77 protein-coding genes and 1 tRNA gene (2 of these 78 running past the window's edge) are annotated in these 115,343 nt (G+C 63.6%); 45 read left to right on the top strand and 33 right to left on the bottom strand.

The features are described 5' to 3' along the window. From K5607_RS06200 to K5607_RS18275, 5 genes are all read right to left on the bottom strand, one after another. Positions 1 to 1,467: the beginning of a methyl-accepting chemotaxis protein gene (locus tag K5607_RS06200; protein ID WP_221048540.1), read on the bottom strand. 2,223 nt of this gene lie to the left of the window's left edge; 1,467 of the gene's 3,690 nt are visible here — the first part of the coding sequence; it begins with the start codon at positions 1,465 to 1,467; its stop codon lies beyond the left edge, outside the window. Positions 1,468 to 1,537: 70 nt separating this feature from the next. Further along, positions 1,538 to 3,748 (bottom strand): chemotaxis protein CheA, encoded by a 2,211-nt coding sequence (locus K5607_RS06195; RefSeq protein ID WP_221048539.1) that lies wholly within the window; start codon positions 3,746 to 3,748, stop codon positions 1,538 to 1,540. Between the two features lie 427 nt (positions 3,749 to 4,175). Beyond that, positions 4,176 to 4,493, bottom strand: coding sequence for an STAS domain-containing protein (locus tag K5607_RS06190; RefSeq protein WP_082411684.1), 318 nt, complete (start codon positions 4,491 to 4,493; stop codon positions 4,176 to 4,178). A gap of 10 nt (positions 4,494 to 4,503) precedes the next feature. Further along, entirely contained in the window at positions 4,504 to 4,872 is a 369-nt protein-coding gene (locus tag K5607_RS06185) for a response regulator (protein ID WP_221048538.1), read from the bottom strand. Between the two features lie 91 nt (positions 4,873 to 4,963). Then, positions 4,964 to 5,653 (bottom strand): methyl-accepting chemotaxis protein, encoded by a 690-nt coding sequence (locus tag K5607_RS18275; protein WP_425515792.1) that lies wholly within the window; start codon positions 5,651 to 5,653, stop codon positions 4,964 to 4,966. 809 nt (positions 5,654 to 6,462) lie between these two features. Between K5607_RS18275 and K5607_RS06175 the strand changes: the two genes are divergently transcribed. The 5 genes from K5607_RS06175 to K5607_RS06155 all read left to right on the top strand — a co-directional run bounded on the left by K5607_RS06175 (position 6,463) and on the right by K5607_RS06155 (position 10,363). Continuing rightward, a complete protein-coding gene (locus K5607_RS06175) occupies positions 6,463 to 6,870 on the top strand; it encodes a bacteriohemerythrin (RefSeq protein WP_054774350.1) in 408 nt (135 codons plus the stop codon). A gap of 108 nt (positions 6,871 to 6,978) precedes the next feature. Next, on the top strand, positions 6,979 to 7,974 hold the full coding sequence (locus K5607_RS06170) for a thiamine pyrophosphate-dependent dehydrogenase E1 component subunit alpha (RefSeq protein WP_221048536.1): 996 nt from the start codon (positions 6,979 to 6,981) through the stop codon (positions 7,972 to 7,974). A 14-nt stretch (positions 7,975 to 7,988) separates the two neighbouring features. Beyond that, complete coding sequence (locus K5607_RS06165) at positions 7,989 to 8,954, top strand: alpha-ketoacid dehydrogenase subunit beta (protein ID WP_221048535.1); 966 nt, start codon at positions 7,989 to 7,991, stop codon at positions 8,952 to 8,954. Between the two features lie 22 nt (positions 8,955 to 8,976). Then, the gene (locus K5607_RS06160) at positions 8,977 to 9,378 is read left to right on the top strand and encodes a cbb3-type cytochrome c oxidase subunit I (RefSeq protein ID WP_221048534.1); all 402 of its coding nucleotides are present in this window, start codon (positions 8,977 to 8,979) and stop codon (positions 9,376 to 9,378) included. 40 nt (positions 9,379 to 9,418) lie between these two features. Continuing rightward, positions 9,419 to 10,363, top strand: a complete 945-nt coding sequence (locus K5607_RS06155; RefSeq protein ID WP_221048533.1) for an NAD(P)-dependent alcohol dehydrogenase — start codon at positions 9,419 to 9,421, stop codon at positions 10,361 to 10,363. 18 nt (positions 10,364 to 10,381) lie between these two features. Here K5607_RS06155 and K5607_RS06150 read toward each other — a convergent pair whose 3' ends face one another. Together K5607_RS06150 and K5607_RS06145 are read right to left on the bottom strand one after the other, a co-directional pair. Then, positions 10,382 to 15,853 (bottom strand): PAS domain S-box protein, encoded by a 5,472-nt coding sequence (locus K5607_RS06150; protein WP_221048532.1) that lies wholly within the window; start codon positions 15,851 to 15,853, stop codon positions 10,382 to 10,384. Between the two features lie 105 nt (positions 15,854 to 15,958). Then, positions 15,959 to 16,786, bottom strand: coding sequence for a pyruvate, water dikinase regulatory protein (locus K5607_RS06145; protein WP_221048531.1), 828 nt, complete (start codon positions 16,784 to 16,786; stop codon positions 15,959 to 15,961). Positions 16,787 to 16,952: 166 nt separating this feature from the next. Here K5607_RS06145 and ppsA point away from each other — a divergent pair, with 166 nt between their 5' ends. Together ppsA and K5607_RS06135 are read left to right on the top strand one after the other, a co-directional pair. Further along, complete coding sequence (ppsA, locus tag K5607_RS06140) at positions 16,953 to 19,313, top strand: phosphoenolpyruvate synthase (RefSeq protein WP_221048530.1); 2,361 nt, start codon at positions 16,953 to 16,955, stop codon at positions 19,311 to 19,313. A gap of 507 nt (positions 19,314 to 19,820) precedes the next feature. After that, a complete protein-coding gene (locus K5607_RS06135) occupies positions 19,821 to 20,276 on the top strand; it encodes a TspO/MBR family protein (RefSeq protein ID WP_221048529.1) in 456 nt (151 codons plus the stop codon). A gap of 41 nt (positions 20,277 to 20,317) precedes the next feature. Here K5607_RS06135 and K5607_RS06130 read toward each other — a convergent pair whose 3' ends face one another. Next, entirely contained in the window at positions 20,318 to 22,045 is a 1,728-nt protein-coding gene (locus K5607_RS06130; RefSeq protein WP_221048528.1) for a protein adenylyltransferase SelO family protein, read from the bottom strand. A gap of 204 nt (positions 22,046 to 22,249) precedes the next feature. On the opposite strand from K5607_RS06130, the gene K5607_RS06125 reads away from it, so the two are divergent. Beyond that, positions 22,250 to 22,693 (top strand): plastocyanin/azurin family copper-binding protein, encoded by a 444-nt coding sequence (locus K5607_RS06125; protein ID WP_221048527.1) that lies wholly within the window; start codon positions 22,250 to 22,252, stop codon positions 22,691 to 22,693. A 129-nt stretch (positions 22,694 to 22,822) separates the two neighbouring features. Here K5607_RS06125 and K5607_RS06120 read toward each other — a convergent pair whose 3' ends face one another. Further along, positions 22,823 to 23,389 (bottom strand): IMPACT family protein, encoded by a 567-nt coding sequence (locus K5607_RS06120; protein ID WP_221048526.1) that lies wholly within the window; start codon positions 23,387 to 23,389, stop codon positions 22,823 to 22,825. Between the two features lie 5 nt (positions 23,390 to 23,394). Then, positions 23,395 to 24,000, bottom strand: coding sequence for a nitroreductase family protein (locus K5607_RS06115; protein ID WP_054774792.1), 606 nt, complete (start codon positions 23,998 to 24,000; stop codon positions 23,395 to 23,397). 203 nt (positions 24,001 to 24,203) lie between these two features. On the opposite strand from K5607_RS06115, the gene K5607_RS06110 reads away from it, so the two are divergent. Next, positions 24,204 to 27,239, top strand: coding sequence for an efflux RND transporter permease subunit (locus tag K5607_RS06110; RefSeq protein WP_221048525.1), 3,036 nt, complete (start codon positions 24,204 to 24,206; stop codon positions 27,237 to 27,239). On the opposite strand, the gene K5607_RS06105 is transcribed toward K5607_RS06110, so the two are convergent. After that, positions 27,226 to 30,036 (bottom strand): sensor domain-containing protein, encoded by a 2,811-nt coding sequence (locus K5607_RS06105; protein ID WP_485020570.1) that lies wholly within the window; start codon positions 30,034 to 30,036, stop codon positions 27,226 to 27,228. The two genes, K5607_RS06110 and K5607_RS06105, sit on opposite strands and share 14 nt — an antisense overlap. 123 nt (positions 30,037 to 30,159) lie before the next feature. On the opposite strand from K5607_RS06105, the gene K5607_RS06100 reads away from it, so the two are divergent. Further along, entirely contained in the window at positions 30,160 to 30,966 is an 807-nt protein-coding gene (locus tag K5607_RS06100) for an SDR family NAD(P)-dependent oxidoreductase (protein WP_221048523.1), read from the top strand. 21 nt (positions 30,967 to 30,987) lie between these two features. Here the strand turns inward: K5607_RS06100 and K5607_RS06095 are convergent, their stop codons facing one another. The 5 genes from K5607_RS06095 to K5607_RS06075 all read right to left on the bottom strand — a co-directional run bounded on the left by K5607_RS06095 (position 30,988) and on the right by K5607_RS06075 (position 37,879). Beyond that, entirely contained in the window at positions 30,988 to 32,286 is a 1,299-nt protein-coding gene (locus K5607_RS06095) for a diguanylate cyclase (protein WP_054773557.1), read from the bottom strand. 97 nt (positions 32,287 to 32,383) lie between these two features. Beyond that, on the bottom strand, positions 32,384 to 33,973 hold the full coding sequence (locus tag K5607_RS06090) for an SDR family oxidoreductase (RefSeq protein WP_221048522.1): 1,590 nt from the start codon (positions 33,971 to 33,973) through the stop codon (positions 32,384 to 32,386). Positions 33,974 to 34,391: 418 nt separating this feature from the next. Next, positions 34,392 to 35,579 (bottom strand): alpha/beta hydrolase, encoded by a 1,188-nt coding sequence (locus tag K5607_RS06085; protein ID WP_221048521.1) that lies wholly within the window; start codon positions 35,577 to 35,579, stop codon positions 34,392 to 34,394. Positions 35,580 to 35,704: 125 nt separating this feature from the next. Continuing rightward, the gene (locus K5607_RS06080) at positions 35,705 to 36,886 is read right to left on the bottom strand and encodes a sensor histidine kinase (RefSeq protein ID WP_221048520.1); all 1,182 of its coding nucleotides are present in this window, start codon (positions 36,884 to 36,886) and stop codon (positions 35,705 to 35,707) included. Between the two features lie 258 nt (positions 36,887 to 37,144). Further along, complete coding sequence (locus K5607_RS06075) at positions 37,145 to 37,879, bottom strand: response regulator (protein ID WP_221048519.1); 735 nt, start codon at positions 37,877 to 37,879, stop codon at positions 37,145 to 37,147. 224 nt (positions 37,880 to 38,103) lie between these two features. Here K5607_RS06075 and K5607_RS06070 point away from each other — a divergent pair, with 224 nt between their 5' ends. From K5607_RS06070 to K5607_RS06035, 8 genes are all read left to right on the top strand, one after another. Next, the gene (locus K5607_RS06070; RefSeq protein WP_221048518.1) at positions 38,104 to 38,517 is read left to right on the top strand and encodes a response regulator transcription factor; all 414 of its coding nucleotides are present in this window, start codon (positions 38,104 to 38,106) and stop codon (positions 38,515 to 38,517) included. 689 nt (positions 38,518 to 39,206) lie between these two features. Then, positions 39,207 to 40,976 (top strand): ArnT family glycosyltransferase, encoded by a 1,770-nt coding sequence (locus K5607_RS06065; protein ID WP_082411302.1) that lies wholly within the window; start codon positions 39,207 to 39,209, stop codon positions 40,974 to 40,976. Between the two features lie 136 nt (positions 40,977 to 41,112). Further along, a complete protein-coding gene (locus K5607_RS06060) occupies positions 41,113 to 42,573 on the top strand; it encodes a bifunctional glycosyltransferase family 2/GtrA family protein (protein WP_221048517.1) in 1,461 nt (486 codons plus the stop codon). A 470-nt stretch (positions 42,574 to 43,043) separates the two neighbouring features. Beyond that, a complete protein-coding gene (locus K5607_RS06055) occupies positions 43,044 to 43,418 on the top strand; it encodes a hypothetical protein (protein WP_162232258.1) in 375 nt (124 codons plus the stop codon). A gap of 139 nt (positions 43,419 to 43,557) precedes the next feature. Next, positions 43,558 to 45,234 carry a WD40 repeat domain-containing protein gene (locus tag K5607_RS06050; protein WP_082411299.1) on the top strand — a complete coding sequence of 559 codons (1,677 nt, stop codon included), beginning with the start codon at positions 43,558 to 43,560 and terminating at the stop codon, positions 45,232 to 45,234. Positions 45,235 to 45,241: 7 nt separating this feature from the next. Beyond that, positions 45,242 to 45,835, top strand: a complete 594-nt coding sequence (locus tag K5607_RS06045) for an NADPH-dependent FMN reductase (protein WP_221048516.1) — start codon at positions 45,242 to 45,244, stop codon at positions 45,833 to 45,835. 52 nt (positions 45,836 to 45,887) lie between these two features. Continuing rightward, positions 45,888 to 46,901: a formylglycine-generating enzyme family protein gene (locus K5607_RS06040; protein WP_221048515.1), complete on the top strand. Its 1,014-nt coding sequence runs from the start codon at positions 45,888 to 45,890 to the stop codon at positions 46,899 to 46,901. 123 nt (positions 46,902 to 47,024) lie between these two features. After that, the gene (locus tag K5607_RS06035; protein WP_221048514.1) at positions 47,025 to 48,218 is read left to right on the top strand and encodes an ATP-grasp domain-containing protein; all 1,194 of its coding nucleotides are present in this window, start codon (positions 47,025 to 47,027) and stop codon (positions 48,216 to 48,218) included. 261 nt (positions 48,219 to 48,479) lie between these two features. On the opposite strand, the gene K5607_RS06030 is transcribed toward K5607_RS06035, so the two are convergent. Continuing rightward, a tRNA-Thr gene (locus K5607_RS06030) sits at positions 48,480 to 48,555 on the bottom strand. A 212-nt stretch (positions 48,556 to 48,767) separates the two neighbouring features. Between K5607_RS06030 and K5607_RS06025 the strand changes: the two genes are divergently transcribed. The 3 genes from K5607_RS06025 to K5607_RS06015 all read left to right on the top strand — a co-directional run bounded on the left by K5607_RS06025 (position 48,768) and on the right by K5607_RS06015 (position 51,279). Then, positions 48,768 to 49,022: an acyl carrier protein gene (locus tag K5607_RS06025; RefSeq protein WP_221048513.1), complete on the top strand. Its 255-nt coding sequence runs from the start codon at positions 48,768 to 48,770 to the stop codon at positions 49,020 to 49,022. Then, positions 49,019 to 50,269, top strand: coding sequence for a beta-ketoacyl-[acyl-carrier-protein] synthase family protein (locus tag K5607_RS06020; RefSeq protein ID WP_221048512.1), 1,251 nt, complete (start codon positions 49,019 to 49,021; stop codon positions 50,267 to 50,269). Before K5607_RS06025 ends, K5607_RS06020 begins: the two co-directional genes overlap by 4 nt. Positions 50,270 to 50,373: 104 nt before the next feature. Further along, on the top strand, positions 50,374 to 51,279 hold the full coding sequence (locus K5607_RS06015; protein WP_054772602.1) for a recombination-associated protein RdgC: 906 nt from the start codon (positions 50,374 to 50,376) through the stop codon (positions 51,277 to 51,279). 48 nt (positions 51,280 to 51,327) lie between these two features. Here K5607_RS06015 and K5607_RS06010 read toward each other — a convergent pair whose 3' ends face one another. After that, positions 51,328 to 52,206 (bottom strand): sulfurtransferase, encoded by an 879-nt coding sequence (locus K5607_RS06010; protein WP_221048511.1) that lies wholly within the window; start codon positions 52,204 to 52,206, stop codon positions 51,328 to 51,330. 96 nt (positions 52,207 to 52,302) lie between these two features. Beyond that, positions 52,303 to 52,842 carry a hypothetical protein gene (locus K5607_RS06005; RefSeq protein ID WP_054772591.1) on the bottom strand — a complete coding sequence of 180 codons (540 nt, stop codon included), beginning with the start codon at positions 52,840 to 52,842 and terminating at the stop codon, positions 52,303 to 52,305. 194 nt (positions 52,843 to 53,036) lie between these two features. Between K5607_RS06005 and K5607_RS06000 the strand changes: the two genes are divergently transcribed. The 3 genes from K5607_RS06000 to K5607_RS05990 all read left to right on the top strand — a co-directional run bounded on the left by K5607_RS06000 (position 53,037) and on the right by K5607_RS05990 (position 55,814). Next, positions 53,037 to 53,801 carry a DUF5765 domain-containing protein gene (locus K5607_RS06000; protein ID WP_054772590.1) on the top strand — a complete coding sequence of 255 codons (765 nt, stop codon included), beginning with the start codon at positions 53,037 to 53,039 and terminating at the stop codon, positions 53,799 to 53,801. Between the two features lie 175 nt (positions 53,802 to 53,976). Next, positions 53,977 to 54,528: a DUF2058 domain-containing protein gene (locus K5607_RS05995; protein ID WP_054772589.1), complete on the top strand. Its 552-nt coding sequence runs from the start codon at positions 53,977 to 53,979 to the stop codon at positions 54,526 to 54,528. Between the two features lie 17 nt (positions 54,529 to 54,545). After that, a complete protein-coding gene (locus tag K5607_RS05990) occupies positions 54,546 to 55,814 on the top strand; it encodes an MgtC/SapB family protein (RefSeq protein WP_054772588.1) in 1,269 nt (422 codons plus the stop codon). A 166-nt stretch (positions 55,815 to 55,980) separates the two neighbouring features. On the opposite strand, the gene K5607_RS05985 is transcribed toward K5607_RS05990, so the two are convergent. Together K5607_RS05985 and gltX are read right to left on the bottom strand one after the other, a co-directional pair. Then, positions 55,981 to 57,333, bottom strand: a complete 1,353-nt coding sequence (locus K5607_RS05985) for an alkaline phosphatase family protein (RefSeq protein WP_221048510.1) — start codon at positions 57,331 to 57,333, stop codon at positions 55,981 to 55,983. A gap of 37 nt (positions 57,334 to 57,370) precedes the next feature. After that, on the bottom strand, positions 57,371 to 58,771 hold the full coding sequence (gltX, locus tag K5607_RS05980) for a glutamate--tRNA ligase (RefSeq protein WP_221048509.1): 1,401 nt from the start codon (positions 58,769 to 58,771) through the stop codon (positions 57,371 to 57,373). 135 nt (positions 58,772 to 58,906) lie between these two features. Between gltX and fbaA the strand changes: the two genes are divergently transcribed. Continuing rightward, complete coding sequence (fbaA, locus tag K5607_RS05975; RefSeq protein ID WP_054773487.1) at positions 58,907 to 59,986, top strand: class II fructose-bisphosphate aldolase; 1,080 nt, start codon at positions 58,907 to 58,909, stop codon at positions 59,984 to 59,986. Between the two features lie 67 nt (positions 59,987 to 60,053). Here fbaA and K5607_RS05970 read toward each other — a convergent pair whose 3' ends face one another. After that, the gene (locus K5607_RS05970; protein WP_221048508.1) at positions 60,054 to 60,761 is read right to left on the bottom strand and encodes a helix-turn-helix transcriptional regulator; all 708 of its coding nucleotides are present in this window, start codon (positions 60,759 to 60,761) and stop codon (positions 60,054 to 60,056) included. 573 nt (positions 60,762 to 61,334) lie between these two features. Here K5607_RS05970 and K5607_RS18035 point away from each other — a divergent pair. The 4 genes from K5607_RS18035 to K5607_RS05955 all read left to right on the top strand — a co-directional run bounded on the left by K5607_RS18035 (position 61,335) and on the right by K5607_RS05955 (position 66,274). After that, positions 61,335 to 62,123 (top strand): oxygen-binding di-iron domain-containing protein, encoded by a 789-nt coding sequence (locus K5607_RS18035; protein ID WP_054773490.1) that lies wholly within the window; start codon positions 61,335 to 61,337, stop codon positions 62,121 to 62,123. Next, positions 62,057 to 64,291, top strand: coding sequence for a putative bifunctional diguanylate cyclase/phosphodiesterase (locus K5607_RS18235; RefSeq protein ID WP_343222983.1), 2,235 nt, complete (start codon positions 62,057 to 62,059; stop codon positions 64,289 to 64,291). Before K5607_RS18035 ends, K5607_RS18235 begins: the two co-directional genes overlap by 67 nt. A gap of 104 nt (positions 64,292 to 64,395) precedes the next feature. Beyond that, entirely contained in the window at positions 64,396 to 65,910 is a 1,515-nt protein-coding gene (locus K5607_RS05960; protein ID WP_221048506.1) for a methyl-accepting chemotaxis protein, read from the top strand. 100 nt (positions 65,911 to 66,010) lie between these two features. Then, positions 66,011 to 66,274 carry a hypothetical protein gene (locus tag K5607_RS05955; RefSeq protein ID WP_054773495.1) on the top strand — a complete coding sequence of 88 codons (264 nt, stop codon included), beginning with the start codon at positions 66,011 to 66,013 and terminating at the stop codon, positions 66,272 to 66,274. Positions 66,275 to 66,341: 67 nt separating this feature from the next. Here the strand turns inward: K5607_RS05955 and K5607_RS05950 are convergent, their stop codons facing one another. The 4 genes from K5607_RS05950 to K5607_RS05935 form a co-directional block, all read right to left on the bottom strand. Continuing rightward, positions 66,342 to 67,457, bottom strand: coding sequence for a methyltransferase (locus K5607_RS05950; protein ID WP_221048505.1), 1,116 nt, complete (start codon positions 67,455 to 67,457; stop codon positions 66,342 to 66,344). A gap of 13 nt (positions 67,458 to 67,470) precedes the next feature. Continuing rightward, entirely contained in the window at positions 67,471 to 68,082 is a 612-nt protein-coding gene (locus K5607_RS05945) for a TetR/AcrR family transcriptional regulator (protein WP_221048504.1), read from the bottom strand. A 114-nt stretch (positions 68,083 to 68,196) separates the two neighbouring features. Continuing rightward, positions 68,197 to 68,439, bottom strand: coding sequence for a DUF6868 family protein (locus K5607_RS05940; RefSeq protein WP_054774637.1), 243 nt, complete (start codon positions 68,437 to 68,439; stop codon positions 68,197 to 68,199). Positions 68,440 to 68,444: 5 nt separating this feature from the next. Continuing rightward, positions 68,445 to 69,023, bottom strand: coding sequence for a Uma2 family endonuclease (locus K5607_RS05935; protein ID WP_221048503.1), 579 nt, complete (start codon positions 69,021 to 69,023; stop codon positions 68,445 to 68,447). A 173-nt stretch (positions 69,024 to 69,196) separates the two neighbouring features. Here K5607_RS05935 and K5607_RS05930 point away from each other — a divergent pair, with 173 nt between their 5' ends. From K5607_RS05930 to K5607_RS05910, 5 genes are read left to right on the top strand one after another with little or no spacing between them, the layout of a single operon-like run. Continuing rightward, complete coding sequence (locus K5607_RS05930) at positions 69,197 to 69,370, top strand: rubredoxin (RefSeq protein WP_054774635.1); 174 nt, start codon at positions 69,197 to 69,199, stop codon at positions 69,368 to 69,370. An 8-nt stretch (positions 69,371 to 69,378) separates the two neighbouring features. After that, complete coding sequence (locus tag K5607_RS05925; RefSeq protein ID WP_221048502.1) at positions 69,379 to 70,422, top strand: hypothetical protein; 1,044 nt, start codon at positions 69,379 to 69,381, stop codon at positions 70,420 to 70,422. Continuing rightward, positions 70,419 to 79,217, top strand: coding sequence for a non-ribosomal peptide synthetase (locus K5607_RS05920; protein WP_221048501.1), 8,799 nt, complete (start codon positions 70,419 to 70,421; stop codon positions 79,215 to 79,217). The genes K5607_RS05925 and K5607_RS05920 overlap by 4 nt, the downstream gene beginning before the upstream one ends. After that, positions 79,214 to 86,884, top strand: coding sequence for a non-ribosomal peptide synthetase (locus tag K5607_RS05915; protein ID WP_221048500.1), 7,671 nt, complete (start codon positions 79,214 to 79,216; stop codon positions 86,882 to 86,884). The genes K5607_RS05920 and K5607_RS05915 overlap by 4 nt, the downstream gene beginning before the upstream one ends. A gap of 12 nt (positions 86,885 to 86,896) precedes the next feature. Continuing rightward, positions 86,897 to 88,999 carry a heavy metal translocating P-type ATPase gene (locus K5607_RS05910; protein WP_221048499.1) on the top strand — a complete coding sequence of 701 codons (2,103 nt, stop codon included), beginning with the start codon at positions 86,897 to 86,899 and terminating at the stop codon, positions 88,997 to 88,999. 91 nt (positions 89,000 to 89,090) lie between these two features. Here the strand turns inward: K5607_RS05910 and K5607_RS05905 are convergent, their stop codons facing one another. From K5607_RS05905 to K5607_RS05890, 4 genes are read right to left on the bottom strand one after another with little or no spacing between them, the layout of a single operon-like run. Next, on the bottom strand, positions 89,091 to 89,741 hold the full coding sequence (locus K5607_RS05905; protein ID WP_221048498.1) for a glutathione S-transferase family protein: 651 nt from the start codon (positions 89,739 to 89,741) through the stop codon (positions 89,091 to 89,093). Between the two features lie 37 nt (positions 89,742 to 89,778). Next, the gene (locus K5607_RS05900) at positions 89,779 to 90,990 is read right to left on the bottom strand and encodes an aminotransferase-like domain-containing protein (protein ID WP_246598967.1); all 1,212 of its coding nucleotides are present in this window, start codon (positions 90,988 to 90,990) and stop codon (positions 89,779 to 89,781) included. 5 nt (positions 90,991 to 90,995) lie between these two features. Further along, positions 90,996 to 91,589, bottom strand: coding sequence for a glutathione S-transferase family protein (locus tag K5607_RS05895; protein WP_246598966.1), 594 nt, complete (start codon positions 91,587 to 91,589; stop codon positions 90,996 to 90,998). An 18-nt stretch (positions 91,590 to 91,607) separates the two neighbouring features. After that, positions 91,608 to 92,510, bottom strand: coding sequence for a DMT family transporter (locus K5607_RS05890; RefSeq protein WP_221048495.1), 903 nt, complete (start codon positions 92,508 to 92,510; stop codon positions 91,608 to 91,610). A gap of 113 nt (positions 92,511 to 92,623) precedes the next feature. Here K5607_RS05890 and K5607_RS05885 point away from each other — a divergent pair, with 113 nt between their 5' ends. Further along, on the top strand, positions 92,624 to 94,030 hold the full coding sequence (locus K5607_RS05885; protein ID WP_221048494.1) for an aminotransferase-like domain-containing protein: 1,407 nt from the start codon (positions 92,624 to 92,626) through the stop codon (positions 94,028 to 94,030). Here the strand turns inward: K5607_RS05885 and K5607_RS05880 are convergent. Beyond that, positions 94,027 to 97,134: a cation-transporting P-type ATPase gene (locus K5607_RS05880; protein WP_221048493.1), complete on the bottom strand. Its 3,108-nt coding sequence runs from the start codon at positions 97,132 to 97,134 to the stop codon at positions 94,027 to 94,029. The genes K5607_RS05885 and K5607_RS05880 overlap by 4 nt on opposite strands. A gap of 19 nt (positions 97,135 to 97,153) precedes the next feature. Next, positions 97,154 to 99,454 carry a bifunctional SulP family inorganic anion transporter/carbonic anhydrase gene (locus tag K5607_RS05875; protein WP_221048492.1) on the bottom strand — a complete coding sequence of 767 codons (2,301 nt, stop codon included), beginning with the start codon at positions 99,452 to 99,454 and terminating at the stop codon, positions 97,154 to 97,156. Between the two features lie 348 nt (positions 99,455 to 99,802). Between K5607_RS05875 and K5607_RS05870 the strand changes: the two genes are divergently transcribed. The 7 genes from K5607_RS05870 (at position 99,803) to K5607_RS05840 (ending at position 110,275) form a co-directional block, all read left to right on the top strand. Further along, positions 99,803 to 101,341 (top strand): complex I subunit 4 family protein, encoded by a 1,539-nt coding sequence (locus K5607_RS05870; protein ID WP_221048491.1) that lies wholly within the window; start codon positions 99,803 to 99,805, stop codon positions 101,339 to 101,341. Positions 101,342 to 101,363: 22 nt separating this feature from the next. Further along, on the top strand, positions 101,364 to 104,663 hold the full coding sequence (locus tag K5607_RS05865) for a DUF2309 domain-containing protein (RefSeq protein WP_246598965.1): 3,300 nt from the start codon (positions 101,364 to 101,366) through the stop codon (positions 104,661 to 104,663). 28 nt (positions 104,664 to 104,691) lie between these two features. After that, a complete protein-coding gene (locus K5607_RS05860) occupies positions 104,692 to 105,075 on the top strand; it encodes an endonuclease domain-containing protein (protein WP_082411780.1) in 384 nt (127 codons plus the stop codon). Beyond that, positions 105,068 to 106,624, top strand: coding sequence for a proton-conducting transporter transmembrane domain-containing protein (locus K5607_RS05855; RefSeq protein WP_246598964.1), 1,557 nt, complete (start codon positions 105,068 to 105,070; stop codon positions 106,622 to 106,624). Before K5607_RS05860 ends, K5607_RS05855 begins: the two co-directional genes overlap by 8 nt. A gap of 2 nt (positions 106,625 to 106,626) precedes the next feature. Continuing rightward, positions 106,627 to 108,132 carry a complex I subunit 4 family protein gene (locus K5607_RS05850; RefSeq protein ID WP_221048490.1) on the top strand — a complete coding sequence of 502 codons (1,506 nt, stop codon included), beginning with the start codon at positions 106,627 to 106,629 and terminating at the stop codon, positions 108,130 to 108,132. Positions 108,133 to 108,141: 9 nt separating this feature from the next. Further along, on the top strand, positions 108,142 to 109,641 hold the full coding sequence (locus tag K5607_RS05845) for a complex I subunit 4 family protein (RefSeq protein ID WP_221048489.1): 1,500 nt from the start codon (positions 108,142 to 108,144) through the stop codon (positions 109,639 to 109,641). Positions 109,642 to 109,717: 76 nt separating this feature from the next. Beyond that, positions 109,718 to 110,275, top strand: coding sequence for a hypothetical protein (locus K5607_RS05840; protein WP_054774240.1), 558 nt, complete (start codon positions 109,718 to 109,720; stop codon positions 110,273 to 110,275). Positions 110,276 to 110,332: 57 nt separating this feature from the next. On the opposite strand, the gene K5607_RS05835 is transcribed toward K5607_RS05840, so the two are convergent. Then, entirely contained in the window at positions 110,333 to 111,958 is a 1,626-nt protein-coding gene (locus tag K5607_RS05835) for an NAD+ synthase (protein WP_221048488.1), read from the bottom strand. Between the two features lie 92 nt (positions 111,959 to 112,050). Here K5607_RS05835 and K5607_RS05830 point away from each other — a divergent pair, with 92 nt between their 5' ends. The 3 genes in view from K5607_RS05830 to bluB are tightly spaced (at most 33 nt apart) and all read left to right on the top strand, a layout consistent with a single transcriptional unit that may run on beyond the window. Then, positions 112,051 to 113,730 (top strand): two-component system sensor histidine kinase NtrB, encoded by a 1,680-nt coding sequence (locus tag K5607_RS05830; protein ID WP_221048487.1) that lies wholly within the window; start codon positions 112,051 to 112,053, stop codon positions 113,728 to 113,730. A gap of 33 nt (positions 113,731 to 113,763) precedes the next feature. After that, the gene (locus tag K5607_RS05825) at positions 113,764 to 115,140 is read left to right on the top strand and encodes a sigma-54-dependent transcriptional regulator (protein ID WP_221048486.1); all 1,377 of its coding nucleotides are present in this window, start codon (positions 113,764 to 113,766) and stop codon (positions 115,138 to 115,140) included. 3 nt (positions 115,141 to 115,143) lie between these two features. Then, positions 115,144 to 115,343, top strand: the 5' portion of a protein-coding gene (gene bluB, locus K5607_RS05820) for a 5,6-dimethylbenzimidazole synthase (RefSeq protein WP_221048485.1). It continues 463 nt past the right edge of the window; the window shows 200 of its 663 coding nt (coding positions 1-200); it begins with the start codon at positions 115,144 to 115,146; the stop codon falls past the right edge of the window.

Genomic DNA, 115,343 nt, shown 5'->3' with positions numbered 1-115,343 from the left:
CAACGGCCCGATCACCGCGTCCAGCGTCTGGTTCACGCCTTCCACGATCTTGCGGTAGTCGCCTTCGTGCTTGCTGGCGTCGGCGCGCGTCGCCAACTTGCCCTCGACGGCGGCCTTGGACAGCATGCCCGCGTCGGCCACCAGCGCATTGACGTTGTCGATGGCGGCGTTCAGGTTGTTCTTGATGACGTTGAAATCGCCGTTGTAGGTGTCGGTGATTTTCGGCGGAATCGCGCCCTTGGAAATCTTGTCCACGTAATCCGCCGCCACGTTCAGCGGCCCGATCACCGCGTCCAGCGTCTGGTTCACGCCCTCCACGATCTTGCGGTAATCGCCTTCGTGCTTGCTGGCGTCGGCGCGCGTCGCCAACTTGCCCTCGACGGCGGCCTTGGACAGCATGCCCGCGTCGGCCACCAGCGCATTGACGTTGTCGATGGCGGCGTTCAGGTTGTTTTTGATGACGTTGAAATCGCCGTTGTAAGTGTCGGTGATTTTCGGCGGGATCGCGCCCTTGGAAATCTTGTCCACGTAATCCGCCGCCACGTTCAGCGGCCCGATCACCGCGTCCAGCGTCTGGTTCACGCCCTCCACGATCTTGCGGTATTCGCCGCGATGTTTGGTGGCGTCGGCGCGGGTCGCCAACTTGCCTTCCACCGCCGCCTGGGCCAACAGGGCCGCATCGGAGGACATGGATTTAACTGCGTCCATGACGCCTTTCACGGCCACCAGCAAGCTGGCTTCCTCGGCGCCGCTGACATTGACGTTGAACGAAAGGTCGCCCGCCGCGATCTTACGGGCGTAATCCGAAGCCTCGGCCGGCTCGCAGCCCAGTTGGGACATCACGCTGCGCGTGATCCAAACCGCGGCGGCGATGGAAACGAGCAGGGAAATACCGCCCAGCACCAGCACCCAGAATACCGCCTGTTCGTAACCCTGTTTTGCCGTTTCGTATGAAGCCTTCGCCAGTTCCTGCTCGTGCTTGACGAATTCGCTGAAAGCCTCCATCCACTTTCTGTAAGGCTCCCGACCTTTGAGGGACAACACCCGCGCCGCCTCTTCATTCTTGTTGGCGACGGCCAGTTGGATCGCCTCGTCGTTGACCTGGCGGGTACGCACCTTCGCGTCGTTCACCTTGGCCAGCAGCGCCATGCCTTCCGCGGACTTCACGCTGTCCCGCAAAAACTGCTCTTGCTTGTCCTGCTCGGCGCGCAACCGCGTAATCGTCTCCGCCGCTTCGCGATTAGCCGCGTCGTCGGTGGTCAAAGCCGAATTCCGGATTTGGATGTTTACTTCCTGCGCCGCGCTGCGCCAATTCTGGATCGCCGTCAGTTTGGCGATCTTGTCGTTGACGATATCGTCCATGCGCACCTGCATATCGCCCATGCGCATCAAGCCGAAACCGACGCTGACGACCATTAAGAGGATGGCCAGGGAAAACCCCAATGCCAGCTGATTGCGTATAGTCATAACCGCTCTCCGATGAAGAAACTGCTTTGAAAACCGACGCGCGTTGGGCGCCTTCTCGTGCGGGCAACGCTCAATTCAGTCGCGTTGCCGCGTAGTTTTGCTGGCTCCCTCGCCCTTCCGCCACTTGTATCAAACTGGGGACGTCCAAAATCATCGCCACTTCGCCGCTGCCCAGGATGGTGGAGCCGCTGACGCAACGTAACCGTTCGAACAGCTTGCCCAACGGTTTGATCACCGTTTGGAACTCGCCGAGCAATTGATCCACCACGACGCCGATCTGCTGGCCGCCGCCCTGCACCACGACGATGCTTTTTCGCAGCGTGTCGGCATTGGACTCGTCGAAGAGTTGGCGCAAATTCAGGTACGGCAACACCTGGCCGCGCAGGTTGATGTAATTGCCTTCGTGGTCGCGCTGCTTTTGCTTGTCGAATTCGATGCATTCGACCACGCTGTCCAGCGGCAATACGTAAGTGGACTTGCCCACGCCCACCAAGAATCCGTCGATGATGGACAAAGTGAGCGGCAAGCGGATGGAAACGGTGGTTCCCACGCCCAACTCGCTGGCGACCTCCACGCTGCCGCGCAGCGCCAATACGTTGCGCTTGACCACGTCCATGCCCACGCCGCGACCGGACAAATTGGTGACCTGATCGGCGGTGGAAAGCCCAGGCGCGAAAATCAGCTGGAGAATTTCCTGATCCGACAAGTTGGCGCCGGGCGCCACGACGCCCTTGGCGATGGCTTTGGCCAGCACCTTGTCGCGGTCGATGCCGCCGCCGTCGTCGCTGACCTCGATGACGATATTGCCCGAGTCGTGATAGGCATTGAGCCCCACCCGGCCCTTGGCGGGCTTGCCCAGCCCCAAGCGCGTCTGCACGTCCTCGATGCCGTGGTCCATGGAGTTGCGCACCAGATGGGTCAGAGGATCGCCGATTTTTTCCACCACGCTTTTATCCAGCTCGGTGTCGCCGCCGCGGATTTCCAGGTCGATGTCTTTGTTCAATTCGCGCGTCACGTCGCGTACCACGCGGCGAAAGCGGTTGAAGGTTTCGCCGATGGGCACCATGCGCAAGCGCAAGGAACGATCGCGGATGTCTTCGATCAAGCGGGAAATCACCGAAGCCGATTCGAGAACGTCGGACAAGCCGTGCTTGCGCGCCAGCATGCTGGTGCCGGCGCCGGCGATGACCAGCTCACCCACCAGATTGATCAGTTGATCGAGTTTTTCCGCGTCGATGCGGATGGAACGGCTTTCCTTGGCCTTGCTCTCCTGAATCTTTTGCTGCTTGTCCAGGGCGGATCGCACCGTTTCCGGATACACCACGCCCTGCTCCACCAGGATTTCCCCCAAGCGCTTGCCCGGCGGCGGCGCTTCTTCGCCCTCCGCGACGGGAGCGGTCTGAGAGTTCAGCGCCATGGACAATTCGTGCTCGGTCAAGGCGCCGCTTTTCAGCAGGATTTCGCCAACCTTGAAATCGCTTTCCGGCAACGCTTCGATCAACTGGCGGAAGGTGGCGATTTCGCTGTGGGGTGGAAAGATGCGAATCTGGCAATCGTCGGCGACGAATTCGAACACTTTCTCGATGTCCGGCTTGCTGGCCGTGCTGTCGAAAACGATTTCGAAGCCCAGGTAGCAGGACTCCGGATCCATATCGGCCGCGGCCGGCATGGCGTCGTAAAGCGTGGAAATATGGACGATTTCGCCCAGGGTCTTCAGGTAGCGAATGAAGGACAGCGGGTCCATGCCGTTGCGCAGGACGTTCTCGCCAAAGCGGAGGGAAATATGCCAGTGCTCGCTACGCACCAGGTTTTGCCCCGCCGGCACGCTGCCTTCCGCCGCGTTCGCCGCGGCCGGCGGCGCGGCTCCGGCCGCGGTCGCGCCGCCGCCCAGATAAGCCTCCAAGCGCGTACGCAAATTCTGCCCCTGGTGCGCGGTGCCTTCGTCGGGATTCTCGATGCCTTGGCTTAGCAAGTCGATCAAAGTCTCGATGTGGTCGCGGCACTCCAGCAGCAGGGCGATCAGCTCGCCATCCACCGCCAGCGTGCCGGAGCGAACCCGATCCAGCACCGTCTCCACCACGTGGGTAAAACCGACGATGGGCGTCAATCCGAACAGCCCCGCCGACCCTTTGATGGTATGGGCGGCGCGGAACACGGCATTGATGTTCTCGGCATCCTCCGGCTCGGCTTCGATGCGCATCAGCCCGGACTCCATGTCCCGCAGCAGCTCCTGAGCCTCGTTGACGAAGGTTTGCTTGGCTAATTCAAGTTCATCCGTCATTGCCACTCCAGTACGGGGAATAGTGAAGTTCAGAATACACTAACAAACAAATGTGACAATCCACACAGTACGCGCGCGGCATCTACGTTAAAGCGTAGCCGAAACCATCGCCGGCCGCCCAACCGTTGCCGCCTCGGGAGGGGCATGCGCAGCCTACATCCCGGCCGGCTCGCAGGAACGGACGCAAGCAACGCGAAATGGAATGCGGATAGCGCGAGCGGCGCGGCCAAGGCTGCCGGAAACGATTCATCCAGCGCCCTGGAGGCGCTCGGCAACCATACGACTACCTTGCCCGCAAAGCTTAGAACACGTTGGGCGAGGCTGCTTGCAGCCGACGCAAACGATGCGGCGTCGTGCGCAGCCGGAACGGACGCGGAACCGCCCGCCCGGCCGCCGCCGTCAGAACGGGCGTCTCATATCAGCCGGCTCAAGCGTCATGACATAAGTCCTGCCCGAACAAGGAGGACACATTGCACAACTCGATGATCTCCATCACCAACGGGTTGCTGCCGATCAGGCGTAACGGCCGGCCGAGCTTGTCCGCCTCGCGTTTGAGCAACAGCAGCACTTGCAAGCCGGCGCTGTCCATTTCGCTGACAAGAGACAAATCCAGCGCCGGCTGCTCCTGGGCCGCCAACGCCTCCAGCAGCGCCGGCTTCAAGGCCGCCGCCGTATAGATGGTGAAATCGCCTTCCACCCGCAGGGGATTGGACGACGCGGCATTGTGCTTTTTCTTGACGACCATGGGCGGATCCCTAGGGCAAAATCAATTTGGATACGGCGTCCAGCAACTGGGGCGGCTGGAACGGCTTTACGATCCAAGCCTTGGCGCCCGCCTCTTTGCCCTCGGCCTTTTTCTCCGGCTGGGACTCCGTGGTCAACATGATAATGGGCGTGAATTTGTAATTGGCCAGCTTTTTCACCTCCTTAACAAAGGCAATGCCGTCCATATTGGGCATATTCACATCGGAAACGATGAGATGTATTTTCTGCCCGTCCAGTTTCTTCAGCGCATCCTGGCCGTCGCTGGCGGCGATCACGTCATAGCCGGCGCCCTTCAGGGCGATGGTCACCACTTGCCTGATGGACGCGGAATCATCGACTATCAATATGGTCTTTGCCATTTCACCACCGTATTCAACTTTATGGGTTTTGTTCTATTGGCATCGGCTCGGCCAACCAAGCGGCAAGCCGGCCGAATGAATTCATACACATCTAAAAGAATGTGGTTTCCGTGCTTTCCTGTGCCCGCACCGCGGCGCCGCGAGCCGACGCACTCGCCCGCTGGTGATTCAAGCGCTGGTCGTCGGTGGTATAGGTATCGCTCATCGTGGTCAGCCATTGATCCACGTCGAGGAACTCCGCCTCATGCTGATAGCGCTTGTCGTAGCCTTCCAGCTGGCCTTGCAATTGATCCAGGTTGTGCTCCACCTGGCACAGAATCTGGCTTACCCGATCCTGGAACTGCAGCGAAACCAGCACGCCCTCGATCTCGCGGTGGATGTCCCGGTTCTGCGCCTGGAGTATGGCGGTGGATTGCGTCATGCGCGTGAGCAATTGGTCCAGCCGCTTGAGGATGCCCTTCAGCTTCTCTTCCGACTGATGCTCCGCCTCCACGTCCCGCAAAGCGGTTTGCTCCGCCGCCTCCAGGGCCGACATCATTTTCTGGCTGATCAAATTGACCTTCTCCCGCATTTCCTTGCCGGTTTTACCGGAAATCTGCGAAAGGCGCCGCACTTCGTCCGCCACCACGGAGAAACCGCGCCCTTGCTCGCCGGCGCGGGCCGCCTCGATGGCCGCGTTCAAGGCCAGCAAGTTCGTCTGATCGGCAATATCGCCCACTTGTTTCGCCATGTTTTCCAACTCGGTGGTGTAACTGGCCAGGGTTCTTATTTCCGTTACCATTTTGCTGGTGGTGCCCAGCGTTTCTTCCAGCAGATTTATCACGCGGCGCAACTCTTCTTCGCTGTCTTGCAGAGTGCAGCCGATACTCGCCTCGTCCTCGCCGCCCAAGGACGAGTTATCGATGGCGCTTTCCAAATCGGCGATGATGGAAGCAAACCGGCCGCTTAGGGCGATGATTTCGTCCTCCGTCTGGGTTCGCGCCGTCTGGATATGGGTGCGCCATATGGGCATCACTCGCAGATAAAAGCGCACCAACTGCTCGACCCGGTTACGCACGGCCTCCCGGCTTTGCTTGGCCATGGCATCGCTGGCCGCCGCTTTCGCCGCCGCCAGCTGGCCTTGATGGATTCCGTCCAAATACCGGCCCACGCCGATGCCGGCCAGCAACAGCACCGCGCCGGCCGCCAAAGCGATCCAACTCATGCCGCCCAATGCGGCGCAAACGCCGCCCGCCGACGCGCCCAAGACGGACGGCCAATAAAGAAACTGTCTATTGCTATCGTTCATTCCACCCTACCGATTCGATTCGCGGCCCGGATGCTCGTCACCCGAGACATCGGCCGTCCCAAGTCCAGCTTTCCGCCCACGCGCGCTGCTGCAAAACATTGCGTGACCGACCGCGCAAAATCCGCGCCTCATACGGCTGGAGACTAGCTGTAGAAGGCGTTTCCGTCAAACTTGGGCGAGCATCCCGACGGCCGCCTTCCCGGCCGCCGTATCCGCACTTGCGTCGCCGGTCGCATCGCTTGTATCGTTGGCTCCGCCGCAAAAACGAATTCATCATCCCTTTAGCAACACGGAGAACGCGAATGGCGATTTTTTCTTGGAAAAATGACTATCGCGTCGGCGACGCGACCATTGACGCCCAGCACGAATATTTGTTCGCCCTGGCCAATGAAGTGGTCGGTTCGCAAAGCCGGGCCGAGCTGACCAACCACGTGATGAAGCTCTACCGCTACGTGCGGGAGCACTTCAGCCACGAAGAAGCCGTGATGAAGCAGACCAGCTATCCGTCCTACCAGGAACACATCGCCATGCACGATCAGTTGATGGCGCAGCTGACAGCCATCAGCGACAGCATCGGCAAGGATCAGTGGTCGGTGGACGAATTGCAGCGCTTCATGAACCAATGGCTGCTGGGCCACATCCTCGAAGTCGATACGCAATTGGCGGCCTTCCTGGGAAAAACCGGCGAGCCGTCCTCGCCGGTTTCCTAAAACTTCGCTCCAGCCATCTTAAAAAACGCCTAAACGGCCGCCCTCCGGGTCTTTTGCCGTGCAAGACGGCGTAAAGTGACGCTCCTTAACCGCCGGCCGGCTGCCGGCATGAGCAATCCTGCTCGCGACAAGGAGTACCGGATGGAATCCAACACCGACAATACAACGCTGCTCGCCATGCTCGAATCCATGCTGAGGATTCGCGCCTACGAGGAAAAAGCCGCCGCCCTGCAAGCGCAAGGCCAGGCGCCGGGCACATGCACCGCCGTCGGCCAGGAGGCCGTCGCCGTGGGCGTGGTGCAAGCCCTGGCGGCGGACGACCTGATCCTCACCAACCACCGCAGCGCCGGCCATTTATTGGCGCGGGGCGCCGACACCGGCCGCATGCTGGCCGAAGTGATGGGCAAAAGCACCGGCTATTGCAAAGGCAAAAGCGGCTCGCTGCACATTTCCGCCAAGGAACTGGGCGTGGTGCTCACCTCCACCATCGTCGGCGCCGAACTTTCCCTCGCCACCGGCGTGGGGTTAGCCCTGGCCATGGAGCGCAGCGCCGCCATCGCCGTGTGCTTCTTCGGCGACGGCGCCGCCTGCGAAGGCGCGTTCCACGAATCCCTCAACCTGGCCGCCCTGTGGCGCCTGCCCATCCTCTACGTGTGCGAAAACAATCAATGGCAGGCCTTCGTACACCGGCGCGAAGCCATGGCGGCGGAAAGCGTCGGAGACTGGGCCGCCGCCCATCCCATGCCCTGCGCCAGCGTGGACGGCAACGACGCGGAGGCGGTATACGCCGCTGCTGCCGCCGCCGCCGCCCAAGTGAGAAGCAGCCGCCAGCCCTATTTCTTGGAAGCGCGAACCTACCGCCTGCGCGGCCACTACGAGCCGGACGACCAGCATTACGTGGACGCGAAAGAGCTGGCGGGTTGGCGCGGCCGCGATCCCATCGCCGCCTTGCAAGCGCGGCTGCTGGCGCAGGGCGTCCTGAGCGCCGAAAGCCTGGAACGCCTGCACCAGCGCGTGGCGGCCGATATCGACAACGGCTTGGCCTTCGCCCTGGCCTCGCCCTACCCCGCCGCCGAGGAATTGGCTACGGACGTGTACGCGTGAAAGGAGACGCACCCATGCAACAACTCACCGTCAACGACGCCGTTTCCCAAGCCCTGGCGGAAGAAATGCGCCGCGATGCCAAAGTGCTGATGTTCGGCGAAGGCGTCGCCACCAAACGGCACGATCTCCTGGCCGAATTCGGCCCGGAACGGATACGCAACACGCCCCTGGCGGAAGGCATCATCGCCGGCACCGCCGTGGGAGCGGCCGCCATGGGGCTCAGGCCGGTGGTGGACCTGCTGTTCGCCCCCTTCCTCTGCTACGCCATGGACGCGATCGTCAACAGCGCCGGCAAGCTGCGTTACTTGTCCGGCGGACAATTCGCCTTTCCCCTGGTGGTGATGACCCAAACCGGCGCCGGCTGGGGCGTGGGCGCCCAGCACAACCACAACCTGGAGGCCTGGTTCGTGCACAGCCCCGGACTCAAGGTGGTGATGCCTTCCAACCCGGCGGATTTCAAGGGCCTGCTGAAAGCGGCCATCCGCGACGACAACCCGGTGCTGTTCTTCTCCGATCTGTCCCTGGGCTACCAAGCGGGCGAAGTGCCCGACGGGGACTGCCTCGTCCCCCTGGGCAGCGCCGCCACCCGCCGCGTCGGCGGCGACGTCACCCTCATCGGCTACGGCAAAACCGTCGCCGCCTGCCTGCAAGCCTCGGATCGCCTGGCCGAACGCGGCATTGCCGCCGAAGTGATCGACCTGCGCAGCCTCAAGCCCCTGGACGAAGCCGCCATACTCGCCTCCGTCCGCAAAACCGGCCGGCTGGTGGTGGCGCACGAAGCGGGCCGGCTGTGCGGCGTCGGCGCGGAAGTGGCGGCGCTGGCCGCGGAACACGCCTTCGCAGCGCTCAAAGCGCCGGTCATCCGACTCGCCGGCCCCGACGCGCCCACCCCCGGCAATATCGTGCTGGAACAAGCCGGCGCGCCCAGCGCCGACGCGGTGGCCGCCGCCGCGCTGAAGCTGTTCGAATCCATCGCCTAACCCCAACGACAAGGAGAGCGCCATGCCTGCATTCACTGTTTCCCCCTCGGCCGTCGGCCCGAACTGCCTGAAAGCCGCGGTGATCTACCTGCTGCTGGGCCTGGCCCTGGGCATGTACATGGGCGCCAGCGAAAGCTTCGTGCTGCGCCCCGTGCATACCCATCTCAACCTGCTGGGCTGGGCCACGCTGGCCCTGGCCGGCCTGGTCTACAGCGTCTTCCCCCAAACCGCCCGCAGCCGCTTGGCCGCCATCCATTTCTGGCTGCACAACGTGTCCATGCCGGTGATGATGGCGGCCCTGGCCGCCATGCTGCTGGGCCGCAACGAAGCCGCACCGGTACTGGTGGCGGCGCAGTTCCCCCTGGTGGCCGGCATCGTCGCCTTCGCCGCCAATGTGTTTTTGCACGTGGGAAAAACCCATTAACATGCGCCGCCATAGGAACCACGCCACGAGGGCATCTCCCATGAAAGCCATGCAATTCGCCGGTTACGGCGGCCCCGACAAAATCCGGGCGGCGGAGCTGCCGGTACCCGCGGCGGGCGCCGGTGAAATTCCCGTCAAGGTAGCCGCCACCTCCATCAACCCCATCGACTGGAAACTGCACGGCGGCATGTTGCGCTGGATCAGGCCGCTGCATTTTCCTTCCACCCCCTGCTTCGATTTCGCCGGAGAGGTGGCCGCCGCCGGCGAAGGCGTCGGCGCGTTCCGGCCGGGCGAACGGGTGTTCGGCATGTTGCCGCTGCGCCAGCTGGGCGCCGCCGCCGAATACCTGGCGGTGGATCAGGCCTACGCCGCGCCCATGCCGGAGGGACTGGGTTTTGCCGAAGCGGCGGCTCTGCCCCTGGCGGGCATGACGGCGCTGCAGGCCTTGCGCGACGACGGCGGGCTGGTTGCCGGCCAACGGGTGCTGGTCAGCGGCGCGGCCGGCGGCGTCGGCCACTACGGGGTGCAGATCGCCAAGGCGTTGGGCGCCCACGTCACCGCCCTGTGCCGGCCGGCCAAACACGCGCTGGCGCGGGAACTGGGCGCCGACGCGGCCCTGGATTACGCCGCCGCGCCGGCCGATGCGGCGCAACGCTACGACCTGATCCTGGACACCACCCATCATCAGGGCTTCGGCCGCTGGCGGCGCTGGCTGACGCCGCGGGGCAAATACGTCGCCCTGCTGCCGCTGCCCGGACTGCTGCTGCACAAATTGACGCTGCCGCTTTACTCGTCCCAACGCGCCGCCGTCACCTTCCTCAAGCCCAACCGCGCCGACCTGGAACAGCTGGCCGACTGGGTCCGGCAAAAACGCCTGCGCACCGTGCTGGACGGGATTTATCCCCTGGAGGAGCTGGGCAAAGCCATGGAACGCAGCCGCAGCGGCCGCCCCAGCGGCAAAATCGTCGTGCGGATCGACGGCTGAGCGAAGCCGGCCGGCCTTTCAGTCCATCCGCCAGGACGCCAGCTCGCTCGCCGGCATGGGACGGGCGATGCCGTAGCCTTGGCCCAGTTCGCATCCCATGTCGAGCAATGCTTGGTAGTGCGCCACGGTCTCGATGCCTTCAGCCACCGTGCGCCGATCGAAGGCCCGCGCCAAAGCGATGATGCTCTGCACAATCGCCATGTCGCCCTTGTCTTCCAGCATGTCCCGCACGAAGGACTGATCGATTTTGAGGGTGTCGACCGGCAGATTGCTCAAATAGGTCAGCTGCGAATACCCCGTGCCGAAATCGTCCAGCGCAAACCCCACGCCGATTTCGCGGCAAGCCTCGATAATGCTTTGAACGGCGTAAATGTCGTTGAGCTCGACCGTTTCCAGCACCTCGAACTGGAACCGGTTGGGCGACAGGTCCGGATGTTGCGCGAGCTGGCTCATCAGCTTTTCCAAAAAGCCGGCGGATTCCAGATGGTAGGCGGACACGTTGATGCTGACGTGGATGTCCAATCCGCTGCTCCGCCACTGGCTCAACTGGGCGAGAGCCGTTTTCATCACCCATTCGCCGACCTCGATGTCGAGTTCCGTATTGTTGATATAACGCAGGAAATCCGCCGGCAATAGCAGGCCCCGTTGCGGGTGCCGCCAGCGAATGAGCGCCTCGGCGCCGACCAGCTCCCGGGTGAGCAGATTGACCTTGGGCTGGTAATACAACTCGAACTGGCCTTGCTCCAGCCCGAGCCGAATGCTTTTCAGGAAGTCCTGCTGGTCGCGGGCGCGCCGATCCAGCGCGGGATCGTAGATGTGGAAACGGTTTTTGCCCGATTGCTTGGCCACGTACATGGCCTGGTCGGCGTGGCGCAACAAGGCGTCCGGATCGTCGTCGTCCAGCGGGTAAATGCTCACCCCGATGCTGGCGCCCAGCACGATTTTCTCGTTCTTGAGGTAGATCGGCTGGGCGATCGCCGCGAGCAGCCGCCCCAGCGTCGCCATGCACTCCTCGCCTTTCTCCAGCCCCAGCAGCAGCACCACGAACTCGTCGCCCCCCAAGCGGGCGACAGTGTCGCCGCCGCGCACGGCGTTGCTCAGGCGCTTGGCGATTTCGATCAACACATGATCGCCCGCTTCGTGCCCCAGGGTATCGTTGACCGGCTTGAAACCGTCGAGATCGAGATAGCACACCGCCATCATGTCTTGCTCGCGGGCAGTCTGGGCGATGGCCTGCTTCATTCGATCGGCCAGCAGCATCCGGTTGGGAATACCGGTCAGCGCATCGTAATGGGCGATACGGCTCAACGCGGCTTCGTGTTCCTTCAGGTAGCTGATGTCGGAAAACACCGCCACGTGCCGCTGCACATTGCCCTCGCCGTCGCAAATGGCCGAAATCGACAGCAGTTCCGCGTAGAACTCGCCGTTTTTGCGCCGGTTCCAGATTTCGCCGCGCCAGGACTTTTCCTCTTTCAAGGACCGCCACATGGCGTCGTAAAACGCTTGGTCCTGACGCCCCGAACTCAAAAACCGCGGATTCCGGCCCAACACTTCCTCGCGCCGATAGCCGGTGATCGCGGTGAAGGCCGGATTGACCTCGGTTATCCGGTTGTTCGCGTCGGTGATCAGAATCGCTTCCTGGCTGGTGTCGAACACGCTGGCGGTGATGCGCAGGTTTTCCTCGCTCCGCTTGCGGTCGGTGATATCGAAACACGAGCCGATATAGCCTTCGAACACGCCTTGCGCGCTGAAGCGCGGCGAGCCGCTGTCGATGATCCAGCGATATTCGCCGTCGTGGCGCCGCAGGCGGTATTCCATGGTGAAGGGCTCGCGGCGGTCGAAGTGGCCGGCGTAAGTCTCCAAGCGGCGCTGCCGGTCGTCCGGATGCACGCCCTCGGTCCAGCCGCCGCCCCGCTCCTGCTCCACGGTGCGCCCGGTGAAATCCAGCCAGACTTTGTTGAACCACGTGCGAAACCGCTCCGTGCCGGCCATCCAAATCAACGCCTGGGCGGATTCGCTGATGAAGCGGAAATGCGCCTCGCTCTGCTGCAACTTCAGCTCGGCGCGCTTGCGCTCGGTGATATCGGTTCCCAGGCCGACCACATAGGACCGGCCGTCGATATTGGTGAGGTGGCCGGAAAAGTAATACGGAATCTTTTGGCCGGACCGGGTGACCAGTTCCGCTTCGGCCCAAGCGCTGCCCGTGGCGAACACCTCCCGGATGCGCTCCTCGATCAGCGCCCTGTCGTCGCCCTCGAACAGGGTCAGCGCCGATGCCCCTTCCAGCTCCGCCGCCGAATAACCGCTCACCGCCTGGAACTGCGGGTTGACCCGCAGAATATTTCCCATGGCGTCCAGTATGTAGAAAATGCCGGGCAGGCTGTTGATCACGTCGTCGGAAAACTGCTTTTGCTTCAGCAACAGTTCCTCGGCGCGCTTGCTCGCGGTAATGTCGCGGATGAAGGAGCTGAACGCGTACCCGTGCCCCGTTCTGATGGGCGAAATGGACAGTTCGATGGGGAACTCGTGCCCATCGCGGTGCAGGGCGGAAATTTCGATGCGCCGGTTCAGCGCCGGCCCCTCGCCGGTGGCCAGAAAGTGGCTCAAGCCGAGCAGGTGATGCTCACGATGCCGCTCCGGGATGATGACCTCGTGCATCGGCCGCCCGACGACTTCGTCGTGGCTCCAGCCGAAGGTTTGCTCCGCCTGCTTGCTCCAGCCGGTGATGACGCCTTTCGCGTCCATCATCGTCACGGCGTCGAGGGCGTTTTCGAAGATGGAGGCGAGGAACTCCTTCTGCTCGCGCAGCGTGTCCTCGCCCCGTTTGCGCCGGGTGATGTCCTCGGTGATGCCCATCAGCTTTATCACCTTGCTGTCGACATCCTTGATCGGGATAAAACAGGACTTGAAATAACGCGGCTCGTCGCCGACGGCGGCGAATTCGAAATGACGGGAATTGCCGTCGATGGCCTCGCGCAACAGCGCGCCGATGCGCTCGTTGTCCGGCTCGCTGACCGAATCCAAATAGGGAACGCCGCAAATCGTTTCCTCGTCGCTCAGGCCCATCATGCCCAGCCCCACGGGATTCATGGACTGCAGGCGGCCTTCCAGGTCGATCTCGTGGATGCAGAACGGCGAGTTTTCGATCAGCATGCGGTAGCGGTGCTCGCTGGCGGCCAGCGCCGCCTCCATCCGCTTGCGTTCGGTAATTTCATTTTTTACCGCGACGTAGTGGGTGACGATGCCCTGCGAGTTCCTGACGGGGGCGATGCTCACCTCCTCCCAGTACAACTCGCCGTTCTTGCGCTTGTTGAGCAACTCGCCGCTCCACTCCTGCCCACCGGCCAGCTTGCTCCACAGCTCCTGGTAGACTGCTTCGGGGGTCTGGCCGGACTGGAGAATGCGCGGGTTCTGGCCCACGGCTTCGTCCGCGCTGTAGCCGGTGACTTCGGTAAAGCGCGGGTTGACGTACTGGATGCGCGCCTCCAGGTCGGTGATGACCACGGAAGCGGCGCTTTGCTCGACGGCCGCCGAAAGCTGGCGCAGCCTCTCTTCCGCTTGCCGGCGATCGGTGATGTCCACGTTGGTGCCGAGCATGCGCAACGGCGTGCCTTGCTCGTCGCGGAACACCTTGGCCACCGCCTTGATGTAGCGAATTTCGCCGTTGGGCCAGACCACGCGGAATTCGGTGTCGAAGGGCCGCTCGCCGCGGATGGCCGCCTCCACTTCCCGGTCGCCGCGCTCGAGGTCGTCCGGGTGCAGCGCCGCGCGCCAGGCCTCCTCGCTTCCGGAAAAGTCCTCGCGGCGGATGCGATAGAGCGCGTACATGGACTCGTCCCAGATCATCTCCTGGGTAGCCAGGTTCCAGTCCCAAATGCCCACTCCGTTGTGCAGCGTGGCCAACGCCAGCCGCTCCTCGTTTTCCCGCAGCGTGTTCTCGGTCCGCTTGCGTTCGGAGATGTCGCGGCTGATGCCGAGCAGCACCGCCTCGCCGTCCATTTCGATGAGGCGCGACCTGACCTCGATCGGAATAACGCCCCCGTCCTTGCGCAAACGCCCGGACTCGAACGTGGCGTGCCCCTGCGCACTGATCAGCGCTATCCTTTCCGCCACGCGCTCGGCGTAGCCGGGGGCCGCGAATTCGGACAGCTTTTTGCCCACCATATCTTCGCGGCTGTATCCCTGCCGCTCGTATCCGGTGGCGTTCATGTCCAGGATGCGGCCGTCCATGGAAATGATCTCGATGCAATCGCCGACGGATTCGAATATGTGGCGGAATTTGCGCTCGCTTTCTTCCAGCCGGTCCTCGAGCCGACGGCGGCCGGTAATGTCGCGCGCGATGCCGAGCACGCCTATCAGCTTTCCCTCGCCGTCGCGCATCGGCGTCTTGATGGTTTCCAGCAATTTGCGCCCGCCGTCCGCGAAAGCCACCCACTCCTCGTTGACGCTAGGACCGTCTTTTTCCATGGCCATGCGGTCGTAGGCCCGGAACGAATCGGCGACGTCCCGACTCATGAAGTCGTAATCGGTTTTACCGACGATGTCCCTTTCCTTGGCGCCGAGGCAGCATTCGACGCGGGCGTTGCAAGCCAGGTATACGCCGTCCGCGTCCTTCAGCCACACCAGGTCGGGCAGCGTGTCGACCAGGGTGCGCAAATAGCTTTCCTCGATGCCGTTCCATTCCTGCGCCAGGCCGGCGGCCATGGCCTGCGTCAGCTCGTGCTCGCCGACCAGGCCGGCCATGCGTCCGGCGGCGTCCACCACCGCCAGGTGGCGCACGCGGTGGGCGAGCATCGTCTCGGCGGCCAAGCGAGTGGGTGCGTCGAGGGGAACGGTCAGCACCGGCGCGATCATGGCCTGCCCCAGCGTCACGTCCGGCCGGGCCTGTTCGCCCGAATAAAAACGCACCACGTCGCGTTCCGTAATGATGCCGACCGGCCTATCGTCCTCGACCACCACGACGCAGCTCTCCCGTTGCGCCAACATCAGCTCCAAGGCCTGCGCCAAGCCGGTGGAGGCAGGCAGGGCGATCGCCGAACGCTGCGCCAGCGACGCCACCATGCGGCGCCCGGCCAGGGCGGTGAGATGGAGGTGCAGGCGAAAGTCCGTTTCGCTGATGACGCCGAGCAAGCGCTGCTCGTCGTCTACGATCACCAGATGCCGGATGCCTTCGCTCAGGCAACGGCGATGCGCCTCCAGGCAAGTCACGGAAGGCGGCACGGCGATCACCGGCGCGGACATGACCCTACGCAACGGCGTCGCTTGCGGGCATTCCGACTGCATGGCCTGCAGCACGTTGCGCTCGGTGACGATCCCTGCCGGCCGCCCGTCCCCGTCGACGACCACAATGGAGGAAATGCGCTTTGCGGCCATGAGGCGCGCCGCCTCCCCCAGACTGTCGCTGGGCGTCAGGCAGACGACGTGGCGCGTGGCAATATCGATCAGCAGCGCGTTTTGTTCGCCGCCTTGGGAAACTACCCGCTCGTTCATACAAATACTCAAACTCGAAAAGTGCTCTGTCGAAAGCCCTTGCAATAATTCCTTTCGGTGGGATGCGCCTCGGCCTTGGCTTTGCCAGTGTGGCAGTCTAGCCGCTCAAGCGGAGGTCTTGTAGCCGCCCTGCATCAGCCGCATCACGCGGGTGGCGATTTCCTCCACCGACATGTTGCTGGTGTCCAGGTAGGGGATGTTCGCCGAGCGGTATATGTCCAGGGCGGCGCGCAGTTCCTTTTGGCACTGGGCCAGGGAGGCGTAGCCGCTGCCCGGCTGGCGCTCCTCCCGTATTTTCGCCAGCTGGCGGGAATCCACCAGCAGTCCGCACAGCTTGTCGCGGTAGGACGCCAACGCCTTGGGCAGCTCGCCCCACTCCAGGTCTTCCTCGGTGAGGGGGTAGTTGGCGGCGCGCAGGCCGAACTGCATGGCGAGGTACAAACAGGCCGGCGTCTTGCCGCTGCGGGACACGCCCAGCAGGATGATGTCGGCGTTGGGATAGTCGTCGTATTTCACGCCGTCGTCGGTTTGCAAGGCGAACTTCAAGGCCTGGATGCGCCGCCGGCCGGCTTCCTTGTCGACCAAGCCATGGGCGCGGCCCACGGCTTTCGACGCCGGCTTGGCGAACTCCTGCTCCAACGCGCCGATAAACGCCTCGAACACGTCCAGCACCAGCCCCCGGCAAGGCTTGAGCCGCTCGCGCAGGACGCTGTCGGTGAGGCTGCTGAGCACGATGGGCCGCACCTCCGAACGCACCGCTTCGGTGTCGATGCGCTCGCGCACGGCCTGGACCTTCTCCGGCGTGTCAACGAAGGGCAGTTGCACCCTGTCGAAAGCCACGCCTTCGAACTGGCTGAGCAGGGTTTTGGCAATGGTCTGCACGGTGATGCCGGTGTGGTCGGAGACCAGGAACAAGGTGCGTTTAGGTTGCATGGACGGCTTTACGGCTAGAATTGAGCAAGGTATGGCCTTCGGCCTCCTCTCCCCGGCGGGGAGAGGGCTGGGGAGAGGGGGCTTAAAACACCACCCTCTCCCCCATCCCCTCTCCCGCCAACGGGAGAGGGGAGTTCCCAGCACGGTAACACAAGGGAAAACAGCAATGAAAGACAGCGTGGTGTGGTTCGAAAACCTAGGCATCGGCGACGTGGGCCAGGTGGGCGGCAAGAACGCCTCCCTGGGGGAGATGATCGCCAACTTGGCGCAAGCCGGAGTGGACGTGCCGGGCGGCTTCGCCACCACCGCCGGCGCTTATCGGGACTTCCTGGCCCAGGGCGGTCTGGACCAACGCATCTGGGCCGAACTGGAAAGCCTGGACGTGGACGACGTGGCGACCCTGGCCGCCACCGGCGCCAAGATCCGCCGGTGGATCATGGACACCCCCTTCCCCGCCGAACTGCAGCAGGCCATTCTTGACGCCCACGGCCAAATGGAAGCGCAGTACGGCCCGGCCCTGTCCGTGGCGGTGCGTTCCTCCGCCACCGCCGAGGACCTGCCCAACGCCTCCTTCGCCGGCCAGCAGGAAACCTATCTGAACGTCAGCGGACGGGACGACGTGCTGCACGCCGTCAAGCAGGTGTTCGCCTCCCTGTTCAACGACCGGGCCATTGCCTACCGCGTCCACCAGGATTTCGAGCACCGCAAAGTGGCGCTCTCGGCCGGCATCCAGCGCATGATCCGCAGCGACCGGGCGGCCAGCGGCGTGATGTTCACCCTGGACACCGAATCCGGCTTCCGCGACGCGGTGTTCATCACCGCCGCCTACGGCCTGGGGGAAATGGTGGTGCAGGGGGCGGTGAATCCGGACGAGTTCTACGTCTACAAACCCACCCTGGCGGCCGGCAAGCGCGCCGTGCTGCGCCGCGGCCTGGGCGAAAAAGCCGTGCGGATGATCTACGGCCAGGATGCGGCGACGCAAATCGTCGACACCCCCGAAGCCGACCGCCAGCGCTTTTGCATTAGCGACGCCGAGGCGGAACAACTGGCGCGGCTGGCCGTCGTCATCGAACAACACTACGGCCGCCCCATGGACATCGAATGGGCCAAGGACGGCCTGGACGGCAAGCTGTACATTGTCCAGGCCCGCCCGGAAACGGTGGAAAGCCGCGTTACCCACGAAATCGAGCGCTACAGCCTCAAGCAGAAATCCAACCTGCTGGCCAAGGGCCGCAGCGTCGGCCACAAGATCGGCGCGGGCACCGCCAAGGTCATCCAATCCATCAAGCAAATGGACCAAGTGCTGCCCGGCGACGTGCTGGTCACCGACATGACCGACCCGGACTGGGAGCCCATCATGAAGCGCGCCGCCGCCATCGTCACCAACCGCGGCGGACGCACCTGCCACGCCGCCATCATCGCCCGCGAGCTGGGCATACCCGCCGTGGTGGGCTGCGGCGACGCCACCCACACCATCGCCCACGGCGCGGCGGTGACCGTGTCCTGCGCCGAAGGGGACGTGGGCAGCGTCTACGCCGGCTCCCTGCCCTTCGAGGTGCAGAAGATCAACCTGAACGAAATGCCGAAGCTGCCGGTGAAATTAATGATGAACGTCGGCAACCCGGAACGGGCTTTCGCCTTCGCCGCCATTCCCAACGCCGGCGTCGGCCTGGCGCGGCTGGAGTTCGTCATCAACCGCACCATCGGCGTGCACCCCAAGGCGCTGCTGGAATTCGACCGGCAAAGCCAGGAAATCCAGGCGGAAATCCGCAGCCGCATGGCCGGCTACGCCGACCCGGTAAGTTTCTACGTGGATAAGCTGGCGGAAGGCATCGCCACCCTGGCGGCGGCGTTTTATCCCAAGCCGGTGATCGTGCGCTGCTCCGACTTCAAGTCCAACGAATACGCCAACCTGGTGGGCGGCGCAGCCTACGAACCCCACGAAGAAAATCCCATGATCGGCTTCCGCGGCGCCTCGCGCTACGTGGCCGATTCGTTCCGCCCCTGCTTCGAGCTGGAATGCCGCGCCCTCAAGCGCGTGCGCGAAGACATGGGCCTGGACAACGTCTGGGTGATGATCCCGTTCGTGCGCACGGTGGAGGAAGGCCGCGCCGTGGTGGAGCTGCTGGCGGAGTATGGTTTGAAGCGCGGCGAGAACGGCCTTAAGGTGGTGATGATGTGCGAAATCCCCTCCAACCCCCTGCTGGCCGACGAATTCCTCCAGCACTTCGACGGCTTCTCCATCGGCTCCAACGACCTGACCCAATGCACGCTGGGCATCGACCGGGACTCGGCCATCGTCGCCGGCAGCTTCGACGAACGCAACGGCGCGGTCAAAGCCCTGCTGCACATGGCCATCGACGCCTGCGTGCGCAACAACAAATACATCGGCATCTGCGGCCAAGGCCCCTCCGACCACCCGGACCTGGCCCTGTGGCTGATGGAAGAAGGCATCGAAAGCATGTCCCTCAACCCGGACACGGTGGTGGAGACTTGGATGTTTTTGGCGAAAAACGCCGTTCAGTAAAATTAAAGGGATTCCGTATAGCCACAATCGCCTGGCGGTACTGCCAAGCCGTCAGGTCGCCCCGTTTAGAGCCGTGGGATGCGGTAACGAATCGTTCGCGCAAGCACGTAGGCTTGTTGAGTCCGCGAAACCCAGCAATCGATTCCGACCAAGCTGGGTTTACGCTATCGTTTCAACCCAGCCTACGTGCTAGCCTTGTAAGGCCCAACATCTGAAACAGTCAATGTTCGATTACGTTACCCCTCTTCAACATCTCAGCTAACGTACCACCTTACCCACACCGCAGAAGAGTGGAAAATCACTGCATTGCATATGGGAAAGGACGGTTATCCTTATCCAAAATTTTGGAGTCAGCGTTATGAGCATGTACAAAGTTTCTAAGCCTGACCCTGCGCTCAAGTTCGCTCCCTCCGGCGCTGGGACGCTCCGCAAGCGCCGCACCCCTTGGCTCCACTTTAGGTCTTTCTCTGCCACATGAGGCGTCCTGTCTCGTCCCAAGCGGCCGGCTTGCTCGGCTGGCTTCTGGTTGCCTTTGCCGCAGGGGCTGTCGGCGCGATCGCATCGGTAGATGCGGCAGGTTTCTATGCCCAGCTAATCAAGCCCTCGTGGGCGCCACCGGCCGCTGTGTTCGCTCCCGTGTGGTCGGCGCTGTACTTCCTAATGGGCATATCTGCTTGGCTGGTGTGGCGGTCGCCGAGCCAGAACCGCGCTGCGCTGGCTCTGTTTGGCGCCCAGCTGGTCGCCAATGCGCTATGGTCCTGGCTCTTTTTCGCTTGGCATCAAGGCGCGTTTGCCTGCGCGGAAGTGTTGCTCTTGCTAGCACTCATCCTGCTCACGCTCCGGGCCTTCTGGCAATGCAGCCGGCTTGCCGCCATCCTGCTGGTGCCGTACCTGTTGTGGGTATCCTTCGCGTCGGTCCTCACTTGGTCGGTGTGGCAAAGCAATCCAGGGTTATTGTCGTGAGCCTACGCGCTAAATGGAAAGCCCAACCACGGCCGCCCGATTCATTCTCTTTGCGCCACGCCGAACGCTAACCCTTCATCAACCAATCGGCCCGCCGCCTCGTCCGCTGCCCGGCTGTTTTCCTCCCAGCCGCTTTCGCCCTGGCGAATCCGCGCCAGGACGCTTTGGGTCGATAGGAACCGTTCGGAGTCGTAGAAAAAGTCCGGCCCCGGTTCTCGTCGATCCGACAGTTGCGTAACCTGGGCGCAGTCCCGCCACCTCGCGACGATCTCGCCGCTGCCGTCCAGTTCCGCAACCAGTTGCCGCACGGCCTGGACGTAGGCCTGGACGTAGGCCTGGATGAATGGCCGGGCCTGCTCGAACGCCAGGGTTTGCCAGTTGCGGCGCACGCGGAAAAGGCGTTCCCATAGCTGTTCCACGTCGTCGAATTGGCCGTAGTAACAGGCGGTCAGCGCCAAAATTCTCCTCGGCTCGAAAGCCGCCAGATAGGTTCGGCCTTTCTTCAGTTTGATCTTTTTTCCGCCCCGCGCCTCGTAGATGGCTTTCACCACCTCGAAGAAGCGCCGCTTGGCGTCTGCGGAAAGCGCCGCGATGTCGCTTTCCGCCAAGCCGACCCGCTTCAGCCACGACTGCGTCAACCGGGACTCCATGACGCTGCGGAACTTCTCCCAGCAGCGTTTTTCGTCCTCGACGGTGTCGGCGTATTTAAAACGGCTGCCGCGCAGCAGTTTCATCAAATCGCTGAACAGCACGAACAGTTGCTCGTGCTGCCCCCACCGGCCGCCCAGGGAATAGCTGCAGCCCGGCATGTAGCGGTACTCGGCGTGATGGGCGTCCAGATAAACGAAGGTGGAAAGGTCGATGCTGGCCCCGTCCGATGTGCGGTTGCCGAAGGTGGGCGATCCGTGCACGGCGTGCAGGTCGTAGTAAGCCGCCGCTTCTTCGGCGAGATGGGCGAGGATGCGATCCAGGTAGGCGCGGGCATCCTGCCGGCCGACCGGATAATCCAACGGCAAGCCCATGTCCCGTTTCAATCCGTATTCGAACAGGGTCTCCAGCCGCTCGGGCTGGTTGGAAAAATAGCGGTAATGGGCAAAGCGCAGATGGTTGCCGACGCGGACCACCAGCGCGGCTTTTTCCCCGCCGGCGGCCCGCTGAAAAGGAAGTTCGATGACGGCCAATACCTGGGCCGCGTCGATGCCGTTGCGCACGGCGGCCAGGCTATAGACGTATTCGTGCACGGCTTCGGTCAGGCCGACCATGCCGTCGCGATGGCTTTTTTTCGGATGCTTGAGCCAGGCCAGCGGCGTGGCGCCGATGCCTTTCACCACCACGTCTAGATAACGCATCCGGTCGTCCGCCGTTTTGCGGACGATCTCTCCCAGCCATAACGCGCGGCCATCGCCCAGGGCGCTGCCGGCGCAGCGGCTGTCGCTGTCCTGGTAGCGCGTGGCGAAAAAGGTCTCGATGTCCTCGGCGGGCGTGTCGCCTTCTCCTGCGCGGGATTCGTGCTTGAACCAGGCGAACCATTCCAGCAAAGCGCTTTCGATTTCCCGGCCGCCCTTCGGCACGGGTAAATCCAACGACTCGGCCAAGCGCCGGTTGAACAAAACCAGCCGCGCGCCCGGCACACGCCGTACCGGAACCTCGACGTAAAAACTCGAGCCCAGCGATTTGAAGGAATGGGGGCCGAAAGCCTGGACCGGCTTGGACTGACGACGGAAAAACCCCTGGCTCAGCAGAAAGGGGATGAAAGAAAGCACTCCCATTGACCGGACACCCCGAAAAACGCCTTGATCCCGCGCGATTGAAAAATCGAACGCAATCGGTCCGATTACCCATTTTAGTTTTGGGGATTTTAATGCAGCGGCGCTCTTTGTTCGAGGGGGCCGTCCAACCGCGGCCCGCCAAGCGCAAACCCACCGCCGCCGCGCTACACTTGCCCCTGCACCTCATCACAGGAGTAGACGGCCATGAGCAAACTCACCCTGTCGGTTGTCGCAATGCTGGGAGCGCTGGCCTCCGCCGCCGTTGCGGCGGATACGGTCGCCATCCAAGCCCAAGTCACCACTTTTTCGCCGGAAATCGTGTTCGTCAATCCGGGCGACACGCTCGCCTTCCGCCGCATGGCGACCCACCTGGTCGGGCCGGTGAACGGCATGGCACCGGCCGGCGCGGCGCCCATGGCTTCCGCCCTGGGCAAGGATTACGACTACAAAGTGGAGAAGGAAGGCATTTACGTCTACCGCTGCACCGTCCATTGGGCGGCGCGCATGGGCGGCGTCGTAGTGGCGGGCAAGCCGGCCAACGCCAAGGAGATCGTGGAAAAATACAAAGCCGCCGCCACGGGCTTGGACGTTCAGGCGAAGTTTTTGTTGGATAAGCTGCTGGCGGAATTGCCCAAGCACGGTTTGTAACGGCCAGCCGCAAGGCCGACCTTCGCGGCAGGAGCGGGCCATGGCCGCGACAGCCCCGGCGCGAGCCAAAAGCCGCCTTCTCCCCTACCCCTCTCCCGCCTGCGGGAGAGGGGTTGCGCAAGCCATGATCTATCCGTCGCCGTAGCGCTCGCGTAACGCCGCCGCCTCGGCCAGGGGCGCTACCGCCAACACGGTCACCCGCTGGCCGAAGTCTTTGTCCAACACCCTGCCGCCCAACCGCTCCACCTCCCGCGCCAACGGCTCCCAGCGGCCGTAGTCCACCGTCAGGCGCAGTTTCGCCATTTCCACATAGGGTTCCAGGCGCGCCGCTTCCAGCGCCATCCTGGCGGTGTTGCCGTAAGCCCGCGCCAAACCGCCGGTGCCCAGGTTGATGCCGCCGTAGTAGCGCACCACGGCGATGCAGGCGTTGACCAGGTCTTTCCCCTCCAGGTGTTGCAGGATCGGCTTGCCGGCGGTGCCGGACGGCTCGCCCGCGTCGTGGCAGCGTTGCAGCAGCCCTTGCGGCGTTTTCAGCCGGTAGGCGAACGCCAGGTGGTGGGCGCTGGGATGTTCGGCGGCCAGGCGGCGGAACAGCGCCATCACCTCGCGCTCGTCGGCGCAGGCCTCCGCCGCGCCGATGAAGCGGGATTTGTTGATGGTCTGCTCCGCCCGGCCGGGCTGGGCGATGCGCTGCACCGCGATCAGGCGAAGCGGTTGCGAATCACCACCTCGTCCAAGGCGAGCTGGCCGGCGCGCGGCTTGGCCGGATGCAAGGCCTTGCCGATGGCGAGCGCCAGCCCGATGACATGGTCCCGCGGCAGGTTGATGATCCGGCCCACGGTGTCGAAATCGAAGCCGTCCATGGGGCAGGAGTCGTAGCCCATGCCCTTGGCCGCCAGCATCAGGGTCTGCGCGGCGATGCCGCAGGAGCGCATGGCCTCGTCGCGCTGCACCCGCTCTTTGTCGCGGTAGTAAGTGTCGATGGCCGGCATCATGAACTCCTGCACCTCCTGAGGCGCTTCGCGCCAATAGCGGCGGGGATTTTTTTCCCAGGCCTTCAGATCGGCGCACAGCACCAGGAACAGTGAAGCGTCGGTCACCTGCGACTGGTCCCAGGCGGCGGCGCGGATCTGCTGGCGCAAGTCCGGATCGTCCACCACGACGAAGCGCCAGTGCTGGATGTTGAAGGCGGTGGGCGACAGCGCGGCCAGCGACAACAGGCGCTGCAGGTCTTCCTCCGGCATGACGTGGCCGGGATCGTAAATCTTTACCGAACGACGCTGTTCGATGGCTTGCAAAGTGTCCATGGGCTGTACTCGAAGGTTTGACGACGACGAGCCGGCGGCGCGGGCTGGCCGGCCCCGGGTTAAGCGGGCGTAGTTTAAAGCTTTTCCGCCGCGGGAGGGCACCGCGCGCCCCGCAAGCCGGCGTCGTAACCGCGCCATCCGCACGGGAGGGGGATGCCGCTTATAATGCGGCATTTACCGCGCCAGGCTATTCGCTCTCGACCATGAAAGATTTCAACCTCTCCCAATGGGCGATCACCAATCAGGCGCTGGTGCTGTATGCGCTGCTGGTTCTGCTGGTCGCCGGCGTATTCTCCTACCGCGCCCTGCCGCAGAAAGAGGACCCCGACTTCACCTTCAAGGTCATGTCGGTGAACTTGCGTTGGCCGGGCGCCACGGCCAAGCAAATGGAGGAACTGGCCACCGTTCCCCTCGAAGACGCGTTGCAGGCGACGCCGTGGCTGGACCGAATCAACAGCTATTCCCAGCCGGGCGAGGCCCATGTGCTGCTGAGCCTGAAGGACGCCACCCCGCCCGGCGAGCGGGACCGTGCCTGGGAGGCGGTGCGGCGCAAGCTGGCCGACTTGCGCGGCCGCTGGCCCGAGGGGATGGAGGAACCGGTGGCGGACGATGAAATGGGCGATATTTTCGGCTCCATTTACGCGCTCAGCGCCGACCATGCGGATTATGCCGAGCTGGAGCGGCAAGCGCGGCGCGTCCGCACGGAATTGCTCAAGATCGAGCAGGTGGACAAGGTGAAACTGATCGGGACGCAGAACGAAGCGGTTTATGTGGAATGCTCCCCCGCCACCCTGTCGAAACTCGGCCTCGCGCCGCAACGAATCGCCGCCGTCTTGAAGGAGCGCAACGCCCTGGAGCCGGCCGGAGCGATCGAAGCCGGCCACGCCATCGCCCGCCTGCGCCTAGGCGGCGACTTCGCCCCGCCGAACGGCATCGCGGACATCGCCGTCGCAGGCCAAAACCAGCTCTACCGCCTAGGCGACATCTGCCGCGTGCAACGCGGTCCGGAGGAACCCGCCGCCTTCAAGATGAAAGCCATGGGCGACGACGCCATCGGCCTGGCGGTGTCCGCGGCACCGGGCAGCGACGCCATCGAGCTGGGCCGCCGTTTGAACGACACCATCGACGCCGTCCGCGCCGGCCTGCCACCGGACACGCAAATCCGCCTGCTCACCGACCAGCCCAAGGTGGTGCAAAAATCCACCCACGAGCTGATGCAATCCCTGTTCGAGGCGCTGGCCATCGTCCTGGCGGTGAGCTTCTTGAGCCTGGGCGGGCGCGCCGGTCTGGTGGTGGCCCTGTCCATCCCGGTGGTGATGGCCGGCACGTTCCTCTTGATGAAGCTGTGCGGCGTCGAACTGCAGCGGGTGTCCATCGGCGCCCTCATCATCGCCATCGGCCTGCTGGTGGACGACGCCATGATCGCGGTGGAAATGATGAAGGTGAAGCTGGAACAAGGCCTGAGCAAAACCGCCGCCGCTGTGTTCGCCTACAAAAGCACCGCCTTCCCCATGCTCACCGGCACGCTGATCACCGCCGCCGCTTTCATGCCGGTGGGGCTGGCCCAGTCCGATGCCGGCGAATACACCTTTTCCATCTGCCTGGTGGTAACCATCGCCCTGCTGGTGTCCTGGCTGGTCGCCGTCATCTTCACGCCCTACCTGGGCTTCAAGCTGCTGCACGAACACCCGCTGCACGTGGAACCGCTGTACGACAACCGCTTCTACACCGCCTTTAGAAAGCTGGTGATCGCCTGCCTCGACTACCGCAAAACCACCATCGCCGCCACGGTGGCGATTTTCGCCCTGTCCCTGGCCGGCTTCACCCAGGTGCAGCAACAGTTCTTCCCGCCGTCGGAGCGGCCGGAGCTGCTGGTGGACGTGTGGCTGCCGGAGGGCGCCTCCGCCGCCGCCACCGAAGCGCGGGCGGAGGAAATCGCCGGCAAGCTGAAAGGCGACGCCGACATCCTCCATTACGCCAGCTACATCGGCGGCCCCGCGCCGCGCTTCTACCTGCCGCTGGACATCCAGCTGCCGGCGGCCAATTACGCCCAAATCGTGCTGACCACCCACGACATGCGGGCCAGGGAAGCGGTGCTGCAACGCATCCGCGACCTCATCGCCAAAGACTACCGAAACGCCGGCGTGCGCGTGTCGCGGCTGGAAAACGGGCCGCCGGTGGGCTATCCGGTGCAGTTCCGCGTCACCGGAGAAAATCCGGATACCTTGCGCGAAATCGCCGACCGGGTGTTGCGGGTGGTCAAGGCCAACCCCCACGTGGAGAACGTCAGCCAGGACGGCGGCGTAGCGGTGACGACCTTGGCCATCGAGGTGGACCGGGACAAAGCCCGCGCCCTGGGCGTCTCGCCGCAAAGCCTGGCACGGCAGCTGCAAGCGCTGTCGCAGGACACCGTCGGCCACTACCGGGACGACGGCAAGCAAATCCCCATCGTCATGCGCGCGGACGAGGCGGCGCGGCGCAGCCCGGAAGCCTTGGCCCGCAGCGCCATTTTGACGAGCAAAGGCGATAGCGTGCCCCTGGCGGCTTTCGCCCGGCTGAAGGAGGCGGAGGAACCGGGCATCCTGTGGCGGTTGAACCGCCAACCGGTGATTACCGTGCGGGCGGACGTGTCCGACCAAGTGGAAGCGCCGGAAGTGAGCCAAGCCATCGACCAAGCGCTGGCCGGCTTGCGCGCCGGGCTGCCGGCGGGTTACGCCGTCGAAGCCGGCGGCGCGCTGGAAGGCAGCGACCAGTCGCAGGACTCCATCGTCGCCGTGCTGCCGTTGATGGGCATCGTCATCCTCACCCTGCTGATGCTGCAATTGAAGCGCTTCAGCCTGGTGGCCCTGGTGCTGCTCACCGCGCCCCTGGGGTTGATCGGCGTCACCGCCGCCCTGCTGCCGTTCCACATCCCTTTCGGTTTCGTCGCCATGCTGGGGGTGATTTCCCTCGCCGGCATGATCATGCGCAATTCGCTGATCCTGGTGGATCAAATCGAGCAGGACGTGGCGCTGGGGCTGTCGCGCTTTGAGGCCATCGTCGACTCCACCGTGCGCCGCGCCCGCCCCATCCTGCTCACCGCCGCCGCCGCCATCCTCGCCATGGTGCCGCTGACCGGCAGCGTGTTCTGGGGTCCCATGGCCGCCGTCATCATGGGCGGTCTGCTGGTCGCCACCCTGCTGACCCTGCTCTACCTGCCGGCGCTCTACGCCGCCTGGTTCAGGGTCAGCTCGCCGTAGCGCCGCCGGCGCGGCCCAGCAGCCACTGCTCGAACGCCTCCGCCTCCACCGGCTTGGCGAACAGGTAGCCCTGGCCGTAGTCGCAGCCGGCTGCGGCCAACAGGTCGCGTTGCGCTTCGGTCTCCACCCCTTCGGCGATCACTTTCATGCCCAGCTTGTGGGCCATGACGATGATGGCTTCGCACAAGGCCATGTCGCTGGAATTGGGCGCCAGGTTGCGCACGAAGCTCTGGTCGATTTTGAGGTAGTCGATGTCGAATTTTTTCAAATAGGACAACGACGAATAGCCGGTGCCGAAATCGTCGATGGACACTTGCATGCCGGTGCCGCGCAACGCCAACAGCTTCCCCTTGATGACGGCATCGCCGTCCAGCAGCAATCCCTCGGTGATTTCCACCACCATGCTTTCCCCCGGCAAGCCCAGCGCCTGCAGGTACTCGAACCATTCGGGATGGTCGGCGTCATCGCTGAGGAACTGCGCCGGCGACTTATTGACGCTCACCTGGAAGGCCGGGTGGTGCATCGCGCGCCAGCGCTTAACCTGGCGGGCGGCCTCGCGGAAAATCCAGTCGCCGATGGCGACGATCATGCCGGTCTCTTCGGCGACGGGAATAAACTGGGCCGGGCTGACCAAGCCGCGCACCGGGTGTTGCCAGCGGATCAGGGCCTCCGCCTTGTAAACCGCGCCGGTCGCCAACTCCACGATGGGCTGGTAGGCCACCCAAAACTGGTCGGCCGCCAGCGCGCCGCGCAAGTCGGCGATCAGCCGCAAGCGCGTCTGGGCCGCCTCCTGCATGGCCGGGGTGAAATAACCGTAGCGGTTGCCGCCTTGGCTTTTGGCCGCGTACATGGCCTGGTCGGCGTTTTTCAGCAGCGTGTCGATTTCCGCGGCGTCGTCGGGATACAGCGTGATGCCGATGCTGGCCGAAACGTGGGCCACCTCCTGCCCCAGCTGGAAGGGCTCGGCCAAAACCCTCAGGATGTGCTGGGCGATCCGCTCCACTTCGCCGGGCTCGTCCAACTCGCCCAGGATGACGGTGAACTCGTCCCCGCCCAGGCGGGCCACGGTGTCCGCCTCGCGCACGCAGCCGCTGAGGCGCTGGGCGGCCACCCGCAGCAGTTGGTCGCCCATGCTGTGCCCCAGCACGTCGTTGACGTCCTTGAAACGGTCCAAGTCCAGCAGCATCAACGCCATGGACAAACCGGCGCGGCGGGCTTTTTTCAGCTCCTGCTGCAAACGGTCGTGGAACATGCGGCGATTGGGCAAATCGGTGAGGTGGTCGAAATTGGCCTGCTTCCAAATCAGCTCTTCCGACGCTTTCTTGTCGGTGATGTCGGAGAACAGCCCCACGCGGCGATGCACCGAGCCGTCGTTGTTATAGATGGTGTTGATGGTCAGCCATTCGGCGTAAATCTCGCCGTTCTTGCGCCGGTTCCATATCTCGCCCTGCCAGCGGCCGGTGGTGCTGATGGCGTGCCACATGCTTTGGTAAAAAGCGCGATCCTGGTGGCCGGAACTGAGTATCTTGGTGGATTGGCCCACCGCCTCCTCCGGCGTATATCCGGTCACTTCGGTGAAGGCCGCGTTGATGCTGACGATGATGCCGTCGGCGTCGGTGACCGTCATCGCCTCGCTGCTGTTTTCGTACACCAGCGACGCCAAGCGCATGGCCTCTTCCGCCTGCTTGCGCTCGGTGATGTCGTCGATGACCGCGATGTGGAAATAGCTGTTGCCGCTCGCGCCCCCCATCAACGACACGGTGAAACTGACCCAAACCAACGCGCCGTCGGGGCGAACGTAGCGTTTTTCCATGGTGAAACTCGACGTCTCGCCGGCCAGCAGCCGCTCCATGTTTTCGCGCTCTTTCTGCCGGTCGTCGGGATAGGTGATGTCCAGATTGGTGCTGATCTGCTCGCGCGCCAGCCCCAGGATGTCGCTGCAGCGCCGATTGAGGTTGATCACACGGTCCGTGGCCGTCTCGATAATGGCGACGCCCACGGCCGCCTGCTGGAATATGGCTTTGAAGACCTCGTCTTCTTCCGCTTGGCGCTGCTCGGTAATGTCGGTGACGGTTTCGATAACGCCGATGAGCTGCCCGTTGTCCTGAAAGATGGGGGCCTGCACGGAGATCGCCCAACCGGACTTGCCGGTTTCCGGTACCGACCAAGGAAAAGCGGCGTTTTGCACCACCTCCCCCTGCAACGCCCTGGTTAAGCCGGCGATCACCGGGGTTTGCCGCAAGGAAGGGAAAACCTCCAGGGCGTGCTTGCCCAGGCAGCGCTCTTTCGGAACGCCGGAAATCGCCTCCATAAAGGGATTCCAAATCAGGAAGCGCCCTTCCTTGTCGTAGACGACGATGCCGTCGTGGGCGGAATTGATGATCTTCTGGTTGAATTGGCTCAGGTCGCTCAAGCGCTGGTTAATGCACAGCAGCTCCTCCAAGCTGGGCAGGGCCACGAGCGCCGGAACTTTCGGCGCAAGGAACAGCACGGTGCCGAACGATATCAAGGCCGTTACCGCCTTGAGCAGGCCTTGCAACGGATAAATCGGCGTCCAAATGGTGACGATATTGACCAAATGGGTGAGCCCGCAGGCGGCGATGAAAGCGGCGAACAGGATCAATACCCGGCGGTTGCCGCTCGCCCGCCGATGCGCTATCAGGTAGGCGAGCATAGCGGGAATAACAAAGTACGAAAGGCTGATGATGCCGTCCGAGATGACATGCAGCCACACCAGGCCGCTGTCCCAACCAAAACAATATCCGTGCGGCAAAAAACTTTCTAAAGCACCTTTCATGGGATATTTAATCGACAATAGTGAATAAGACAGCGCCTAGCCGCTTGCGCGAATTTTAGTCCATCCCTCGACGCGCTTCCCGCCGCCGCGTCGCCCCTTCATGCTCTGCCGCGATAAACCGACATGACCGACCCGACTCGAAACCTTCAAGAAACCGCGCTCGTTACCGGCGCCACCTCCGGCATCGGCGCGGAACTGGCCCGCCTATTCGCCGCCGACGGCGTTAATCTGGTGCTGGTCGCCAGGGATGCCGAACGGTTGGCGGTATACGCCGAGGAGATCAAAGCGCGGTACGCCGTCGAAGCCACCGCGCTGGCGCAGGACCTTTCCCAACCCGGCGCCGCGCAACAAGTGCATCGGGCGCTGCAACGGGCCGGCATCCGCGTCGACTATCTGGTCAACAACGCCGGCGTGGGTAGCCACGGCGATTTCGCCGCCGTTCCCCTGGAGCGGCAGCTGTCCATGATGCGGTTGAACATGGAAGCGCTGGTCGGCCTGAGCCATTGCCTGCTGCCGGACATGCTGGCGAGAAAATCGGGCAAGCTGCTCAACGTCGCCTCCCTGGCCGCCTATCAGCCGGGCGGGCCCGGCGCCGCGGTCTATTACGCCAGCAAGGCCTTCGTCCTGTCGTTTTCCGGCGGCTTGTCGGCCGAACTGCGGCACAGCGGCGTCAGCGTGACGGCGCTGTGCCCGGGACCGGTGGCAACCCGTTTCCAGGACGCGGGCGGCTTCGCCCAAACGCCGCTGTTCAACGGCCCGCTGGTAAGCCGGGCGGAACAGGTCGCCAAGGCCGGCTACCTGGCCATGCGGCGGGGCCAAAGCGTCTGCGTCCCGGGGCTCGTCAACAAGCTGCTCGCCTTGGGCGGACGGCTGCCGACCCGGAGCATCGCCTTGCTCGTCAACCGGCTGCTGCTGGGCGGGCGGCGTTAAACGCCCGGCGTCGACGACGACCTACTCCTCCCCTGCGGGGGCGTCGCCGACGGAATCGGAGAAAATCACGATTCGGTCGCGCCCCTCGGCCTTGGCGCGATAAAGCGCCCGGTCCGCCAACGACAAGAACCGATCGGCATCCTGCTCCGCCTCGGCCCAATATTCGGCGATGCCGACGGACACGGTTACCGGCGGCAAGGGAGTGGCGTCCTGGTGCGCGATGGACAGCTCGCGGAAGTGCTCGAACAGCACCGTCAACCGGCGCCTTACCTCTTCCGCGCCGGTCTCGGGCATGATGATGAGGATTTCCTCCCCGCCGAATCGGCAGGCGATATCGCATTTGCGCAAATTGGCGCGTAAATATTCCCCCAGGGTGCGCAAGACATTGTCGCCCGCTTTGTGGCCGTATTCGTCGTTGAAGCGCTTGAAGTGGTCGATGTCCAAAATGGCGAGGGACAAGGCCGCTCCCGTGCGCTTGGCTCGATACAATTCGCGCGGCAAGACCTCGTTGAGGTAGCGGCGGTTGAACAAGCCGGTCAACGGATCGTGGGTGGCCTGAATATACAGCTCCTGCCGCTCGCTTTCCGATTGCGCCCGCTCCTGTTGAATATGCTTCGCCTTGCGGCCGATCCAGCCGATCACCGCCATACCGATCAACCAGAAGCCGCCGTGGGAAACGGCCATTTGCCGGATCACCGCCGCCGTTTTGTCCCGCAGGGGCGTCAACGGCACGGAGGCCACGATGCCGCCGCGCACTCCGCCGACGGGAATTTGCGTCCAGGCATGGCAAGCCAGGCAGGACTCCTCCATGAACATGGGTTTAATGAGGTCCAGATAAGGCTTGCCTTCCCGCTCGCTGAAGCCGACATAATTTTTTAATTTCCCCTCGGCGAAGCGCTGCAGCCCCTGCCGCTCCCAGTCGTTGGGGGCATTCAGCGGATTTTTCAGCTGCAGGCTCGTCATGTGGCCGTACACGCCGAATTGCCGGGCGAAGCGGGAATGCACTTCCCGGGTGATGTAGGCGGGATTCATCAAGGTGAGGGACATCCCCCCGGTCGTCACCACGTCCCGATCGGCCACCTGGAGATAAGCGTTGGGCGGGGTTTCCGCTGTGGGCCGAACATACACGCCGCCGTGGGAACTGGCCCAGGAACGCAGCGACAGATCCTTGTTGATAAACGCCTCCGCCTCGATTTTGGCGATATCCACCACGGCCCGCCGCTGCAGCCAGACGTTCCAGGCAAGCGAAGCGCTTACCAGCGAGGTCCACAGCACCATGACTATCGTGGCGTAGCGTTTAATCGGGATGACGGCGCTCAAGACACTGCCTCATGCGTCGGAATGACGCCCTATAAGACAAACATAGCCGTCGATGAAGGATTGGCAAATCCAACTCGCCGGCTTCCCGGCGGGTCGGTTAGCCCGCCAACTCCTCCAGCACGTGCTCGTCGCTCTGACGCAGGTACTGGCCCAACAGGAAACCGAACTTGAGGCCGATCGCCTTGTTGCCGCGCAACTTCACCCGACCGGTGAAAAACCCTTTTCGCAGGTCCTCGCGCCCCCCCATGACGGCGTCGAACAGCTCGCGATCCATGGACAAAGTGCAATCCGGCCGTTGGCTGTCGGCGGGCTCGGCATATTTCGCCACGCCGGAAGCGAAGTGAATGGTGCGGTTGAAAGGAGGACTGTCGTCGATGGCGAATTGGATGCGCGCGTCGGCGAAGGCCATCCGCCGCAGGAAACCTCGGCCGATTTGCCCCTCGACCAGGCGATCGAAGTAATCCGCCGGCCCGGACACTTGCAACGCGTCCAAGGCCAGCCGCGTCAAGGCGCCCCTCGCGTCCGCCCCCCGCTCCGGAGCTTCCATGGCGGAGAGGAAATCGTGGGCGATGCGGGTCAGATCCACGGCGTAGTCCGCGGCGCGGGGAAATCCCGGCGGCGACGGCTCTTCGGCGAAACGGCTCTCGGAAAACAAGTACGGCAGATAGCTCTGGGTCGCGCGGGCGAAGCACTGCTCGACGAAAGTCGCCGGCGCAACGTCGAAGGCGCTTTCGTCGACCATTTCCACCCCAGTCACGCCCAACACGGTGGCAAAGATGTCGCGCATTTCGCCGATGGCGATGGCGCGGGCGCCCAATTGCGGCACCACCGTATAACCGGACGCCCCGCGCCGCAGCCCGGCCAGGGTAGACTCGGCCACATACTCCACCGACACCAGGTTCTGCTCCACCGCCGCGTCGGCGACGATGCGCAAGGGCAGATGCAGGCTGCCGCCGCCCCCCGCCATGCCGCCGCCGCGCGAAAACGATCCCGCGCCGCGCTTCAGGTCGCGCAGGGTCGCGGTTTTGAGGAAATGCCCCGCTTTGAGGAAAGCGTAGACCGTGCTGGTGGACTGCCCCTTGCCGATGGGCGGCACGCCGCCGACGCAGATGCTGGGGCGATAAACGTTGATGGGCATGCCGTCTTCGGCATGGGCGGCGCGCAGGAAACGCTCCGCTTCGAACTTGGATTTTTCGTAGGGGTTGCGGAAACGTTGCCCTCGCTCGAGGTCGGCGGCGGAAAACGCGCCCTCGGCATCCCCCTCGCCCGCCACGAAAGCCGTGCTCACATGGTGGAATTCGGCCGCGCCCAAATCCCGCGCCAAGCGGTAGGCATGGACGGTGCCCTGGCGGTTGAACCAATCCAGGCGCTCGGCCAACTCCTCCTCGAAGCGGGTCAAGCCGGCGCTGTGGAGCACCGCGCGCACGCCTTGGCGGCGCAACTCCGCCCTGTCGGCCTCGGACAGGCCCAAATGCGCTTCGGTCACGTCGCCGGCCAGCACGGTCAGATGGTCGGGCCCCAGGCATTCCGCCGGCAGCGCGAACGGCTGCAGCACATCCAGCACCCGCTCGGCCAGCGCCTCGCCGCGCGGCCTGACCACCACCGCCACCCGCTCCCCCTGCCCCAGCAGACCGGCCAGCAAGTGCTTGCCCAGATAACCGGTGGCGCCTGTCAACAGTATGGTCATGCCCACACCTTCGCCGTTTTCGCTGCACACGGAACAATCGCCATGCTTGGATTCATGCCTTATAGGGAACTCGCGCCGCCGGGACGCTGAAAGAAGACGAGAAAAGATTCTGCGGGACGCCTTTTCGCAAGGCTAAAAACAAAAGGCCCGCATCGCTGCAAGCCTTTAACCGCATTGGTATCGGCAACCGGAGTCGAACGGGCGACATACTGAATCAAGAACCACGCCACCAACCGGCAACAGAATGATTTCTCAAAACGAGGGAAGCGCTTGCCGTATCGCCACGGGACGCCATCAACGCAGGGCAACGGCAATACACGCAAAATTCATGTGTCAAATTTACACCGCATCCAGCGGCTTGGCAACGCCGGCCGCCACCCTTGCGAGCGCGGAACAGTCCGCCGGGCCCCTTACTCCGCTAGCGTTGCAGCCACTGCGCGTAATCCTCAAGCCAGGAAGACGCCTCCTCCGCCAGCCAATCGTGCGCCTCCGTCGAAGCCTGCACGGTCGCATCGAGAAAAGCGGTCGTCACGCTGGCGACGATAGCCATTTGCCGCGCCGCCCTGGCTTGCGACTCGATGTCCTGCCGACTTCTGTCGCCCGTGTTCCTTTGGCTGCCTCGATTCCCACCGGAGGGGGCGGAATTCCGCGACCTACCGCCGCCGCGCGAACTCGCGCCGCCAAGGGCGTCGTATTCGACGGGCGTTTGCCCGGAGCCGTAGGCGGTGTCGGTGGCCCGCAACCAATCCCCCCCGGCGGACGACGTTGCGCCGGTAACCCCATCGTAGCCAGGGCGGCCGCGGGCAGCCCTGCCCCCGCGCTCGCTGCTGTCAACGTCGATGACTTCCGACCAGTAGCTGCCGTTGCTCATGGAGCCGGACAACAAGCGGTGGCTGGCCCGCTCAAGCGACAACCAATACTTTTGTCCGGCCGGCAAACCAAGCCAAGCGGACTTTTCCGGCGCGGAAGCTCCAGCCGGGTTATCGGGCCGCCCGTTGCCGACGAGCAATAACGGCATACGAATATCGCCGGCGACTTTCCCCGAGAAGGTGGCGACCGGCGCGCCCATGACGATCACGGCCCGGAACGCGGATACCGGACTCGGAACCGGCAGACCCTTCGGCGCCGCCGCCAGCCGCAGCACGGTCTGCGCCCCCAAGTCGTAACCGGCCAAGGCCACGCGGCTTAAGTCGAGCGGCGCGTATCGCTCGTTGCCGCTCCGCAGACGATCCGCGATCTTTCCCAGCCCCCACAGGAACTGGGAAACGTTATTTTTCAGCACTGCTTCTGAAAAAGCCGTCCGGCCCGGCGAACCGGGATCGCCGGCACCCCCCTGCTTGTTGGCCAAGGAAGCTTCGCCGTACTCCTTCGGCTGCATGGATACGACGACGTACCCCGCTTGCGCCCACTGCCGCCGCCACAATTCGCCGTTCGCCGCGCCCTCCCCCATCCCCGGCAAATAGAAGACGACGGGCCGCTTTCCCGGCGCGCTGGGAATCGAAATGGAAACGTCCAGCAGCGCGCCGTCATGCGACCACGTTTCGCGGGTGGAACTCACGGCGTAGTTTTGCGGCGCATATCCGCCATGGCTCGTGAACCGCTCCATTTCCGCATCCCGATTCACCGGCTCGTAGCCGCGCCAGAGCGAACAAGCCGCCGCCAGCGACACGACGCATGCCAGACAGCACCACGCGAGTTGATTGCAATGCCTCATGCGGAACAAGCCCCGGTTCAAACGGATGCCGGCGGGCCGGCCATGGGCAACTTCACGCAAACCTCCAATCCGCCGCCGGGGTGATTGCGGAGACTCAACGCGCCTCCTTGACCGGTCAGCAAATTGGCGGCGATGGGCAGCCCCAGGCCGGTACCGCCGGTTTCCCGCGAACGCGAGGCTTCCAGGCGGAAGAACGGCTGCATCACGTCGTGCAAATGTTGTTCGGGGATACCAGGACCGAAATCCCGAATCCGAATCAGCCAATCGCCGTCTTGCCGCTCCATGTCCACGCGCGCGCCGCCCCCGTACTTCACCGCATTGTCGATGAGATTCAGAAAGCTGCGTCTCAACGCTTCCGGCCGTCCCGACACAAACGCCTCGCCCTGCCCTGAAAATCGCGCAGCGGCGCCGGCGTCTTCGGTATCGTCGCACAGGCTCTGCAAAAGCGCGCCAAGATCCAAAATCCGTATCGGCTGCGAAAGGTCTATGCTCCGCGCCAACTCCAAGCCCTCGTTTACCAAACGCTGCATCGCGGCCACGTCCTCCGCGAGGCGCAGACGCAACGGTTCGTCCGTGCATTGTTCCAATCGCAGGAGCATCCGGGTAAGGGGCGTTTTAAGGTCATGGGTGATGGCCGCGAGAATATGGGTGCGCTCTTCGATATAAGCGCGAAGGCACTGGCGCATACGATTAAAAGTGGCCATCGCCTGACGAACCTCCGCGGGTCCGGTCTCGTCGATCGGGGGATGATCGGGATCGCGGCCGAACGCTTCGGCGGCCTCGGACAATTGTCGCAACGGTTGCAACACCAGCCTGGTCGCGAACCACGCCACCACCCCCATAATGGCGAAAAAGATGGGCAATCCGGTCATGAACATTTCCAGCTTTGGCAGCCGGCCCGGGCTCTCGCGGATGTCTTCGATCAGCAAACGCTGGCCGTCCGCGAAACGAACGACAGCCCCGGTATTGCGCGTCGTCGGACACTGAACCAAGGTGTGGCGGCAATCGGATGCCCGTGTGCGCCACGCGCCTTCCACAACCATCGACGATCCCGCCGCTTGCTCCAAATCGGCGGTGAATCCGGGCTGGAAAGTGGGCAAAGCATTTTCTTCCACCGTATGGATGCGCCATTGTTTGGAAGGCAGCGCTTGGACCGCCTCCAAGCGTTCGTGCGGGCCCAGAGCCGCCAGCAGATTCAAAACATCGGCCAGAAATAACGCCGCACCGTGCTCCCGATAACTTTGCACCAGCTGATCGCGCTCCCGTATGGCCAGCCCCCTGGTCACCAGCACCGCGGTCAACATCCCGGCGAACAACAGCAAAAACAACCTTACCGCAAGCGTTCTAGGCGGACGGAAAAATTTCATATTAAAACAACACCTGTTTGCCTAGCCCCGTCGCCGCCCGAAAGCCGACCGACGGCCGGCAATCGCCAAATCGCGCTAAAGCCTCGACGCTCAACCGCAGGAGGCGTCAAGGCATTGAACCGTCGTCGCCAACAAATAGCCTTCGTTGCGCAAAGTCTTGATGAGCTGCGGCGCACGAGCGTTATCCCCGAGCTTTTGGCGCAACCGGCTGACGCGAAGATCAATGGACCGATCGAATGGCCCCGCCTCGGTGCCTCGAATCAAATCCATCAGATGATCCCTGCTAAGCACGCGATTGGGATGGTTGAGAAACACCTCCAGCAAACGGTACTCGGCTCCCGAGAGCAACACCAGGACGCCTAGCGGAGACACCAGCTCGCGCGTGCCCCGATTTAACACCCACCCGGAAAAGCGCCATTCCTTCGAAACAACCGACAAACCCATGACGCCCGAAGACTGCACGCGGCGCAGAATATTGCGTATGCGGGCAAGCAGCTCCCTCGGCTCGAAAGGCTTTGCCAGGTAATCATCGGCCCCCATTTCCAACCCCAGAACCCTGTCGATGGGCTCGGCGCGAGCGGTAAGCATCAGCACGGGCACGTCCGAGCGTGTTCTCAGGTCACGGCACAGACGCAGGCCGTCCTCTCCCGGCAGCATCAAATCCAACACCACGAGATCCGTGTCGTCGCCGGCCAACACCTCGCGCATTTGCCGCCCGTTCGAGGCCAAGCTGATACGAAAGCCGTTTAATTTCAAAAAGTCGCCGAGAAGCACACGGATGTCACGGTCATCATCAACGACAAGCACGTGGTTTTTTGATTCCATACCCGTATTTTTACCGATTAATGCCTTTGCCGGTTATCGCGACACTGTATCGCTTTGTATCGAAGACCGCGCCACGATACAAAAAGATACTTAGAGCCGTCTGAACGATATACGGCGGACACAATTTCAAGCTCTAATGTCAAACGGATAGATAGCGCTGGGCACGGAAGTCATCAATGCGGAAAGTTCGGCACATCGGCATAAACAACACAAAAACTCGCAGAATGACTCCTTCAAGAATAAGCGACAAGGAAAACGGAAAATTGCAAACCGTTATTTTAATTGTCGAAAGCGAACCGGCGATGCGAGTCGGCCTGCGCGACAATCTCGAATTCAACGGCTACGACGTACACGTCGCGGCCGACGCAACACAAGCGAGAGAAATCCTAAGACGCCACACCCCGACAATCGTGCTGCTAAGCAACGCCCTGCCGGTATCTCAAGCCGCTCTCATTAGCCGCCTATTAAAGAAAAACAACCAACGGCCGTCGGTTATAGTCATGGAGTCGCAAGAACCGAATTACTCCTTCTTTCCCGGCGCGGACGATTACTTGAACATACCGTGCAGCATCACGGAACTAGCGAGCCGCGTTAACAAATACCTAGGGTTGCAAAAGCACACTTTATGTATAGGGTGAAATACGAAAAAAGGGATACCCGCAAACGAATCGTCTTCCCTTACTAAGCGATAACATCCCGACCATACCCCCATAACAAGCCATCGGCTCAGCACGCCGCAACGCGTAGAAAACCCACCCGTTCCATCAACCGAGTATTTTTAAAAAATACTTCGGCAGCCCCATGACTTGGCCATAACAAGCTATCATCGGCGCCCCATCAAAAACCCGTACGTCTCCATAACTGGACACGAACCTTAACAACGCCGAAGCCGCCCTTGTCACGGCCTCGCAATAACCGCTCAATCATCAATAGGCACACATCCTGCCACTACACCTGCCGCCGCGATCCAACACCGGTTCCGCGCACGCAACGACACATACGCTTATTGGTTTCGCGGCGACAAAAATCGCAGACCCCCCAAAAAACGTCGACATCAGTTGCATAAACGCCGCGTCCGCGCGGGCAACATCTCAACAACAAAGGACTAAGGCGGCTAAAACAGCCAAACGCCGGGCGAGACGCGGAATCGACAGCAATGGCCCGCATATTGCATCAGCAATTAAATCAACAACTCCAAAAGTCATTTAAAGCGAACGCCGCATCCCTGAAACGAACGACATTCGCGAAAAATCTACATTAATTCAGATTCAAATCTCGGTTACAAAAAATCGCCATCCGTCTTACGAATCCCAGCACGATCCTTTCTATGCCAAGCCGAGATGAATTGACCACGAATCAACCCTTGTTAAGCCCCCCAAGCCAAAACAAGCTGCATCGCGAAGCATGCCAGGCCGGCAACGACCGTCAAAAAATGGCTACCGTCTGTGCTCGACAAGAATGCGTCGCGAACAATAAATGGCTGTCCGCTTTATTTTTCATCGCCGGGGCGTTCGCGCTTATCTCGCTACGATGGATAGCCGCCACAAACAAACACATAAACTCCGACGAAACACAACACCTCCATATCTCCTGGGCATGGCACAACGGCTTGACCGCCTACAAAGACCTATTCGACAACCACACACCGCTATTCCACATACTATACGCGCCAATATACGGGCTCTTCGGCGAGACGCCAGATATCGTATTCCTCATGCGGTTAAGCACCATACCGCTATACCTAGCAGCCATCTATCTCACATACGCCATAGCCAAAGAGCTATTCGATAAACGTATCGGGCTATACGCTGCGGCGCTCACCGCCATCTACCCAAGATTTTTTTTAATCATGGCCGAATTTAGGGCGGACGACCTATGGCTGGTCTTATGGCTGACAAGCTGTCTACTTTACGTAAAAAACAGAGACAAAATCGAAACAAACTACATTTTCGGCTTCGTAGTCGGCGCGATGTTTTGCGTGTCAATGAAATCGATACTACTCATCGCCTGCCTCGTAGGCGCAAGCTCTGCCAGTTACGTTCTCGGCTACCGGACCGAAAATAACCACAAGGCGCGCGACATCGTCGCATTTGTTTCCGGACTGGCCACCCTGCCGGTGGTATTACTCAGTTACCTAGCCAGCCATGACGCGTTAGGCCATTTCATAAACCAGGCGATCCTGCACAACGCACCGACGCATCCAGACTACCTCAAAAGACTAATATCGGCTGCGCCATATCTATCGGTCTACCTGATATTAGCCGCCGTCGCGTGGAAGGCGAACCACAGTCCTTCCCGACAACAAACCAGCCGCCGCACCACACTACTCATTTGGCTAACATTTTTCATACCAGGCATATATATATTTTGGCCGTGGATGACGGCGCAAACCACAATTCCAGCCATACCCATAGCGGCAATATTCTTTACGTCAGCTATAAGTCAAATACCTGCCCGTCTAAATTACAGAAGCGTCTCGCTTTCCGCTGTAGCGCTAATCATCGCGGCACTCTTCGAGGTGTCGGCATTGATTCCCAACCTATCGGCGCAATCGGATAAAAACGCAAAGCCCGAAAACGACCTGTTAAAGGCCGTGCTATCGCTAACGGACAAATCCGACAAAGTTTTCGATTTAAAGGGTGAAACCATTTTTCGGCAACGCGCCTACTTCCCGGTTCTTGAAACGATCACCAGAGAGAACGTACAGCGAAATCCCGAGTTAGACACCATAGCCGAGGACGTCGTCGCGCAAAAAGCGGTCGTTGCCATACCAGACGCGCCGAGAATCCCTCCCCGCGGCAGACAATTCTTGAACGATCACTATGTCCAGGTGGGCCCGGTACGCGTCCCAGGAAAAACGTGGCCCGCTCCCTTACCTACCGGCCTACTTAAAGTAGAAATCGTAATACCGGGCGAATATGGATTAGTAAACGCCAATGGCTTGGTAAAGGCATCCATAGACGGCGTTACAGCAGACTGGCCCGTATATCTGTCCCAAGGAGAACATACCGTATTTGTCGCACCGAACACCTCGGGACCACTAGTCCTGGTATGGAATCGCGCGCTGGAACACGATTACCTGCCCAGCATTTTCTAATAAACCTTAGAACGACCCAATGACTTATGCCGTACGTCGCCGCTTCGAAGCGCCATTCCAATCCGAACCAGCCGTATAGCGCAAAACACAAAAACGGTAGTCTGAGTACACAACCCACAATCAATGCGTGCCCACCATGAACCTAGCATCCAACTTGACGACTCGCTCGGTACGATTTGTAGAAGAACTCGATAACGTACGCATCGCCGTTCTTATACCTTGCTATAACGAAGCGCTAACTATCGGCAAAGTGATAAAAAGCTTCCGACACTCGCTGCCGTTCGCCGACATTTACGTATTTGACAACAACTCCACCGACGACACCGTTGCAGAAGCCATAGACGCCGGCGCCATCGTTCGAAGGGAGAATCAGCAAGGAAAAGGTCACGTCATTCGTAGAATGTTTCGTGATATCGAAGCGGACTTTTACGTTATTGTCGACGGCGACGACACTTATGATGCCGCTATCGCGCTAGACATGATTAAAACGGCGATGACCGGCCCTTACGATTTGGTCAACTGCGTTCGCCGAGAAACCACCGGCATCGCCTACCGAGCCGGGCACCGCCTAGGTAACAAATTATTAACCGGGGTCGTCCGTTCGATTTTTGGCAACCGCGTTACGGACATGCTGTCCGGGTACAAGGTTTTATCGAAGCGTTTTGTTAAATCGTTTCCGACGCAGTCGGATGGATTCGACGTCGAAACCGAGCTCACCGTACACAGTTTACAACTGTCCATGCCCGTAGCGCATGTCGAAGGGAACTATGGCGGGCGACCGGAAGGCTCGACCAGCAAACTTAACACTTATCGCGACGGGCTAAGAATATCGCGGCTAATATTGCGGCTGATCAGGCACGAACGCCCCGTATTGTTTTTCGGCGTTATTTCAGCGGTTCTGGCGTCGCTGTCTTTCGTCATAGCAGCGCCAATCGTCGGCACTTATATAGAATCCGGAACCGTGCCGCGGTTTCCTTCCGCGTTTCTGGCGATGGGAATTATGCTGTTGGCGGCGCTGAATTTTTTGACCGGCTTAGTGCTGGATACGGTTAGCCGGGGCAGGAAGGAGCTGCGTATGCTAGCCTATTTACAACACCCCGCCCCCCCCCAAACCACAATCCATAATAGTCATTCCTGCAATACGGTGCTTCCGTTCGTTGCGCCACCGCGTTTAAAAGCCCCCCAATCGAACCAGCGATCGTTTCAGAAACAGATACTCCGTTTTGTCATCGTGGGATTTTTCGGTTATTTAGTCAATGCCGGATTGGTAGAACTGTTGGCGCTCACCGCAGGCCCTATACTGGCCCAGGCCATTGCTTTTCCGGCGGCAGTTAGCCTCACTTGGTGGCTGAATAGACACTATACCTTCGGCGCCAGCGCTTATCCCGCGCGCCAAGAGTGGTTTCGCTATATATTTGCCAGTACGCTTGGCTGGGCGGCAAATAACGGTGTCTATATTTGGTTTATCTTAAGTTACAACACGCTTTACCAACACCCAAGCCTGGCCGTGGCGGGCGGATCGTTGGCAGGCATGCTATTCAACTTTTCCTTTTCCCGGTGGCTTGTTTTCAGGCCAGACTACGGTTCCGCCATTTAGATCGTACCCGAGCCCCCCGCCGGCGCGATAATCTAGCAATGGCCTAATACCAACCTATCCAACGGTGTTAGCCATGCCGCCGGCCTAATCATTCATAAGCCGCCATGCATCGAGCGATCGTTAACGAGCGCATTCCGTTCCATGGATACAAATTGGCACAATTCGTTACAAAAGTGCCATTTATATATGACGAAAAACACGACACCATGGCTCGAATCATGCACAAGTTACGTTGCCGAGTACGTAAAGAAAACCACCGGGCTTTAATACGAGGATGCACAGTCGATTTACGGCAAAAGTTTGCCGCTACGGGAAAATCGCTAGATAAACGGCAATTGAATTCCGCTTTGTATTCGTTTGTATCCGAGGCTAAAGCAATGTCTTTTCAATACGATATCGGTAACTGGGCATATCGCACTCTCGGTACGCCACTTTAATTAAACTCAACTTAAAACACAGAGGACATGACCATGGGCATGAGAATCCCGTCATCCAATATGGTTCAAACCAACGGCTCAGGGGCGTGGCAACAACGCCGCGAAAGCTTCAATCAATTGGCGAGCGCCCTCCAGTCCGGAGATCTAAAATCGGCGCAACAGGCATTTTCGACGTTGACGCCCAACTCCACCGCCGCCACCGATCCCAATAGCCCGTTGGCCAAGCTGGGCAAAGCGCTCCAGTCCGGCGACATCAACGCTGCACAGCAAGCGTTCTCGACGCTGCGCTCCGGCGGCCGTCACCACCATCATCATCAACAACCGAGTGATACGTCGGCTTCGGTATCGACCAACACCGCCGCCGGCACCACCGATACCGTCGGAACCAAGATAAATCTGACGGCCTAACCGTCGTTATTCAACGAAGCGAAATCCGTGGAAATCGTTTCCACGGATTGCTTTCTGCCGTTCGTTTGAGCGGCATGGATACCTTTATCGCTTCGGCAGTCCACAGCGCCGAAACACGCCATTATTTCGAGTCAATACGATGAAACATTCCGGCCCGATTAGCAGTGTCGCCTCGTATTATCCCTACGTCGCAACGGGCGGGTACGATAATCGTGTCGTTTTATGGGACGCTCATACGAAAACGCCTGTCGCGAGGAGCATGCATGACCACTTGGTTAATCATTGCGCATTCAGCCAGGACGGCCAAATGTTGGTCAGTGCCAGTAGCGACTATACGGCCAGGATTTGGGAACTCCCCACGCTGCGCTTATTGGCGGTTCTTTCCGGACACCAGGACGACGTGGATATGGCGGCTTTCTCCAATGACAAAAAGTTTGTCGCTACCTGCGCCCTCGATAGAGCCATTCGAATTTTCCATCTAAACGGCACTTGCCTGCGCACCTTGCGCGGCCATACCGGAAATATCATTTCTCTGCTGTGGAGCGCAAACGACGATTACCTATTTTCCTCCAGCGTAGACGGCACGGTCAGAAAATGGTGCGCCGAGACCGGGCGCGAACTCGATTGTTACGATCTCGACGGCGTGCGTACCGACACGATAGCGATAGACGCCCAAGGCCGTATCTTTGCCGGAGACGACCAAGGCCGTATCGGCATTATCGAAAATAGCCGTCCGCGTTATGTTTCAGCCCATAAGGCCGGTATTAAGAAACTCGTCTATTGCGACCAGGCACAAATGTTGGTTTCGCTCAGTTACGACCGCAGCCTAGCCTTATGGAAAATCGGCGACGACGCTTCAGTAACGGAACTGCGGCGTACCTCCATGCCCGCCATGGTATGGGCCAGGGCCGCTGCGATACTCGCCGACGCGACCATCGCGGTCGGGACCTTCGGCAACCGCTATGCCATCTACGACTGGCGACAGGATACTTGGGATACGGAGGACATCGAGGTAAACGAGGGCGCGAACGCCATCGCTTTTCATCAGCGCGGCATTTACACCATCGGCGACGCGGGCCTATTGCGCAAAGATGGCCACGCTATCATGTCCATGGGCAGCCTGTGCAACTTCCTGCTATCCAGCAGCGACAGGCTTTATACCGGCGGGCAACTGGGCCAATTATTCGAAGCCATCAGCGGAACCCTCATCTACCAACATCATTCGCCCTTGAACTGCGCGACCACGATTCGTTTGGATAATGGGGATTTCATCGCCGTCGGCACTTATACCGGGGAGATTTTAATTTTCGCCGTTCAAGTGGATCAATCGTTGCGATTTGAAGCCGAAATCCAGGTCTACCAGAACGCGATCAAAGGCCTTGCCTGCGCCGGCCATCGATTGTTTTCCGTTTGCGCGTCCACCGATATCGCTTGGCACGATTGCAGAGACTGGCGTCTTATCGCAAAAAGAAAGCATGCGCACGAAAAGATCGTCAACGCCTGCTGCCGTTTCGGCGACAACGGTTTCGCCAGCGTCGGCCGGGACAGGACGTTGCGTATTTGGCTGGAAGGCGCCCAGGAAACCTATCAAACGCCCCACGCCCACTCCGTAAAATGCCTTTGCGCCAGCGCGGACGGCAAACGTTTATTGACCGGCAGTTACGGCGGGACATTGGCGGAATTCGACAGCGCGACGCGCGCCTGGACGTCGTTCCGCAAACCCACCGTTGCAGGCATCTCCGCCATCGCTTACGACACGACAAATCACAGATTCCTGGCGACGTCTTACGATGGCGAAATTCATATAGTCGATTGACGCGACCATGGCATCGAAACGCATCCTTATCATGCCGGGCAGCCAACGGCGGCACTCTTACAACCGCCGCTTGGCGGAGAATGTAGGCGAGTTGCTGAAACCCGATTTCGACGTGGATTTTCTCGATCCGAGGCTGGTCGAAATCCCGTTGTTCAACCAAGACCTGGAAACCGACGACGACGCGTTGCGCCCGGTGAAAGCGCTCTATAGGCGCTTTTGCTTGGCGGATGGTTTCGTCGTACTGACGCCGGAATACAACGGTTCGTTCACGCCCTATCTAAAAAACACGGTCGATTGGGTATCTCGTTTGCCGCATATCCCCGGCGCCGCAGAGTGCTCCAATCCGTTTTTCGGTAAGCCGTTATTGCTGGGCTGCGCCACCAGCGGCTGGAGCGGGGGCATGCTGGGGCTGCAAAGCACGCGCAATCTATTCGCCTACCTGGGCTGTTGGGTCGGGCCGGAACAGCTGTCCATCGTTCATGCCGTCGACGCCTGGCGCGAAGACGGCGGGTTGATTGACGAAGATTACCGACAATATATGGCCTCGGTGCTGAAACGATTCGGGGCCCGAGTCGAAGGCATACAGGCTCCGTCGACATAGCCTGCCGCCAGGCTATCGATCCGCTCGAACAAAACGCTACGAGGTCGTTTATATGCCGTCTAATCCCGAACGGCCCCATTGGCCGGAATTCAATAACGTACTGTGCGGCGCAATGACCGATCGCGAGCGCCTCGGGCTGCCCGAACATTACATCGCCGACTCGGTGTCGCGCCGATTACCCGAGGCCTACGAGAAGCTACGCGCCCTCGGGAAACCCCAATTAATCGCCATGGTGGAAGACCGCGAGGCTACGCTGGTTGCCCGGCTGGCGGCGGGAAACTTGCTCGCATTGGCCGGCGACCCGCGCCTACGTGCGTTGGATCCGCCGATGGTGGAAATCGACGGCGGCACGGCAATCGTCGGCTTGGACCCCGCACGGGTCGGCGACGTATTGCAGCGATACGACAAGCTCGGCCTGCAGGACACCTGGATACGAAAAGAGTGCCCGCAACACACGGTTAAGCTGTCCGCCTATCGCATCGGAAAATATCCTGTCACCAACGGCGAATACCGCGACTTCCTACTCGACACCCATTATCACGAGATCCCGACCAGCTGGTCGTTGCGGCGATACCCCATCGAACGAGCGAATCACCCGGTATATACCCTCAGCGCCGCCGCTTGCGATGCCTATGTTCGCTGGCTGTCCGACAAGACCGGCCGACGCTTTCGCCTACCCACGGAATACGAATGGGAGTTCGCCGCCGCGGGCCGCGAGCGCCGGGAGTTCCCCTGGGGCGACGCTTTCGACACGGAGCGAGCCAATACCTGCGAAACCGCCATATTCGACACCACGCCGGTAGGCGCCTTTCCCGGCGGCGCGTCCCCTTTCGGTGCGCACGATATGGCCGGCAACGTCGAGGAATACGTCGCCGACGTCTATCGCCCCTACCCCGGCGGCGCAGCGATCGACGACCATCTCAGCCAGATACACGGCGAATACCGCGTCGCCAGGGGGGGCAGTTTCGCCCGATTCCGGGATCTTGCCAGGACTCGCAGGCGCCACGGGCACAATCCTCTCTCGGCCACCTATGCCATGGGATTCCGGCTGGCGGAAACGCCTTGAACGCGGATAGACCGACGAAGTCGGGAAAACCGCTCATCGACAATATCGCCCCCATCACGCGAGGTACGACGCATGGCGCATTTGCTTTTACTGGAAGCCCCCGGCGGCAACGATTTCGACATTTTGCAGGCCGCCTTGGCGGTCGGCCATGAAGTGACTTTTTTCACGGCGGATCTCGCCCATTACCAGCGCAATGGTTCGCTGGAAGCGTATTTGTCCCGGGCGCGAGCGGTTATTGAAATCCAGCCGTTCAGCTACGCCGCGTTCGAAAAAAGCGCCGCCGCTATCCATGGCGAAACGCCGTTCGACGGGATCCTCTGCTTGATCGATATCCGTATTATCGAAGCGGCGGCTTTGGCGGAACGATTGGGATTGCGCTTTCTCAACCCGCAAACCGCAACGCTCCTGCGCGACAAATACCGCGTCCGATGCGCGTTGGCCGAGCGAGGCATCGCACAGCCGGATTTCGCCTTGGCCACGCACAACGGCGAACTCCGAAACGCGGTCTCGGACCTGGGGTTGCCTGTCATCGTAAAACCGTGCGACGGCTACGGTTCGCAGAATATCACGATGCTGCTGACCGACGACGACATCAATCCGCTCATCGACCCGCTGGACCATTATTTACCTTGCCGAACCGACTACGGTTTGGGCGTAACCGCCAATGACCGCCTGTTGGTGGAGCGCTACATCGAGGGCACATTGATCGGTTGCGACACCTTGACCCTGGACGGAAAACACGTGATGTTGGGCATTAATGAAAAGTCGATGTTTCCGCCGCCGTTCGGCGCAATCCAGGGCAGCTGCTTCCCATCCGACCGTTTCGACGTCGCGCCGGTGCGGGAGTATGTCTTTGCCGTACTCGACGCGGTCGGCTTCAACGACGGCGCCAGCCACACGGAGATCATCCTCTCCGCCGAAGGCCCTTTGCTGGTCGAGGTCAACCCGCGGCTGGTGGGGGCAAAAATCCCGCGTTTATTGAACCTGGCGTTCGGCAGGTCCGTTCATCGGGATTTGATCGACCTCCATCTTGGCATACCGCCATCCGCTGCGGCCTATCGAAAGCCCGACGGTTACGCAGTGTCCCGGTGGATCGTGGCCGAACGCGCCGGCACCCTGGCCGACATCCGTCTGCCGCAGACGCCCGACCGACGAATCAAGCAGGTGGAGATATTAAAAACGCCCGGAGATGCCGTCACGCCGCCTTACCAAAACAGCGACCGCATCGGATGCGTCATGGCCTTAGCCGAGACCCGCGCACAAGCCGAGCAATGCGCGAACGCCTATGTGTCGCAAGTCGAACTTGCCGTAATTTAGCGGCCAGGCAAGCGGCGCCGGCGGATATCGATCAGCGGAAAACGGATGGCGCGAGGAACCGGGACTTCGGCGCGGCGGGCGGGCGCGGATAACGAACGGCCGGCGGAAAATATCCACGGGCGTCCGGCTTAGCGGACAGCTTGATCGAAGCGGACGACGCGAATGCGGCGCTTAGCCGGAAAGGCCGGCAGTTGCGCCGCCGAGAAAGAAAGCCGGCAGGCCAGAGCGTATGCCAACTTCTTGATTGCGAATCGGAAATTCTGGTGCCGGTGACCGGAATCGAACTGGTGACCTACTGATTACGAATCAGTTGCTCTACCGACTGAGCTACACCGGCTTGATGGAGCGGAGGATTATAGGGAACAATCGGCCCGCCGACAAGCGCGGCATGGCGGCGAACCGCCGGCTTCCCCTGCCGGCCGTCCCGCGCCTTTTATTTCATGACAATTTCGCGACAACAAACGCAGCGGCGCTTTTTTTTGAGAAAATATCCCATACGCGCGCCCGCGCGGTGCCTTTAGAGTCGACACGAAACCACCTGGGATATCAATGAAAGAAGAAATACTGGCTAAAGTTGCCGAATATATTATCAATGCCGGCGATTTAAAGCTTAAGCCAGAAGAGGTAACGGAAAATTTGTCGTTGAAGGACGACCTCGATTTGGACTCCGTCGGCAGCCTCACCGCGATTATGGACCTAGAAGAACACTACGACATCGTGGTCGAAGACAAACAGCTGCTCGGATTGCAAACCGTCGGCGACGTGGTCGCCTTGATCGAGTCCGGCCTCGCGGCGAAATCATGAGACAACGGCGCGTCGTAGTCACCGGCGTAGGGATTGTTTCCAGTATCGGCCACGGTTATGCGGAGGTAGTCGCCAATCTTAAACAGGGGAATTCCGGCCTTTGCGCCATGCCGCAATGGCGGGAACTGGGATTCCCCAGCACGGTCGCCGGCAACCTGGGCGACGTCGCGGGAAAGATCGCAAGCAGCGGCATCAAAAAAAGCCAGCTGGCCTATGCCTCGGACGGCGCCGTTTTCAGCGTTTTGGCCGCCAAGGACGCGGTGGACGACGCTGGCCTGACCGAGGCGGACCTGCAATCGCCCCGCACCGGCTGCATCGTCGGCAGCGGCGTGGGCGGCTTGACGGCGATTTATCAAGGCGCGGAAAAGGTATACCGCAACCAGGTGAAGCGGGTGAATCCTTATACCGTGTGCCACGCCATGTCCAGCTCCTGTAGCGCGTCCTTGGCGAATATATTCGGCGTCAAGGGACGCAGTTATTCCATCAGCTCGGCCTGCGCCACCTCGACCCATAATATCGGCCACGCTTACGAATTGATTCGCGACGGGGTTATGGATTTAAGCTTGGCGGGCGGCGCCGAGGAATTGAACGAACTCATCGCCGGGGCCTTTGCCGCCATGCGCATGGCATTATCCAGCCAATACAACGACACGCCGGAAAAGGCGTCGCGGCCCTACGACCAGAACCGCGACGGTTTCGTCATCAGCGGCGGCGGCGGCATCGTGATTCTGGAAGAATTGCAGCGGGCCCAGGCCCGGGGCGCGAAAATTTATGCCGAAATCTTGGGGTTCGGCGCCAACTCCGAAGGCGGCACCATGATTTTTCCGGAAACCGAGGGACTGCAAACCGCGGCCTGCATATCCGCCGCCCTGGAAAGCGCCAAGCTGGCCCCGGCCGACATCGGCTACATCAATACCCACGGCACCGCCACGCAACAAGGAGATCTGGCGGAGGTGAACGGCATCCGCAAGGTGTTCGGCGAGCAGGTGCCGCCCTTCTCCTCCACCAAATCCATGACCGGCCACGCCATCGGCGCCTCCGGCGCGCAGGAAGCCATTTACTGCATCGGCATGCTGGAGCACGGCTTCCTCGCCCCTTCCATCAATATCGAGACGCTGGACCCGGCTTTCGAAGGCCTCCCCATCGTGCGGGAAACGGCCGATACGGCGGTGGATGTGGCCATGAGCAACAGCCTGGGCTTCGGCGGCACCAACGCCGTCCTGGTGCTGGGCAGATACCGGGACTGAACGCGGGGCGGCAACCGCCGGCGGTTGCCGCCGTTATAATAAGCCCCTCGCCGCCGGCGCGCCGGCGGCCTCCCTCCATGACTCCCTTAAGCTTCGATTTTTCTATGTGGTTCAAAAACCTGCAGCTTTACCGTTTACCCGCCGACTGGCGCATTACCCCGGCCCAACTGGAAGAGCAATTGGCCAAAATTCCGTTCCAGCCCTGCGGCACGTTGACCATGCAGAGCGCCGGCTGGGTGCCGCCCAAGAACGACGAGGACGCCCTCGTCTACACGCTGGACCGCCACTGGCTGCTGGCGTTGTGCACCGAGCAGAAGCTGCTGCCGGCCTCCGTGGTCAACCAGGTCACCCATGACCGGATCGAGGAAATGGAACAGCAGCAAGGTTACCGCCCCGGCCGCAAACAGGCGCAGCAGATCAAGGAGCAAGTCACCGAAGAGCTGATGCCGCGCGCCTTTAGCCGCCGCCGCACCACCCAGGTATGGCTGGACACGCTGAACGGCTGGCTGGCGGTGAACGCCGGCAGTGCCAATCAGGCGGACGACGTGGTGCAGTACCTGCACAAAGCGGTGGAGAATTTCTCCTTGCGCCCGCTGGTGACGCAGACTTCGCCGGCGGCGGCCATGACCGACTGGCTGTCCAGCGGCGACGCTCCGGCCGGCTTCACCATCGAACGGGAATGCGAGCTGTGCGCCCCGGACGAGGAAAAAGCCACGGTGCGCTATGCCCGCCACCCCCTGGACGCGGACGAGATCCCCGCCCACATCGCCGCCGGCAAACGCGCCACGCGCCTGGCCTTGACCTGGGACGACCGCATCGCCTTCGTGCTCACCGACAAAATGCAGGTAAAGCGCGTCCAGTTCCTGGACGTGCTGCAGGAAGAAGCCGAATCCCAAGCCGACAACGGCGACAGCTTTTACAGCGATTTCGCCTTGATGACCGCGGAATTCAGCCGTTTCCTGCCGCAGCTGGTGGAAGCGCTGGGGGGAGAGGCCAAAGAAGGCGTGTAGAAAGAAAACGCCTGGCGCCGCGTCGGCGACAGCCAGGCGGAAACATCGCTACGCCGACGCCCGGCTCGCCATGCGGGCCGGGTCCGGCTCCCCTGCCTCGATGGGCAGGGCCGGGTCGCGGGACCATTCGTTCCAAGAGCCGAAATACAGCCCGACCTTGCCGAACCCGGCCTCGGTCAAGGCCAACAAAGTGTTGGCGGCGCGGGCGCCTTTAAAGCAATAGAGATATACCGTCGATTCCGGCGTCACGCCCACTTCCCGGCAAATGGCCCGCACCTCCTCCTTCGGCCGGAAGCGGGGGATGCCGGAAGACACATCCATCAGGCGATGCCACTCGATCCACACGGCGCCGGGAATACGACCTTTACGCGGCGCGAAATCGCGACCGTAGGGGGAAGAGCTTTCGCCGGTCCACTCGTCGTAGTCGCGCGTGTCCAGCTTGACGATGGCGGCGTCGCTCAGGGAGTCCAGCATTTGCCGGCAAGTGACCATGGCGTCCTCGGCCGGCCTCGGCTTGAACTGGACCGCCACCGGCGCGGACGGCGCGTCGGTGACGGAACGGCCCTCGGCTTTCCAAGCGCGCAGGCCGCCATCCAGCACCCGCACCCGCTCGTGGCCCAGGTAGCGCAGCAAGAACCAGCCGCGACAGGACTGGCCGTAGCCGCTGTTCATGGTGTCCTCGTAGATCACCACGTCCTCGTCGCCGCCGATGCCGGCCTTGCCGAACAAATCGGCGAAGTGATCGCGCAGGGCGGCCACGCCCTGCTCGGAAGTGGTTGCCAGATAGCTGAAGATGTCCCGGATATTGACCGCGCCCGGCAAATGCTCGGCTACGTACTCTTCCGGCGCGCGGGTATCGACGACGACCAGGGGCGTGTTGCGCTCCATCAGGGCGGCGAGTTCGCCGCAGGAAATCAGGTTGCTCATGGACGGCTCCGCTGGCAGTTATTATTAGCGCGCATAGCCTACCATCGAGGCGGCCCCCGCCGCCCATGACGCCGAAAATTCGGCCCCGCTTTCGGCTTAATGCCAACCGCCGTACTGCTTGGTTAGATCGCCCTTGAACCCCGACGAACTGCGGCTGCCGCCCTGCACCTGGCGCTGGCCGATGGCGGCGCGCGCCGCCTTGGCGATGTTCTCGTCGGTGAAGCCGCCCAGCTGCTGCGCCGCCTCCACCAGCAAGGTGCTCATGGGCGTCAAGTCCTGGTCGGTCACGACGGCCTTGGTCAGCACCGCCTTGAGCGTTTCGCCGCCGGCCGTGGTGGCGACGATCACCACGGGATAAGCGCCGCTTTTCGGCGCCGGCAAGCTGTAGCGCGAACCGCCGTGCAGCGCCGTTTTGCCCAGAACCTGGCCGTGGCTGTCCTGCAATTCCACCTGGGCCTCCTTGACCGGACCCTCGTCGCCGATGACGCTGCCGGACAACGTGGCCGGGGCCGCCACGGCGGCGGCGCCGGGGTTGCTTTCGCCGCAACCCGCCAATACGGCGATCACCAAGGCGGCCAGGCCGTAACCGCACCAACGGCGGAAGGGAAAACCAGCGTAGTCGGGGCTTTTCGTCATGGCGGGAATACTCCTGAGATGAGGGTCGATGAAAAAACGTACGCCGGTTGGACCGCCGCCGCGCCGTTTTTCTCCCGGCGGCCTCCCGCCAAACGCAAGGCCGCGCCGGACGGGGCGCATTTGCTTAGAAATCCCGCCGCGCCTCGTTATACAATGCCCCCTTTTCGCCGGGCTTATCCGGGAAGGCTTGAATCATGTGTTGGAGCGGTGAAGCGTCCGCGGTACTGGCTACCGTCGGGTTTAGCACGGCAGCCTACGTTGCCTACAAAGGGGAATCCAAACAGCTGTGGATTCCGCTGACTTATTTCGCCTGCATGGAGTTGCTGCAAGCGGCCACCTACGTTTACATCGACCAGTGCGACAAGCCGGCGAACCAGATATTAACCCTGTTCGGCTACATACACATCGCCTTCCAGCCCTTCTTCATCAACATGGTGGCGATGTATTTCGTGCCCAAGGAAGTGAAGCAGAAAATCAGCACGGTGGTGTACAGCCTTTGCGCCGTGGCCGCCCTGGCCATGCTGGTGAAGATGTACCCCTTCCCCTGGGCCAGCTTCTGCATCATCGGCAAGGAAGGCTTCTGCGGCGCCCAGCCCTGCTCCGTTTCCGGCGATTGGCACATCGCCTGGCAGCTGCCCCTTAACGGCCTGATGTCCGACTACCCGGACAACCCGTTCGGCTTCATCTGGGGCCTGCACGGTTTCGCCTATATCCTGGCCGGCTTCTATTTGCCGCTGCTGTACGGTTCCTGGCGTTTCGTCGGTTTCCACTACCTGATCGGACCCATGCTGTCCGACATCCTCACCGACAACCCCAACGAGTACGCCGCCGTTTGGTGCCTGCTGTCCATCGCCCTGTGCGTGTCGGTGATCAAATCGCCGCTGCGGCGCCATCTGCACGTCAGAAAATGGCCTTACTACAGTAAGCTGGTGCCGGCCGAGGCGCCCGCTTCGGCGTAATCGCCCGCCCCCGCGCCGGCCCCGCACGGGTCCGGCGCGGCCAATCGGGGCTAAAGCCCCTCCTACGGCGACCCGGCGCTCCCGTAGGAGGGGCTTTAGCCCCGAAGGTTTTTGGGAAACGCCTCCCTAACAACAAGGCCTCGGCCGATTCCAATCCCAACAGGAACCTACGCTCATGCGCAACGCATTGCAGGACCAATTGCTGAAAGCGGGCCTGGTCAACGACAAGCAGGCCAAGAAAGCCACCGCGGAAAAACGCAAGGAAACCCAGCAAAAACAAGGCAACAAAGCCCTGACCGCCGCCGAGGAACAGGCGCGGCAGCAAGCCCAGCGCGCCCAGGCGGAAAAAGCCGAGCGCGACCGCCAACTCAATCAGCAACGCAACGAAGCGGCGGCGCAAAAAGCCGTCGCCGCCCAGATCAAACAGCTGGTGGAAACCCATCGCCGCCCGCCCGGCGACGGAGAAACGCCCTACAATTTCACCGACGGCGGCAAAGTCAAAAGCCTGCGGGTATCCGACGAAGTGCGGGGCCAGATCGTTCGCGGCGCGCTGGCGGTGGTCAAGCAAGGCGAACGCTACGAACTGGTGCCGGCGGACATCGCCGAGAAAATTCGCGTCCGCGACCCGTCCGTTCTGGTGGTGGACAACGCCGTGGCGCAAAACGCGGCCGTGCCGGACGACGATCCTTACGCCCAGTACCAGGTGCCGGACGATTTGATGTGGTAGCCAGCGGGACTTAGCCCATGCACAACCTGCTCGTCGATAACCTACCCGGCCTGCTGATCAACTTCCTGGCGACCACCGCCATCGGCTTCCTGATCGGCATCGGCCTGCGCGAGTACTACATCGGCGAACACAAGGAAAACGTGTTCGGCACCACCCGCACCTGCGTTTTCATCGCCATCCTCGGCTTCGTGCTCTACCAGCTGGAAGCCCTGCCCCTGCTCTACCTGGGCGGCATGCTGGTAGTCGGCGCCCTGCTGCTCAGCTACTACCGGGCCAAGATCCAGCACGAGCAATACGGCATGATCGGCATCCTGCTGGCGCTGTCCTGTTACGCGCTCGGCCCCATCGCCCAGACCCTGCCCAAGTGGTTTCTGGTGCTGTACGCCATCACCATCCTGTTCGTGCTCAACGCCAAGCCGCGCATTCGCCGCCTGACGGAGCGCCTGAGCAACGAGGAGATCATCACCGCCTCCAAGTTCCTGGTGCTCACCGGCGTCATCCTGCCCCTGGTGCCGCCGGAGCCCATCGCCGACTTCATCCCGGTCAACCTGTACCAGACTTGGCTGGCGGTCACGGTGATCAGCGGCATTTCTTACGTGGGCTACCTGCTGCAAACCTATTTATGGCAGGATCGCGGCCTGTTGCTAACCGGCGCCATCGGCGGCGTTTATTCCAGCACCGCCACCACCGTGGTGGTCGCCCGGCAATCGCGCCGTTACGGCCCCAACAGTAGCAAGCCCGCCGCCGCCATCGTGCTGGCGACCGCCATCATGTACCTGCGCCTACTGGCCGTGGTCGCTGTGTTCAACCTGGCGGTCTGCCTCAAGCTGCTCGCCGTGTTCCTGCCCCTAACGGCCCTGGCGGGCCTGGTAGCCTATCGCCTCAACGCCCAGGAATGCGCGGACTGCCCCGCCGTCGCGGCGTTGGCGAAGCAGCGCAACCCGTTGGAACTGGGCTCGGCCCTGCTATTCGCCGGCGCTTTCGTGCTGATCGCGGCCGCCACCCATTGGACCATCGAAAACTATGCCCACGGCGGCCTGGTGGCGCTGTCCTTCGTCGTCGGCTTCGCCGATATCGATCCGTTCGTGCTGTCGTTGTTGCAAGGCGGCTTCGCCGCGCCGGACCAGGCCATCGCCCAAGCCATTGTCGTCGCCTCCGCCAGCAACAACCTGCTGAAAGCCGCTTACACGGCCCTCTGGAGCAACCGCCGCACCACCCTGGCCGCCGGCGCGACGCTGACCGCCCTGGCCGGCTTGGCTTTCATCGCGGTGCTGGCCGGCGTATAAAGCCCCCCTTGGCGATGCCGCTGGGATCGGCGGGATGCGCGTGGGGCGCAGCCCCCAAGGCGCAAGCCCATGATAGAACGACGCGGCACGCCCCCCTATCCTCCCCACGCCGGTTTACAGGAATCCGCGACGGCCTAGAACACCGTCCGCCGCGGCCCGTTCCCCGTCACGGCCGAAAATCGAAGGCGTTCAACAAATCGCCGGCTTTTTCGTCGCGCGGCCCCAAAGGCTGCAAACCGAAGCGGGTTTCGATGAATTTGAGGATGGACGTGGCGTCGTAGAGCGTGTGATCCACGTGGCCGTGCCTGGCGTAAGGAGAAATAATCAGCGTCGGCACCCGCGTACCCGGCCCCCAGCGGTCGCCTTCGGGCGGCGGCACGTGGTCCCAAAACCCGCCGTACTCGTCGTAGGTGACGATGATGGCGGTGTTGCCCCACAACGGGCTGTCCTGGATTTTTTCGATGACGTCCGCCACATGCCTCTCGCCGGACAGCAAATCGGCGTAGCCGGGATGCTCGTTGAGGCTGCCGATGGGTTTGTAGAACGCCACGGCCGGCAGACTGCCCCGCTCCACGCCCCGCAGGAAATCCGTCGCGTCCTTCAAATGCTCCGCCCGCCCCTTGCTGCCCGGCCCGTAGTTTTTGTAGTACGCGAAGGGCTGGTGATGAAACTGAAAACTGGGGTCCGGATGTCCGGCGACAGCGTCGTTCCACCCGCCGGAGTACCAGGCCCAGCTGACGTTTTTCGCGCTCAGGCGGTCGCCGATGGTGGGCTGGAGCTGGGGCGGCAAACGCAGCGCGGGGTCGGCGGCTTTCGCATCGAAAGGCGCGGCGAACGGCTGCAGGGTGTTGACCGCGTAACCGTCCGGCGTCAGAGCGCGCTCCTTGACGGCCTTGCCGTTGGCGTCCAGCTGCGTCTTCAGCTCGGCCGGAGCGCCTTCGTAGCGCGGCGTACAGGCGCAAACCAGCCATTGATGATTAAGAAACGAGCCGCCGAAAGCCGCCTGGAAAAAATTGTCGGCCACGGTGTACTGGCGGGCGAACGCTCCCATGGGCGACAGACCGGCGTCGTAATGCCCCATCACCAGCCCGCCAACCTCCGACAAGGCGGCATAGTGATCCATGCGCCCGCCGTCGATCTGCTCCTGGTGCAGGTAAAAACGGTGGGTGAGATTGGGGATCTTCTGGCTGGCCGACGCGAATGCGCCGATGTCGAACGGTTCATTGGGCAGATCGCCGGGGAAGCGGAGATCGGGCTTGCCGCCGTCGCCCTTCACCTCCGGCAGGGTTTCGTAAAGCCGTCCGTCCAGATCGCCTTGCATGGAGGTGTCCGGCCCGGCTTGGGCGAGGCCGTTGGCGCCGGGGAAGCGACCGTACAAGCTGTCGAAACTGTGGTTTTCTAATACGATAACCACGATATGGCGGATTCGCTCCAGCCCCTCGGGCTGGGCCGGCGCGGCGGCGGACGGCTGCGCCGCCAAGGCGGCGACGCAGGACAGTAACGCGAGCTTGTTTTTCATGGCGGACTCTCCAGTCTCGGGTGGGTTGCTGTGACGATTACTGCGCGCCGCGGGCGAACTCGGCCAAGCGCATGCGCAAACGGTGCGGCTCCATAATGGCGTAAATCTTGGGCAGTTCCGGCCCGTCCAACCGGCCGGTCAGAGCGGAACGCAACGGCTGGAACAGGCCCTTGCCCTTGGCGCCGCTTTGCTGCTTCAGCTGCTCCAGGAAGGCCTCGTAATTGTCGGGATGGGCGGCGGCGGCATCGTAAGCCGCTTGGAAAAACGCCTCGCCCGCAACCGTGGCGATATCGTGCACTTCCGCGCCGCGCTCCAAGGCGTCGCTGAACAACGCCGTGGCCCACTGGTGGGCTTCCAGGGGGAAGCGGCAGTTGCTGCGCACGATGTCCAGGAAGGCCGATTGCCGCAGTTCCGGCACCCGCTGGCGGGTATCGTTGAGCAACCAGTTCCACAGCGCCTCGTCGTCGGCGGCGCGCACCGCCAATTCCTGCCAATGGTTGAGGTGGACCGGGTCGAAACGGGCCGGCGATTTGCCCAGATGCTCCACGCGGAATCCGCTGGAGAGGGCTTGGATGTCCAGCAGTTCCTCGCTGTCGTAGTGGTGGCCCAGGCGCGCCAGCATATTGCTCACCGCCAGGGGCATATAGCCCTCCTCGCGCAGTTCGCGGATGCTGCGGCTGCCGTTGCGCTTGGACAGGGGCGAACCGTCGTCGCCCAGGATCAGCGCGGTGTGGCCGTAATGGGGCACGGCCAGCCCCAAGGCGCGCAGGATCATGATCTGGCGCGGCGTGTTGCTGAGGTGGTCGTCGCCGCGCAGCACGTGGGTCACGCCCATGAGGGAATCGTCGATGGCGTTGCAGAAGAAAAACGCGGCGGAGCCGTCGGCGCGGCGGATGATGAAATCGCCGATGTCGTTGCTGGCGAAGTGCTGCGGGCCGCGCACCAGGTCGTCGAACTCAACGATGGCGTCCTTCGCCACGCGGAAACGCAGGGTCGGCTCCAACCCCTGCTCGCGGCGGGCGGCGATCTCGTCCTTCGACAAACGTCCGCACTTACCGGAATACCGGGGCGGCTGGCCGGCGGCCAACTGCACTTTGCGCGCCACCTCCAGCTCCGTCGCGCTGCAGAAGCAAGGATAGGCCAAGCCCTCTTCCGCCAGTCGCAGGTAGAACTCGTCGTAAATCGCGCCCCGCTGCGACTGGTGATAATCCGGTTGCGCCCGCGCCGAATGAGGGCCTTCGTCCCAGGCCAATCCCAGCCAGCGCAAGTCTTCCATCAGCGCTTCCACGAACTCCTCGCGGCTGCGTTCCTGGTCCGTATCCTCGATGCGCAGCAAAAACCTTTCGCCGTAGAGCTTGCTGAGCAAGGCCGTGCGCACATTGCCGATATGGATCAAGCCGGTGGGACTGGGGGCGAAACGGGTTTTCCTGAGGGTCATGGATTCTGCTCGCAGCGACAACGAAATGCCGGCATTCTAGCAGAGCCGGCCCGCCGCAGCCTTGGCGGCGACCGCGCAGGCTTCCTTTGCTATAATGTTGGGCCACCTTAAATTCAGGCTGATACAGGATTCGATATGTCTCAGAAAATCTCCGATATCGTCAAACCCGGCGTCGTCACCGGCGAAGACGTACAAAAAGTATTCGCCGCCTGCAAAGCCGGCAAGTTCGCCCTGCCGGCCGTTAACGTCATCAGCACCGACTCCATCAACGCCGTGCTGGAAGCTGCGGCGAAGGCACAGTCCGCAGTGGTGATCCAGTTCTCCAACGGCGGCGCGCAATTTGTCGCCGGCAAGGGCCTGAAGCTGGAAGGCCAGCAACCCAACGTGCTGGGCGCGGTGTCCGGCGCACGCCACGTGCACCTGATGGCCGAATACTACGGCGTGCCGGTCATCGTGCACACCGACCACGCCGCCAAGAAGCTGCTGCCCTGGGTCGACGGCATGCTGGACCTGGGCGAAAAGCACTTCGCCGAAACCGGCAAGCCGCTGTTCAGCTCCCACATGCTGGACCTGTCGGAAGAAAGCCTGAAGGAAAACATCGAAACCTGCGCCAAGTACCTGGAGCGCATGTCCAAGATGGGCATGACCCTGGAAATCGAACTGGGCTGCACCGGCGGCGAAGAAGACGGCGTGGACAACAGCGGCATGGATCACTCCGCCCTGTACACCCAGCCGGAAGACGTGGCTTACGCCTATGAGGAGCTGAGCAAGATCAGCCACCGCTTCACTATCGCCGCGTCCTTCGGCAACGTGCACGGCGTGTACTCGCCGGGCAACGTCAAGCTGACGCCGAAGATCCTGGACAACTCGCAGAAGCACGTCTCCGAGAAGTTCGGCGTGCCGGCCAACAGCCTGAACTTCGTGTTCCACGGCGGCTCCGGCTCCAGCGCGGAAGAAATCCAAGAGTCCATCAGCTACGGTGTCATCAAAATGAACATCGACACCGACACCCAGTGGGCTTACTGGAACGGTATCCGCGAGTTCTATAAAAAGAACGAAGGCTACCTGCAGGGCCAGATCGGCAATCCGGAAGGCGCCGACAAGCCCAACAAGAAGTTCTACGACCCGCGCGTATGGGTACGCGCAGCCCAGGTCAGCATGGTGGATCGCCTGCAGCAGGCGTTCAAAGAGCTGAACGCGCTGAACACCCTGTAAGCGGCGTTCCGTCAAAAAGGGCCGACGCGCTTAAGCGCGTCGGCCCTTTTTTATGCCGTCACCTTTCTCACGGCTCGGCGGAAGGTTCGGGCAAGTGCTCGTTAGCCCATAGTACCGCCTGCACGCGGCTGGTCACTTTCAATTTCCGGAATAAATTATATAGGTGGGTTTTCACCGTATTAGCCGAAATATGCAATTCCTCCGCGATTTCGGCATTTTTCCGACCGATCGCCAACAACCGCAAAATCTTCAACTCCGCCTCCGTCAACTGTTTTTCCAACGGCGAATCGCCGGCGCCTTTCGTCGCCAACTGCCGCACGGAACGGCTCCTTTCGAAATGGCTGATCAGCCACTCCCGCGGCAGCCAATAGTCCCCCGCCAGCACCCGGTTTATCGAAAGGCCGAGCTGTTCCATATTGGTGTTTTGGAACAACACCCCGCGAACCTGCGGATAACGCAAAACCAAGCCTTCGCTGCCGTCGCCGATCGTCGCATTGAACAACATGACGCAATACTTAGAACACAGCTGCTGCAGACTATCCAACCAAGCGTGCTTGTCGATTTGCGGCGCGTCCATGTCCAGCAACACCAGGCAACGCTCTCCGCAACGACCGCTGTGGCATGCCTGCGCAATCTCTCCGCAAGGCCGGCAGACATACCCCGTATGCTGTTGAATGGCCTCGGCCAGCAGCAAATTTTGCATTCCCGTCCCGCTTCCCAGCCAAACAACGGTGGACTCAGGCGCAACCAAGGTATCGCCCGCTAAATCGCTCATGATCGTATCTACCGCCCTCGAAATGTACTGTATTGGCTAGCCGGCACAACCCGCCCGCCGAATATACGGATATAAAGCCATCGACCCGATACCGGGATTTTGTACGACTAAACCCACAATCGTCAACCCGACCTCACCATGTCGTAGCACGATAACGAGACGCCCAATACCTAGGAACCATATCCACCTAACAACGCACACACCTATGCAGCACTTTAACAACACAACAACTACGACTTTAGGGTGATGCGCAAAATACGACAGATACCACGCCTGACGCCATGAAGGATTAGCGCAACAGTCGGACTACAACCCAATCACTACAAAACAAGCAAAATAGGCCGAACGCCTAATGCTTTAGCGTTATAAACAGCAAGGAAAGCCACATTAATCTGCCCCTAAGCTACTAGCCTTCCCTTTCCTACAAATCACCAGTTCCCCGGATAGTGACTTTTCGCGTTCAAGTCATAATAAAGCGCAACATCGGCGCCAAAAGAATGCCGACACGCCGTCGACCGTTTCCACGACCTATAAAACGCTTGATTAACCGCGAAATTTAACCAGACCACACCCATGAACTTGGCGACCAATCTATACAACAGATCGGGACATAGTTTCGACTTGTTGAATATTTCCGAACCGGGTGAAAAAAACGGAATACCCTCCAACCAATACCTCGTTTGCCATCAAGGCAAAGGCGTGCTGTTGGACCCCGGCGGATTCGGCGTCATGCCGAAAGTATTGGTCAATATGTTGCGGCACGTCCAACCGGACCAAATCTCGGCGATCATCCTATCGCACCAAGACCCCGATATCGTCGGCGGCCTTTCCACCTGGCTCGAACTGGTCGACACGCCGGTTTTTGTCTCGCAAATATGGTTGAGATTTTTACCCCATTACGGCATCAGCCGTTGCGATGCGTTTGTCGGCGTACCCGACGAAGGCATGACGCTGCACCTCCCGGGAAACTGGAAACTGTTGCTGCTGCCCGCGCATTTCTTGCACTCCGAAGGGCAAATCAACGTTTACGATCCCATCTCGAAAGTATTATTCACCGGCGACATCGGCGCGGCCCTTATGCCCGAAGGAAACCGTAGCGTATTCGTGGATGATTTCCCCGGTCACATACCCTACGTGGAAGGTTTCCATAAGCGCTATATGTGCGGCAACAAGGCCATTAGAACTTGGCTCAGCGCCATCAAAGACCTGGAAATCGACTATATCGCGCCGCAACATGGCCCGATCTATCGCGGCAGCGCCGTGAAGCAATTCTTGAATTGGTTAAGCGAAATCAGATGCGGCATCGATTTACTCGACGAAACCAAACCGTTCAATGGCGACAACTGTTACACGTTAACTTGAGGTTTTTCATGGACACCGAGCTTGACTACTTGCGCACGCACGTGATCGCCGAACACGCGGAGATTCTCGAAGCCGTGGTGCGTTTACGCGATCACGCCGCACATGCCCATCGCATGCTGAAAGAAACCGCACTCGCCATGAAAACCCAAGAATCGCCGAATAACGCGAAGGACGATATCGATAGCGGGCGTCGCGCCGTTCCCGACGATATCGCCCAGCATTTCCTGCGCACCAGCATAGGCTACGAGCATTTGTGGAAAGTGCGCGACCGATGCGCGAAAAAAATGATCGCCGCCATGCGCAACAGCATGATTGCGCACAATAATCTGGTATCGGACTATAAAACGGCGGTTACAGCCAACGATTTGCTGGAAAGGCAAAGACGCGTGCTGGAATCCATCATTCTCGCCCAAGACCGAAACATCAGCTGCAGAGAGTTCTTTTTTTCCGTATTAGGCAGTTTTTCCAAGGAATTCGACTTCGCTTGTTTTTTCGTCGCCATGATGGACAGCGACAATATCGGCGTAGAGCTTTATTACCCCAAACGGTATCCGGACAGCGTAACGAGCGAGCTTCGCCGCAATTGCGTGGCAGAACTGCTAGCCACGCTCAAGCTTCCACGAATTCCGCCCTATGTCATCAACGACTTCTTCCTCGATTCCAGCCAGGCCTCCGTTATCCCGCTGCCCAAGCAAATAGTCACCGTGGCGGTGCCCGCAAAAACGCAAGAGGAAACGGGAATACTTGGCCTATCTTATGTCGCCTGCCAAGAGCACTCCTATCATGAAACGCGGGTGATCGAATCCTTGCTTTCCGTGCTTAGCATGGCCGCGGTTTACTGCCACCGGATCACCAATAAAATTGACGAATTGCAATTTTACGCCATCCACGATCCGCTAACGCAGCTCTATAACCGACGCCATTTCAACGAAATATTGTCCTACGAAATCGGCCGCGCCGAAAGGCATCAACATACCTTCGCCGTCTTGATCATCGATTTGGACAACTTCAAGGACATCAACGATTCGTTCGGCCATCAAACCGGCGACAGCGCTTTGATCGGCATAGCGGAAACGTTAAGGGCCAGCCTGCGTAACGGCGACCTCGCCGCAAGAATCGGCGGCGACGAATTCGCGGTGATATTGCCGGAAACGGAGAATGACGGCGCGGAAATCGTTGGCGAAAAAATATGCGCCGCGATATCGAGAAAAAAATTCACCGCCTGCGGCAAGCATTTTTCGATCACCGCGTCCATCGGCCTAGCCGCTTTCCCCAATAATGGCAATACGTCCGAAAGCCTGCTCGCCAGTGCCGACATCGCCATGTATAAGGCAAAAAGCTCCGGCAAAAATGCCTTATACCAAGTCAAACAAAACGAAATACAAGACCGGCATATTTTACTTAACAATCTTGAAGAAATTAAGCTGGCGCTGGATCAGGACCGGATCGTCCCGTTTTTCCAGCCCATCGTCGCGTCTTCTACCGGCGATATCCTGGGTTACGAAACCTTGGCCCGCATTATCGAACAGGACGGCGCGATCAAGCCGGCGGCGTGCTTCATCGATACCATCGAGCGTTACGGCTTGGCCCGGCGGCTTGACTACATCATCGTCAGGAAGTCCATCGAAGCCCTGGGGCAACACGTCGCGAACGGAGGCCGCTTGGTAAAGCTGTTCATCAATCTGTCCGCGCAGGAGCTGCAAGGACGCAGCGTCATCAGTTACGCCGACCATTTATGCCAGGATTTCAATATACCGCGGGACTGCATCGTCTTTGAAATCACCGAACGCGCCGCCATCCAGGATATCGGCCGCATGAGGCAATTTTTATCCCGGTTGCGCAACAAGGGTTTCTCGTTCGCTCTCGACGATTTCGGCTGCGGGTATAACTCGTTCCATTACCTAAGGGACCTGCACTTCGAATACGTCAAAATCGACGGAGAATTTGTCAAAAACATCCGCCGCACCACGATCGACCATGCCTTGGTGGAATGCCTAAGCAATCTGTGCGCGAAAATCGGCACAAAAACCATCGGCGAATACATTGAAAACGCCGATATCCTGCAGGAAATAAACTTGCTCAACGTGGACTTCGCACAGGGATTTTACGTCGGCCTGCCGGAAAACGGTTTTTTATATAAAAACGTCATCGGCGCCATTGCAGCATAGGCCCGCCGCTACGGCAACCCTACACAAAGAATCGGCTATCCAGTATGCGCAGAAATCTTCCTATAACCCGAAACGAACATCCGTTTCACAGCGATATGACGCTAATGTCGGCCACCGACCTCAAAGGCATCATCACGACGGTTAACGATGATTTGCTGAAGGTCAGCGGATTTTCCGAAGACGAGCTGTTGGGAAACAATCACAATGTGGTTCGCCATCCCGATATGCCTCCCGGCGCCTTCGCCGATCTGTGGCAAACGCTCAAGGCAGGCAAGCCGTGGATGGGCATCGTCAAGAACCGCTGCAAAAACGGCGATTTCTATTGGGTGGACGCTTACGTTACCCCAATGACCGAAAAAGGCCAGGTGACCGGGTACGAATCCACGCGCGTCGTCCCCAGCGAATCGGCGCGGCGTCGGGCCGAAGCGCTTTATGGCCATCTGAACGCGGGCAAGGGCGCAGCCCGCATCGTCAACCATTGGGGCCTGCGTAAACGCTTGTCGGCCCTGATCGTAACGGCCAATGTTTGCCTGTGTCTCGGGCTGGCCCTAGCAGGCCTCGTCCCCCTGCCTATTGCCGCTCCGCTGGCGTTGCTGCTCAGCTTGGCCGCCGTCGCCGCGGTCCACCAAACGTTGCAGCCGCTGGTAACGCTGGCGGAAAGCAGCAAACGCATCGTGGACAACCCCATCATGCGCCACGTCTATACCGGACGCGGCGACGAAATCGGCCAGTTGCAACTGGCGCTGAAAATGTACCAGGCGCGCCTGCGCACCGTGGTGCGGCGCATCGAACACGCCGCGCGCGAACTGGCGGGGCAAGCGGCGTCCACCAATGGAACCGTCAACATGGCCGCCGCGGCGATGGAACAGCAAAGGGAGGAGACGCACTCCGCCGCCACGGCCATGGGGCAAATGACCGACACCTTCAACGACGTGGCGCGTAGCGCCCTGCGCGCATTCGAAGCCGCCAAAAACGCCGATGCGCTGTCGTCCGACGGCAAGGCCACCGTGGAAGAAGCGATCCTGGCTATCCAGCACCTGTCGGAGGAGGTGCACGCGGCGGAACATACGATTCAACAGCTCGCCTCCCACAGCGAAAGCATCGGCACGGTGCTGGATGTCATCAAAGCCATCGCCGAACAAACCAACTTATTGGCCTTGAATGCCGCCATCGAAGCGGCTCGCGCCGGGGAGCAAGGCCGAGGCTTCGCCGTTGTGGCGGACGAAGTGCGCGTATTGGCCGGACGCACCCAGCAATCCACCCAGGAAATTCAATCCACCATCAGCAAACTACGGGAGGGCGTGCAACAAGCGGTCGACATCATGAATGGCGCGCGCGGCAAAGCGTCCCGCAGCGTGGAATGCGTCAGCCGCACGGAGTCGGCTTTAAGCTCATTAACCCAGGCGGTCGACACCATTACCGACATGAATGCCCAAATCGCCAGCGCGACGGAACAACAGCACGTCGTCGCGGCGGACATCAAGCGCGGCATCGAAAACATCGACAACCACTCCACGATATTAGTGAACAAAGCCGGCGACATCATCGGCTATAGCAGCGAACTCGTCTCGCTGACCAAACGCCTGGAAATGATGGTTGAACAATTCGGCACAGCCTGACGTTCGGACCCGCGGTTTGACTAACGCGTATCGCCCACGGGAACGCCGAATCGCTTAACCATTTATCGACATTCACATCAGCCAAAGTTGGATTACCGAAATGACGAATACCACCTATTTTATTTGCCGCAACCTGAAATCGTTTATGTCTTATCGCACCTGCCATAAGATCAAGGAAACGCCCGCGCCCGACCTGCCGGATGCCTGCGTACAATGCGAACCAGCCGAGGCGTTGAAAAACTGGAAAACCTATTCCATTCCCGAATTGTTTTCCGAAAGCGGCGGCCAGGGTTTGTCGCAGAAGCTGTATGAAGAATACAAAGCCGTCTGCGAATCGAACGTCAAGGCCAATCGAGCCGTTTAACGGCTTTTGGCTCGTTGCGGCGGTCGCCCAACGGAAAAGTTTTATAAACTGCGCCGTATCAACTCCGCTATCCCAAGCGCAGCAGCAATAGCCGGGCGAACGAGCGCAGTTCCACTTGTTCCTCCAATACCAAACCGGCACGTTCGAACAACCGCCGCCAGTCCGTCAACGTCCGCTCCCTGCCCTGCGTCCCCATGAACATTTGCATGTCGAAGGCAGCGCCGACGAAATCCGCGGCGGTTTCGGCCAAAACCAGCTCCAACAGGGCGATGCGGGCGCCGCTTGAACCGCAGGCGGCGGCGACGTTGCGCAAGCCTTTGACGCAAGCGTCGTCGTCGAACCCGTGCAGCACGGCGCTCAGCAAATAGATGTCCCGGCCGCTGCCGGCCGGCGGCAGTGTTTCCAGCACGTCGCCGGCTTGGAAACTCAGGCGGGCCAGCAGCTCCGGGGGCTGCCGCCCCTGCCAGTGCCCCGCCGCCGCGCCGACGACCTGGGCGCGATCCACCACCACGGCCCGCACCCGGGGGTGTCGCCGCAGGATGGCGATGGACTTGCTCCCCATGGAGCCGCCCACGTCGATGACCCGTTGGAAACGGCTCCAGTCGAAGTCCTGGGCGAAACTGTCGCCGCTCAAGGCCTCCACGCTGTCCATGGCCCGCGAAAACAAGGCGTCGAATTCGGCGTGGTCGTCCATGTAGTCGTACAAATCCTGCCCATGGACGCGGCGGAAAGGCACGCCGCCGTCCCTGACGCAGGACTCCAGTTGCTCGAACCAGGGCCGGCTCATGGCCGGCGAGTTGTGCATGAGGATCATCGCCCGCACGCTGTCCGGGGCGTCCTCCCGCAAGGGCGCGGAAAGGCGGTTGTTGGCGAACACGCGGGGCGCGGCCTCCCGGAAAATGCCCAGGGCCGCCAGCATGCGCAATAGCCGGTAAAGGGCGTCGGCTTGCGCGCCGACGCGGGCGGCGATGTCCTCCACCGGCCGCTGACCGTCGGCCAGTACGGTGGCGATATCCAGCCGGGCCGCCACATACAGCGCCCGCGATTGCCAAAAGGCCGAGCCGATCTGCACCAGGCGAAACGGCGGCGGCGTGAGCCGGTTGGGCAGGTTTTGCAGCCAGCCGGCGAATCGCATCGCCAGGGCAAACCCTCGCACGGCCAAGGCGTTTTTTTGCAAAGCCATAACTCCTCCCCTCTCAGGCCGGCGCCAGCCCGGCGGCGATCAACCGGCCGTTGAAGCGGGCCAGATCGTCGAAAAACCGAGCGTCTAGCGGACGCGCCATTTGCTCCTCGAACACCTCTTTCAGCAGCATCGGCGTCATGGCCAGGCTGACGAAAACCAGCCTCACCATGTCAGGGTCCAGCGATGCCGCCGCTTGTCCGGCGGCTTGCAGCTCGGCGACCTTCCTGGCGCCCCGCGCGCGGCCCCGCTCCAGCAACTGGTGGATGAAGCGCCGCCCCGGCCCCTGCTTCAGCGCCAGCACTTTCAGAATCAGCTTGGGAAATTCCGGCCGCTGGCACATGGTCCGGTAGTAAAGGTTCAGGAAATCGGCGAACCCTTCCGGCGACGACAGCAACGGGCCGTCCAGCGCCTCCAGCAGCGGCTGCAAAGTGTCGCGGATCGCCTCCTCGTACAGGCCTTCCTTGCTGCCGAAGTAGTAGCGGATCATGGACACGTTGGCCCCGGCCATGGCGGCGATGCGGCGGGTGGTGACCCGGTGGTAGTCGTCGGCCAGAAAACATTCCAAGGCCGCCTTGAGCAACCGGGCCCGGACCGGGTCGGCGGTTTGCGGAGGACTCACGTCCATGGCTACTCCTGTTGCGCGATACGGCGGGCAGACTAGCACCGGCCTGCCGACATCGACAGCGCTTTCGCCAATCAATTCAGGAAGATTGATTGATGCGGGGAGCGGCCTTCCGGGCTAGCCGGCGATCCGCAAAGCCAAATACGGCGTCAGGTTGAACAGCAATATGGCGATTTTATAGGCCGCCATGCCGCCGTAGTGAATGGCGTCGAACTGCGCCTCGCCCAATTGGAACCAGCGGGCATGCAGGCGGTAGAGCCGGTCGTGGGCCAGCAGGAACAATAAAAACCAGCACAACAGCAACCCCAGGTTGAGGACGGCGCACCAACCCAGCATCGCCAATACCCCGTCTATCGTCATGGCCTCTACTCGCTTTCCGGCGCAGCCGGTTCGGCGTTCTCGAAAATTTCCGCCATGGGCACGTCGACGCCCAAGCAAGGAAAATGACAGGTATCGTCGCCCAAGTACTCGTGCAGCAGCCAGTCGTTCTCCTGGGTACGGCGGAAGCACTCCACCCGCCGGGCGGGAATGTCGACGATGACGTATTCCTTGAGGGATTCCAGGCTGCGGTAAGCGGCGAATTTGCCGCCCCGGTCGAAGGCGGCGGTGAAGTCGGACAGCACTTCCGCAACCAGCGTGGGGTAGGACAGGAATTGTCCGGCCGCGTGGTCCCGCGCGTCGCCGGACACGGTAACGTCGGGATAGAAAAAGGCGTCGACCTTTTCCACCCGCAGCTTCATGCCGGAAATATAGGCTTGGCACGGGCCGCCACGCAGGCGCTGCTTGAAAGCCGCCGCCAGATTGCCAGCCACCACCACGTGCTCACGCCGCGCGCCGACCATGGCGAAGACCTCTCCGGCCAGGTACTCGTGTTTTTCCGGCTGGGTTGCCTCCCAGTCCAGGTAGGCGACGGCGTCGAAGGGCAATCGCAAAGCGTGTGTCATCCTCGATATTCCTTGCAGGCATCGTGCGGCGAAACTCGGCAAAGGTTGCCATAGCGGCGGCGATAAAACCACTCGGGAGCAAACGCCATCCCGCGTCTCCCGCGCCGACGGCGGGCGCTTCCGGCCTGTCCGCGTTAAAATCGGCGCCTCGTTAAACTACGCGCGAATCATCCATGCCTCCGTACCGCAAATACGTCTGCGCCGCCTGCCAATACGTTTACGACGAAGCCGTCGGCGACCCGGATTCCGGCATCGCTCCAGGCACCCGTTGGGAGGACGTTCCCGACGACTGGTCCTGCCCCGATTGCGGCGTGGACAAGGACATGTTCGATTTGATGGAAGACTAAGCGCACGCATGCTGGCGGAGCTGTGGGCCTATTTCGCCACGCCTTGCCGGCCGGCCCTGCGACGGTTGGGCTATTTGCGCGAGGCCGTCGCCATCGCCGCCCGCCACCGGCGCTGCCGCGCCGCCTGGCAGCCCCATTTGCGACACACCCGCGATGCCCTGCTAGCAGCGACGGACCGGCTGGAGCGGCGCCGCACGGCGCTGATCCTGGGCAGCGGCCACTTGCTGGACGTGCCCCTGGCGGAATTGGCCGGGCGCTTCGACCAGGTGCTGCTGGTGGACGCGCTGCATCCGGCCGCGGCCAGGCGCCAGGCCCGCCGCTACGGCAATGTGCGGTTGATCGAACACGACCTGACCGAATGCGCCGACGCCGTCTTGGCCTTGCCGAAACAGGCCGGCGAAACCGACCTCGCCGAACTGGGCCAGCGGTCGCCGCAGCGGTTTCTAGACGACGCCGGTATCGACTTCGTCGCTTCCGTCAACCTGCTGTCGCAACTGCCTCTGGCGCCCAGCCAGTGGCTGCTGCAACACCGGCCACGCTTGAGCGATGCCGCCGTCAACACCTTCGCCCTGGCGTTGATGCAAAGGCACCTGGATTACCTCGCCGCCTTTCCCTGCTCCGCCTGCCTCGTCGCCGACGCGGAACAAGTCACCCACGACCGCGCCGGCGCCACGCTGGAACGCACCGATCTGGCGACGCATTTCCGCCTGGACCGGCTGGCCTATCTCTCCTGGTGGTGGGAAATCGCCCCGCCCGGAGAGCTGCCGCACGGCGCCTACGCCCGGCATCGGGTGATCGCCTGCCGGCTGCAAAAAAATATCGCCATGTCGTCGCTCCCGCGTTGCAGCGAGGGAACGCCGCTCGAGGCGCGCCAACCGCCAAACCCTGGCTCGCAGCGACTAGCCGAACCCAGCGGCTATATCTCTCCGGCACAAGCTAAGGCAAACTACCAACAGGCAACGGACAGCCGCGACACGCCAGCCACGCGGCTCGAACCGCCGGTGGGGCCGTCCGCCGCGTACGGCGCGCCGAAAAAGGAAATGAACGGGTGAACGCAACCATACTGATAGAAATGCTCACGGAACAAGACATTGCGCAAATTCGACGCGGCAACGACACCGAAGCCGCCTACGCCGACCACGCCACCCTGGTCGACCTGATCCACGACCAGGTGAACCTAGCTCCCGACCGGACGGCGGTGGCCTTCGAAGACCAATCCCTGACCTACGGCGAACTGTGGGCGCGTTCCACCCGGTTGGCGCGCTATTTGGCGTCCTTGGGAGTGACCCGTGAAACCCTGGTGGGCATCTGCGTGGAGCGCTCCCTGGATATGGTGGTCGCCATCTTGGGCACTTTGCGGGCGGGCGGCGCCTATGTCCCCATGGACCCCGACTATCCGCGGGCCCGCATCGAATTCATGCTGGGCGACAGCCAAGCGCCGTTCCTGTTGACCCATAGCCACCTGGCGGCGAAGCTGCCGAGCCGGGACGGCACCGCCGTCATCCATCTGGATCGGCCGTGGCCGGCTCCGGCGGAAAGCGACGACGCGCCGCTGCCGGCCAAGATCGATCCCGACCAGCTGGCCTACGTGATCTACACCTCCGGTTCCACCGGCAAGCCCAAGGGGGTGATGATCGCCCATCGCGGCTACTGCAACCTGGCTTGCTTCGAGGGTCGTTATTTCGGCATCACCCCGGACAAGCGGGTGCTGCAATTCGCCTCCCTCAGCTTCGACGCCGCCTGCTTCGAACTGGCCATGGCCCTGCCCCACGGCGCGCAACTGCACCTGTGCCGCCGGGAAATCCTGCTGTCGCCGCACCGGCTCGCCCAGTTCCTGCGCGAACAGCGCATCACCCATGCCTGCCTGCCGCCGTCCATGCTGGCGGCGCTGCCGCAGGAGCCTTTGCCCGACCTGGAATGCCTATTGGTGGCGGGCGAACGCTGCCACGAGCAACTGGTGCTGCGCTGGGCCGTGGGCCGCCGGTTCGTCAACGGCTACGGCCCGACCGAATCCACCGTTTGCACCACCCTGATGGAGTGCCGCCCCGACGGCGGCACGCCGCTGATCGGCCGCCCCATCGCCAATCTCCAGGTATACGTCCTGGACGACGCTAACCGGCCGCTGCCGGTGGGCGAAGTGGGCGAACTGTGCATCGCCGGCGTCGGCTTGGCGCGGGGCTATCTGGGCCGGCCGGAGCTGACGGCGGAAAAATTTATCGAGGTGGAGCTGTTCGGCCAACAGCGCAGAATCTACAAGACCGGCGACCTGGCCCGCTGGGTGGCGGCGCCCTCGGCCGACGCCGGCGCGGAAGCGGCAACCCTGTGCCTGGACTTCGTCGGCCGCAAGGACGACCAGGTCAAGCTGCGGGGTTTCCGCATCGAGTTGGGCGAAATCGAAACGGTACTGTCCCGCCACCCGGCCGTGCGCGACTGTGCCGTGGTGCTGCATCAGCGGGACGGCGACCAGCGCCTGGTGGCCTATGTCACCCTGCACGATGCGCCGCCCGCCGACCAAACACCGGGCCAGGTGCTGCGCGCCTGGACCATGGAGTTCCTACCCGACTACATGGTGCCCGGCGCTTTTGTCGTGCTGGACGAAATGCCGCTCACCCCCAACGGCAAAGTGGACCGCCGGCAACTGCCGGAGCCGGAATCGCTGCGCCCGGAATCCGCCCAACCCCTGGTCGCCCCCCGCGACGAAACCGAACGCCGTCTGGTGCACGTCCTGGAAGAACTGCTGGGGGTCGAACCCATCGGCATCCACGACGATTTTTTCACCCTGGGCGGCCACTCCCTGCTGGCCGGCCGGCTGCTGGCCCGGCTGCGCAAGGATTTCGCCACGGACATTACTTTTTCCGAACTTTTCCAGGAGCCCACCGCCGCCGCCCTGGCGCGGCTCGTCCAACAACAGGCCGGCGGCCGGGCGCGTTCCCTGGAATTCCCGCCCCGGCCGGCGCTGTTGCCGGCCCTGCCGGCCCAGGAGCGGGTGTACTTCCTGCAAGCGCTGATGCCGTCCATGGCCGCCTACCAGTGCCAGGAGCGCATGACGCTGAAAGGCGCGCTGGACGTGTCCGCGCTGGAGCGCGGCCTCAGCGAGATCGTCGCCCGTCACGAGATTTACCGCACCACCTTTCCCGCAGTGGACGGCCGGCTGGTGCAAGAGATTCATCCGCCCTACCCGATCCGGTTGCCGGTCATCGACCTGCGCGGGCTGGATGCGGTGGAACAGGAGATCGAGCGCCAAACCGAACAGGCCATGCAGCGGCCCTTGGCCATCGACCGGCTGCCGCTGATCCACTGGACCCTGCTGAAACTGAAGGACGACGAGCACCTGCTGATCCATGTGGAGCACCACATGGTGCACGACGGCTGGTCCTTCCAGGTGTTTCTCGGCGAACTGCTGGCCCTGTACCGGGCCTATAGCCAGGGCCAGCCGTCGCCGTTGACGCAGCCGCCGCCCCAGTTCGCCGATTACGCCTGCTGGCAGAACGTTTGGCTCGCTTCCGACGACGCGGCGCAGCAACTGGCCTACTGGACGCAGAAACTCGCCGGTTGCCCGCCCCTGCTGGAACTGCCCTACGACCGCCCGCGCCCGGCCCGGCAGACCTTCAACGGCGAAAAGCTGCGCCAGGACTTGCCGCTGGAACTGTGCCAGGGGCTGCGCCGGCTCGGCCACGAGCGGCACGCCACCCTGTTCATGAGCATGTTCGCTGCTTTCCTGGTGTTGATGCACCGCTACAGCGGGCAAACCGACCTGTGCATCGGCTCCGGCGTGGCCAACCGCAACGCCGCCGAGCTGGAAGGCATGATCGGCATGATCGTCAACACTCTGGTGCTGAGGGCCGATTTGGCCGGCGACCCCCGCTACGTGGAGCTGTTGGCCCAGGTGCGGGAGGTGACGCTGGAAGCCTATGCCCGCATGGAGCTGCCCTTCGACAAGGTGGTGGAAGCGCTGAAGCCGCAGCGCGATTTGAGCTACAACCCGCTGTTCCAAGCCGTGTTCAGCTTCCACGACGCCCAGCAGCCGCAGCTCAAGCTGCCGAATCTGGAAATTTCCACCCACGACTCCCTCGGCAACCACAGCGCCAAATTCGACTTGAACGTGGTGGTCATCCCCCGCTCCGAGCAGCGCCAGGGCCAAAAAGGCCACGGGGTAGCCGGCACGCAGAGCAGCGAAGGCATCACCCTGGTGTGGGAGTACAACAGCGACCTGTTCGACGGCTCGTCCATCCAGCGCATGATGGATCACTATCAAGCCTTGGTGGAAGAAATCGTCAACCGACCGGACACGAGGATTTCCGGCCTGGCGTTGATGCCGCCAACCGAATGGCAACGCTTGGCTGCGCTGACCCAGGTCGAACGGCCGTTTCCGCGCGAATCCACCGTGGTGGCGCTGTTCGAAGCCACGGCACTGGCACAACCGGAGCGGCCCGCCGTCGTCTGCGGCGACCAAGCGCTGACTTACCGGGAACTCAACCAGCGCGCCAACCGCCTGGCCCGGCGGCTGATCGCCCTGGGGGTCGGCAGGGAAACCCTGGTGGCGATTTGCGCGGAACGCTCGCCGGAATTGGTCATCGGCCTGCTGGGCGTGCTCAAGGCCGGCGGCGCTTACCTGCCGCTGGACCCCGCCTATCCCCCGGCGCGGCTGGAATTCATGTTGAAGGATTCCGGCGTGCGGCTGCTGCTAAGCCAAAGCCACCTGCTGGAGCAGCTGCCCCGCCACGACGCCGTGGAAACCCTCTGCCTCGACGGCTTGGAAGAAGGCGGCAACGCCGACAATCCCAGCAACCGGGCCGGGCCGGACGACCTGGCCTACGTGATTTACACCTCCGGCTCCACCGGCCAGCCTAAGGGCGTGATGATCGAGCATCGCGGCCTCACCAATCTGATCCACTGGTACGGGCAACTGCTGGACCTCGGCAGCGACGACCGCAGCACGCTGCTGGCCGGCGTGGGCTTCGACGCCTCCGCCCTGGAGCTATGGCCGGCCCTGTGCTGCGGCGCCTGCGTACAGGTGGTGCCGACACCCTTGCTGGTGGGCGGCGCGGAATTCGGCGACTGGCTGCAATCCAACGGGATCACCAAAGCGTTCCTGCCGACGCCGCTGCTGGAAAACCTGCTCAGCGCGCCGTGGCGGGCCAGTTTCGTCCAGAAGATCGCCACCGGCGGCGACCGCCTGCACGGCTATTTGCCGGAAGGCGCCCCGTTCCGGCTCTACAACGCCTACGGCCCCACCGAATGCACCGTCGTCGCCAGTTGCGGCGAAGTCGGCCGCAAGAACGCGGCGGACCCGGAATTTCCCGGCATCGGCGGCCCCATCGCCAACACCGGCCTATTCATCCTCGACGAACATCTCAACCCGGTGCCCATGGGCGTGCCAGGCGAGCTGTGCGTGGCGGGAGCGGGCCTGGCCCGCGGCTACCTGAATCGGCCCGAGCTGACGGCGGAAAAATTCGTCGAAGTGAACCTGTTCGGACAGAAACACCGCGTTTACCGAAGCGGCGACCGCGCCCGCTGGCGGGACGGCAACCCGCCGTCGCTGGAATTCATGGGACGCCTGGACGGCCAAGTCAAGCTGCGCGGCTTCCGCATCGAGACCGGCGAAATCGAAGCGCTGCTGATGCAGCACGCCGCCGTCAAAGAGGCGGCGGTCGAACTGTACCGCCAGGACGGCAACCCACGGCTGGTCGCCTATGTCGTGGCGGATTCCGCCGCCCCGACGCTAATCGACGAGCTGCGCGCCTGGCTGAAAAACAGCTTGCCGCAATACATGATTCCGGCGGACTTCGTGCAAATGGATAGCCTGCCGCTGACCGCCAACGGCAAGCTGGACCGCCGCGCCCTGCCCGCCCCCGGCGCGGCCGGCAAGCCGGAAGTGCCGGTGGAAGGCGGTATCGCGCAGGAAATCGCGCAACTCTGGCAAGAGCTATTGAACATCGAGGCGGTGGGTGCCCACGACCGCTTCTTCGACGTGGGCGGACACTCGCTGCTGATGCCCCAGGTGCAAAGCCGGCTGGAAGCGCGCTTCGGGGTGACCATCCCCATCGTCAAGCTATTCGAACACCCGACCGTGCATGCCCTGGCCGGTTATATCGCCGGACTGCTGGGTGGGCAAATATCCCCGGTAGGGTGGGCGACCGATAGGTTGCCCACCCTAGCGCCTGATGCAGTCTCGGCTTTTGGTGGGCAAGCTAACGCTCGCCCACCCTACCAATGCTGCGACATCGCCATCATCGGCATGGCCGGCCGCTTTCCCGGCGCCGCCGACCTGGAAGCGTTTTGGCACAACCTGCGCAACGGCGTGGAGTCCATCACCTTTTTCGACAACTCCGAATTGCTGCGGGAAGGCATACCCGCCGAGTGGCTGGACAACCCGAGCTACGTGAAGGCGGCCGGAGTACTGGCGGGGATGGATTTGTTCGACGCCCCGTTTTTCGGCTACACGCCGAAGCAGGCGCGCATCACCGATCCCCAGCACCGGCTGTTCCTGGAAACCGCCTGGCAGGCGGTGGAAAACGCCGGCTACGACGTGGATCGCATCGCCGTCCCGGTGGGGGTGTTCGCCGGGGTGGGCGACAACAGCTATCTGACGCAGCACCTGCTGGCCAACGGCGAAATCATGGCCGACCTGGACTTCCACCAGCAGCGCATCGCCAACGAAAAAGACTTCGTCGCCACCACCACGGCCTACAAACTCAACCTGAAAGGCCCGGCCGTGACGGTGCAGACCGCCTGCTCCACGTCCCTGGTGGCGGTGCATATGGCCTGCCGCAGCCTGCTGGACGGCGAGTGCGGCATGGCGCTGGCGGGCGGCGCGTCGCTATCGCCATCCCAGGTCAAGGGCTATTGGTACAAGGAAGGCATGATCGCCTCCAAGAGCGGCCACTGCCGCGCCTTCGACGCCGATGCGGATGGCACCGTCGGCGGCTACGGCGTCGGCGCGGTGCTGTTGAAACCGCTGGAACGGGCGTTACAGGACGGCGACACCATCTACGCCGTCATCAAAGCCAGCGCCATCAACAACGACGGCGCCGCCAAAGTGGGCTTCGCCGCGCCGTCGGTGGAAGGCCAGGCGGCGGCCGTCGCCGCGGCCATGGCCGGCCTGGACTACGAGTCCATCGGCTACATCGAGGCCCACGGCACCGGCACCTCCCTCGGCGACCCGGTGGAAATCGCCGCCCTGGCGCAGAGCTACGGCCCACACACCGGCAAGAAAGGCTATTGTGCCATCGGCTCGGTAAAGCCCAACATCGGCCACTTGAACGCCGCCGCCGGCATCGCCGGGCTGATCAAAACGGTGCTGGCCCTGCAACATGGGGAAATTCCGCCCAGCCTCAACTTCCAGCGCCCCAATCCGAAGTGCGGCTTGGAAGCGACGCCCTTTTACGTCAACGCCGCCCTCGCCCCTTGGCCGGTACCGCCTGGGCAAAAGCGCCGCGCCGGCGTCAGCTCCTTCGGCATCGGCGGCAGCAACGCCCACGTGGTCTTGGAGGAAGCCCCTCCCCGCACCCCGGCAAGCGATGACGGAAAATTCCAACTGGTATGCCTGTCGGCCAAAACGGACACGGCGCTGCGCGAAGTGCTGCGCAACCTGGCCGGCCACATCGAAGCCCACCCGGATTTGAATCTGGCGGACGTGGCTTTCACCTTGAACACCGGGCGCAAGGCGTTCGAGCGGCGGCTGGCCCTGGTGGCCGCCAGCCTCGCCGGACTGCGGGACGCACTGCTGGCGGCGCTGGCCTCGGAAACCTTGGTCGGCCCAACGGCGGATTCCCAATGCGATGAGCAAGCCTCGGAGCTCCGAAAGCTCGGGCAAAGCTGGATGGACGGCGAAAACCTGGATAGCCCGGCGCTCTATGCCGGCGAGCGACGCTTGCGACTGCCCTTGCCCACCTACCCCTTCGAACGGCAGTCCTATTGGGTCGATCCCTCGCCTCTACGGAACGACGGCACCCCGCGGCCAGCGGCGGCCACAGGCAAGCTACCGCTGGACAACTGGTTTTATCTGCCGCGCTGGCAGCAAAGCGTGCCGCCCTCGCTGGCCGCCGACGCCCGGCGTCTCGCCATCGGCCGGTGGCTGGTGCTGGCCGATCCCGCCGGCATCGGCCACGAGCTGGTGCAAGCGCTGCGGCGGCGCGGCGACCAGGTGGTGGCGGTGCGAACGGGCGATGGGTTCGGCATCGAGCCGGACGGCGGCTACGCCATCGATGCGGCCAACCCGGCCGACTACCGGCGCTTGCTCGACGTGCTGGCTGAACAAGGGGCGGTGCCGCAAGCCGTTGTCCATGCCTGGGGATTGGCGGAAGCATTCGAGCCGGAAAATATAGAGCGCATCGAATCGCTGAATTTCTTCAGCCTGCTGTATCTGGCCCAGGCCCTCGGCGGGCGAACCGGCGAGCCGCTCCACCTGTATACCCTGTCCAACCAGGCTCACCCCGCCCCCGGCACCACGGGCCTCCATGCCGGCGGCGCCTTGCAACAAGGGCCGCTCCGCGCCATTGGCGGGGAAAATCCGGCCATCCGCTGCAAGGCGATCGATATCGCCCTGCCGGCCTCGGACACGGCTGGGCTGGTTGCGGCCGTCATCGACGAATGCCTGACGGCCGACGCAGCCCAGTTGGTGGCCTACCGCCACGGCGAACGCTGGCTGCGCCGCTTCGAGCCGGTGCGCGCGCCCGCTGCGGCGGAAACTCCCCCGCCGCTGAAACAACAAGGCGTTTACCTCATCACCGGCGGGCTGGGCGGCATCGGCTTGAGCCTGGCCCGTTACCTGGCCCAGACGGTACAAGCCAAGCTGGTTCTCACCGGCAGAACCGCGCCGCCCCCTCGGGAGGACTGGGCGAATTACCGCGCCAGCCGCGCGGAAGACGATCCGCTGTGCCGCCAGCTACGGGAAATCGAACACATCGAAGCCCTGGGCGGCGAGGTGTTGGCCCTGGGCGCGGACGTATGCCGCCTTCAGGACATGGAAGCGGTGCTGGCCGAAGCCGAAGCCCGCTTCGGCCGCATCGACGGCATCGTCCACGCGGCGGGCCTGCCCGGCGACGGCGTCATCCAACTCAAAAGCCGGGAGGCTGCCGCGGCAGTGCTGTCCCCCAAGGTGCAAGGCAGCCTGGTCGTCGGCACGCTGGCGCAACGCTTGGAAGGCTTGGACTTCCTGCTGTTCTGCTCCTCTCTCAGCTCGGTGCTCGGCACCGCTGCCGGCCAAATCGATTATTGCGCCGCTAATGCCTTCGTCGATGGCTACGCCTGGCAATTGCGCGCACAGGGCCTACCGGCCGCCAGCATCAACTGGGACGTGTGGCAGCAGGTGGGCATGGCGGAACAAGCCTGCCGCCGCTTGGCTGGTACCCGGCAGGACTACGCCGACAGCGTGCGCGCCTTCGGCATCACGCCGCAGGAAGGGATGGAAGCCTTCGGCCGCATCCTCGGGCTGGCGAGCAAGCCGGCCTTGGCGCAAATACTGGTCTCCACCCGCGACTGGCACAGCCGCTCGCGGGAACCGTCCGTAACGGATGCGGACGGCAAGCCACCGCAAGCCGTGCCCGCCGGCAATGGCGGCGGCGACATCGAAAAAGAACTGGCCGCCATCTGGCAAAGCTTGCTGGGCGTCGAGGACATCCGCCGCCACGACGACTTTTTCGCCCTGGGCGGCGACTCCCTGGTGGCCACCCAACTGGCCGGCAAAATCGCCGCGACGTTCCAGGTGGGCCTGCCCTTTGAAAGCGTGTTCGCCCATCCGGTCCTACAGGACATGGCGGAACTTATCAGGAACCGTAAAGGACCGCCGGCCGGTGCCGACCGGACGGAGCAGGAAGACGAGGAAATGGAAGAAGGCTATCTATGAAACCGCTGCGGGATTTTCTGGCCCAGCTGGAAGCAAAGGACATTCGGCTGTGGCTGGAAGGCGACGGCCTGCGCTTCCGCGCGCCCAAGGACGCCTTGACGGCCGACTTGCGGCAAGAACTGGCGACCCGCAAGCAAGAAGTCATCGCCGCCTTGGCCCAAGCCGGCGGGCCTGAACCCATAGCGCCGCTGCCGGAAGGCGCGGACATCCCCATCTCCTACGCCCAGCAGCGCCTGTGGTTTCTCGCCGGGATGGAACGGGACAGCCCGGTCTACAACGTGTTCGCCTGCTACGTCGCGGCCGGCGCGCTCAACGCCAAGGCACTGGAAAACGCGCTGGCCGACTTGGTGCGACGCCATCACAGCCTGCGCATGTGCTTCCCGGAGGTGGAAGGCAAAGCCGCAGTGAGGCTGCTGGAGGCCTACGCGCCGCTGCAGATCGACGACCTGAGCCACCTGAGCGGCGCGACCCAGCGGCAGGCGCTGGACCGGCACGTAGAATCCCTGTCCCACTTCCGTTTCGATCTGGCTACGGGACCCTTGTTCCAGGCGCGATTGCTGGTGCTGGGCAACGACCGGCACGCGCTGCTGTTCGCCATGCACCACATCATCTCCGACGGCTGGTCCATGAGCCTCATGTACCAGGAACTGTCGCAGCTCTACACCGCCTACAGTCGCGATGAAACGCCCGCCCTGGCGCCGCTGTCCATCCACTACGGCGACTACGCGGCCTGGCAGCGGCGGCGGCTCAGCGGCGCAACGCTGGACGCCCTGCTGGATTACTGGCGCGGCCAACTGGACGGCGCGCCGGAATTGCTGGCCTTGCCGACCGACCGCCCGCGTCCGCCCGTCATGAGCTACCGGGGCGGCCATTTCCAAACGCGGCTAGCCCCGGACGCGGCGCAACAACTGCGTGCCTTGAGCCGGCAACAGGGCTGCACCTTGTTCATGACGTTGCTGGCCGCTTTCTACCTGCTGCTGGCCCGCTACAGCGGCCAGCGCGACATCGTAGTGGGCGTCCCCATCGCCAACCGCACCCAGCCGCAAACCCACGGCTTGATCGGCTTTTTCGTCAATACCCTGGTGATGCGGACGGTGTTGGGGGAAGAGCAAAGCTTCCTGGATCTGCTGCAGCAAGTCCGGCAAACCGCCATCGGCGCCTACGACCACCAGGAACTGCCCTTCGAAACCCTGGTGGAGCGGCTCAACCCGGAGCGCAGCCTGGCCTATGCGCCGCTGTTCCAGGTGACTTTTTCCCTGTTGAACGAGCCCATGGAGCAACTCCAGTTGCCCCAGCTGCGAGTCGAGCCTTTGCCAGACCGGACCATCGTGCCCTACTCCAAGTTCGACCTGGGCCTATTGCTGATGGAGCAAAAAGACGGCCTGCTGTGCACCTGGGAATATGCCGCCGACCTGTTCGACGGCGCTACCGTGGAACGCATGGCCCGCCGCTACGAAACGCTGTTGCAAGCCATCCTGCAAGACCCCGGCCGCTGCATCGACGACCTGCCGCTGTTGCCGCCCGAGGAAGCCGCGCGGATCCAGGCCTGGAACCGCCGCGCAGCGGCCGATGCGCCGGAATGGTCGGTCATCGACCAATTCGAGGATCGGGCGGCGCGCTGCCCCGACCGCACCGCCCTGGTGTGCCGGGGCGTGGCGACAAGCTACCGGGAGCTCAACCGGCAGGCCAATCGCCTGGCGCGCCGACTGCTGGAACGGGGCGTCACGGCGGAAACCGTGGTGGCGGTGTGCCTGGAAAGCTCTCTGGAAATGCTCGCCGCCATCCTGGCGATCCACAAGGCGGGCGGCGTGCACCTGCCCATGGACCCCAATTACCCCAGCGCCCGGCTGGCGTTCGTGCTGGAGGACAGCCGCGCCGCCCTGCTGCTGACCGGCGCCCCCCTCCTGCAACGCTGCGCCAGCCTGCCGGCCGTCGAGACCCTTTGCCTGGAAGCAGACGTTGCCACCGCGCCCGCCGACGACGCCAACCCGGCCAGAACCACCCGGCCGTCGGATGCGGCCTACATCATCTATACCTCCGGCTCCACCGGGCAGCCCAAGGGCGTGGTCGTCGAGCATCGCGGCTTGGCCAACACCACGGCGTGGTGCATGGCCTATTTCGGCGTCCGGGACACGGACCGCTGCCTGCAAGCGGTCAACGTGGCTTTCGACGCCATCATGCTGGACCTGTGGCCCTGCCTTTGCAGCGGCGCGGCGCTGTACGTCGCCGAACCCGGCCTGCTGGCATCCAGTGACGACTTGAAAGCCTGGCTCGACGACCATGGCATCACCCTGGCCGGCCTGCCCACCCCCATCGCGGAAAGCCTGCTGAGCGACGGCTGGCGCAGCCGATCGCTGACCCGACTGTTCACCGGCGGCGACCGTCTGCACCGCTATCCGCCGCAGACGGCCAATTTCAAGCTGCACAACCTGTACGGCCCCACCGAATGCAGCATCGTCACCTCCGCCACGCCGGTGCTGCCGAAGCGGCCGGCCGACCCCGAGTTCCCGGCCATCGGCGCGCCCATCGCCAATACCCGCATCGTCATCCTGGACGGACGCGACAACCCGCTCCCCATCGGCGTTCCCGGCGAACTGTGCATCGCCGGAACCGGCCTGGCGCGGGGCTATTTGAACCGGCCGGAGCTGACCGCGGAAAAGTTTTGCGAAGTAGAGCTGTTCGGCCGCCGCGAGCGGGTTTACAAGAGCGGCGACCTGGCGAGATTGCGCTGCCTAAATGATTCCACCGGGGATTTGACCGTCGAGTTCCTCGGCCGCATCGACCAGCAAGTGAAACTGCGCGGCTTTCGCATCGAGCTGGGCGAAATCGAGGCCGCGCTGGCGCAACACGGGGCGGTGGACGAAGCGGTGGTGCTGCTCTACGACAAGCGCGGGGAAAAGCGCCTAGTGGCTTATGTCACGCCGTCCATCGCTACCGACGAGCTGCGCGCTTGGCTCAAGGCCTGGCTGCCGGACTACATGATCCCCGCCGACTTCATCGCCTTGGACCAACTGCCCCTGACGCCCAACGGCAAGGTGGACAAGGCCGCCCTGCCGGAACCGCATATCGCCGCCGCTAGCGGCCCGGCGCAGGCGGCGCCGCCCGGGGACGAAACCGAAATGCTGCTGTGCAGCCTGTGGAGCCAAGTGCTCGGCCTGCCCATCGACAACGTCCACAGCGATTTTTTCCGTGCCGGCGGCCACTCCCTGGTGGCGACCCAGCTCGCTTCGCGGCTGCGCGACAGCTTCGGCGTGGAAGTGCCGGTGAAGGCCATTTTCGAATACCCGGTGCTGAAGGATTTGGCCGCTTGGCTGCGGCGCCAACAAGGCGCGCCGGAGCTGCCGCCGCTGTTGCCCTTGGCGGACGGCGAGGAGCCGGTGCTGTCTTTCGCCCAGCGCCGGCTGTGGTTCCTGGCCAAGCTGGACGGGCAAAGCACCACCTACAACATCCCGGCCGCCTTGCGCCTGGAAGGAAACCTGAACCGTCCCGCCCTGCAAACGGCGCTGGCAACATTGATACAACGGCACGTCAGCCTGCGGCTGTGTTTTCCGGAAATCGACGGCCGGCCGGCGCTGCGGGTGCGCGACGGGGACGTGCCGCTGGCGGTTACCGACTTGAGCGGCTTGCCCGAGGCCGACCGGCAAAAAGAATTGAACCGGCTGATTGCCGAGCACGCGCTGTTTCCCTTCGACCTGGCGGCGGGACCGCTCATCGACCTGCGCCTGGTCAAGCTGGGCGAGACCAGCCACGTGCTGTTGCTGAACCTGCACCACATCGTCAGCGACGGCTGGTCCATGGGCATCTTCCTGCGGGAATGGCGCGAGCTGTACGACAGCCAGGTGGAGGGCCGCCCGCCGCGGCTGGCCGATCCGGGCGTGCAATACACCGACTACGCCGCCTGGCAGCGCGGTTGGCTACAAGGCGAGTTCCTGGAGCGGCAACTGCATTACTGGGAAACCAAGCTGGCCGGCGCCCCCGCCCTGCTGCACCTGCCGACGGACGCGCCGCGCCCGGCGCTGATGAGCTACAACGGTGCCCGCCTCAAGCGCGTGGTGCCGCCGGCAGTCGGCCAGCGCCTGGAGCAACTGGGCCGGGAGCACAGCGCCACTCTTTACATGGTGCTGCTCGCCGCCTTCGACGTGTTGCTGTACCGCTACAGCGGCTGCGACGACATCCTGGTGGGCAGCCCCATCGCCAACCGCACCCACAGCCGCACGGAAGACATCGTCGGCCTGTTCGTCAACACCCTCGTCCTGCGCACCCGCATCGACCCATCGGCCGATTTTATCGACCTGTTAAGCGCCGTGCGCCGCACCGCCCTGGAAGCCTACGCCCACCAGGACATTCCTTTCGAGTACCTGGTGGAGCGACTGAAACCCCAGCGCAGCTTGAGTTACAGCCCGCTGTTCCAGGTGATGTTCTCGCTGCAGAACGCCCCCATGGAGGCCCTGGAGCTGGCGGAGCTAAACGTGTCTTTCCTGCCCCACCAATACCCCATCGCCAAATACGATTTGACCCTGGACGTGGTGGAGCGCGCCGACGGGCTGCACTGCCATTGGGAATATTGCAGCGACCTGTTCCAGGCCGAAACCGTGCTAGCCATGGCGGAGCATTTCGCCCTGTTGCTGGAAGCCATCGCTGCCGACCCGGCCCGCTGTCCGCACCAATTCCCCATCCTGCCCCAGGAAGAAGCGCAGCGGCTACGGGCGCTGGGCGAAGCGCGCGAGGAATTCCCCGGCCAGCCGACCGTCGTCGGCCTGTTCGACCGGCAGGCGAGAGCAACGCCGCAGCATCCCGCCCTGCTGTCCGACGCCGGCCAGCTTAGCTATCGACAACTGGCCGCCAGGGCCGACCATCTGGCCGGCCGCCTGATCGACCTCGGCGTCCAAACCGGCGACATCGTCGCCATCTGCATGGAACGCGGCGCCGACATGGTGGCCGCCCTGCTGGGCGTGCTCAAGGCGGGGGGCGCCTACCTACCCATCGATCCCCATCACCCCCAGGCGCGCATCGCCCTGCTGCTGGAAGAGTGCGGCACCCAGCTGGTATTGACGCAAAGCGGGACTTGGCACGCGCTGCCGACATCCGCCGCCAAAGCCGTGCCGGTGGATGCCCTGTGGCAATCCATGCCCGACGGCATCCAGCCCGTCGACCGCAGCCGCCCGGACGGCCTGGCCTACGTCATCTACACCTCCGGATCCACCGGCCGGCCCAAGGGCGTGGCGGTGGAGCACGCCGCCCTGGCGGGGCACTGGCACGCCGCGCAACGGATTTACCGCGTCACGCCGCAAGATCGGGTGCTCAATTTCGCCGCCTTTACCTTCGACGTGGCCCTGGAGCAGATCACCGCCGCCCTGCTGGCCGGCGCCACCCTGGTGCTGCCGCCCCACGACGTGTTGGACGCGCAACGCTTCTTGCAATTCATGCGGCACTGGGCGGTGACGGTGGCGGACTTGCCGCCGGCTTACTGGCAACAGGTGCTGACGTTGTTGGAGAAAGCGGAAGAGCTGCCGCCCGCCCTGCGCCTGCTCATCCTGGGCGGCGAAGCGCTGGATGCCGGACTGGCGCGAAGGACGGCAGAACGCCTGGCGCACCGGCCGGAACTCACCGTGCTGAACGCCTATGGGCCAACCGAGGGCGTCATCACCGCCACGGTGTTCCAAGTCGACGGCGACACGGGGCAACAGCGTTTCGCCGCCAGCGCCCCCATCGGCACTCCCCTGGCCAACGTGGGCGCGCACATCCTGGACCGGAACCACAGGCCGGTGCCCATCGGCGTGCCCGGCGAGCTGTGCATCTCCGGCGCGCTGGCCAGGGGCTACCTCAACCGGCCGGAGCTGACGGAGCAGAGCTTTATCGAACTGGAGGTTTTCGGCCAGAGACGGCGCCTGTATAAAACCGGCGACCAGGCCCGCTGGGTCAGGACCGATGGCGACGGCTTGATACTGGAATTCCTCGGCCGCATGGATCACCAGATCAAGCTGCGCGGTTTCCGCATCGAGCCGGGCGAAATCGAAACCGTGCTGGCCCGCCACGAGGGTATCCGGGAAGCGGCGGTCATCCCCTCGCCCCACGGCGGCCAATTGGTGGCCTTCGTCACCGGCCAGCCGCCGGAAGACCTGCGGGAGTGGCTGAAGCGGCAGTTGCCGGATTACATGGTGCCGGCCTCCTTCGTCACCCTGCCCGCCCTGCCGTTGACCAGCGCCGGCAAGGTGGATCGCGCCGCGCTGGCCGGCATGGTCGAATCGGGCGGCGACGCCAATACGGCGCCCGCCTACACGGCGCCGCGCAACCCCGCCGAGGAACGGCTGTGCGAACTGTGGCAAAGCTTGCTCGGACGGGAACGGGTCGGCATCCACGACGACTTCTTCGAGCTGGGCGGCCACTCGCTGCTGATGACCGAACTGACCTATCAAATCCGCGAGGTCTTCCAAACCGAGGTTTCCCTGCGCCGCCTGTTCGAATCCCCCACCGTCGCCGCCATGGCCGGCCTCATCACCCACGGCGAGCGCACAGGCCCCGCGCTGGATTTAGCCGGCGAAGCCACGCTGGAACCGGACATCGTCCCCACCGCACCGTGGAGCCCGGCGGCGCCGGAAAAGCTTTTATTGACCGGCGCCACCGGTTTTCTCGGCGTTTTCCTGCTCCACGAACTGTTGCGGCAAACCTCGGCGGACATCTACTGCCTAGTCCGTTGTGCCGACGGCGCAGAAGGCAACCGCCGGCTGCGCGAGCAGCTGCAAGCCCACCGGATCTGGGACGAGGCTTTCGCGCAACGCATTATTGCCGTTCCGGGCGACCTGGCCCAAGCGGGGCTGGGCATGGCGCCGGAGCAATACCGGCAATTGGCCGAACAACTGGACGGCATCTACCACAACGGCGCCCTGGTCAACCACGTCTATCCCTACGAGGCGCTGAAAGCCGCCAACGTGGCAGGAACCAAGGAAATCCTGCGGCTGGCCGTCGCCGGCGGCAAGACCAAGCCGGTGCATTACGTCTCGTCCATCCTGTCCACGGAAGGCGACGATGCGACGCCGGTGGTGAAGGAAACCGACTTCCCGGCGCCGGAACAAGTGGCCGGCCAGGGCTATCCGCAGACCAAATGGGTGGCGGAAAAGCTGATGCGCAACGCGGCGGAACGGGGTATTCCGGTCTACGTCTACCGGCCCACCCGGGTGTGCGGGCACAGCCTGACCGGGGTGTCCAACGGCAAGGACTTCCTGACCCTGTTGCTGCAGGGCTGCCTGCAAATCGGCAGGATGCCGCCGATTGCCGGCGTGTGCGACAATCTAGTGCCGGTGGATTACGTCAGCCGTGCGCTGGTGCACCTGTCCAAGCAACGCGAGTTGGCCGGCCAGACTTTCCACTTGTCCAATCCCCACTCGACCCCGCTGCGCGAGCTGTTGCTATGGGCGCAATCCTACGGCCACCGCCTGGAGGAAGTGCCTTACCCCGCCTGGAAACAGGCGCTGGCCCAATCGCGCGACAATCCTTTGTACCCTTACCTGGCGAACCTGCCGGAGGACAACGTGTTTGCAAGACCCGCATCCCAGGATGCCGCCCGCATCGACTGCCGCAATACCCTGCGAGGACTGCAAGGGTCGGATATTGTCTGCCCCCAGGTCGATCGCGCTTTGTTCGGCCGGCAGCTTGCCGCCCAGACCTAACCCGGAGCCCCCATGATTCTGGAATTTTTAGTACTCAGCGGCCTGGCCTTCGGCTACAACAAAAAGACCCAAGGCACTAACGAGCTGTGGCCGACGGCCAAGCCCCAGCAGCCCGATCGCGGCAAGCCCGCCGCCGACGGCCTGAAAAAAACCAAAAAGCTGTTGAAGGAAGTGGTGGAGGCCCTGAGCGGATCGGAACGCAACCTCCAGATCCAGGAAATTTCCGTGGACGGCGAGCAGCCGGTCAGCGAATTCGACCAGAAAATCAACCGGCACATCCTGCTGTCCTCCGGCATCACCGGCACCGCCCTGCTGGGCGCCACCTTCGTTCCGGCGCTGCATATCGCCGGGGTGGGGGGCGTGCTGTACATGGCCTATCCGCTCTACCGCAAAGCCTACGAAGACCTGAAGAATAAGGAGCTCACCACTTACGTGACCGACGCCGTCATCGTCAGCGGCGTGTTGGCGACCAACCACCTGGTGGTGGCGGCCATGATGGCCTTGCTGGGCAACGTCGCCATGAAAATGCTGACCCGGCTGGAGGACAACTCCCGCAAGCAGTTGATCAACGTGTTCGGCAAACAGCCGGGACGGGTGTGGGTGGCGCGGGACGGCGTCGAAGTGGAAACGCCGCTGGAAAGCCTGCAAAAAGGCGACATCGTGGTGGTCAACGCCGGGGAAGTCATCGCCGTCGACGGCGTCATCAAGGAAGGCATGGCCAGCATCGACCAGCACATCCTCACCGGCGAAGCCCAGCCGGTGGAAAAAGGGGTTGGGGACCAGGTGTTTGCCGCCACCGCCGTGCTGTCAGGCAAGCTGCTCATCGAAGTGACCAAGGCCGGCAAGGACTCCCTGGCGGCGGAAATCGGCAACATCCTCAACCATACCGAAAGCTACAAAGACACCCTCAAGGCGCGCGGCCAGAAAATCGCCAACGACTTCAACACCCCCACCCTGTTGCTGGCGGCCCTGACTTGGCCGACCATGGGTTCGGAAAAAGCGCTGACCGTCCTGTTCTCCGGACTGGGCTACAACATGCGGTTTTTAGGAACGTTCAGCGTATTGAATTACCTGCACGTCATTTCCCGCCAAGGCGTGCTGATCAAGGACGGCCGCGCCTTCGAGTCCATGAAGAACGTGGACACCATCGTGTTCGACAAAACCGGCACGCTGACCCTGGACCAACTGGAAGTCGGCCGGCTCTATCCCTTCGGCGGGCTGAGCGAAGACGCCTTGCTGGCCCATGCCGCCACCGCCGAACACCGCCAGCCCCATCCGGTGGCGCTGGCCATTACCGCCGCCGCCAAGGAGCGGCGGCTGGAGCTTCCGGAAATCGACGAAGGCGCCTACAGCGTCGGTTACGGCATCAAGGTGCGCCTGAACGGCGGCAAGCGCGAAAAATTCATCCGGGTCGGCAGCGCCCGCTTTCTCGCCAACGAAGGCATCGCTATGCCGGACGAAGTGGAAGCGATCCGCAGCCAAGCCGACGCCTGCGGCTACTCCCTGGTGCACGTGGCGGTCGACGACCGCTACAGCGGCGCCATCGAGCTTCGCCCCATCATCCGCCCCGAAGCCAAGGCGGTCATCGAAGAACTGAAAAAGCGCGACCTGCAGCTCTACATCATCTCCGGCGACCACGAGGAGCCTACCCGCAACTTGGCCGAAGCGCTGGGCATCGACAACTATTTCGCGCAAACCCTGCCCGGCGACAAGGCGGCCCTGGTGGAAGGCCTGCGCCAGCAAGGACGGTTCGTTTGTTTCGTGGGAGACGGCATCAACGACTCCATCGCGTTGAAAAAAGCCAACGTCTCCATTTCCCTGAAAGGCGCCTCCACAGCCGCCACCGACACGGCCCAGATCATCTTCATGGACGGCACGCTCAACAAGTTGAACCGGCTGTTCGACATCGGCGACGACTTCGAACACAACATGAAGATCAACCTGGCGAGCAGCATCGTCCCCGGCGTGGTCTGCATCGGCGGCGTGTTCTTCGCCCAGTTCGGCCTGGTGGCCGGCATCGTCAGCTACTACGCCGGCATGCTCGCCGGCCTGGTCAACACCATGCATCCCTTGCTGAAGTACCAGGAAGAAGAGGAGGAGGAAGGGCAAGCGTAGGTTGGGTGGACACGGTTGTATCGTTCCCACGCTGCAGCGTGGGAACGATAACGCGAAATGCCTGCCCTACAAGACTTTTGCCGCCCGCGGCTCACTCGTCGAATGCCGCAATCGTCTCGCTTTCCTGCCGGCCGGCGGCCGTCCATTCGGCCATGGCGGGGTTTGCCAACACATGGTCCACATAGGCTTGCACGGCCGGGCCGCCGTCCAGCCGGTAGGTGTGGAAACGCAGGGCCACCGGCGCATACATGGCGTCGACGATACCGAAGCGGCCGAACAGCCAGGGGCCTTCCCCGGCGTAGCGCTCGCGGCATTCCCGCCAGATTTGGCTGACGCGGGCGACATCCTTGCGGGCGGCTTCGGATAAATCCTTGGCGGCCGGCGGGCGGCGGCAGTTCATGCCGCATTCGTTGCGCAGGGCCTGGAAGCCGGCGTGCATTTCCGCCGCGAGGCTGCGGGCCGTGGCCCTGTCGCCCAGGTCCTCGGGCCAGCCGCGGGTTGCCGGAAAGCGCTCGGCCAGATATTCCAGGATCGCCAACGAATCCCACACGACTATGTCGCCGTCGCGTAGGGCCGGCACTTTGCCGGACGGCGAACGGGCCAAGATTTTCGCTTTGGAATCCTCCCGATACAGCGGGATACGGACTTCCTCGAAAGCGATGCCGTGGTGTTTCAGGTAAAGCCAGGGCCGCAGGGACCAGGACGAGTAGTTTTTGTTGCCGATGACCAGGGTCAAACTCATGGGAATCACGCTCCTTATGGATAACGATATGAAAGATTCATGCCGCCAGGCCCGGCGTTAACCGGCCCGGCTCGATGCACTCGCCGAGCACTTGCGCCAGCCGCGCGACGCCGCGCTCGATGTCGGCCGGCGCCGCGTGGCTGAAATTCAGCCGCAGCGCCGGGTAGCGCTGTTCCGCCAGGGGGAAGAACGGATCTCCCGGCATGAAAGCGATGTTGCTCGCCAGGGCGATTTGCAGCGCGGCCAGGGTGTCGCATTCCCCGCTTAGCCGCAACCAGAAGAACAAGCCGCCGTCGGGCAGACGCCATTGGGCCAGCCCCGAAAAATGGCGCTGCAAGGACGCCTGCATGGTGTCGCGCCGTTCGGCGTAGACGCCGGCCAGGTTCGCCAAATGCCGTTCGAAAGCCTCCCCTTCCAGAAAGCGCGCCAGCCAAGCCTGGCTGATGCGGTTGCTGTGCAAATCGCTGGCCTGCTTCAGTCGCAGCAGCCAGGGGAACAACGCGGGCGAGGCGGCCAGATAGCCGATGCGCAGGCCCGGCGCGGTGATTTTGGAGAAGCTGCCCAGATACACCCAGGGCGCGCGGCGCAAATAGGCGCAAATGGGCGTCCGCTCCGCCGGCCCGTAGGCCAGGTCGCGGTAGGGATCGTCCTCCACCAGCGGCACGCCGGCTTCGTCCAGCACCGCCGCCACGGCGCGGCGGTTAGCCTCGCTGTAACAGTAGCCGGTCGGGTTCTGGAAGGTGGGGATCAGGTAGACGAAAGCCGGCCGCCGGCGGGCGATGGCCTGGCGCAGCGCCTCCGGATCGATGCCGTCCTCCGACAAGCGCAGGCCGTGGAATTCGGCGCCGTAGACGCGGAACGCCTGGATGGCGGCCAGGTAGGACGGCGCTTCCAGCAACACCGGCGAGCCTTCGTCGATGAACAGTTTGCCCACCAGGTCGATGCCCTGCTGGGAGCCGGAAGTGATCAGCACCTGTTCCGCGTCGCAGGCCAGGCCCAGTCCGGCCAGCCGCGCCGCCACCGCCTCGCGCAGCGGCTGCTCGCCTTCGCTGGCGCCGTATTGGCGCGGGTCGCCATGCAACGCGGCGAAGTCCAGCTTTGGCATCAAATCGTCCGCCGGCAGGCCGCCGGCGAAAGAGATCACCTCCAGCCGCTGGGTCACTTTGAGGATTTCCCGGATCAACGAGCCGGCCACCCGTTCGGTGCGGCGGGACAAGGGCGGCGTCGAGGCCGCATTGTGCGCGTCCATGGCCGTCATAGTCCCGGCATCCCGACGTAACCGGGCAAAGCCTGGATGCGGGCGATCCATTGCCGCACTTGGGGATAATCGTCCAGCGCCACATCGCCTTCCGGCGCCAGGGCGACGTAGGGATAACAGGCGATGTCGGCGATGGTCGGGCCGTCGCCGGCCAGCCAGGAACCGTTGGCGAGACGGCTTTCCAGCACCGCCAGGCCGGCCTTGCCCAGTTGCTGGCACTGCGCCAGATCCCCCGGCCGGTTGAACAGCTTGATGACGCGGGCGCGCGCCAGGCCGTAAAGGATTTCGTTTTCCGACAGGGCCAGCCATTGCATGACCCGGGCCAGGGCTTCCGCCTCGCCGGGCAGCCAGCTTTCGCCGCCGTACTTTTTCGCCAGGTAAACCAGGATCGCCATGGAGTCCCACACCACCGTGCCGCCGTCGTCCAGCACCGGCACCTGGCCGCGCGGATTCAGTTGCAGGAAAGCGGCGCTTTTCTGTTCGCCCTTGAACAAGTCCACGGCAACGGACTCGCAATCCAGGCCCAGCAAGGCGCAAAACAAGCGAATTTTGTAGCAGTTGCCGGACAGTTCCATATCGTACAGTTTCATCATCGTGCTCCTTGTCGTTTAGAGGGGTTTCGGACGGACGGTCAAACGGGACGGCGCGCGCTGGCTGACCCACAAGCTGGACACCACGACGGCCGCCACCGCCAGCATGGAAGCGCTCAAAGGCTCGCCCAGCAACAGCGCGCAAGCGCCCAGGGTCAAAAACGGCTGCAACAGTTGAATCTGGCTGGTGCGGGCGATGCCGCCCAGGGCCAGGCCACGATACCAAAACATGAAAGCCAGGAATTGGCTCACCAGGCCCACATAGGCGAAACCGGCCCAGGCCTCGGCCGGCGCGACCGGCGGCGTGCGCAACGCGATCCAGATCAAAGGCGCGGCCAGCAGCGGCGCAGCGATCACCAGCGCCCAGCAGATCACCTGCCAGCCGCCCAACGCCGGCGCCAAGCGCGCCCCTTCCGCGTACCCCATGGCGGCCAGCAGCGCCGCCGCCAGCAGCCACAGGTCGCCCAGGCGGAATACGCCGTCGCCGGCGTGCAGGGAAAAAGCGAATACCGCCGCGCCGCCGGCCAGGCTGGCGAGCCAAAAGCGCGCCGGCAGCCGCTCCCCGGCCAGCCGGGCGCCCAGCAAGGCGGTCGCCAGCGGCGTGATGGACAGGGTGATGCCGCCGTGGGAAGCGGGCAAGTCCTGCATGGCCCAGGCGGTCAGCACCGGAAAGCCGACGATGACGCCCAGGGCCACCAGGCTCAGGCCGCGCAGATGGCGCAACCCCGGCCAGGGCTGGCGGGTCAGCCGCAGGGCGACGGCCGCCAACAGAGCCGCCAACACGCCCCGGCCCAGGGCGACGAACCAGGGGTCCAGGTGCAATACCGCCAATCGCGTGGCCGGCAAGGTCAGGCTGAAACCGGCGATGCCGAAAAAGGCCAGGATTCCGCCTTGGCGCCGGTTGCTGTGTTCCGTGGTCATGGGTGCTGCCTCCGTGGGTGGGTCTGGCAAGCACAATAGGCTTCAAACGCAGGACAATACAGGTACAATTCCACGAAATATCCTGAACCTGTACCGGTCGCGCCACCTATACAATGAACGCCATCGACCTCGATCCCCACGACAGCCGGCCCTTGATCGAACAGATCGTCACCGGCATCAAGCAGCGCATCGACGAGCGCGCCCTGCGCCCCGGCGCTCGCCTGCCGGCCATCCGCCGTTTCGCCGACGATCACGGCGTCAGCAAGTTCACCGTGGTGCAGGCGTTCGACCGGCTGGTGGCCATGGGCTACCTCAAATCGCGCCAGGGTTCGGGCTTTTACGTGGCCGGCCGCGAGCAGTCCGACGCGGCGGCCGGCCAGGGTTGCCAGTTGGAACGGGCGGTGGACGTGCTGTGGCTGCTGCGCAACGCCCTGCGCGAGCAGCCCCACGTCGCCATGCCGGGGGCCGGCTGGCTGCCGGGCGAATGGATGGACGAAAGCGGCATCCAGCGCAGCCTGCGCACCCTCTCCCGCAAAAGCGGCAGCTACCTGACCGGCTACGGCTCGCCGGCCGGCTACGAACCGTTGCGCGCCCTGCTGGCGCGGCGCCTGCAAGACCAGGAAGTGGGCTGCACCACCCGGCAGATCGTCACCACCCGCGGCGCCACCCACGCCCTGGACCTGATCAGCCGCTATTTCATCAAGCCGGGCGATACGGTGCTGGTGGACGATCCCGGCTATTACACCCTGTTCGGCTATCTGAAACTGCTGGGGGCCAAGCTGGTGGGCGTGCCGTGGACGCCGCTGGGGCCGGACACGGCGGTGATGGAAAGCCTGATCCAGGAGCACCGGCCGCGGATTTTTTTCACCAACACCCTGCTGCACAATCCCACCGGCGCCAGCATCGGCCAGGCGGTGGCTTATCGGGTGCTGCAACTGGCCGAGCGCTACGACCTGACCATCGTCGAGGACGACATCTACGGCGATTTCCTCGCCGGCCAACCCACCCGCCTGGCGACCCTGGACCAGCTACAGCGCGTGATTTTCGTCGGCGGCTTTTCCAAAACCGTGTCCGCCAGCCTGCGGGTGGGCTATCTGGCCTGCCGCTACGAACTGGCCGAGAGCCTCACCGACCTCAAGCTGCTGACCAGCCTCACCACGTCCGAAATCGACGAACGGCTGCTGTACGAGCTGCTGACGGACGGCTATTACCGCAAGCACCTGGAAAAGCTCAGGAGCCGGCTGCGCAAGGCGCGGCTGGAAGCCTCGCGCAGCCTGGAACGCAGCGGCTTGCAGCTTTACCAGGAAAGCGAGGACGGCCTGTTCATCTGGGCGCGGCGGGCAAGCGGCGAAAACGCCACGGTCCTGGCGGCGGCCGCCGCCAAGCAGGGCGTGATGCTGGCGCCGGGCGCCCTGTTCAGCCCGCAGCAGGAAGCCTCGCCCTGGCTGCGCTTCAACGCCGCCTGTTGCAGCGACCCGGCGATTTTCCGTTTGCTGGAAGACGCGCAGCCGACCGTTTAACCGCCGCTACGCCGCAGCGCCAGCGACAAGGCCAGATAAGCCACGCCCGCAACCAACAGCGCGGCACAGCCGGCCACCACCCACGGCAATTGTTCCGCGGCAAAGGGATAGGCGGGCGCGTGCCAGGCGGCGGCCAGCAGCAGCGCCGACGCCAGCAGCGTCAACGCCGCCGGCGCGGTCCGCCGCGCGGCGATGGCCCATGCGGCCTCCCCCCACAGCGACAAGGCCAGCGCCGCCGCGGTGACGGCCATCCACCAGCCCGTGCCGGTCGCCGGCCATAAGTCATAAAGCGTCGCCGCGACGCGGCCAAACTGCGCCAACACTAGCATCGCCAAGACGGTGTTCAGCGCCGCGCCGGCCAGCGTCCAAACGTTCCAGCGCTCGGGATCGGCCGCCGCCGGCGACGGCTGCCGCCAACGGCGCAGCAGGGCTTTTTCCGCTTCCACGGCGGTGAAAATCGACACCGCCGCAAGGCCGATGCGCAGCCAGGCGTCGCCGTCCAAAGCGCGGGAGTGGAAGGCTTGCTGCATGAACGGGGCATAGGTGAACAGCAGCTGCACGGCGATCAGCACCGCCATGGCCAGCACCGCGTAGCGGCTGCCGAACCAGGCGCGCCAGCCCAGGCTGGAGGCGAAGAAATAGCGGCTGTTGACCAAATACACCATCTGGCCGGCCACCAGCACGTTCACGGCGGCGCTGCGGGCCAGCTCCACCGCCGCGCCGTGGGCGATTTCCCATTGGTACAGCCCCAGGGTGGCGACCACCAGCAGCAGCGAAACGAACACGATGCGCCACAGCATGTGCCGCGTCACCAAGGGCTCGGCCGGGCTGCGCGGCGGGCGGCGCATGATGTCGCCCTCGGCCGGCTCGAAGGCCAGGGACAGCGCCAGGGTGACGGCGATGACCAGGTTCACCCACAGCACCTGCAGCGGCGTGATGGGCAGCGGCTGGCCCAGCAGGATGGCGGCGATGATGACCGCCGCCTGGCCGCCGTTGGTGGGCAAGGCGAACATGATGGCCTTGCGCAGGTTGTCGTAGACGGTGCGGCCCTCCTCCACGGCGCTGGCGATGGTGGCGAAGTTGTCGTCGGCCAGCACCATTTCCGCCGCTTCCTTGGCCGCTTCCGTGCCGCGCTTGCCCATGGCCACGCCGATGTCGGCGGCTTTCAGGGCCGGCGCGTCGTTGACGCCGTCGCCGGTCATGGACACCACCTGGCCGGTGGCGCGCAGCGCCGCCACCAGGCGCAGCTTATGCTCGGGGTTGGCGCGGGCGAAGACATCCACCTCGCCCACCGCTTGTTGCAGCGCTTGGTCGGACAAGCGCTCGATGTCGCCGCCGGTCAACACCCGGTCGCCGCCGCCGATGCCCAGCTGCGCGCCGATGGCGCGGGCGGTGGCGGCGTGGTCGCCGGTGATCATCTTCACCCGGATGCCGGCGCTTTGGCAGCGGGCCACCGCCGCCACCGCTTCCGGCCGGGGCGGATCGATCATGCCGGCGATGCCCAGCAGGGTGAAACCGCCGTCGGTATCGACGAATTGCAAGCTGTCCGCCGCTTGCTCCAGGGGCTTCACCGCCAAGGCGATGAGCCGCTGGCCGCGCGCGGCGATGTCCTGGATGTAGCCTTGCCACAGGGCCGGGTCCAAGGGCTCGTCGTCCCCGGCGCGGCGCTGGCGGTGGCAGCGCTCCAGCACCACTTCCGGCGCGCCTTTCAGGTAGATCCAGCGGTGGCCGGCGTGATCCCGGTGCAGGGTCGCCATGAAACGGTGTTCCGATTCGAAAGGGATGGCATCCAGGCGCGGCAGCTCCTTGTTTTCGAACGCGGCGTCCAGGCCCGCTTTCAGCGCCAGCACCACCAGGGAGCCTTCGGTGGGATCGCCTTCCAGCCGCCAGTCACCGTTGTCCCGCGCCACCGCCGCGTCGTTGCACAGCAAGGCGGCGCGGGCCAGTTCCAGCAAATCCGGCGCGTCGGCCGCCGCCGCGGCCACCTGGCCCAAGCTGAAACCGCCGTGGGGATCGTAGCCGACGCCGCTCACCTGGAACTCCGCCGCCGCCGTGGCGACGGTCTGCACGGTCATTTCGTTGCGGGTCAGGGTGCCGGTCTTGTCGGTGCAGATCACCGTCACCGAACCCAGCGTCTCCACCGCCGGCAGCTGGCGCAGGATGGCCTGCCGCTTGGCCATGGCTTGCACGCCCACCGCCAGGGTGATGGTGACGATGGCCGGCAAGCCTTCCGGAATGGCGGCCACCGCCAACCCCACCGCCGCCATGAACAGCTCTTGCGCTCCCAGGCCCCGCGCCAGCCAGCCGAACAGAAACGTGACGGAAGCGACGCCCAGGATGATGAAAGTCAGCCAGCGGGTGAACTGGTCGATTTTGCGCAGCAACGGCGTTTCCAAGCCGCCCACCTCCGCCAGCAGGGTGGAAATGCGGCCGATTGCCGTGGCGCTGCCGGTGGCCACCACCACCGCCAATCCTTGGCCGTAAGTGACCAGGGTGCCGGAATGGGCCATGCCCAGGCGGTCGCCCAAGGGCGACTCGGCGGCGGTAGGCTGGCTGGATTTCTCCACCGGCACCGATTCGCCGGTGAGCACCGACTCGTCGATGCGCAGCGTGCGCGCCTCCACCACGCGCAAGTCCGCCGGCACTTTGTCGCCGGATTGCAGCAGCACCATGTCGCCGGGCACCAGGGTTTCCGCCTCCACCGTCCAGCGGCGGCCGTCGCGCAGCACCATGGCGGTGGGCGACAGCAGATTGCGCACCGCCTCCAGCGCGGATTCCGCCTTGCCTTCCTGGATGTAGCCGATGAGGGCGTTGAGCACCACCACCGCCACGATCACCGCCGTGTCCACGTAATCTTGCAACCAGGCGGTGACGGCCGCGGCGGCCAACAGCACATAGATCAGCAGGTTGTGGAATTGCAGCAGGAAGCGCAGCCACGCCGGCCGGCGCTTGGGCGGCGGCAGGCGGTTGTAGCCGTATTCGGCCAAGCGCCGTTCGGCTTCCGCGCCGCTCAGGCCGCGCCCGGCATCGGCGGCGAGCTGTTGCAGCGCCTGTTCCGCCGACAAAGCGTGCCAAGGGGTCGAAGAAGGGGATCGGGTAATCATCGCGCACACTCCACTACGGTCAATCCATCGCCATGGCCGCCACCACTTCGCGGTCTTTGTCGGTTTGAACCAGGAAACGGGGGTCTTCGTAAAACTCCACCACGCCGCTCTCCACTTCGTACATGCCGCCGACAATGCCGATTTCGTTGCGGTCCACCATGCCGGCCAGGATGGGACTGCGCCGGTAGATTTGCTCCATCACCCAGCGGACGTTTTCCACCGCCACGCATTCGACGAATGCGGCGTTCTTGGAATTGCGCTGTTCCAGGATATGGGTGACCCGCGCCATGGCCGGCTCGACTTTCTGCACCAGGCCGGTGAGATGGCCCAGTTGCACGTGGTCGCAAGCGCCCTTGATGGCGCCGCAGCGGCTGTGGCCGAGCACCACGACGATCTTGGAGCCGGCCACTTTGCAGGCGAACTCCATGCTGCCGAGGATGTCCTCGTTGAGCACGTTGCCGGCGATGCGGATGCTGAAGATGTCGCCCAGGCCCTGGTCGAAAATCAATTCGGCCGAGGTGCGCGAATCGATACAGCTCAAGATGGCGGCGATGGGGTATTGGCCTTCCTTGGTGACGTTGATGGTTTTCAACAGGTCCCGGTCCATCTGCAAGTTGTTGACGAAGCGGAAATTGCCTTCCTTGAGCAGTTGCAGGGCCAAATGGGGCGTGAGGCGCGATTGGAGGGTTTTTTGCCAGTAGACCAGGTCTTCCTGCTCGGCCAGATTCTCCAGCTCGTCGCCCAGCACCACGTCGTAAATGGTTTCGGTATTGTCGATGTCGTAGCGGTCCTGAAACCCCAGCAAGGTCAATTGGATGTTTTTCGCCGGCGCCTTCACCTCGACGAATTCCCGCAGGATTTCCAGCACGTCGTGATCGATATAGCGGGTGTTGCCCGCGTCGATGATGAGCTTGGCGCCTGACGGCACGTTTTCCAGGGACACCAGCACGCTGGCTTTGTTGAGGAAGGAGACTTCCGAGGCCAGTTCCAGCTTGATGGCGTGGTTTTCCACATGGCGGTTGCGGAAGAACGCGATGGGGTTGCGGAAGTTGCGCCGCAGGATGAAAACGATGCTCACCGCCATGCCGATGGCCACGCCGTGCAGCACGTCCACCAGCAGCACCGCGACCACCGTCGTCAGGAACGGCGCGAACTGGTCGCGGCCCTTGGCGTACATGGCGCGGAACAGTTCCCAGTGGGCCATGCGATAGCCGATCACCAGCATCACCGCCGCCACGGCGGCCAGGGGCACGCGGTTCAGCCAGGCCGGCACCGTCAGCACGCAAACCAGCAACAACAGGCCCTGCACGATGGCGGACCAGCGGCTGGCGGCGCCGGCTTCCAGGTTGGCCGAGCTGCGCACCACCACCGAGGTGAGCGGCAGGCCGCCGCACAACCCGGACAGCACGTTGCCCACCCCTTGCGCCAACAGTTCCCGGTTGGGCGACACGTAGCGGCGCTGCGGGTCGAGTTTCTCCAGAGCCTCCAGGTTGAGCAGGGTTTCCACCGAAGCCATGGACGCCAGAACCAGCGCCGCCGACCATACCTTGCCGTCGCTCCAGCGGGAAAAATCGGGAAAATCCAGAAACTTCAACCATTCGGCCGGCGAGGCGGCCACCGGCACGCTGACCAGGTGGGTGCTTTCCAGGGCCAGCGGACTGCCCAGCGCCGTGAGCGATTCGTTGACGGCGATGCCGGCGATGATCGCCAGCAAACCGCCCGGAACGGCGTGCTTCCTGCCGCGGCCAAGGCTCTCCCACAACTCCAGGGTGATCCAGGCGACGACGCCGACCAGAGCCGCCCCCGGGGTGATGTGGTCGCCCAGCTCCAACAGTTCCGACAAAGTGGTCTCGCCGTCGATCTGGAAAAAGGCGAAATCCCCTTCCACGTCCATGTCCCAGCCCAGCCAATGGGGAATTTGCTTGAGCACGATGATCAGCCCGACGCCGGTGAGCATGCCCTGCACCACGTTGGACGGGAAATAGTCGCCGATCAGCCCCAGCCGCAAGGCGGCGAACAGCATCTGCAAAAACCCGGCGTAGACCACCACCAGCAGCAGGGCCTCGTAGGAGCCCAGGTCGCGCACGGCGAGAAACACGAAAGCGGTCAAGCCGGCCGCCGGCCCGCTGACGCTCAAGTCCGACCGGCTGACGGCCCCCACCACCACGCCGCCGAGTATGCCGGCGATCAAGCCCGAATACAGGGGCGTGCCCGACGCCAGGGCGATCCCCAAACACAGCGGCAGCGAAATGAAAAACACCGAAGCGCCGGCCAGAAGATCGCGGCGCCAACGCTCCACATTCAACGAGTATGCCTGCATTCCCCCTCCTACCTTGAAAAGCCCCGCCCCAGCGCCGCCGGTACGCGGCCGACGCTTAGGCTTATATCGACGACTTTTATTAAGACTAACTTAAATAATCGCCATAACCTAGCTGGAAAGACCGGATTCGGGAATCGCTGCGGAAAACGCATCGGCGAGAAGGCGCGGGAAGCGAAACCCAGGCGTCGGTTTAAGCCGCGCAAGAACGTATCGCCACAACACTTACCGGGACGTTAACTTAATGTTAAGCTTATCCGGCCCGATTCCCCGAACGAGGCCCTTGCGCTAATCGCGCCGACGTTCGGCGCAGGCGCGAAAAAAACAACGTCACCCGGCCGGCGCGCACCCATGCACCTACTCAGCTTGATCCTGTGGCTACCTTTGATCGGGGCCGTCGCCATTGCTTGCCTGCCGGAACGGCGGTTGAGCTGGATACGCTGGACCGCAGGCGGGTGCAGCGCCGTCGTGCTGGCGTTGGCTTCCGCTTTGCCCGCCTTGTTCGACGCGGACGACCGCGGCATGCAGTTGACCGAATTCCAGTCGTGGAACCCCGGCCTGGGCAGCGCTTACGCCCTGGGCCTGGACGGCCTGTCCCTGCCCATGGCGCTGCTCACCGCCCTGCTGAGCTTCGTGGCGGTGCTGGTGTCGTCCAAGATCAAGCACGCGCCCAAAAGCTACCACGCCTGGCTGCTGGTACTGGAAACCGGCATGCTGGGGGTGTTCCTGGCGCAGGACTGGACGCTGCTCTACCTGTTCTGGGAGCTGACCCTCATCCCGCTGTTCCTGCTCATCGACCGCTGGGGCGGCGTCCGCCGCCAGCGCGCCAGCCTGACTTTCGTCATCTACACCATGGGCGGCGCCATTTTCCTGCTCATCAGCCTGCTGCTGCTGTACCAGCAGGGCGGCAGCCATTCCTCCACCATGGCCGCCATGGCGCAGGCGGCGGCAACGCTGTCGCCCGAGCAGCAATTCTGGATATTCCTCGGCTTCCTCGCCGGCTTCGGCGTCAAGATGCCGATCTTTCCCCTGCACGGCTGGCTGCCCCTGGCCCACGTGGAAGCGCCCAGCCCCATCAGCATCCTGTTGTCGGGCGTGCTGCTGAAAATGGGCGCCTACGGCCTGCTGCGGGCCAGCGCCATGCTGCCCGACGCCGCCATGGACGCGCAGCCCTGGCTGGCCGCCCTGGCCTTCGCCGGCATCGTCTACGGCGGCCTGCTTGCCTGGCGGCAAACCGATTTGAAGGCCATGATCGCCTATTCCTCCATCAGCCACATGGGCGTGGTGTTGCTCGGCATCGCCGCCTTCAACGAAGCGGGCCTGCTGGGTGCGGAAATGCAGATGGTGGCCCACGGCCTGGTGGCCGGATTGCTGTTCCTGCTGGTCGGCCTGCTGTACGAACGCACCCACACCCGGGAAATGGCCGACTACAGCTCCCTGGTGCAAACCACGCCGCGCTTCGCCCTGTTCACCACTCTGGCGTTCCTGGCCGGCGTCGGCCTGCCCGGCACCGCCGGCTTCATCGCCGAACTGCACACGCTATTGGGCAGCTTCCAGCGCTGGGGCTGGGTCACTCTGCTGCTGAGCGCCGGCGTCCTGGTCAGCGCGGCCTATGCCTTGCGCGCGGTCAGCCGCTTGTTCACCGGCCCGGTGCGGCCGGCCATGGCAGGCGTCGCCGACCTGGCGGCCCACGAGCTGGGAGCGGCGGCGCTGTTATTGGCGTTCCTGGTCGGCGGCGGCTTGTACCCCGCCCCCCTGAGCCGCATGGCGCAGGCCGCCGCCAACCAACTGAGCGGGCTGCTGGCCGGCCCGGCGGAGCCGGCGCGAAACGGCGGCCCCGGCCTGGCCGGACGCCCCCAACGGCCGGTCGTCAGCGGCCGCTGGTACTGACCCTCCCTTTGAGATCGCCCTCGTGAACGCCCCCCGCGAAGAAGCCACCGCCGATCCCCGCCAGCGCCTGCTGCAGGCGGTCGCCCACCTGGACCACGTGCTGCCGGGCCAAGCGCCCATACTCAACTTCGTCCACCACAATACCCTGCACGGTTTCCAGCACCTGCCGTTCGAACAGGCCCTGGCGGAAGCGGAAAAAGTCACCGGCATCCACGGCTACCAGGCCGAAAGCGATTTCCGCCGCTACTACGCCCAGGGCCGCATCGACGACGGCGATTTGCAATCGGCGCTGGCAGCGCGGCCCGGCTTGCGGGCGGAGGAAATCGCGGTCCAGGCGGGAGATAAAGCCGTCCTGCGCCGCGACCTGTTCCGCATCTCCCTCCTGTATGGCGCCGAGCCGCTCGACGCCGCGCAACTGTCCTGGCAGCTGGAGCACGCCGGCGGGCTGCTCGATTGGCAAGCCGACCTGCCGGATACGCTGCGGCAGCGCCTAGCCCAACGCGCCGCCGAACGGGGCCAAACGCCGAGTCAAGCCCTGGCCGAACTCTGGCAAACCTGCCTGGACACGCTGCGCCTGGATCGGGCGCCGCTGCACCCGGAAGAGCTCACCGACTTGTCGGCCGAACAAGCGGAGGCGCTGTTGCAAGCCGAGCCGGGCGACAGCGGCGGCGTCCACCGACGCATGCGCGAGCGCGCCCAAGCCGCGCTGGAACTCACCCTGGGCGAAATCGGCGCCAGGAACACCCTGCGCGGCCTGCTCTACTCGCTCACCGGCGAAGATGTGCTGGAGCGGGTACGGCCGCTGCTGATCCGCTACCTGGGCGCCTACCTGGACGAGGGCTTGGCCGCCTGGCCCCTGCCCGGCAAGCGGGAAGGCTTTTTCCAAGCCTGGCGACGGGTCGCGGAAAACGACGCCGTCGGCCTGCTGGCCGATCTGCCCGGCTGGCGCGAGCAACTGGCCGCCTTGCCGTCGGACCCGCTGGACGCGGTGATCGCCCAGCTGCGCGGCCGCGGCATCGCCGAAGCCCACTGGCCCGGCTATCTGGAACGGCTGGCGCTGCAACTCCCCGGCTGGAGCGGCATGGTCAACTGGCGCCAGCAGCGGCCGCACTATCCCGCCAACCGGGAGGCGCCGGTGGCGCTGCTGGATTACCTGGCGGTGCGGCTGTTCCTGGACGGCCACTGGCTCACGCGCCTGTGCCGGGAAACCTGGCACATCGACGCCACCCTGGACGCCCTGCGCCGCTATTTCAGCGCCAATCTGTCGGAGTTCTGGGTGCGCACCAGCCTGCAACGCAACCAGTTGCCGGAGTACCTGGCGGCGGAAGCCCAACGCCTCATCGGCCAGGCCCATTCCGAACGCAACGACCGCCGCGCCTGGCGCGACCTGGCCGACCAGATCTGGACTTGGCAGCACAGCCCGGACGCGGCCCGTCCCGGCCAACCCAGCCGCCACGGCGACGGCTGGCGGCTGTTCCGCCTAGCCCAGCACTTGGAGCTGGACGCCGCCGACCTGCATCGGCTGGGGCGCGACGGCGCACTCGCCCTGCTGGCGGCCTTGGACGACCTGACGCCGAGCGAACGCGGCATGGTGTGGCTGACGGCTTACGAGCGCCATTACCGGGAGGCGATTTTCAGCACTATCGCCGCCAACCGGGAACGCGGCCCCTGGGCCAGGCGCGACAGCCGCCCGGACGCCCAGGTCATCTTCTGCATGGACGACCGCGAGGAAAGCATCCGCCGCCACCTGGAAGAGCTCAATCCCGCCGTGGAAACCCTGGGCGCGGCCGGCTTCTTCGGCGTGCCCATCAACTGGAAGGGCCTGGACGACGAGGCGGTGACGCCGCTTTGCCCCATCGTCGTCACGCCATCCCACGAAGTGCGGGAAATTCCCCAGCCCGGCTGCGACGAAGAGCAGCGCCGCCACGACCGCCGCCGCGGCTGGAAAGCCGGCCTGGCGAAATTTTTCCATCAGGAAATCCGCCGTAACCTGTTCAGCTCTTCCCTGGCTACCGCCGCGCTAGCCCCTGCGCTGCTCCCCGCCCTGGCCGGCAAGGTGCTGCTGCCGCGCCACAGCGGCATTGTGGCAAACCAAGCGCAGCGCTGGCTGGAGCCGGAGGTGCCCACCCGGCTGCTGCTCACCGCCATCGGCGAAGCCGGTCCCGCCAGCCCGAATAATCCGCGCCTGGGCTTCACCGACCAGGAACAAGCCGACCGGGTGGCCGGCTTCTTGCGCACCACCGGCCTCACCTACGGTTTCGCCAAGCTGGTGGTGCTGGCCGGCCACGGTTCCCTCAGCCAGAACAACCCGCACTTGGCCGCCTACGACTGCGGCGCGTGCAGCGGACGCCACGGCGGCCCCAACGCCCGCGTGTTCGCCGCCATGGCCAACCGGCCGGAAGTGCGACGGATACTGGAAGAGCGCGGCATCTCCATTCCCTCGGACACTTGGTTCATCGGTACCGAACACAACACCGCCAACGAGGACATCCTCTGGTTCGACCTGGACTTGATGCCGCCAGCCTTCGGCCCGGCGATAAGCAAACTGCAGGCCGAACTGGAGCAAGCGCGCCACCTGTCGGCCCATGAGCGCTGCCGCCGGCTGGCTTCGGCGCCGCGCAAGCCTACGCTGAAACAGGCCCTCAACCACATCGTCGGCCGCAGCAGCGATTTCAGCCAGGCGCGCCCCGAACTGGGCCACGCCACCAACGCCGTCGCCTTCATCGGCCGCCGCAGCCTAAGCCGGGGCGCGTTCTTCGACCGCCGCGCCTTCCTCATTTCCTACGACCCCACCCAGGACCCGGAAGGCGCCATCCTGGAGAACATCCTGTTGGCGGCCGGCCCGGTGGGCGCCGGCATCAACCTGGAATACTACTTTTCCACCGTCAACAACGACCGCTTCGGCTGCGGCAGCAAAGTGCCCCACAACGTCACCGGCCTATTCGCCGTGATGGAAGGCGGCGCCAGCGACCTACGCACAGGCCTGCCCAAGCAGATGGTGGAAATCCACGAAGCCATGCGCCTGCTGGTAGTGACCGAACACAAGCCCGAAGTGGTCGCCGCCATCTACGGCCGCCAGCCGCCCCTACGCGAGCTGATCGGCAACGCCTGGCTGCAAGTGGCGACGGTGGATCCCGATACGGGCGCCATTTGGCAATTCGATCCCGCCAGCGAATCTTTCGTCCAGTGGCAGGGACCACCGCAAGCGCCGCCCAAGGTGAAGTTGTCCGGCGAGTGGTACCAAGGCCACAGCGAACCCTTACCGCCGGCTTTGATCGAACGCTCGGCCCGCCGGTCCCCTCTCCCTCAGGGAGAGGGTTAGGGTTAGGGGATTAAAAAGGACTCTTCCGATGAAAGAACTCGCCAGAACATTGCGCCAGCAACAGACAGATGTAGAAGAGCTGTTGTGGTACAGGCTGAGAAACCGCCGAATGAACGGCTGCAAATTCAGGCGACAAGAACCCATCGGTCCTTACGTCGCCGATTTTCTATGTATGCAACCCAAGCTGATTATCGAACTTGACGGCGGCCAGCATGGCGAGCAGCTAGAGAAGGATCAACACAGGACACAGTATCTGGAAACTTTAGGCTATCGAGTGCTGCGTTTTTGGAATCATGAAGTGCTAACCAATCTGGAGGCGGTATTAGAGGTTATTCATTTAGCCACGGCCAATCATCCCCCTCACCCTAACCCTCTCCCTAAGGGAGAGGGGACCGGAGGCGCCTGTGATTAATACGACGCTTATTGTTATCCCCACCCTCACCCCCTTCCTAGCCGCCCTTTCCATCGGCGTCGGCGCCCTGTCCGGCATCATCGCCGGCGAAGCCTGGGAAAAAGCCACCGCCCGCATCGCCCTCGCCGGTGCAACGCTGTCCCTGCTGGCGGGTTTGGCCGCGCTGGGCAGCGGTTCGCAGGAAACCCTGCACCTGGGCGATTGGCTAAGCAGCGGCGATTACCGCATCGGCTTGGACTTCCGCAGCGACAAACTCAGCCTCGGCTTGGCAGCGCTGTTCTCCCTGCTGTGCCTGCTGGTCATCAAGTTTTCCGTCAACTACATGCACCGGGAAGCCGGCTACCACCGCTTTTTCTTCGTGCTGAGCCTGTTCACGGCGGCCATGCAGTTGCTGGTCACCGCCGGCAACGGTGCGCTGACTTTCGCCGGCTGGGAAATCGCCGGCTTCTGTTCCTATTTGCTGATCGGTTACGCCTACGACCGGGACAACGCCGCCGGCAACGCGGTGCGGGTGTTCGTCGCCAACCGCATCGGCGACGCCGGTTTCGTCGCCGGCCTGGCGTTGTCCTTCCTCTGGCTCGGCGGCATCGAGTGGGACGCCATCAATAACGGCGCGGCCGGGCTGGGCGACGGCCAGCGCTTCGCCCTGGCGGTGTGCTTCCTCACGGCGGCCATGGCCAAGTCGGCCCAGGCGCCTTTGGCGCCCTGGCTGGCGCGGGCCATCGAAGGGCCGACGCCGTCCAGCGCGGTGTTCTACGGCGCGGTGATGGTGCATGCCGGCGTTTACCTGCTGCTGCGGCTGGAACCGCTGTTCGCCGCCTCGCCCGGCGCCATGGGGCTGCTGGTGTTGATGGGGGCGGCCACCGCCCTGTACGGCTTCGCCTCCGGCTTGGCGCAAACCGACGTGAAAAGCGCGCTGGTCTTCTCCGCCTCGGGCCAACTAGGCCTGATGTTCGCCGAATGCGGCTTGGGCTTGTGGCAACTGGCGGCTTGGCATCTGGCGGCCCACGCCGTGCTGCGCGCCTACCAGTTCCTGGCCGCGCCGTCCCTCATGCACGACACGCTGGGCTTGGGCATGCGGCCGGTGCCGGCTTGGCTGGCCGAGCGCCGCCGCTGGTATACCGCCGCCTTGCAACGCTTTTGGCTGGACCACCTGGCCGACTGGGCCGTCACCGATCCGGTGCGGCGCTTGGCCGTCGATCTCAGCCGCTTCGACGAGCGGGTGGTCAATCGCGCCATCGGCCTGCCGGAGCCGGCGGTGCGCGCCCTCTCGTCCCTGGCCCAGTGGGAGGAGCGTCGGCTTGGCGCTTACGACGCCACCACCCACGAGGACGCTATCCGCCCCCTCGGCCTGTTCGGCCGCTTGACCCGATGGCTGGCCAACGGGCTGAACCATTTCGAGCAGCGCTGGGTGTTGTACGGCATGGGCGAGGGCATGTTGCGCCACGCCCGCCGCTTCGGCCCGGCCCTCAACCTGCTGGACGACTTCATGGCTCAGCCGCGTTACGTGGTGTTGCTGATCCTTGCCACCTTGCTGATGGTGTTTTGAACATGGCGGTCGAACTCTCCTGGTCCACCCAAGCCGCCCTGCCGGTGTTGAGCCTGCTGCTGTGGCTGCCCGCCGCGGCGGCGTTCGCCGCCCATCGCCTGGCCCGCGACGACGAAAGCGCCTACCGGCTGGCGCGGGGCGCCGCCCTGGCGGAAGCCTTGGCCGGCGTTTACTTGCTGAGCCGCTTCGATGGCGGCCAAGGCGGCATGCAGCTGGCCGAGCGGCTCGGCGGCGGCTGGCTCAACTATCACCTGGGCGTGGACGGCGTATCCCTGTTGTTCGTGCTGCTGACGGCGGGCCTGGGCTTCCTGGCGCTGCTTTACGGCCGCGACGGCAGCACGCCGCCGCCGCGCTCGTACAGCGCCGCCGTGCTGGCTTACCAGGCCGTTTTGGTGGGATTGTTCGCCAGCCAGGATATCTGGCTGTTCGCCTGGCTCTCGGCGGCGGAGACCGGATTGGCGCTATGGCTGTTGTGGCGCTGGCGCGCCGGGGTTTCCGGCCCGGCCATGACCCATGCCAGCCAGTTCCTGGGCGGCGCCTTGATCCTGCTGCTGGCCGCCGCCGTGCTGCTGGGCTGGCAACACGCGGAAAGCGCCGGCCGCTGGTCCTTCGACCTGGCCGACTTGCTGGAACACCCCGCCCCGGCCAATCTGCAAACCGCGGCGTTTTTCCTGTTGCTGTTCGCTTTCGGCATTCGCCTGCCGCTGTTCCCCCTGCACGGCTGGCTGGCGCCGGCGGTGCAGCACGCCGGCCCCCTGGCGGTGGCGCCGGTATTCCTGGCCGGATTGAAAACCGGCATCTACGGCCTGGTCCGCTGGGTGCTGCCGATCCTGCCCGACGCGGTGCGGCATTGGGACCTTTACCTGGTGCCCTTGGCGGTGCTGGGGATTTTTTACGGCGCCGTGCTGGCGCTGGTGCAGCAACACCTGGGCCGGCTGCTGGCCTACGCGGTGGTCAGCCACGCTTCGGCCTTGACACTGGGCGTGCTGACCTTGGACAAGGAGGGCCTGGCCGGCACCTTGCTGATGTCCATCGATGCCGGCATCGCCAGCGCCGGCCTGCTGTTCGCCTGCGGCATGATCCACCGCCGCACCGGCACGGTGTTCCTGCCGCGCCTGGGCGACTTGTTCGACCCCCTGCCGGCCCTGGGGCTGGCGTTCATGATCGCCGCCCTGACGCTCATGGGCATGCCCGGCACGCCCGGCTTCGATGCCGCCCACTTGCTGCTGGAAGGCACCTTGGAAGTGCACGAATGGGGCGTGGCCGTGGCGCTGGCGAGCGGCAACGTGCTCACCGCAGCCATGCTGCTGTGGGCCTTTCAGCGCGTGTTCCTGGCCCAACGGCGCGGCACCCGCCGCCACGGCTGCCAAGCCATGACGCTGCCGGAACTGATCGTCGCCGGCGCCCTGTCGGCGGCACTGCTGGCCGGTTTCTACACCCACCCCTGGCTATCCCTCATCGAGCCCGCCCTGCCGGGTCCGTTGCAGCATTACGCCCAGCCCCACTAGGATCGCCCCATGACCGCCACCGGTTTCCCCCTGCTCGGCACCCTGATTCTGCTGCCCCTGCTGGGCGCGTTGATTACCGCGATGCAAGCCGATCCGGTAAAGGCGAAAAAGTGCGCACTGGGCTTTTCCCTGGCGGAACTATTGCTGAGCCTGGCGGTGTTGTGGTGCATGGACTTCGCCGATCCCGAGCCCCAGCTGCTGGAGCGCCTGCCCTGGATACCCAGCCTGCGGGTGGATTACCTGGTGGGCGTGGACGGCCTGTCGGCGCCGTTTCTGCCGCTCACCGCCCTGCTCGGCGCGGCGGTCGTCCTGGCCTCGTGGAATTCCGTGCAACGCTTGGTGCCGTTCTACCACGCCCTGCTGCTGGCCCTCTCCGGCATCACCATGGGCGTGTTTTGCGCCCTGGACTTGATCGCCTTCTTCCTGTTCTGGGAGCTGACCCTGGCGCCCCTGTATTTCCTCGTCAGCCTGTGGGGCATCGGGCCGCAGCGCCGCTACGCCGCCATCCAATACGTCATGATGATGCTGGCGGCCGGCGTGCCCTTGCTGTTCGGCTTCGTGTTGCTGGCGCTCAACCACGCCGACGCGCTGGGGCTGCCGGCCCCGGCCGGACTGTCTTTCGATTACCTGACGCTGCTGCGCACCGCCATGCCGGAGGAATTGCAGAACACGGTGTTCCTGCTGCTGTTCCTCGGTTTCGCCGTGAAAGCGCCGTTGTTCCCTTTCCACGTCTGGCTGCCGCGCATCGCCATGGAAGGCCCGACGGCGGTAACGGCGCTGCTGGTGGGATTGAAACTGGGCGCCTACGGCCTGCTGCGCTTCGCCCTGCCCCTGGCGCCGGCCGGCGCCCAGCATTACCTGGGCCCGGTAACCGCCCTGGCCATGGTGGGCATCGTCTACGGCGCCCTGCTGGCCCTGACGCAAACCAATTTGCGCCGGCTGCTGGCTTTTTCCAGCGTCAGCCACGTCGGCTACGTGGTACTAGGCATCGCCAGCCTCAACCTCCAGGGCGTGCAGGGAGCGGCGTTCCAGCTGGCCAACTTCACCGTGGTGGCCGGCGGGCTGTTCCTGCTGGCGGGATTTCTGCAACAGCGGCTGGGCACCACCGAACTGAGCGGCCTGGGCGGTCTGGCCAAATCCATGCCGCGCTTCGCCACGCTGTTTCTCGTGCTGGGAGCCGCCGGCATGGGCGTGCCCGGCAGCAACGGTTTCGCCGCCGAGCATTTGATCGTGCTGGGCGCGTTCCGCGCCGACCTGGGGCTGGGCCTGATGGCCTTGCTGGGGGTAATCCTGGGCGCGGCCTATTTCCTCGGCTACTGCCGCCGCGCTTTATTTGGCCCGCTGCGCAGCCGGACGGCGGCGGAAGCGGCGGATCTGCTGCCCAGGGAATTCCTCGTCGTCGCCCTATTGGCGGGCTTGGCCCTGCTGGCCGGCCTATGGCCGCAAGTCGTACTCGAAGCCGGCGCAGCCTCCGCCGAACGTTGGGTTCAAGACTTGGCCCGCCATTGATGCCCCTCGGCCCGGCAAAGCGTGACGCCTTTCACGTTATACTTGCCGCCGGATCGACATTGACTCGGAGCCTACCTTGAATACCGCCGATACGCCCAGCGGAACCCTCGTCCATGCCCCCGACCTGAGCTGGAGCCAAGTACGGGAAACCGTGCTGTTGCTGCAGCTGGCCATGGGCCAGATCGAAGCGGCCCTCACGGAAAGCCACAGTTCCGTGGCCGTGCTCACCGAAAGCTTCACCGCCATGGCCGGTTACATCGGCGCCCTCAACGACGCCCTGGCCGATGCCGCGCCGGTGGAGCAACCGCCGGACGACCTGAAAAACACGGCGGCCCAGCTGACCGGCATGGTCAACCAGGCCATCGTCGCCTTCCAGTTTTACGACAAATTGACCCAGCGCATCGGCCACGTGTCGGAAAGCCTGGACGGCCTCAGCGCCCTGGTGGGCGACCAGCGCCGCTTGTTCAACCCCCAGGAATGGGCCTCCCTGCAACAAGCCATCCGCAGCAAATACACGACGGCGGAAGAGCGGGAGATGTTCGACGCGGTCATCAACGGCATGCCGGTGCAACAAGCCTTGCAACATTTCGTCAGCGAAATGAAGAACAAGGGCGACGACATCGAATTTTTCTGATCGCCGCGCCCGACGCCACCCGCGGCGCGGGAGACGCCGGCGAAAACGCGACGTTCCCTAAGCGCTTTTGAAACCGCAAGTGATGGGGTAACGCCGGTCCCGGCCGAACGCGCGCGGGGTGATCTTGACGCCGGGCGGCGCCTGTCGGCGCTTGTATTCGTTGCGGTCCACCATGCCCAGCACGCGCCGCGCCTCGGCCTCCGGGTAACCGGCGGCGACGATTTCCGCCAGGGATTTATCCTGCTCCACGTACAGCGCCAGGATGGCGTCCAGCACGCTGTAGGGCGGCAGGGAGTCCTCGTCTTTCTGGTCCGGGCGCAGTTCCGCCGAAGGGGGCCGCTCCAGCACCCGGCGCGGAATCACCGGCGCAAGGCCGTTGCGGTATTCGGCCAGCTCGTACACCAGCAGCTTCGGCACGTCCTTCAACGGCGCGAAGCCGCCGGCCATGTCGCCGTACAGGGTGCAATAGCCCACGCTCATTTCGCTTTTATTGCCGGTGGTGAGCAGGATTTTCCCACTCTTATTGGACAAGGCCATGAGCAGGATGCCGCGACAGCGGGCCTGGATGTTCTCCTCGGTGGTGTCGGGCGGCAGGCCGGCGAAGGTATCGGCCAACAGGCTACCGAAAGCCTGGAACGCCGGCTCGATGGGGATGAGGTGGTGACGCACCCCCTGGGCTTCCGCCTGGGCCTGGGCGTCCTCGACGCTCATGTCCGCCGTGTAGCGGGAAGGCATGAGCACCGCCTCCACCTGGTCGGCGCCGAGGGCATCCACCGCCAGGGCCAAGGTCAGGGCCGAGTCGATGCCGCCGGACAGGCCCAGCACCGCGCCCTTGAAGCCGTTCTTGCGCACATAGTCGCGGATGCCCGTCACCAGGGCGTTGTAAACGCTGGCGGTGCGGGCCGGCAGCGGCGCCACCTCGCCCGCTTGGGGCACGGCGTGCCGACCGTCCCAGTGGAACACCACCGGCGCCAGCGCTTCGCCGAACTCGGCGGCGCGGTAAGCCACCCGCCCCTGGGCGTCCAGCACGAAAGAAGCGCCGTCGAACACCACCTCGTCCTGACCGCCCACCAGGTTGGCGTAAACCACCGGCACGCCGGCGGCCTCCACCCGCGCCTGCACGGCCGCCTCGCGCTGGGCGTATTTGTCGGCGTGGTAGGGCGAGGCGTTGAGGTTGAGGATCAGGCGCGCGCCGGCCTCTACCGACTGCTCCACCGGCCCGTGACTCCACACGTCCTCGCAGATGGTCAATCCCACCGGCACGCCGGCCAATTGGAACACGCAGGGTTCGGAGCCGGGCGCAAAATAGCGCTTTTCGTCGAACACGCCGTAATTGGGCAAGGAGTGCTTGCGGTACACCGCCTGCACCCGGCCTTCGCGCAGCACGGCGGCGCTGTTGTAGAGCAGCCCGTCGGCCGCTTCGGGAAACCCCAGCACCACGTCGATACCCTCCACCTCGGCCGCCACCCGCCGCAGGGCGGCGGCGCTGCGGGCCAGAAAATCGTCCCGCAGCAACAGGTCTTCCGGCGGATAGCCGCACAGGGTCAGCTCGGGAAACACCACGGCCTGGGCGCGCAGCCGGTCGCGCGCCTGCCGGGCCAGGTCGATGACGCGCCGGGCGTTGCCGTCGATGTCGCCCACCAGCAAATCGGTCTGGGCTATGGCTAGGGTAATGGTATGCAAGGGTTTTCCTGTGGCGAGGGCGGCGTCCGCCGGATGGGGCAAGGGTGCTATAGTAGGGCGCAATTCTAGCCGAGCTGGCGGAGCCGCGCATCGTGGCAGCGAACAATCGAACCCTGACCTCCTCCAACCGCCAACCCCATGCTCCCGCCGGCGAGCCGGACGAAAGCCGTCTGATTCAGCCCTGCCCGTTTTCCCGCGGCTACCGCATCGCCCTGGCTTCCGCCTGGCGCTCGCTGCTGATCTACGAAAGCTACCGGCTGGTCCTGTCCGGCATGCTGCTGAGCCTGCCCTACGCCAAAGCCAATCACCCGCTGCTGCAACACAGCGATCCCAAGCTGTTCCAGGCCGTCGCCCTGGCCTATTTCGTCCTGGTACTGGTCAACGGCCTGACCTTGCTGCTGCGCCGCCCCGGCTACGCCACCCAGGCGCAAGTCCAAATTTTCGTCGACATCGCCGCCATTGCCCTGCTGACCCATGCCGCCGGCGGCGCGCTGAGCGGCTTGGGCATATTGCTGGCGGTCACCATGGCGGCCGGCGGCTTGCTGATCGGCGGCCGCTGCGCCCTGGTGTTCGCCGCCCTGGCCAGCAGCGCGGTGCTGGGCGAGCAGGTCTACACCCACCTCAACGTGGCCTTCGACGACCGGGGCTACACTTACGCCGGCGCCCAAGGCGCGGCCTTTTTCGCCATCGCTATATTGGCCTTCGTCGCCGCCCGGCGCACCGAGCACAGCGACGCCCTGGCGCTGCAGCGGGGCGCCGACCTGATCGACCTGCGCCAGCTCAACGAATACATCGTCCAGCACCTGCAATCGGGCATCGTGGTGGTGGACGACACCCTGCACATCGTCACCGCCAATCGCGCCGCGCTGCAACTGCTCAACCTGGGCGCGGCGCCGGCCGGCCTGGACATCGCGTCGCCGGAGCTGCTGGAGAAATACCGCGACTGGCTGGCCCATCCGCTGGAGGACTACGCCACCCTGGAGCGGGTCAGCGGCAACCGGGTCCAGGTGCGATTCAGCCGCTTCGCCGCCCGCTCGCGCCACTACGACATGATCTTCCTGGAAGACGACGCCCTCTACAACCAACGGGTGCAGCGCAGCAAACTGGCCTCCCTCGGCCGGCTCACCGCCAGCATCGCCCATGAAATCCGCAATCCCTTGAGTGCCGTCACACACGCGGCGCAGCTGTTGGCGGAAAATCCCCAGCTGTCGCCCCAGGACCGGCGCTTGACGGAAATCATGATGGACAACGCCGCCCGCGTGGACACGGTGGTGGAAAACATCCTGCAGCTGTCCCGCCGCAGCCCTTCCCGCCGCGCCACGCTGGACATCGGCGAGTGGCTGGAGCAATTTTTCTCCGACGGCTACCGGAGCGAAACCCTGCCGCGGGACGTGTTCGACTACCAGCGCCCCGGCGCTCCGGTCCGCGTCGCCGCCGACCCGGAGCAGCTGCGCCAGATACTGGAGAACCTCTGCGGCAACGCGCTGAAATACGGCTGCCCGGAACAGGGAAAAATCGTGGTGCGCGTCACCAGCCAACCGCCCTGCGTGGAAGTGGTGGACCACGGCCCCGGCATCGCCCCCAAGCTGGCGGAGCAGATTTTCGAGCCGTTCTACACCAGCTCGTTCAGCAGCACCGGCCTGGGCCTGTACATCGCCCGCGAACTGGCGGAACTGAACCAGGCCCGACTAAGCTATATACCGGCGGCGGGTGGCGGCAGCTGCTTCCGCCTGTGCCTGCGCGACGCCGAGGAAGCCGGCCGGGAGCTGTAAGCGCCGTCGCGAGGCAAAAGAACCAAGGCAGATATGCAAAACGAAACCGCCCAAGTCTTGGTGGTGGACGACGAACCGGACATCCGCGAACTCATCGCCCTCACCTTGGAACGCATGAAACTGACTGCGCACGCCGCGGCCGACCTGGCGCAAGCCAAAGCGTTGCTGACCGAGCAACGGTACCTACTATGCCTGACCGACATGAAGCTGCCGGACGGCGACGGCCTGGACTTGGTGGCCCACATCCAGCGCGCCCAGCCGGACCTGCCGGTGGCGGTCATCACCGCCCACGGCACCATGGACACGGCGGTGCGCGCCCTGAAAAACGGCGCGTTCGACTTCGTCGCCAAGCCCATCGACCTGCACCAGCTGCGCAACCTGGTCAACGCCGCCCTGAGCCTGACGCGGCAAACCGCCGGCCACGGCCCGCGCGACCGCCACGTCCTGCTGGGCGAGTCCGACGCCATCCAAGCCATCCGGAGCAAAATCGCCAAGCTGTCGCGCAACCAGGCGCCCATCCACATCAGCGGCGAATCCGGCACCGGCAAGGAGCTGGCGGCCCGGCTGATCCATAGCCAGGGGCCGCGCGCCGATAAGCCTTTCGTCGCCGTCAACTGCGGCGCCATTCCGCCGGAATTGATGGAAAGCGAATTTTTCGGCCACAAAAAAGGCAGCTTCACCGGCGCGGTGAGCGACAAGACCGGCCTGTTCCAAGCCGCCGAAGGCGGCACCCTGTTCCTCGACGAAGTGGCCGACCTGCCCTTGCCCCTGCAAGTGAAACTGCTGCGCGCCATCCAGGAAAAAGCCGTGCGCCCGGTGGGCGAGCAGAAAGAAACCGCCGTGGACGTGCGCATCCTCTCCGCCAGCCACAAAAACCTGGAATACCTGGTGCAGCAAGGCGCGTTCCGCCAGGACCTGTTCTACCGCATCAACGTCATCCAACTGCACCTGCCGCCGTTGCGGGAACGGCCGGGGGACATTCCCCTCCTGGCCCGCCACATCCTGCAACGGCAGGGGGAAAGCCAGGGCCAAGCCTGCCGGCTGACGCCCCAGGCCGATGCCGCCCTGGCCGCCTACCCCTTCCCGGGCAATGTGCGCGAACTGGAAAACGTGCTGGAACGGGCGGTGGCCCTGTGCGACGGCGACGAGATCGGCGCGGAAGACCTGGGCCTGCCGCAAACTGCGCCGCCGCTGGCATCCCAGCCCGAAAGCGCCGCACCGGCAGCGCCCCTGCCCCCCATCGCCGCCGCCGGCCTGGAAGCCCTGGACAGCTACAAGGAAGAACTGGAAAAACAAACCATCCTGCACGCCCTGGAACAAACCCGCTGGAACCGCACTGCCGCCGCCAAGCAACTGGGCATCACCTTCCGCGCCCTGCGTTACCGGCTGAAGAAACTGGGGCTGGAATAAGCCGTGCACGCCTACAGCCCGGAGGAAATCGCCGCCGTCTACCGCGCCATCGAGGAGCGCCGCGACATGCGCCATTTCCGCCCGGACCCGGTGGAGCCGGCCTTGCTGCAACGCCTGCTGCTGGCCGCCCACCACGCCCCCAGCGTGGGCTATATGCAGCCTTGGCGCTTCATCCGCGTCACCGACGCCGCCTTGCGCGGGCG

It is taken from the genome of Methylogaea oryzae (genome assembly GCF_019669985.1).
GTDB lineage: Bacteria > Pseudomonadota > Gammaproteobacteria > Methylococcales > Methylococcaceae > Methylogaea > Methylogaea oryzae.
The sequence above is the reverse complement of the archived record's forward strand: the minus strand, read 5'-3'. Positions and strand labels throughout refer to the sequence as shown.

What these genes read in the sequence shown, in the direction of transcription:
- K5607_RS06195 (WP_221048539.1), bottom strand. Translation starts at nt 3,748, where the DNA reads ATGACGGATGAACTTGAATTAGCCAAGCAAACCTTCGTCAACGAGGCT.
- K5607_RS06190 (WP_082411684.1), bottom strand. Translation starts at nt 4,493, where the DNA reads ATGGTCGTCAAGAAAAAGCACAATGCCGCGTCGTCCAATCCCCTGCGG.
- K5607_RS06185 (WP_221048538.1), bottom strand. Translation starts at nt 4,872, where the DNA reads ATGGCAAAGACCATATTGATAGTCGATGATTCCGCGTCCATCAGGCAA.
- K5607_RS18275 (WP_425515792.1), bottom strand. Translation starts at nt 5,653, where the DNA reads ATGGTAACGGAAATAAGAACCCTGGCCAGTTACACCACCGAGTTGGAA.
- K5607_RS06175 (WP_054774350.1), top strand. Translation starts at nt 6,463, where the DNA reads ATGGCGATTTTTTCTTGGAAAAATGACTATCGCGTCGGCGACGCGACC.
- K5607_RS06170 (WP_221048536.1), top strand. Translation starts at nt 6,979, where the DNA reads ATGAGCAATCCTGCTCGCGACAAGGAGTACCGGATGGAATCCAACACC.
- K5607_RS06165 (WP_221048535.1), top strand. Translation starts at nt 7,989, where the DNA reads ATGCAACAACTCACCGTCAACGACGCCGTTTCCCAAGCCCTGGCGGAA.
- K5607_RS06160 (WP_221048534.1), top strand. Translation starts at nt 8,977, where the DNA reads ATGCCTGCATTCACTGTTTCCCCCTCGGCCGTCGGCCCGAACTGCCTG.
- K5607_RS06155 (WP_221048533.1), top strand. Translation starts at nt 9,419, where the DNA reads ATGAAAGCCATGCAATTCGCCGGTTACGGCGGCCCCGACAAAATCCGG.
- K5607_RS06150 (WP_221048532.1), bottom strand. Translation starts at nt 15,853, where the DNA reads ATGAACGAGCGGGTAGTTTCCCAAGGCGGCGAACAAAACGCGCTGCTG.
- K5607_RS06145 (WP_221048531.1), bottom strand. Translation starts at nt 16,786, where the DNA reads ATGCAACCTAAACGCACCTTGTTCCTGGTCTCCGACCACACCGGCATC.
- ppsA (WP_221048530.1), top strand. Translation starts at nt 16,953, where the DNA reads ATGAAAGACAGCGTGGTGTGGTTCGAAAACCTAGGCATCGGCGACGTG.
- K5607_RS06130 (WP_221048528.1), bottom strand. Translation starts at nt 22,045, where the DNA reads ATGGGAGTGCTTTCTTTCATCCCCTTTCTGCTGAGCCAGGGGTTTTTC.
- K5607_RS06125 (WP_221048527.1), top strand. Translation starts at nt 22,250, where the DNA reads ATGAGCAAACTCACCCTGTCGGTTGTCGCAATGCTGGGAGCGCTGGCC.
- K5607_RS06115 (WP_054774792.1), bottom strand. Translation starts at nt 24,000, where the DNA reads ATGGACACTTTGCAAGCCATCGAACAGCGTCGTTCGGTAAAGATTTAC.
- K5607_RS06110 (WP_221048525.1), top strand. Translation starts at nt 24,204, where the DNA reads ATGAAAGATTTCAACCTCTCCCAATGGGCGATCACCAATCAGGCGCTG.
- K5607_RS06105 (WP_485020570.1), bottom strand. Translation starts at nt 30,036, where the DNA reads ATGAAAGGTGCTTTAGAAAGTTTTTTGCCGCACGGATATTGTTTTGGT.
- K5607_RS06100 (WP_221048523.1), top strand. Translation starts at nt 30,160, where the DNA reads ATGACCGACCCGACTCGAAACCTTCAAGAAACCGCGCTCGTTACCGGC.
- K5607_RS06090 (WP_221048522.1), bottom strand. Translation starts at nt 33,973, where the DNA reads ATGACCATACTGTTGACAGGCGCCACCGGTTATCTGGGCAAGCACTTG.
- K5607_RS06085 (WP_221048521.1), bottom strand. Translation starts at nt 35,579, where the DNA reads ATGGAGCGGTTCACGAGCCATGGCGGATATGCGCCGCAAAACTACGCC.
- K5607_RS06075 (WP_221048519.1), bottom strand. Translation starts at nt 37,879, where the DNA reads ATGGAATCAAAAAACCACGTGCTTGTCGTTGATGATGACCGTGACATC.
- K5607_RS06070 (WP_221048518.1), top strand. Translation starts at nt 38,104, where the DNA reads ATGACTCCTTCAAGAATAAGCGACAAGGAAAACGGAAAATTGCAAACC.
- K5607_RS06065 (WP_082411302.1), top strand. Translation starts at nt 39,207, where the DNA reads ATGCCAAGCCGAGATGAATTGACCACGAATCAACCCTTGTTAAGCCCC.
- K5607_RS06060 (WP_221048517.1), top strand. Translation starts at nt 41,113, where the DNA reads ATGAACCTAGCATCCAACTTGACGACTCGCTCGGTACGATTTGTAGAA.
- K5607_RS06055 (WP_162232258.1), top strand. Translation starts at nt 43,044, where the DNA reads ATGGGCATGAGAATCCCGTCATCCAATATGGTTCAAACCAACGGCTCA.
- K5607_RS06050 (WP_082411299.1), top strand. Translation starts at nt 43,558, where the DNA reads ATGAAACATTCCGGCCCGATTAGCAGTGTCGCCTCGTATTATCCCTAC.
- K5607_RS06045 (WP_221048516.1), top strand. Translation starts at nt 45,242, where the DNA reads ATGGCATCGAAACGCATCCTTATCATGCCGGGCAGCCAACGGCGGCAC.
- K5607_RS06040 (WP_221048515.1), top strand. Translation starts at nt 45,888, where the DNA reads ATGCCGTCTAATCCCGAACGGCCCCATTGGCCGGAATTCAATAACGTA.
- K5607_RS06025 (WP_221048513.1), top strand. Translation starts at nt 48,768, where the DNA reads ATGAAAGAAGAAATACTGGCTAAAGTTGCCGAATATATTATCAATGCC.
- K5607_RS06020 (WP_221048512.1), top strand. Translation starts at nt 49,019, where the DNA reads ATGAGACAACGGCGCGTCGTAGTCACCGGCGTAGGGATTGTTTCCAGT.
- K5607_RS06015 (WP_054772602.1), top strand. Translation starts at nt 50,374, where the DNA reads ATGTGGTTCAAAAACCTGCAGCTTTACCGTTTACCCGCCGACTGGCGC.
- K5607_RS06010 (WP_221048511.1), bottom strand. Translation starts at nt 52,206, where the DNA reads ATGAGCAACCTGATTTCCTGCGGCGAACTCGCCGCCCTGATGGAGCGC.
- K5607_RS06005 (WP_054772591.1), bottom strand. Translation starts at nt 52,842, where the DNA reads ATGACGAAAAGCCCCGACTACGCTGGTTTTCCCTTCCGCCGTTGGTGC.
- K5607_RS06000 (WP_054772590.1), top strand. Translation starts at nt 53,037, where the DNA reads ATGTGTTGGAGCGGTGAAGCGTCCGCGGTACTGGCTACCGTCGGGTTT.
- K5607_RS05995 (WP_054772589.1), top strand. Translation starts at nt 53,977, where the DNA reads ATGCGCAACGCATTGCAGGACCAATTGCTGAAAGCGGGCCTGGTCAAC.
- K5607_RS05990 (WP_054772588.1), top strand. Translation starts at nt 54,546, where the DNA reads ATGCACAACCTGCTCGTCGATAACCTACCCGGCCTGCTGATCAACTTC.
- K5607_RS05985 (WP_221048510.1), bottom strand. Translation starts at nt 57,333, where the DNA reads ATGAAAAACAAGCTCGCGTTACTGTCCTGCGTCGCCGCCTTGGCGGCG.
- gltX (WP_221048509.1), bottom strand. Translation starts at nt 58,771, where the DNA reads ATGACCCTCAGGAAAACCCGTTTCGCCCCCAGTCCCACCGGCTTGATC.
- fbaA (WP_054773487.1), top strand. Translation starts at nt 58,907, where the DNA reads ATGTCTCAGAAAATCTCCGATATCGTCAAACCCGGCGTCGTCACCGGC.
- K5607_RS05970 (WP_221048508.1), bottom strand. Translation starts at nt 60,761, where the DNA reads ATGAGCGATTTAGCGGGCGATACCTTGGTTGCGCCTGAGTCCACCGTT.
- K5607_RS18035 (WP_054773490.1), top strand. Translation starts at nt 61,335, where the DNA reads ATGAACTTGGCGACCAATCTATACAACAGATCGGGACATAGTTTCGAC.
- K5607_RS18235 (WP_343222983.1), top strand. Translation starts at nt 62,057, where the DNA reads ATGCGGCATCGATTTACTCGACGAAACCAAACCGTTCAATGGCGACAA.
- K5607_RS05960 (WP_221048506.1), top strand. Translation starts at nt 64,396, where the DNA reads ATGTCGGCCACCGACCTCAAAGGCATCATCACGACGGTTAACGATGAT.
- K5607_RS05955 (WP_054773495.1), top strand. Translation starts at nt 66,011, where the DNA reads ATGACGAATACCACCTATTTTATTTGCCGCAACCTGAAATCGTTTATG.
- K5607_RS05950 (WP_221048505.1), bottom strand. Translation starts at nt 67,457, where the DNA reads ATGGCTTTGCAAAAAAACGCCTTGGCCGTGCGAGGGTTTGCCCTGGCG.
- K5607_RS05945 (WP_221048504.1), bottom strand. Translation starts at nt 68,082, where the DNA reads ATGGACGTGAGTCCTCCGCAAACCGCCGACCCGGTCCGGGCCCGGTTG.
- K5607_RS05940 (WP_054774637.1), bottom strand. Translation starts at nt 68,439, where the DNA reads ATGACGATAGACGGGGTATTGGCGATGCTGGGTTGGTGCGCCGTCCTC.
- K5607_RS05935 (WP_221048503.1), bottom strand. Translation starts at nt 69,023, where the DNA reads ATGACACACGCTTTGCGATTGCCCTTCGACGCCGTCGCCTACCTGGAC.
- K5607_RS05930 (WP_054774635.1), top strand. Translation starts at nt 69,197, where the DNA reads ATGCCTCCGTACCGCAAATACGTCTGCGCCGCCTGCCAATACGTTTAC.
- K5607_RS05925 (WP_221048502.1), top strand. Translation starts at nt 69,379, where the DNA reads ATGCTGGCGGAGCTGTGGGCCTATTTCGCCACGCCTTGCCGGCCGGCC.
- K5607_RS05915 (WP_221048500.1), top strand. Translation starts at nt 79,214, where the DNA reads ATGAAACCGCTGCGGGATTTTCTGGCCCAGCTGGAAGCAAAGGACATT.
- K5607_RS05910 (WP_221048499.1), top strand. Translation starts at nt 86,897, where the DNA reads ATGATTCTGGAATTTTTAGTACTCAGCGGCCTGGCCTTCGGCTACAAC.
- K5607_RS05905 (WP_221048498.1), bottom strand. Translation starts at nt 89,741, where the DNA reads ATGAGTTTGACCCTGGTCATCGGCAACAAAAACTACTCGTCCTGGTCC.
- K5607_RS05900 (WP_246598967.1), bottom strand. Translation starts at nt 90,990, where the DNA reads ATGGACGCGCACAATGCGGCCTCGACGCCGCCCTTGTCCCGCCGCACC.
- K5607_RS05895 (WP_246598966.1), bottom strand. Translation starts at nt 91,589, where the DNA reads ATGAAACTGTACGATATGGAACTGTCCGGCAACTGCTACAAAATTCGC.
- K5607_RS05890 (WP_221048495.1), bottom strand. Translation starts at nt 92,510, where the DNA reads ATGACCACGGAACACAGCAACCGGCGCCAAGGCGGAATCCTGGCCTTT.
- K5607_RS05885 (WP_221048494.1), top strand. Translation starts at nt 92,624, where the DNA reads ATGAACGCCATCGACCTCGATCCCCACGACAGCCGGCCCTTGATCGAA.
- K5607_RS05880 (WP_221048493.1), bottom strand. Translation starts at nt 97,134, where the DNA reads ATGATTACCCGATCCCCTTCTTCGACCCCTTGGCACGCTTTGTCGGCG.
- K5607_RS05875 (WP_221048492.1), bottom strand. Translation starts at nt 99,454, where the DNA reads ATGCAGGCATACTCGTTGAATGTGGAGCGTTGGCGCCGCGATCTTCTG.
- K5607_RS05870 (WP_221048491.1), top strand. Translation starts at nt 99,803, where the DNA reads ATGCACCTACTCAGCTTGATCCTGTGGCTACCTTTGATCGGGGCCGTC.
- K5607_RS05860 (WP_082411780.1), top strand. Translation starts at nt 104,692, where the DNA reads ATGAAAGAACTCGCCAGAACATTGCGCCAGCAACAGACAGATGTAGAA.
- K5607_RS05850 (WP_221048490.1), top strand. Translation starts at nt 106,627, where the DNA reads ATGGCGGTCGAACTCTCCTGGTCCACCCAAGCCGCCCTGCCGGTGTTG.
- K5607_RS05845 (WP_221048489.1), top strand. Translation starts at nt 108,142, where the DNA reads ATGACCGCCACCGGTTTCCCCCTGCTCGGCACCCTGATTCTGCTGCCC.
- K5607_RS05825 (WP_221048486.1), top strand. Translation starts at nt 113,764, where the DNA reads ATGCAAAACGAAACCGCCCAAGTCTTGGTGGTGGACGACGAACCGGAC.